General features: G+C 72.1%; 101 protein-coding genes, 3 tRNA genes and 1 pseudogene (2 of these 105 running past the window's edge). 41 read left to right on the plus strand and 64 right to left on the minus strand.

Features of this window, described 5'->3' with window-relative positions; translation table 11 throughout:
- Positions 1-785 carry the 5' portion of an undecaprenyl-diphosphate phosphatase gene (locus JOD46_RS11240; RefSeq protein WP_204394305.1) on the minus strand. The gene continues 37 nt to the left of window position 1, outside the view, so the window shows 785 of its 822 coding nt (coding positions 1-785); it begins with the start codon at positions 783-785; the stop codon falls past the left edge of the window.
- 80 nt (positions 786-865) lie between these two features.
- Positions 866-2221 (minus strand): M20/M25/M40 family metallo-hydrolase, encoded by a 1356-nt coding sequence (locus tag JOD46_RS11245; RefSeq protein WP_204394307.1) that lies wholly within the window; start codon positions 2219-2221, stop codon positions 866-868.
- A 115-nt stretch (positions 2222-2336) separates the two neighbouring features.
- On the opposite strand from JOD46_RS11245, the gene JOD46_RS11250 reads away from it, so the two are divergent.
- The 6 genes from JOD46_RS11250 (at position 2337) to JOD46_RS11275 (ending at position 10589) form a co-directional block, all read left to right on the plus strand.
- Positions 2337-2420, plus strand: a tRNA-Leu gene (locus JOD46_RS11250).
- 146 nt (positions 2421-2566) lie between these two features.
- Positions 2567-3352 carry a DnaE2-dependent mutagenesis accessory factor ImuA' gene (gene imuA', locus JOD46_RS11255; protein WP_204394309.1) on the plus strand — a complete coding sequence of 262 codons (786 nt, stop codon included), beginning with the start codon at positions 2567-2569 and terminating at the stop codon, positions 3350-3352.
- Complete coding sequence (locus tag JOD46_RS11260; RefSeq protein ID WP_204394311.1) at positions 3349-4899, plus strand: DNA polymerase Y family protein; 1551 nt, start codon at positions 3349-3351, stop codon at positions 4897-4899. The genes imuA' and JOD46_RS11260 overlap by 4 nt, the downstream gene beginning before the upstream one ends.
- 27 nt (positions 4900-4926) lie before the next feature.
- Positions 4927-8382, plus strand: a complete 3456-nt coding sequence (locus JOD46_RS11265) for an error-prone DNA polymerase (RefSeq protein ID WP_204394313.1) — start codon at positions 4927-4929, stop codon at positions 8380-8382.
- A gap of 74 nt (positions 8383-8456) precedes the next feature.
- Complete coding sequence (locus JOD46_RS11270) at positions 8457-9623, plus strand: MFS transporter (RefSeq protein WP_204394315.1); 1167 nt, start codon at positions 8457-8459, stop codon at positions 9621-9623.
- A 90-nt stretch (positions 9624-9713) separates the two neighbouring features.
- Positions 9714-10589 carry a DUF3097 domain-containing protein gene (locus tag JOD46_RS11275; protein ID WP_204394317.1) on the plus strand — a complete coding sequence of 292 codons (876 nt, stop codon included), beginning with the start codon at positions 9714-9716 and terminating at the stop codon, positions 10587-10589.
- A gap of 9 nt (positions 10590-10598) precedes the next feature.
- On the opposite strand, the gene JOD46_RS11280 is transcribed toward JOD46_RS11275, so the two are convergent.
- A complete protein-coding gene (locus JOD46_RS11280) occupies positions 10599-11693 on the minus strand; it encodes a VIT1/CCC1 transporter family protein (RefSeq protein WP_204394320.1) in 1095 nt (364 codons plus the stop codon).
- A gap of 177 nt (positions 11694-11870) precedes the next feature.
- On the minus strand, positions 11871-12347 hold the full coding sequence (locus JOD46_RS11285) for an Lrp/AsnC family transcriptional regulator (RefSeq protein ID WP_204394322.1): 477 nt from the start codon (positions 12345-12347) through the stop codon (positions 11871-11873).
- Positions 12348-12457: 110 nt separating this feature from the next.
- Here JOD46_RS11285 and JOD46_RS11290 point away from each other — a divergent pair, with 110 nt between their 5' ends.
- A complete protein-coding gene (locus JOD46_RS11290; protein WP_204394324.1) occupies positions 12458-13693 on the plus strand; it encodes a trans-sulfuration enzyme family protein in 1236 nt (411 codons plus the stop codon).
- On the opposite strand, the gene JOD46_RS11295 is transcribed toward JOD46_RS11290, so the two are convergent.
- Both JOD46_RS11295 and JOD46_RS11300 read right to left on the minus strand, forming a co-directional pair.
- The gene (locus tag JOD46_RS11295) at positions 13639-15057 is read right to left on the minus strand and encodes an MFS transporter (protein WP_307835012.1); all 1419 of its coding nucleotides are present in this window, start codon (positions 15055-15057) and stop codon (positions 13639-13641) included. The two genes, JOD46_RS11290 and JOD46_RS11295, sit on opposite strands and share 55 nt — an antisense overlap.
- 97 nt (positions 15058-15154) lie before the next feature.
- Complete coding sequence (locus JOD46_RS11300) at positions 15155-16987, minus strand: DEAD/DEAH box helicase (RefSeq protein WP_307835013.1); 1833 nt, start codon at positions 16985-16987, stop codon at positions 15155-15157.
- Positions 16988-17051: 64 nt separating this feature from the next.
- Here JOD46_RS11300 and JOD46_RS11305 point away from each other — a divergent pair, with 64 nt between their 5' ends.
- Positions 17052-17879, plus strand: a complete 828-nt coding sequence (locus JOD46_RS11305) for an SGNH/GDSL hydrolase family protein (RefSeq protein ID WP_204394329.1) — start codon at positions 17052-17054, stop codon at positions 17877-17879.
- Between the two features lie 77 nt (positions 17880-17956).
- On the opposite strand, the gene JOD46_RS11310 is transcribed toward JOD46_RS11305, so the two are convergent.
- Both JOD46_RS11310 and JOD46_RS11315 read right to left on the minus strand, forming a co-directional pair.
- Entirely contained in the window at positions 17957-19249 is a 1293-nt protein-coding gene (locus tag JOD46_RS11310) for a D-alanyl-D-alanine carboxypeptidase family protein (RefSeq protein ID WP_204394331.1), read from the minus strand.
- Between the two features lie 23 nt (positions 19250-19272).
- On the minus strand, positions 19273-20070 hold the full coding sequence (locus JOD46_RS11315; protein ID WP_204394333.1) for a TrmH family RNA methyltransferase: 798 nt from the start codon (positions 20068-20070) through the stop codon (positions 19273-19275).
- A gap of 144 nt (positions 20071-20214) precedes the next feature.
- Between JOD46_RS11315 and JOD46_RS11320 the strand changes: the two genes are divergently transcribed.
- Positions 20215-20997 (plus strand): Sir2 family NAD-dependent protein deacetylase, encoded by a 783-nt coding sequence (locus JOD46_RS11320; protein WP_204396559.1) that lies wholly within the window; start codon positions 20215-20217, stop codon positions 20995-20997.
- Positions 20998-21034: 37 nt separating this feature from the next.
- Here the strand turns inward: JOD46_RS11320 and JOD46_RS11325 are convergent, their stop codons facing one another.
- Positions 21035-22129: a glycosyltransferase family 4 protein gene (locus JOD46_RS11325; protein WP_204394336.1), complete on the minus strand. Its 1095-nt coding sequence runs from the start codon at positions 22127-22129 to the stop codon at positions 21035-21037.
- Positions 22126-23040: an alpha/beta fold hydrolase gene (locus JOD46_RS11330; protein WP_372432486.1), complete on the minus strand. Its 915-nt coding sequence runs from the start codon at positions 23038-23040 to the stop codon at positions 22126-22128. The genes JOD46_RS11325 and JOD46_RS11330 overlap by 4 nt, the downstream gene beginning before the upstream one ends.
- 61 nt (positions 23041-23101) lie before the next feature.
- Between JOD46_RS11330 and JOD46_RS11335 the strand changes: the two genes are divergently transcribed.
- Both JOD46_RS11335 and JOD46_RS11340 read left to right on the plus strand, forming a co-directional pair.
- Positions 23102-23803: an exonuclease domain-containing protein gene (locus JOD46_RS11335; protein WP_204394340.1), complete on the plus strand. Its 702-nt coding sequence runs from the start codon at positions 23102-23104 to the stop codon at positions 23801-23803.
- Between the two features lie 50 nt (positions 23804-23853).
- A complete protein-coding gene (locus tag JOD46_RS11340; RefSeq protein ID WP_204394342.1) occupies positions 23854-24345 on the plus strand; it encodes a hypothetical protein in 492 nt (163 codons plus the stop codon).
- Positions 24346-24415: 70 nt separating this feature from the next.
- Here JOD46_RS11340 and JOD46_RS11345 read toward each other — a convergent pair whose 3' ends face one another.
- The 3 genes from JOD46_RS11345 to glgA form a co-directional block, all read right to left on the minus strand.
- A complete protein-coding gene (locus JOD46_RS11345) occupies positions 24416-24664 on the minus strand; it encodes a type B 50S ribosomal protein L31 (protein ID WP_204394350.1) in 249 nt (82 codons plus the stop codon).
- Between the two features lie 108 nt (positions 24665-24772).
- Entirely contained in the window at positions 24773-25564 is a 792-nt protein-coding gene (locus JOD46_RS11350) for an ABC transporter ATP-binding protein (RefSeq protein WP_204394352.1), read from the minus strand.
- A 53-nt stretch (positions 25565-25617) separates the two neighbouring features.
- A complete protein-coding gene (gene glgA, locus JOD46_RS11355; protein ID WP_204394354.1) occupies positions 25618-26808 on the minus strand; it encodes a glycogen synthase in 1191 nt (396 codons plus the stop codon).
- Between the two features lie 78 nt (positions 26809-26886).
- Between glgA and glgC the strand changes: the two genes are divergently transcribed.
- From glgC to JOD46_RS11370, 3 genes are all read left to right on the plus strand, one after another.
- Entirely contained in the window at positions 26887-28137 is a 1251-nt protein-coding gene (gene glgC, locus JOD46_RS11360; RefSeq protein ID WP_204394356.1) for a glucose-1-phosphate adenylyltransferase, read from the plus strand.
- Positions 28134-28796, plus strand: a complete 663-nt coding sequence (gene serB, locus JOD46_RS11365) for a phosphoserine phosphatase SerB (RefSeq protein WP_307835014.1) — start codon at positions 28134-28136, stop codon at positions 28794-28796. Before glgC ends, serB begins: the two co-directional genes overlap by 4 nt.
- An 86-nt stretch (positions 28797-28882) precedes the next feature.
- Entirely contained in the window at positions 28883-29827 is a 945-nt protein-coding gene (locus JOD46_RS11370) for an SMP-30/gluconolactonase/LRE family protein (RefSeq protein ID WP_204394358.1), read from the plus strand.
- Between the two features lie 21 nt (positions 29828-29848).
- Here JOD46_RS11370 and JOD46_RS11375 read toward each other — a convergent pair whose 3' ends face one another.
- Entirely contained in the window at positions 29849-30559 is a 711-nt protein-coding gene (locus JOD46_RS11375; RefSeq protein WP_204394360.1) for a beta-ketoacyl-ACP reductase, read from the minus strand.
- A gap of 142 nt (positions 30560-30701) precedes the next feature.
- On the opposite strand from JOD46_RS11375, the gene JOD46_RS11380 reads away from it, so the two are divergent.
- From JOD46_RS11380 to JOD46_RS11395, 4 genes and pseudogenes are all read left to right on the plus strand, one after another.
- On the plus strand, positions 30702-31025 hold the full coding sequence (locus JOD46_RS11380; RefSeq protein WP_204394363.1) for a DUF3099 domain-containing protein: 324 nt from the start codon (positions 30702-30704) through the stop codon (positions 31023-31025).
- Positions 31022-31300 (plus strand): hypothetical protein, encoded by a 279-nt coding sequence (locus JOD46_RS11385; RefSeq protein WP_372432491.1) that lies wholly within the window; start codon positions 31022-31024, stop codon positions 31298-31300. The genes JOD46_RS11380 and JOD46_RS11385 overlap by 4 nt, the downstream gene beginning before the upstream one ends.
- Positions 31297-32163, plus strand: a complete 867-nt coding sequence (locus JOD46_RS11390; RefSeq protein ID WP_204394365.1) for an SURF1 family cytochrome oxidase biogenesis protein — start codon at positions 31297-31299, stop codon at positions 32161-32163. Before JOD46_RS11385 ends, JOD46_RS11390 begins: the two co-directional genes overlap by 4 nt.
- Before the next feature lie 81 nt (positions 32164-32244).
- Positions 32245-32845, plus strand: a pseudogene (locus JOD46_RS11395) (DnaJ family domain-containing protein).
- 30 nt (positions 32846-32875) lie between these two features.
- On the opposite strand, the gene JOD46_RS11400 reads toward JOD46_RS11395, so the two are convergent.
- Together JOD46_RS11400 and JOD46_RS11405 are read right to left on the minus strand one after the other, a co-directional pair.
- Positions 32876-33097, minus strand: coding sequence for an amphi-Trp domain-containing protein (locus tag JOD46_RS11400; protein ID WP_204394366.1), 222 nt, complete (start codon positions 33095-33097; stop codon positions 32876-32878).
- 95 nt (positions 33098-33192) lie between these two features.
- A complete protein-coding gene (locus JOD46_RS11405) occupies positions 33193-33855 on the minus strand; it encodes a hypothetical protein (RefSeq protein ID WP_204394367.1) in 663 nt (220 codons plus the stop codon).
- A gap of 191 nt (positions 33856-34046) precedes the next feature.
- Here JOD46_RS11405 and JOD46_RS11410 point away from each other — a divergent pair, with 191 nt between their 5' ends.
- Complete coding sequence (locus tag JOD46_RS11410) at positions 34047-34805, plus strand: class I SAM-dependent methyltransferase (RefSeq protein ID WP_204394368.1); 759 nt, start codon at positions 34047-34049, stop codon at positions 34803-34805.
- A 2-nt stretch (positions 34806-34807) separates the two neighbouring features.
- On the opposite strand, the gene JOD46_RS11415 is transcribed toward JOD46_RS11410, so the two are convergent.
- A complete protein-coding gene (locus JOD46_RS11415; RefSeq protein WP_204394369.1) occupies positions 34808-36406 on the minus strand; it encodes an ABC-F family ATP-binding cassette domain-containing protein in 1599 nt (532 codons plus the stop codon).
- 111 nt (positions 36407-36517) lie between these two features.
- On the opposite strand from JOD46_RS11415, the gene JOD46_RS11420 reads away from it, so the two are divergent.
- Positions 36518-37627: a winged helix DNA-binding domain-containing protein gene (locus JOD46_RS11420; RefSeq protein ID WP_204394370.1), complete on the plus strand. Its 1110-nt coding sequence runs from the start codon at positions 36518-36520 to the stop codon at positions 37625-37627.
- A 90-nt stretch (positions 37628-37717) separates the two neighbouring features.
- Here the strand turns inward: JOD46_RS11420 and JOD46_RS11425 are convergent, their stop codons facing one another.
- Together JOD46_RS11425 and JOD46_RS11430 are read right to left on the minus strand one after the other, a co-directional pair.
- The gene (locus tag JOD46_RS11425; RefSeq protein WP_204394371.1) at positions 37718-38284 is read right to left on the minus strand and encodes a YceI family protein; all 567 of its coding nucleotides are present in this window, start codon (positions 38282-38284) and stop codon (positions 37718-37720) included.
- A 70-nt stretch (positions 38285-38354) separates the two neighbouring features.
- Positions 38355-39530 (minus strand): glycoside hydrolase family 3 N-terminal domain-containing protein, encoded by a 1176-nt coding sequence (locus tag JOD46_RS11430; RefSeq protein WP_307835015.1) that lies wholly within the window; start codon positions 39528-39530, stop codon positions 38355-38357.
- Between the two features lie 55 nt (positions 39531-39585).
- On the opposite strand from JOD46_RS11430, the gene JOD46_RS11435 reads away from it, so the two are divergent.
- The 5 genes from JOD46_RS11435 (at position 39586) to JOD46_RS11455 (ending at position 44717) form a co-directional block, all read left to right on the plus strand.
- Positions 39586-40413, plus strand: coding sequence for an oxygenase MpaB family protein (locus tag JOD46_RS11435; protein ID WP_204394372.1), 828 nt, complete (start codon positions 39586-39588; stop codon positions 40411-40413).
- A complete protein-coding gene (locus JOD46_RS11440; RefSeq protein ID WP_204394374.1) occupies positions 40410-40904 on the plus strand; it encodes an Lrp/AsnC family transcriptional regulator in 495 nt (164 codons plus the stop codon). Before JOD46_RS11435 ends, JOD46_RS11440 begins: the two co-directional genes overlap by 4 nt.
- A 107-nt stretch (positions 40905-41011) precedes the next feature.
- Positions 41012-42160 (plus strand): pyruvate dehydrogenase (acetyl-transferring) E1 component subunit alpha, encoded by a 1149-nt coding sequence (pdhA, locus tag JOD46_RS11445; protein WP_204394383.1) that lies wholly within the window; start codon positions 41012-41014, stop codon positions 42158-42160.
- On the plus strand, positions 42157-43185 hold the full coding sequence (locus tag JOD46_RS11450) for an alpha-ketoacid dehydrogenase subunit beta (RefSeq protein WP_204394385.1): 1029 nt from the start codon (positions 42157-42159) through the stop codon (positions 43183-43185). The genes pdhA and JOD46_RS11450 overlap by 4 nt, the downstream gene beginning before the upstream one ends.
- Positions 43182-44717: a dihydrolipoamide acetyltransferase family protein gene (locus JOD46_RS11455; RefSeq protein WP_204394387.1), complete on the plus strand. Its 1536-nt coding sequence runs from the start codon at positions 43182-43184 to the stop codon at positions 44715-44717. Before JOD46_RS11450 ends, JOD46_RS11455 begins: the two co-directional genes overlap by 4 nt.
- Positions 44718-44809: 92 nt before the next feature.
- Here JOD46_RS11455 and JOD46_RS11460 read toward each other — a convergent pair whose 3' ends face one another.
- Entirely contained in the window at positions 44810-45325 is a 516-nt protein-coding gene (locus tag JOD46_RS11460) for a hypothetical protein (protein ID WP_204394389.1), read from the minus strand.
- 171 nt (positions 45326-45496) lie between these two features.
- Between JOD46_RS11460 and JOD46_RS11465 the strand changes: the two genes are divergently transcribed.
- Positions 45497-45712 carry a hypothetical protein gene (locus JOD46_RS11465; RefSeq protein ID WP_204394398.1) on the plus strand — a complete coding sequence of 72 codons (216 nt, stop codon included), beginning with the start codon at positions 45497-45499 and terminating at the stop codon, positions 45710-45712.
- 89 nt (positions 45713-45801) lie between these two features.
- Here JOD46_RS11465 and JOD46_RS11470 read toward each other — a convergent pair.
- The 10 genes from JOD46_RS11470 to rplU form a co-directional block, all read right to left on the minus strand.
- A tRNA-Ala gene (locus JOD46_RS11470) sits at positions 45802-45877 on the minus strand.
- 78 nt (positions 45878-45955) lie between these two features.
- On the minus strand, positions 45956-46363 hold the full coding sequence (gene rsfS, locus JOD46_RS11475) for a ribosome silencing factor (protein WP_204394407.1): 408 nt from the start codon (positions 46361-46363) through the stop codon (positions 45956-45958).
- A gap of 31 nt (positions 46364-46394) precedes the next feature.
- Entirely contained in the window at positions 46395-47708 is a 1314-nt protein-coding gene (locus JOD46_RS11480; RefSeq protein WP_204394409.1) for a hypothetical protein, read from the minus strand.
- Positions 47705-48304, minus strand: coding sequence for a nicotinate-nucleotide adenylyltransferase (nadD, locus tag JOD46_RS11485; RefSeq protein WP_307835016.1), 600 nt, complete (start codon positions 48302-48304; stop codon positions 47705-47707). The genes JOD46_RS11480 and nadD overlap by 4 nt, the downstream gene beginning before the upstream one ends.
- A gap of 16 nt (positions 48305-48320) precedes the next feature.
- Complete coding sequence (locus JOD46_RS11490) at positions 48321-48542, minus strand: hypothetical protein (protein ID WP_239562731.1); 222 nt, start codon at positions 48540-48542, stop codon at positions 48321-48323.
- A 71-nt stretch (positions 48543-48613) separates the two neighbouring features.
- Positions 48614-49909, minus strand: coding sequence for a glutamate-5-semialdehyde dehydrogenase (locus JOD46_RS11495; RefSeq protein ID WP_204394422.1), 1296 nt, complete (start codon positions 49907-49909; stop codon positions 48614-48616).
- A gap of 46 nt (positions 49910-49955) precedes the next feature.
- Positions 49956-50747, minus strand: a complete 792-nt coding sequence (gene proB / locus JOD46_RS11500) for a glutamate 5-kinase (RefSeq protein WP_204394424.1) — start codon at positions 50745-50747, stop codon at positions 49956-49958.
- On the minus strand, positions 50744-52294 hold the full coding sequence (gene obgE, locus JOD46_RS11505) for a GTPase ObgE (protein ID WP_204394426.1): 1551 nt from the start codon (positions 52292-52294) through the stop codon (positions 50744-50746). Before obgE ends, proB begins: the two co-directional genes overlap by 4 nt.
- 72 nt (positions 52295-52366) lie before the next feature.
- Positions 52367-52624, minus strand: coding sequence for a 50S ribosomal protein L27 (rpmA, locus tag JOD46_RS11510; protein ID WP_204394428.1), 258 nt, complete (start codon positions 52622-52624; stop codon positions 52367-52369).
- A gap of 21 nt (positions 52625-52645) precedes the next feature.
- Positions 52646-52954, minus strand: coding sequence for a 50S ribosomal protein L21 (rplU, locus tag JOD46_RS11515; protein ID WP_129234758.1), 309 nt, complete (start codon positions 52952-52954; stop codon positions 52646-52648).
- A gap of 243 nt (positions 52955-53197) precedes the next feature.
- Between rplU and JOD46_RS11520 the strand changes: the two genes are divergently transcribed.
- A complete protein-coding gene (locus tag JOD46_RS11520; RefSeq protein WP_204394430.1) occupies positions 53198-53476 on the plus strand; it encodes a DUF4031 domain-containing protein in 279 nt (92 codons plus the stop codon).
- Here JOD46_RS11520 and JOD46_RS11525 read toward each other — a convergent pair.
- Complete coding sequence (locus JOD46_RS11525; protein WP_204394432.1) at positions 53462-56227, minus strand: Rne/Rng family ribonuclease; 2766 nt, start codon at positions 56225-56227, stop codon at positions 53462-53464. The genes JOD46_RS11520 and JOD46_RS11525 overlap by 15 nt on opposite strands.
- 270 nt (positions 56228-56497) lie before the next feature.
- On the opposite strand from JOD46_RS11525, the gene JOD46_RS11530 reads away from it, so the two are divergent.
- The gene (locus JOD46_RS11530; protein ID WP_204394435.1) at positions 56498-57121 is read left to right on the plus strand and encodes a vitamin K epoxide reductase family protein; all 624 of its coding nucleotides are present in this window, start codon (positions 56498-56500) and stop codon (positions 57119-57121) included.
- Positions 57122-57249: 128 nt separating this feature from the next.
- Here JOD46_RS11530 and ndk read toward each other — a convergent pair whose 3' ends face one another.
- The 5 genes from ndk to JOD46_RS11555 all read right to left on the minus strand — a co-directional run bounded on the left by ndk (position 57250) and on the right by JOD46_RS11555 (position 63386).
- On the minus strand, positions 57250-57672 hold the full coding sequence (gene ndk, locus JOD46_RS11535; RefSeq protein ID WP_204394437.1) for a nucleoside-diphosphate kinase: 423 nt from the start codon (positions 57670-57672) through the stop codon (positions 57250-57252).
- The gene (locus tag JOD46_RS11540; protein WP_204394439.1) at positions 57669-58127 is read right to left on the minus strand and encodes a DUF4233 domain-containing protein; all 459 of its coding nucleotides are present in this window, start codon (positions 58125-58127) and stop codon (positions 57669-57671) included. Before JOD46_RS11540 ends, ndk begins: the two co-directional genes overlap by 4 nt.
- On the minus strand, positions 58124-59488 hold the full coding sequence (locus tag JOD46_RS11545) for a bifunctional folylpolyglutamate synthase/dihydrofolate synthase (RefSeq protein WP_204394441.1): 1365 nt from the start codon (positions 59486-59488) through the stop codon (positions 58124-58126). The genes JOD46_RS11540 and JOD46_RS11545 overlap by 4 nt, the downstream gene beginning before the upstream one ends.
- Positions 59485-62799, minus strand: coding sequence for an isoleucine--tRNA ligase (gene ileS / locus JOD46_RS11550; protein ID WP_239562733.1), 3315 nt, complete (start codon positions 62797-62799; stop codon positions 59485-59487). Before ileS ends, JOD46_RS11545 begins: the two co-directional genes overlap by 4 nt.
- Positions 62800-63035: 236 nt before the next feature.
- Positions 63036-63386 (minus strand): GntR family transcriptional regulator, encoded by a 351-nt coding sequence (locus tag JOD46_RS11555; RefSeq protein WP_307835017.1) that lies wholly within the window; start codon positions 63384-63386, stop codon positions 63036-63038.
- Positions 63387-63490: 104 nt separating this feature from the next.
- Here JOD46_RS11555 and JOD46_RS11560 point away from each other — a divergent pair, with 104 nt between their 5' ends.
- From JOD46_RS11560 to JOD46_RS11575, 4 genes are all read left to right on the plus strand, one after another.
- Positions 63491-64840: an MFS transporter gene (locus JOD46_RS11560; RefSeq protein WP_307835018.1), complete on the plus strand. Its 1350-nt coding sequence runs from the start codon at positions 63491-63493 to the stop codon at positions 64838-64840.
- A 165-nt stretch (positions 64841-65005) separates the two neighbouring features.
- On the plus strand, positions 65006-67600 hold the full coding sequence (gene valS / locus JOD46_RS11565) for a valine--tRNA ligase (RefSeq protein ID WP_204394443.1): 2595 nt from the start codon (positions 65006-65008) through the stop codon (positions 67598-67600).
- A complete protein-coding gene (locus JOD46_RS11570; protein WP_204394445.1) occupies positions 67597-68043 on the plus strand; it encodes a GNAT family N-acetyltransferase in 447 nt (148 codons plus the stop codon). Before valS ends, JOD46_RS11570 begins: the two co-directional genes overlap by 4 nt.
- Positions 68043-68273: a hypothetical protein gene (locus JOD46_RS11575; RefSeq protein WP_204394447.1), complete on the plus strand. Its 231-nt coding sequence runs from the start codon at positions 68043-68045 to the stop codon at positions 68271-68273. The genes JOD46_RS11570 and JOD46_RS11575 overlap by 1 nt, the downstream gene beginning before the upstream one ends.
- Before the next feature lie 43 nt (positions 68274-68316).
- On the opposite strand, the gene JOD46_RS11580 is transcribed toward JOD46_RS11575, so the two are convergent.
- From JOD46_RS11580 to sufB, 6 genes are all read right to left on the minus strand, one after another.
- The gene (locus JOD46_RS11580; protein WP_204394449.1) at positions 68317-69141 is read right to left on the minus strand and encodes a class I SAM-dependent methyltransferase; all 825 of its coding nucleotides are present in this window, start codon (positions 69139-69141) and stop codon (positions 68317-68319) included.
- A 92-nt stretch (positions 69142-69233) separates the two neighbouring features.
- The gene (locus tag JOD46_RS11585; RefSeq protein WP_204394451.1) at positions 69234-69563 is read right to left on the minus strand and encodes a metal-sulfur cluster assembly factor; all 330 of its coding nucleotides are present in this window, start codon (positions 69561-69563) and stop codon (positions 69234-69236) included.
- A 20-nt stretch (positions 69564-69583) separates the two neighbouring features.
- Positions 69584-70351, minus strand: coding sequence for a Fe-S cluster assembly ATPase SufC (gene sufC, locus JOD46_RS11590; RefSeq protein ID WP_204394453.1), 768 nt, complete (start codon positions 70349-70351; stop codon positions 69584-69586).
- 65 nt (positions 70352-70416) lie between these two features.
- On the minus strand, positions 70417-70743 hold the full coding sequence (locus JOD46_RS11595) for a non-heme iron oxygenase ferredoxin subunit (RefSeq protein ID WP_204394455.1): 327 nt from the start codon (positions 70741-70743) through the stop codon (positions 70417-70419).
- Between the two features lies 1 nt (position 70744).
- The gene (gene sufD, locus JOD46_RS11600) at positions 70745-71899 is read right to left on the minus strand and encodes a Fe-S cluster assembly protein SufD (RefSeq protein ID WP_417281511.1); all 1155 of its coding nucleotides are present in this window, start codon (positions 71897-71899) and stop codon (positions 70745-70747) included.
- Between the two features lie 30 nt (positions 71900-71929).
- Positions 71930-73348 carry a Fe-S cluster assembly protein SufB gene (sufB, locus tag JOD46_RS11605; RefSeq protein WP_204394459.1) on the minus strand — a complete coding sequence of 473 codons (1419 nt, stop codon included), beginning with the start codon at positions 73346-73348 and terminating at the stop codon, positions 71930-71932.
- 252 nt (positions 73349-73600) lie between these two features.
- On the opposite strand from sufB, the gene JOD46_RS11610 reads away from it, so the two are divergent.
- Complete coding sequence (locus JOD46_RS11610; protein WP_204394461.1) at positions 73601-74539, plus strand: COX15/CtaA family protein; 939 nt, start codon at positions 73601-73603, stop codon at positions 74537-74539.
- Between the two features lie 95 nt (positions 74540-74634).
- Here JOD46_RS11610 and JOD46_RS11615 read toward each other — a convergent pair whose 3' ends face one another.
- Entirely contained in the window at positions 74635-75057 is a 423-nt protein-coding gene (locus JOD46_RS11615; RefSeq protein ID WP_204394463.1) for an endonuclease domain-containing protein, read from the minus strand.
- Positions 75058-75251: 194 nt separating this feature from the next.
- The gene (locus JOD46_RS11620; RefSeq protein ID WP_204394465.1) at positions 75252-76172 is read right to left on the minus strand and encodes a heme o synthase; all 921 of its coding nucleotides are present in this window, start codon (positions 76170-76172) and stop codon (positions 75252-75254) included.
- Between the two features lie 282 nt (positions 76173-76454).
- On the opposite strand from JOD46_RS11620, the gene tkt reads away from it, so the two are divergent.
- Genes tkt through pgl form a run of 6 tightly spaced genes read left to right on the plus strand, consistent with a single transcriptional unit; the run spans position 76455 to position 84583 of the window.
- Positions 76455-78551, plus strand: coding sequence for a transketolase (gene tkt, locus JOD46_RS11625; protein ID WP_204394467.1), 2097 nt, complete (start codon positions 76455-76457; stop codon positions 78549-78551).
- A gap of 26 nt (positions 78552-78577) precedes the next feature.
- Complete coding sequence (gene tal / locus JOD46_RS11630) at positions 78578-79690, plus strand: transaldolase (protein WP_204394469.1); 1113 nt, start codon at positions 78578-78580, stop codon at positions 79688-79690.
- Positions 79687-81291 (plus strand): phosphoglucose isomerase-related protein, encoded by a 1605-nt coding sequence (locus JOD46_RS11635; protein ID WP_204394472.1) that lies wholly within the window; start codon positions 79687-79689, stop codon positions 81289-81291. Before tal ends, JOD46_RS11635 begins: the two co-directional genes overlap by 4 nt.
- A 15-nt stretch (positions 81292-81306) precedes the next feature.
- Positions 81307-82848: a glucose-6-phosphate dehydrogenase gene (gene zwf, locus JOD46_RS11640; RefSeq protein ID WP_204394475.1), complete on the plus strand. Its 1542-nt coding sequence runs from the start codon at positions 81307-81309 to the stop codon at positions 82846-82848.
- On the plus strand, positions 82845-83816 hold the full coding sequence (locus JOD46_RS11645; protein ID WP_204394477.1) for a glucose-6-phosphate dehydrogenase assembly protein OpcA: 972 nt from the start codon (positions 82845-82847) through the stop codon (positions 83814-83816). The genes zwf and JOD46_RS11645 overlap by 4 nt, the downstream gene beginning before the upstream one ends.
- Positions 83813-84583, plus strand: coding sequence for a 6-phosphogluconolactonase (gene pgl / locus JOD46_RS11650; RefSeq protein ID WP_204394485.1), 771 nt, complete (start codon positions 83813-83815; stop codon positions 84581-84583). The genes JOD46_RS11645 and pgl overlap by 4 nt, the downstream gene beginning before the upstream one ends.
- Before the next feature lie 72 nt (positions 84584-84655).
- Here pgl and JOD46_RS11655 read toward each other — a convergent pair whose 3' ends face one another.
- From JOD46_RS11655 to coaE, 12 genes are all read right to left on the minus strand, one after another.
- On the minus strand, positions 84656-85021 hold the full coding sequence (locus JOD46_RS11655) for an RNA polymerase-binding protein RbpA (protein ID WP_204394487.1): 366 nt from the start codon (positions 85019-85021) through the stop codon (positions 84656-84658).
- 11 nt (positions 85022-85032) lie between these two features.
- Positions 85033-85284 (minus strand): preprotein translocase subunit SecG, encoded by a 252-nt coding sequence (gene secG, locus JOD46_RS11660; RefSeq protein ID WP_067947350.1) that lies wholly within the window; start codon positions 85282-85284, stop codon positions 85033-85035.
- Between the two features lie 107 nt (positions 85285-85391).
- The gene (gene tpiA / locus JOD46_RS11665) at positions 85392-86180 is read right to left on the minus strand and encodes a triose-phosphate isomerase (RefSeq protein WP_204394489.1); all 789 of its coding nucleotides are present in this window, start codon (positions 86178-86180) and stop codon (positions 85392-85394) included.
- Positions 86171-87385 (minus strand): phosphoglycerate kinase, encoded by a 1215-nt coding sequence (locus tag JOD46_RS11670; RefSeq protein ID WP_204394491.1) that lies wholly within the window; start codon positions 87383-87385, stop codon positions 86171-86173. The genes tpiA and JOD46_RS11670 overlap by 10 nt, the downstream gene beginning before the upstream one ends.
- Positions 87386-87395: 10 nt before the next feature.
- A complete protein-coding gene (gene gap, locus JOD46_RS11675; RefSeq protein WP_204394500.1) occupies positions 87396-88400 on the minus strand; it encodes a type I glyceraldehyde-3-phosphate dehydrogenase in 1005 nt (334 codons plus the stop codon).
- A 102-nt stretch (positions 88401-88502) separates the two neighbouring features.
- Positions 88503-89129, minus strand: a complete 627-nt coding sequence (locus tag JOD46_RS11680; RefSeq protein WP_204394502.1) for a superoxide dismutase — start codon at positions 89127-89129, stop codon at positions 88503-88505.
- Between the two features lie 127 nt (positions 89130-89256).
- A complete protein-coding gene (gene whiA, locus JOD46_RS11685) occupies positions 89257-90237 on the minus strand; it encodes a DNA-binding protein WhiA (protein WP_204394511.1) in 981 nt (326 codons plus the stop codon).
- Positions 90238-90286: 49 nt separating this feature from the next.
- Positions 90287-91159 (minus strand): RNase adapter RapZ, encoded by an 873-nt coding sequence (gene rapZ / locus JOD46_RS11690; RefSeq protein ID WP_204394513.1) that lies wholly within the window; start codon positions 91157-91159, stop codon positions 90287-90289.
- Positions 91160-91197: 38 nt separating this feature from the next.
- The gene (uvrC, locus tag JOD46_RS11695; RefSeq protein ID WP_204394515.1) at positions 91198-93117 is read right to left on the minus strand and encodes an excinuclease ABC subunit UvrC; all 1920 of its coding nucleotides are present in this window, start codon (positions 93115-93117) and stop codon (positions 91198-91200) included.
- A gap of 5 nt (positions 93118-93122) precedes the next feature.
- Entirely contained in the window at positions 93123-96014 is a 2892-nt protein-coding gene (gene uvrA, locus JOD46_RS11700; protein ID WP_204394524.1) for an excinuclease ABC subunit UvrA, read from the minus strand.
- Positions 96015-96120: 106 nt separating this feature from the next.
- Positions 96121-98184 carry an excinuclease ABC subunit UvrB gene (gene uvrB / locus JOD46_RS11705; protein WP_204394526.1) on the minus strand — a complete coding sequence of 688 codons (2064 nt, stop codon included), beginning with the start codon at positions 98182-98184 and terminating at the stop codon, positions 96121-96123.
- A gap of 87 nt (positions 98185-98271) precedes the next feature.
- The gene (gene coaE, locus JOD46_RS11710) at positions 98272-98892 is read right to left on the minus strand and encodes a dephospho-CoA kinase (RefSeq protein ID WP_204394528.1); all 621 of its coding nucleotides are present in this window, start codon (positions 98890-98892) and stop codon (positions 98272-98274) included.
- A 51-nt stretch (positions 98893-98943) separates the two neighbouring features.
- On the opposite strand from coaE, the gene JOD46_RS11715 reads away from it, so the two are divergent.
- Complete coding sequence (locus JOD46_RS11715) at positions 98944-99549, plus strand: DUF4126 domain-containing protein (protein WP_204394530.1); 606 nt, start codon at positions 98944-98946, stop codon at positions 99547-99549.
- 129 nt (positions 99550-99678) lie between these two features.
- Here the strand turns inward: JOD46_RS11715 and rpsA are convergent, their stop codons facing one another.
- From rpsA to JOD46_RS11745, 6 genes are all read right to left on the minus strand, one after another.
- Entirely contained in the window at positions 99679-101127 is a 1449-nt protein-coding gene (rpsA, locus tag JOD46_RS11720; RefSeq protein WP_204394533.1) for a 30S ribosomal protein S1, read from the minus strand.
- 119 nt (positions 101128-101246) lie between these two features.
- A complete protein-coding gene (gene mgtA / locus JOD46_RS11725) occupies positions 101247-103820 on the minus strand; it encodes a magnesium-translocating P-type ATPase (protein ID WP_204394542.1) in 2574 nt (857 codons plus the stop codon).
- Between the two features lie 74 nt (positions 103821-103894).
- Positions 103895-105559 (minus strand): DUF885 domain-containing protein, encoded by a 1665-nt coding sequence (locus JOD46_RS11730; RefSeq protein WP_204394544.1) that lies wholly within the window; start codon positions 105557-105559, stop codon positions 103895-103897.
- Positions 105560-105652: 93 nt separating this feature from the next.
- Positions 105653-108340: a DNA polymerase I gene (polA, locus tag JOD46_RS11735; protein WP_204394546.1), complete on the minus strand. Its 2688-nt coding sequence runs from the start codon at positions 108338-108340 to the stop codon at positions 105653-105655.
- Between the two features lie 62 nt (positions 108341-108402).
- On the minus strand, positions 108403-110736 hold the full coding sequence (ppsA, locus tag JOD46_RS11740; protein ID WP_204394548.1) for a phosphoenolpyruvate synthase: 2334 nt from the start codon (positions 110734-110736) through the stop codon (positions 108403-108405).
- Between the two features lie 91 nt (positions 110737-110827).
- Positions 110828-111433: an ANTAR domain-containing response regulator gene (locus JOD46_RS11745; protein ID WP_092669881.1), complete on the minus strand. Its 606-nt coding sequence runs from the start codon at positions 111431-111433 to the stop codon at positions 110828-110830.
- 37 nt (positions 111434-111470) lie between these two features.
- Here JOD46_RS11745 and JOD46_RS11750 point away from each other — a divergent pair.
- Positions 111471-111553, plus strand: a tRNA-Leu gene (locus JOD46_RS11750).
- Between the two features lie 43 nt (positions 111554-111596).
- On the opposite strand, the gene JOD46_RS11755 is transcribed toward JOD46_RS11750, so the two are convergent.
- Positions 111597-112580 (minus strand): CapA family protein, encoded by a 984-nt coding sequence (locus JOD46_RS11755; RefSeq protein WP_204394550.1) that lies wholly within the window; start codon positions 112578-112580, stop codon positions 111597-111599.
- 135 nt (positions 112581-112715) lie between these two features.
- Positions 112716-113459, minus strand: partial view of a pyruvate kinase gene (gene pyk / locus JOD46_RS11760; RefSeq protein ID WP_204394557.1) — the 3' portion only. It continues 672 nt past the right edge of the window; only the last 744 of its 1416 coding nucleotides appear in the window; the start codon falls outside the window, past its right edge; it ends in the stop codon at positions 112716-112718.

A 113459-nucleotide genomic window follows, 5' to 3' on the forward strand; every position in this document is an offset into this window, starting at 1 on the left:
AAGAGCGTGACGCCGAGCGCGATGCGGTAGATCACGAACGGCAGGAAGCTGTGCCGCGAGATCCACTTCATGAAGAAGGCGATCACGAGGATGGCGACGCCGAACGCCACCGCCGTCGCGACCGCGGTCTCGAGCGCGTTGTACACGGTCGGCTCGCCCATGCTCTTGAACAGTTGGTAGAGACCCGAGCCGAACACGGCCGGGATCGCGAGCAGGAACGCGTACCGCGCCGCAGCGGCGCGCTCGTAGCCGAGCAGGAGGCCCATGGTGATGGTGCCGCCCGAGCGCGAGACGCCGGGGATCAGCGCGAGCGACTGCGCGAGGCCGAAGTACAGGCCGTGCGGGTAGGTCAGGTCGTCGAGGCCGCGCCGCTTCGCGCCGGCCCAGTCGGCCAGGCCGAGCACGATGCCGAACACGATCAGCATGGTCGCGACGATGTAGAGCGAACGGAACGTCGTCTCGATCTGGTCCTGGAAGAGCAGGCCGAGCACCACGATCGGGATCGAGCCGACGATGATCAGCCAGCCCATGCGAGCGTCGGGGTCGCTGTGCGGGAGCTTGCCGCGCACGGCCTGGAACCAGTGCGACACGATGCGCACGATGTCGCGCCAGAAGAACACCACGACCGCCGTCTCGGTGCCGAGCTGCGTGATGGCGGTGAACGCCGCACCGGGGTCGGCCGCGTTGGGCAGGAACTCGCCGAGGATGCGCAGGTGCGCGCTCGAGGAGACCGGCAGGAACTCGGTGAGTCCCTGCACGAGGCCGAGGATGATGGCTTCGAACAACGGCGCTTCGCCTTCCCGCCCTGCGCACGGCGAAGGGCATCGGACCGTCGTGGTCGGGGGCTGGGTGGTGTGGGGCGTACTCAGTACGCGAGCAGCAGGTCCCGCAGGACCCGCCTACCGAAGACTAGTGCGTCCAGCGGCACGCGCTCGTCCACGCCGTGGAACATCGCCGGGAAGTCAAGCCCCTCGGGCAGGCGCAGCGGGGCGAAGCCGTAGCCCGAGATGCCGAGCCGCGAGAGCGACTTGTTGTCGGTGCCGCCGCTCAGCAGGTACGGGAACACGCGCGCCTCGGGGTCGTGGGCGTGCAGGGCGGTCGTGACGGCGTCGACGAGGGGCCCGTGGGTCGGCGCCTCGAGGCCGACGTCCTGGTGCACGATCTGGATCTCGATGTCGGGCCCGATGAGCTCGCGGACCTCGGCGAGCACCGCGTCCTCCTCGCCCGGCAGCGTGCGGATGTCGACGAGCGCCTCGGCACGGTCGGGGATCACGTTGTGCTTGTACCCGGCGTCGAGGAGCGTGGGGTTCGACGTCGTGCGCAGGGTCGCGGTGATGAACCCCGACGCGGAGCCGGTGGCCAGCGCGAGCTCGTCGGGCGCGACCTGCTCGGGGTCGACGCCGAGCGCGTCGGCGATCGCGGCGAGCAGCTCGCGCGTCGTGCCCGTGAGCTTGACCGGCCACTCGCGTCGGCCGATGCGGGCGATCGCCTCGGCGAGCCGGGTGACGGCGTTGTCGCGGACGAGTCGCGAGCCGTGGGCGGCACGGCCGTGGGCGACGAGGCGGATCCAGACGAGCGACTTCTCCCCCGTCTGCAGGAGGTAGGCGCGCGTCCCGCCGACCGTGATCGAGTAGCCGCCGACCTCGCTGATCGCCTCGGTGGCCCCCGCGAACAGCTCGGGATGCTCGTCGACCATCCAGCTCGCGCCGTAGATGCCGCCGGCCTCCTCGTCGGCGAAGAACGCGACGACGAGCTCGCGTTCGGGCAACCGGCCCTCGGCGAGGATGTCGCCGACCGCCGTGAGGATCATGGCGTCCATGTCCTTCATGTCGACCGCGCCGCGGCCCCAGAGCATGCCGTCGCGGACCTCGCCGGCGAACGGGTCGACGCTCCAGTTGCGGGGATCCGCGGGCACCACGTCGAGGTGGCCGTGCAGCACGAGCGCTGGCTTGGCCGGGTCCGCCCCGGGGATGCGCGCGACGACGTTCGCGCGCCGCGGCGCGGACTCGTGCATGACCGGGTCGAGGCCCATCGCGCGCAGGCGCGCCTCGACGTACTCGGCGGCCTCGCGCTCGCCGTTGGCGCGCCCCTCGCCGTGGTTGGTGGTGTCGAAGCGGATGAGGTCGCGCGCGATGATTGCGGTCTCGTCGAGCTCGACCTCGGCGCCGCCGGCGGGCTGCGCGGAGGGCGTGCGGGCGTCGGTCGGGGTCGTCTCGGCCATGCGCTCCACCGTACCGGGCGGGTGCGGCGGACGCCGCGGCGGGAGTGTTCAGCGGGCTCTCGAAACCGTGCTAGTGTCTTCTACGGCCGCTGAGCGATCAGCGGATCAAGACAACGCGCGGGTGGCGGAAATGGCAGACGCGCTAGCTTGAGGTGCTAGTGCCCTAACGGGCGTGGGGGTTCAAGTCCCCCCTCGCGCACGCGTTGTCGAGAAGGCCGGATCTTCGGATCCGGCCTTCTCGCGTTTCGGGGGTCGTTCGGTCGCCCACCCCCGGTCGGGGGCGTGGACGGACGGTCGGCAGGACTTGCCGTATTCGAACATGTGTTCGAACATTGAGTGGTGACGATGACCGCTCCCCGATCCGCCCCGGCCGCCCAGGCGGCGCCCGCGGCGCGGCTCGAGCGGGTCGAGGAGCTGCAGGCGCGCATCCGCGGCATGCAGGCGACCCGGCTCGACTCGAAGGCGGTGCCCACGCATCCCGCGCTCGCGTCGGTGCTGCCCGGCGGCGCGCTGCGCGAGGGCGCGGTCGTGCAGGTCGAGGGGTCGATCACGCTGCTCATGGCCGCACTCGTCGGACCGTCGCAGAGCGGGCGCTGGGTCGCGGTCGCGGGCATCCCCGAGTTCGGCGTCGAGGCCGCCGCGCGGTTCGGCATCGACCTCGAGCGGCTCGTGCTCGTGCCCGAGCCCGGGCGGCAGTGGCTCACGGTCGCGGCCGCGCTCGCCGACGTGATCCCGGTGGTCGCGGTGCGGCCCGCGGGGCGGCTCGCGCCCGCCGAGGCGTCGCGGTTCGCGGCGCGGCTGCGCCAGCGCGGCGCGCTCCTGCTCGTCGACGGCGAGTGGCCGGGCAGCGACGCCCGGCTCGAACTCGAGCGGAGCGAGTGGAGCGGGCTCGATCACGGCCACGGGCACCTCGCCGAGCGCGAGGTCGTCGTCCGGGTCACGGGCCGCGGCGAGGTGGGCCGCGGCACCCGCCGCCGCCTCCGGCTGCCATCGGGCGACCTGGGGTTCGCCGCGGTCGGCGAGGCGGGCGGGGCCGGGCTCGGCGCGGCATCCGTCGCCGCCCTCGACGGCAGCGCCGGCCCGGCCGGCGGCATCCTGCACCGGCCCGACTTCGCGGCGAGGGCGTCGTGAGCGCGGCCGTGCGCACCGTCGTGCTCTGGTGCCCCGACTGGCCCGTGCTGGCGGCATGCCGCGAGGCGGGCATCGATCCGGCCGAGCCGGTCGCGCTCACCGAGGCCGGGCTCGTGCACTCGTGCTCGCCCGCGGCCCGGCGCGACGGCGTGGCGCGCGGCCTGCGGCTGCGCGAGGCGCAGTACCGCTCGACCGCGCTCACGGTGCTCGAGTACGACCCGGCGCTCGACCACCGCGCGTTCGAGCCGGTCGTGCGCGGCATCGAGGCGATCGTCCCGGGCGTGCAGGTGCTGCGGCCCGGCACGCTCGCGATGCGCGCGCGGGGCCCGGCCCGCTACTACGGCGGCGAGGATGCCGCGGCCCGCGCGCTGCTCGAGGCGGCCGCGGGGCTCGGGGTCGCCGCCGCGCGCGTGGGCGTGGCCGACGGCCCGTTCGCGGCCGAGCAGGCGGCGCGCGCGGCCGCACGGCGCGGCGAGCCCGTGCACGTGGTGCCCCCGGGCGAGGCGGCCGCGTTCCTCGCACCGCTGCCGGTCGCGCTCGTGGTCGACGCCCGCACCACGACGCTGCTCCACCGGCTCGGCGTGCGCACGCTCGGCGAGTTCGCGGCGCTGCCCGACGACGACGTGCGGCGGCGCTTCGGCGCGGCGGGCGCGTTCGCGCACGACCGCGCCGCGGGCCGCGAGCGGTCGCGCGTGGCGCCGCGCACTCCCCCGCCCGACTTCGAGGTCGCGCAGGACTTCGAGCCGCCGCTCGACCGCATCGACCAGCTCGCGTTCGCGTTCCGGGTGCGCGCCGACGAGTTCATCGAGCGCATGCGGACCAGGCGGCTCGTGTGCACCGGCATCCGCGTCGAGCTCGACGACGAGCGCGGCGGGCACTCGAGCCGCAGCTGGCTGCACCCGCACTGGTTCACGCCCGCCGACGTGGTCGATCGCGTGCGCTGGCAGCTGCAGGGCGCGGGCACGGCCGACTCCGGGCTCGACTCCCCCATCGTCCGGCTCCGCATCGTGCCCGAGCGGGTCGACTCGACGGGCAACCACGAGGAGGGGCTGTGGGGCGGCGGCCCCGACGAGCGCGTGCACCACGGGCTCACGCGCGTGCAGAGCATGCTCGGGCACGAGGGCGTGGTGACGGCGGCGATCGGCGGCGGGCGCATGCTCGCCGACCGGCAGGTGCTCGTGCCGTGGGGCGACCGCGCGCCCGAGCGCACCGCGGCCGAGGCGCCGTGGCCGGGGAGCCTGCCCGCGCTCGCGCCGGCGAGCGTGTTCCGCGAGCGGCTGCCGGTCGCGCTCGTCGACGCGGGCGATGCGGCGGTGTCGGTCGACGCGCGCGGGGCGATCTCGGCGGCGCCCGCGTCGTTCGCGATCGGCTCGGGTCGCCCGGCGCCCGTGCGCGCCTGGGCGGGTCCGTGGCCGGTCGTCGAGCGCTGGTGGGATGCCGAGCGCGCCCGCCGCGTGCACCGGTTCCAGGTCGTCGACCACGACGGCTGCGCGTGGCTGCTGGTGCGCGACGTCGAGGGCTGGTGGGCCGAGGCGAGGTACGACTGATGGGCGCGACGCGCTAGGGGGCGGGCGATGGGCTGGAACAACCCCGAGATCCCGTGGTCGGAGCTGGAGCGGCGGCTCTCCGACCGGCAGCGGCCGAGCGCCTCGAAGGTCGTGGCCGACGGCGGCGACAGCCCCGGATGGAGCCGCAAGCGCCATCCGTACCGCCCGTCGTCGCACGCCGACGAGCGGCCGGTCGGCCCCGTCGTGCCGTACGCCGAGCTGCACGCGCATTCGACGTTCAGCTTCCTCGACGGCGCGTCGGGCCCCGAGCGGCTCGTCGAGGAGGCGCACCGGCTCGGCCTCAGCGGCATCGCGATCACCGACCACGACGGCTTCTACGGCGTCGTGCGCTTCGCGGAGGCCGCCGAGAGCTACCCCGAGCTCGACACGGTCTTCGGCGCCGAGCTCTCGTTCGGGCTCACCGAGCCGCAGATGGGCGCGGCCGACCCCGAGGGCGACCACCTGCTCGTGCTCGCGGCGCGCGAGGAGGGCTACCACCGGCTCGCGTCGGCGATCACCGCCGGCCAGCTCGCCGGCGGTGAGAAGGGCCGCCCGGTGTACGACCTCGACGACCTCGCCGCGCGCGCCGACGGCCACTGGGTGGTCTCGACGGGGTGCCGCAAGGGGGCTGTGCGCCGGGCGCTCGCGGGCGAGGGCGGGGCGGATGCCGCATGGCGCGAACTCGACCGGCTCGTCGCGCTGTTCGGGCGCGACCACGTCGTCGTCGAGCTCACCGACCACGGCGACCCGATGGACCAGGTGCGCAACGACGCGCTCGCGGAGCTCGCCGCCCGGGCCCGTGTGCCCGTGCTCGCGACGAACGCGGTGCACTACGCGACGCCCGGCGAGCATCGGCTCGCGTCGGCGCTCGCGGCGGTGCGAGCCCGGCGCAGCCTCGACGAGCTCGACGGCTGGCTGCCGGCCACCGACGGCCTGCACCTGCGCTCGGGCGCCGAGATGCTCGCACGCTTCGACCGCTATCCCGGCGCGGTCGCCCACTCGGTGACGCTCGCGCGCGACCTGTCGTTCCGGCTGCGCAGCGCCCGGCCGAAGCTGCCCCGGCAGGAGGTGCCCGAGGGGCACACGCCCATGTCGTGGCTGCGCGAGCTCGTGTGGGCGGGCGCCGACCGCCGCTACCCGGGCATGCCCGGGCACGTGCGCGAACGGCTCGCGAAGGAGCTCGACGTGATCGAGCAGAAGGACTTCCCGGGCTACTTCCTCATCGTGCACGACCTCGTGCAGGAGGCACGCCGGCGCGGCATCCTGTGCCAGGGTCGCGGCTCGGCGGCCAACTCGGCGGTCTGCTACGTGCTCGACATCACGGGCGTCGACTCGATCTTCTACGAGCTGCCGTTCGAGCGGTTCCTGTCGTCGCTGCGCGACGAGGAGCCCGACATCGACGTCGACTTCGACTCCGACCGCCGGGAGGAGATCATCCAGTACGTCTACGGCAAGTACGGCCGGCACAACGCCGCGCAGGTCGCGAACGTCATCAGCTATCGCCCCAAGGGCGCGGTGCGCGACATGGCGAAGGCGCTCGGCTACTCGACCGGCCAGCAGGATGCGTGGTCGCGCCAGGTCGAGCGGTGGGGCGCCGTCGTCGAGACGCAGGACCACGACATCCCCGACGCCGTCGTCGAGCTCGCCGAGCAGCTGCTGACCTTCCCGCGACACCTCGGCATCCACTCGGGCGGCATGGTGCTCACCGACCGGCCAGTCGGCGAGGTGTGCCCGATCGAGCACGCGCGCATGGAGCACCGCACCGTGCTGCAGTGGGACAAGGACGACTGCGCGTGGATGGGCCTCGTGAAGTTCGACCTCCTCGGGCTCGGCATGCTCGCCGCGCTGCAGTACACGTTCGACCTCGTGCGCGAGCACACGGGTGAGGAGTGGGAGCTCGCGACGATCCCGAAGGAGGAGCCCGCGGTCTACGACATGCTGTGCCGGGCCGACTCGATCGGCGTGTTCCAGGTCGAGTCGCGCGCGCAGATGGGCACGCTCCCCCGGCTCAAGCCCCGCTGCTTCTACGACCTCGTCGTCGAGATCGCGCTCATCCGCCCCGGGCCGGTGCAGGGCGGCGCGGTGCACCCGTACATCCGCCGGCGCACGGGCGAGGAGCAGGTGAGCTACCTGCACCCCAAGCTCGAACCGGTGCTGCGACGCACGCTCGGCGTGCCGCTCTTCCAGGAGCAGCTCATGCAGATGGCCGTCGCGGTGGGCGACTGCGACGCAGCCGACGCCGACCTGCTGCGCCGCGCGATGGGCTCCAAGCGCGGCGTCGAGAAGATCGAGCGGCTGCGCGCGAAGCTCTACGACGGGATGGCGCGCAACGGCATCGAGCCCGATGTCGCCAACACGATCTACGAGAAGATCGAGGCATTCGCGAACTTCGGCTTCGCCGAGAGCCACGCCATCAGCTTCGGCCTGCTCGTGTACGCGAGCTCGTGGCTGAAGCTGCACTATCCGGCGGCGTTCCTCGCGGCGCTGCTGCGCGCGCAGCCCATGGGCTTCTACTCGCCGCACACGCTCACGGCCGACGCGCGCCGGCACGGCGTCGAGCTGCTCCGGCCCGACCTCGCGCGCTCCGGCGTGCACGCCGGGCTCGAGCCGATCAGGGCGGCGGGCCCCGATGAGCCGGCGACGGATGCCGCAGCGGGGGTGAGCGGCATCCGTCGCCCCACGGGCCTGCCCGAGTGCGCCCACGCGACCCAGCCGCCCGTCGGCGACTTCGATCGCAACGCTCCCGACCGCTCGGCCGAGCATCGCCGCGACGGCGCGTTCGCGGTGCGGCTGGGGCTCGCCGACGTGACCTCGATCGGCGCGAAGGTCGCCGAGCGCATCGTCGCCGAGCGCGAGCAGCACGGCCCGTACCGCGACATGGCCGACCTGTCGCGACGTGCCGACCTCGACGCCGCGCAACTCGAGGCGCTCGCCGCGGCCGGCGCGTTCGAGTGCTTCGACCTGCAGCCGCGCCAGGCGCTGTGGCTCGCGGGCGAAGCCGCGCAGGACCGCGCCGACTTCCTGCCCGGCGCGGTCGTCGTGGTGCAGCCGCCGCTGCTGCCGATGCTCAACGACGCCGAGCAGGTCGTGTACGACCTGTGGGCCACAGGCATCTCGCCCGACGACCACCCGATCCGGCACGTGCGCGACCGGCTCGACGCGCGCGGGGTCGTGCGCATCGACCGCCTGCGCGAGGCCGAGTCGGGCCGGCGCATCGAGGTCGGCGGGGTCGTCACGCACCGTCAGCGTCCGGCGACCGCGAGCGGCATCACGTTCATGAACCTGGAGGACGAGTCGGGCACGCTCAACGTGATCGCGAGCGTCGGCGTCTGGACGCGGTACCGCCGCATCGCGCGCGAGGCGCCCGCGATGGTCGTGCGCGGCATCCTCGAGCGCTCCCGCGAGGGCGTGGTCAACCTCGTCGCCGACCGCTTCGAGCCGCTGACCGTGTCGACCACCAACCGGTCGCGCGACTTCCGCTGACCCGCCGCCCGCGGGCGTACAGTGAGCGTGTGGCTGAGGCATCCGCTGCCGGACGCCGGAACACGGCGTGAGCCGTGACCACGACGCCGCCGCAGCACCGGCTCTTCACGCCGGCGTTCATCGCGCTCGGCGTCGCCGAACTGGCCTACTTCACGGCGGTCGGCGTGCCGATCTACGCGCTGCCCGTGTACGTCACGGGCCCGCTCGGCGGCGACGAGGCCGCGGCGGGGGTCGCCTACGGCGCCTTCGCGATCTCGGCGCTCGCGCTCCGGCCGTTCGCCGGGCGGCTCTCCGACCGGCGCGGTCGGCTGCCGCTGCTCATCGGCGGCGCGCTGGTCGCGGCGGCGAGCCTCGCGCTGCTCGCGGTCGCGGCGAACCTCGTCGTGGTCGTGCTGCTGCGCCTGCTCGCCGGCGTCGCCGAGGCGGCGTTCTTCGTCGCCGCCTTCGCCGCACTCGCCGACCTGGCGCCGCCGTCCCGCATGGGCGAGGCGCTGTCGTACAACTCCCTCGGCCTCTACCTCGGCATCGCGTTCGGCCCGCCGCTCGGCGAGATCCTCGTCGAACGATGGGGCTTCGCCGCGGCCTGGTATGGGGCGGCCGCGCTGGCCGTCGTCGCGGCGGGCCTGAGCCTCCGAGTCGGCGAGACGCGGCAGTCGATGCCGCCGGCCGACGGGCCGCGACGCATCCTGCACCGGCCGGCGATCCCGATCGCACTCGGCTTCGTCGCCACGCTCGCAGCGTCGGGCGGATTCCTCGCGTTCTCGTCGTTGCACGCGCACCGCATCGGACTCGATCCGGCGAGCCTGGCCCTCCTCGTCTACGGCGGGACGGTCGTCGTGTGCCGCATCGCATTCGCGCGCATCCCCGATCGGCTGCCCTCGCTCCCCCTCGCGGCCGCGTCGCTGGCGGTCATGGCGCTCGGCATCGGCATCGTGGCGATCTGGCCGGCGCCGGCGGGGATGCTGGTGGGCGTGGTGGTGCTCGCGGTCGGCATCACGTTCAGCACGCCCGCGTTCTTCTCGGCGATCTTCGCGACCGCGTCGCCCGCCGAGCGCGGCACCGCGTCGGGCACCGCGTCTGCGGCGCTCGACCTCGGCCTCGGCATCGGACCCATCCTGCTCGGCTTCCTCGCGGAGCCGTACGGGATCCCGTGGGCCTTCGCCGCGGCGGCGGGCGTCGCGCTCGCGGGCGGCGCCTGGACGCTGCACCTCGCGCGGCGCGCGCGACCGCAGGCGGCCTGATCGCCCGACCCGGCCGGGTCCCTGCCGACGCGTGGTCACGGCCCGACGTGTCGCCGCCGCGCGGGGCGCCGCCGTCGGTACCCTCATCCGGTGCCCCCAGCCTCCAACGACCGCTTCGGACCCGACCGCTACGGCGAGGACGTGCTCGCCGGCGACTGGCGCGCCGCGGGACGCCGCACCATCCGCGAGGTGCCGGCCGACCGCGACCTCGTCGTCGAGCTCGCCGCCGACGGGTACTGCGGCGCGGTCGTCGGGGTCGAGAAGCAGGCGGTGGTGCTCGAGGACCGCCACGGGCGGACGCGCATGTTCCCGCTCGGGCACGGATTCATGGTCGACGGCGAACCGGTGCGACTCGTCGCCCCGAAGGCCGCGGCGCCCGCGGGCCGGCTGCGGACGGCGTCGGGCTCGTTCGCGGTGGAGTCGGGGCGGGCCGCGAAGGTCGCGCTGCCGAGCCGCATCTTCGTCGAGGGGCGGCACGACGCCGAGCTCGTCGAGAAGATCTGGGGCGCCGACCTGCGCGTCGAGGGCGTCGTCGTCGAGTACCTGGAGGGCGTCGACGTGCTCGACGACGTGCTCGACGAGTTCCGCCCCGGACCCGGTCGCCGCGTCGGCGTGCTGGTCGACCACCTGGTGCCCGGGTCGAAGGAGCAGCGGATCGCCGACGCGGTCATGCGCGGGCCGCACCGCGGCCACGTGCTCGTCGTCGGCCACCCGTACATCGACATCTGGCAGGCGGTGAAGCCCGCGCGGATCGGCCGGGAGGCGTGGCCGCAGATCCCGCGCGGCACCTCGTGGAAGCACGGCGTGTGCGCGGCGTTCGGCTGGCCGCACGCCGAGCAGGCCGACATCGCGCGGGCATGGCAGCGGATCCTCGGCCAGGTGCGCGGCTACGGCGACCTCGAGCCGGACCTCCTCGGCCGCGTGGAGGAACTCATCGACTTCGTGACTTCGCCGCCCACGGCCTGACCCGACCCGCTACGCGATCGAGGTGCCGAAGGCGAGCCCGAGCAGGTAGGTGACGGCGGCCGCGCCGAGGCCGATCGCGAGCTGCCGCAGGGCGCGCTTGAGCGGCGACGCGCCCGAGAGCAGGCCGACGGTGGCGCCGGTGAGCAGGAGCGCGATGCCGACGAGCACCGTGGCGGTGACGACCGCGGCGAGCCCCGACATCCCGAACAGGTACGGCAGCACGGGGATCAGCGCGCCCGAGGCGAAGAACAGGAAGCTCGAGATCGCGGCGCTCATGCCCGTGCCGACGGCCTCGTCGTCGTGCTCGACCGCGCCGATCGCGTCGGTGGGCGCGGGCGTGCGCTCGGCGGCGTGCACGCGCGCGATCACGAGCGCGGCCTGCTCGACGGCGTCCTGCGGCTCCATGCCGCGGGCCCGGTAGACGAGCGCGAGCTCGTTGGCGTCGATGTCGAGGTCGACGAGCGCCTCGCGGGCCCCGGGATCCGGGGCGGACGCCTCGAGCAGCTCGCGCTGGGAGCGCACGGAGACGTACTCGCCCGCGCCCATCGACAGCGCGCCGGCGAGCAGGCCCGCGATGCCCGTGAAGAGCACGACGGGCGCGGGCACGCCGGTCGCGCCGATGCCGAGCACGAGCGCGAGGTTCGAGACGAGCCCGTCGTTGGCGCCGAACACGGCCGCCCGGAAGGTGCCGGCGAGCCGTCGGCGGCCGCGGGCCGCGAGCCCGCGCACGACCTCGCCGTGGATGCGCTCGTCGGCGGCCATGGCCGCGGTCGCGTGCGGATCGCTCGAGTACGGCGAGCGGGCCTCCGCGCGCTGCGCGAGCGCGAGCACGAAGATCGAGCCGAAGCGCCGGGCGAGGCTTGCGAGCAGTCGCGTGCGCACGTCGGCGCGCGGGATGCCGTCGTGGTCGCCGTCGAGCAGCGCCATCCAGTGCGCCTCGTGGCGCCCCTCGGCGGCCGCGAGTGCGAGCAGGATGTCGCGCTCCTCACCCTCGCGGCGCGCGGCGAGCTCGCGGTAGACCGCGGCCTCGGCCCGCTCGTCGGCGATGTAGCGCTTCCATCGGGCGCGGTCGGCTGGGGTGCCCTGGGGCTGGTCGGCGGTCATGCTGCTCCATCGGTCGCGGGCGCCCGGCCGCGACCGGTGCCGGCGGCGGGTGTGCCCGCCTCGTCGCGTCGGCCCCGCGGGGCCTTCGAAAGGCTAGCGGCACGGATGGCGCGCACACCCGCCGAACGACCGGATTGGCAGCATTTCGGCCGCCCGAACCGCCGCGACGCCACGCCCTCAGCCGACGAGCTGCTGCCAGCCGTCGCCTTCGACGTGCTCGAAGATGAGGTTCGTCTCGGTGTGCGCGACCGCAGGGTGGCCGGTGAGGTGGGCGAGCACGAACTCGCGCAGCTCCTCCGCGTCGCGCGCGGCGACGTGGAGCAGGTAGTCCTCGGCGCCCGCCATGTGGAACACGCCGAGCACGCCGGGCAGGTGCGGCACGGCGTTGCGGAAGGCGTCGATCTCGCTGCGGTCGTGCTTCACCAGTCGGATGGCGATGAGCGCCTGCAGGGAGACGCCGAGCGAGGCGAGGTCGACGTCGACGTGGTAGCCGCGAACGGTGCCGAGGCTCTGGAGTCGGCGCAGGCGCAGGGAGACGGTCGACTCGGCGACCCCCACCTCGGCGGCCAGTGCGGCGCCCGACGCGCGCGCGTTGCGCGACAGCGCGGACAGCAGCGCCCGGTCGACGCGATCCAGTTCCGGCTTCTGCGCCATACGGCCGCCCCTTTCGCTGGTCTGGTGAAGATTCTGCGCGCGTGAGGTTCGATATGCAAGCATCTGCACACCGACTTGAGCGACGTCACAGATTCTGCTTCATTGCTCCCATGCTGACACCGACGTCGAACCTCGAGACCCGTGCCGTCCACGCTGGGATGGAGGGAGTGCGGGAGCAGGGCTCCCACGTTCCCACGATCGATCTTTCCACGACCAACCCGCTCGGCGACGTCGAGAACGGCGGACTGTCGTACGAGGAGCTCGCGACGGGCGGCTGCCTCACCGAAGGCCGCTCGGCGGTGTACCAGCGCCTCTGGCACCCCGGAGTGGCGCGGTTCGAGACCGCGCTCGCCGACCTCGAGGGCGCCGAGGGCGCGGTCGCGTTCGGCAGCGGCATGGCGGCCCTCGCGGCCACGCTCATCGCGCTGACGAGCGCGGGCACGCCGCACGTCGTCGCGGTCCGCCCGCTCTACGGCGGCACCGACCACGTGCTCGAGAGCGGCCTGCTCGGCACCGAGGTGACCTGGACCGACGTCGACGGGATCGCCGCCGCCATCCGCCCCGAGACCGGCCTCGTGATCGTCGAGACGCCCGCGAACCCCACGCTCGAGCTCGTCGACCTGCGCCGGGTCGCGGATGCCGCGGGCCGCGTTCCTCTGCTGGTCGACAACACCTTCGCGACCCCGGTGCTCCAGCGCCCGCTCGAGCACGGCGCGACGCTCGTGCTGCACAGCGCCACGAAGTACCTCGGCGGGCACGGCGACGCGATGGGCGGCGTGGTCGCCGGGCCGATCGAGTGGGTCGAGCGGTTCCGCCGCGTGCGAGCGCTCACCGGCGGGCTGCTGCATCCCATGGGCGCCTACCTGCTGCACCGCGGCATCCGCACCCTGCCCGTGCGCGTGCGCGCCCAGCAGGCCACCGCGGCGGAGCTCGCTGCCCGGCTCGAGGCGCACCCGGCCGTCGCGCGCGTCCGCTATCCGGGCCTGCCGGGCCAGGACCCGAACGGCCTGATCGGCCGCCAGCTCGCCGGCCCGGGCTCGATCATCGCCCTCGAGCTCGCCGGCGGCTACGAGGCCGCGTGCCGCTTCACGGAGGCGTGCCGGCTCGTGACCCACGCGGTGTCGCTGGGCGGCGTCGACTCGCTCGTGCAGCATCCCGCGTCGCTGACGCACCGCCCGGTCGCGGCGCACGCCAAGCCCGACGGCGGCGTCGTGCGCCTCTCGATCGGCCTCGAGCACGTCGACGACCTCGCGGCCGACCTCATGGCCGCGCTCGACGCGGCGGCGATGCCTCAGGACCTCGGTCGATCGTCGGAGCTCGCGACGTCGGCCGACGCGGTCGGCTGACCCGAACCGGCGTCGTCCCTCGGCGGCGCGGGGTTGCGGATCCCGATCCACGACACTGCGCCGCCGATCACGAGCAGCACGGCGGTCGCGACGGCTGCCCGCCGGTATCCGTCTGCGTCGAGCGATCCAGCGACGATGACGCCGATCGACGCGGTCGACACCAGGCCCGCGATGCGCGCGACGGCGTTGTTGACCGCCGAGCCGATGCCGGCCCTCGCCGGGTCGACCGCGCCGAGGATCGCGGCCGTGAGCGGGGCGACGGTCATCGCCATGCCCAGCCCCACGACCACCATGCCGGGGAACACCTGCCACCAGTACTGCACCGGCAGGTCGACTGCGAGCGTCAGCAGGTAGCCCACGGCCACCACGATCGGCCCGAGGGTCATGAAGATCCGTGGCCCGTACCGGCCGCCGAGCGTGCCGAACCAGGACCCCAGCAGCACGAGCATCGCGGTCGGCGGCAGGATCGCGAGGCCGGCGAGCGTCGCCGGGAACCCGCCGGCCTCCTGCAGGAAGATCGGCAGGGCGAACAGCCCGAGCATGAACGCCGCGTAGATGAACCACGTCGCGAGGTTGCCCGCGGCGAAGTTGCGGGCGTGGAACAGCGACAACGGCAGCATGGGTGCGGGCGCACGGCGCTCCCACAGCACGAACGCGACGAGGGAGGCGACGCCCACCGCCGCCGGCACGTACACGAGCGGGTCGGCCCAGCCGAGTCGGCCCTGCTCGATCAGCGCGAACACCGTGCCGCCGAGCCCGACCACCCCGAGCGCGGCGCCGAGCCAGTCGACGCGCGCGCGGTCGGGGTGCGGTTCGTCGCGGCCGAGCGGGTGGAGCATCACGAGTGCGACCGCGATCGGCAGGACGTTGATCGCGAAGACGAGTCGCCACGACACCACGTCGACGAGCGCGCCGCCGAGGATCGGCCCGATCAGGAACGCGCTGGTCGTCCACGCGGTCCACCGCCCGATCGCGCGACCCTGCTCGGCCGAGGGGAACGTCGCGATGATCAGGGCGAGCGAACTCGGCACGAGCAGCGCGCCCGCGGCGCCCTGGAGCGCGCGGCCGAGGATGAACACGACCCCATCGACGGCGAACGTGCACACGAGCGACGTGACGCCGAACCCGATGAGCCCGATCCGCAGGATGCGCAGTCGCCCGAACGAGTCGGAGAGCGAGCCCGCCAGGAGGATCAGCGAGCCGAGCGTGAGCAGGTACGCGTCGACCGCCCACTGCTGAAGGGCGAGCCCCCCACCCAGCTCGCCCTCGATCGCGGGAAGGGCGATGTTGATGACCGCGCCGTCGAGAAAGGCGATGAACGCGACGATGATCGCGATGACGAGCACTCGCATGCGTCGGTCCATGCGCGCCATGCTACGCCGGGCCGCCGACGGCCGGGCGCCGCGTCGGGTTCGCCGGCTCAACGCCCGGCCCGCCGGGTCAGCGGCCCGGCCCGCCGGCTCAGCGCCCCGACAGGCGACGTCGCAGCAACTCGATGCGGGCCTGCAGCTGCGTCACGGTCGCCTGCGCGACCTCGGGCCCGCCGCACGCCCGGCGGAGCTCGGCGTGCACGAGGGAGTGCGCCTGCCCCGTCTGGCGCGCATAGAGACCGACCAGGCTGTTGAGCAGCGAGCGCTGCTCCTTCAGCGTGCGATACAGCGCGACGGGCTCGGCGGTGCCGGCCTCCTCGCCCTCGCCGCCCGCCTCGGCGGACGCCGCCTGCTTGCGCCGATCGGACGCGCGCCGAGCCTGCCGCGCCTGGCGGTGCCGGAGCAGCTCGGCCACCTGGTCGGGCTCGAGGATACCGGGGATGCCGATGAAGTCGAGCTCCTCGTCGCTGCCCGGCTCGGCGAACGTGCCGAACTCGGTGCCGTCGAAGACGACCCGGTCGAACGTCGCGTCGGAGCCGAGCGCCTGCCACGTGAACTCGGCCTCGAGCTCGTCGGAGGCCTTCTCGTCGCGATTGGCCGACTCGAGCAGGCCGTCCTCGAGGCCGGGATCGTCGTCGCCGTCGCCGGACCGGCGGTCGAGCGCGTGGTCGCGCTGGCGCTCGAGCTCGGAGGCGAGCGCCATGAGCACCGGCACGTTCGGCAGGAACACCGAGGCGGTCTCGCCGCGTCGGCGTGCGCGCACGAATCGGCCGATCGCCTGCGCGAAGAACAGCGGCGTCGACGAGCTCGTGGCGTACACGCCGACGGCCAGCCGCGGCACGTCGACGCCCTCGGAGACCATGCGCACCGCCACCATCCACCGGCTGGTCCCGTTCGAGAACTCCTCGATGCGCGCCGAGGCCTCCTTCTCGTCGGAGAGCACCACGGTGACCTTCTCGCCGCAGATGCCCTCGAGGATCTCGGCGTACGCGCGCGCGACCGACTGGTCGGTCGCGATCACGAGCCCGCCCGCGTCGGGAATGGCGTGCCGTACCTCGGTGAGCCGCCGGTCGGCGGCCTGCAGCACCGACGGGATCCACTCCCCGGTCGGCTCGAGCGCCGTGCGCCACGCGGCCGAGTGGATGTCCTTCGTGGCGTCCTCACCGAGCCGCGCCTCCATCTCGTCGCCGGCCTTGGTGCGCCAGCGCATGCTGCCGGCGTAGACCATGAAGATCACGGGGCGCACGACGCCGTCGGCGAGCGCGCGGCCGTAGCCGTAGTCGTAGTCGGTGCTCGAGACGCGGATGCCCTGCGCGTCGGGCTCGTAGTGCACGAACGGGATCGGCGCGGTGTCGCTGCGGAACGGCGTGCCCGTCAGCGAGAGACGGCGGGTTGCGGGCTCGAAGGCCTCGCGGATGGCGTCGCCCCACGACAGCGTGTCGCCACCGTGGTGCACCTCGTCGAGGATCACGAGCGTGCGCCCGGAGAGGGTCAGCTCGCGGTGCAGCGCCGGCCGCACCGCGACCTGCGCGTAGGTCACGGCCACGCCGTGGTAGTGCCGGGCGCTGCGGCCGTGGGCGTTGCGGAAGCCCGGGTCGAGCCGGATGCCGGCGCGCGCCGCAGCATCCGCCCACTGGCGCTTGAGGTGGTCGGTCGGGGCGACCACGGTGATGCGGTCGATGGTGCGTCGGGCGCGCAGCTCGGCGGCGAGGCGCAGCGCGAAGGTGGTCTTGCCTGCGCCGGGCGTGGCGGCGGCGAGGAAGTCGCGCGGCTCGGTCTCGAAGTAGCGGTCGAGGGCCTCGGCCTGCCAGGCGCGCAGCTTGGAGGCGGTGCCCCAGGGCGCGCGGGCGGGGAACGACGGTGAGAGGTGCTCGGCGGCCGAGGTGCCCGGCAGGTGGGGGCCGGAAGGGGTCGCGGTGCTCACTGGATGGGAGGCTACCCGAGCCGACTGACACACGGCCAGTCGGCGGGCTGTGCAGAATGGAGGGATGGTCACCCAGCAGCACCCCTGGTCGAGGTACGTCGCGATCGGCGACTCGTTCACGGAGGGCATCGGCGACCCCGAGCCCGGCTCGCCCGGCGGCCACCGCGGCTGGGCCGACCGCGTCGCCGAGGTGCTCTCGCAGGGCACCGACGACTTCGCGTACGCCAACCTCGCGATCCGGGGCCGGCTGATCCAGCAGATCATCGACGAGCAGGTCGAGCCCGCGCTCGAGCTGCGCCCCGACCTCATCACGATCTCCGCGGGCGGGAACGACGTCATCCGGCCGCGCACCGACCCCGACGAGATCTCGGCGCGCTTCGAGTACGCGATCGAGCGGCTCTCCCGCGACCGCGCGACGATCGTGATCTTCACGGGCGTCGACGTGGGCTTCTCCCCCGTGTTCCGCGGCATCCGCGGCAAGGTCGCGATCTACAACGAGAACCTGCGCGCGATCGCGCAGAAGCACGACTGCATCGTCGCCGACCAGTGGGCGCTCGCCGAGATCCAGGACCAGCGCATGTGGGACCGCGACCGCCTGCACCTGAACTCGCTCGGGCACCACGAAGTGGCGCGGATGGTGCTGCGCGCCCTCAACGTCGAGAACGACCTCGAGCCGATGAAGCCCGAGCCGCTGCCCGTGCGGTCGTGGCGTGCGGCGCGCACCGAGGATCTCTCGTGGGCGCGCGAGTACCTCGTGCCATGGGTGCTGCGCCGCATCCGGCACCAGTCCTCGGGCGACTCCGTCACCGCCAAGCGTCCCGACGCCGGGCCCTACTCCGTGCGGATCGCGGATGCGCTCGCCGACGAGCCGCCGAGCACCGGCGCCGACTGACGCGCGAGTTCGCAGGATGGCGCGCCGGATGGCGCCCTCCTCCAACCCGCCAGCAGCGTTGGATGCGCCCGGCGACGCTAGTCGAGCCCGCCGGGGTTGGTCAGCCGCCACCACGTGCCCGGATCGTCGACGGTGCCGTCGAGCACGAGCGGCACCTCGATGCGTTGCGTGCCCGCGGTGACCACGGCGGTGCCGACGTCGGAGCCGTCCTGCGCGAGCCGGATGGGCTCGGCGTCGACCGAGACGTCCACCGGCGTGTCGGACCACACGACGACGCTCGCCGACTCGGAGGTGCGAGCCGAGGCGGTGTCGCCCCACGGAGTCGAGTAGGTGGCCAGCTCGGTGCCGGCCTTCACAGCGACCACCTCGTGGAAGCCGGGCGCGATGGTGTCGATCATCTCGGCGATGGCCTGTCGCACCGCCGGATGGTTCGCGCCGCCGAGCAGCACGCCGACGATCGTCACCGACGACGAGCCGACCGCGACGTCGGCCGAGAACAGCAGGTTCGCCGCGTCATCCGTCGTGCCGGTCTTGATCCCGTCGACGCCGTGCGTGCCGAGCAGCTTGTTCGAGTTCTTCAGGGTGCCGAGCTCGGGGATGTCGACCTGCTTGGTCGCGACGATGTCGGCGAGGGTCGGCTCCTCGAGCGCGAGCTGCCCGAGCCGCACCAGGTCGGTCGCGCTCGCCGTGTTCTCGAGCGAGAGCCCGCTCGGGTCGGCGATCCGCAGCGTCGACAGGCCGTGCTCGTCCGCCCACGCGTTCGCCCGCTCGACGTAGGCGTCGACGGACCCGAAGCCCCAGACGGCGAGCGAGTTCGCGTAGTTGTTGCCCGAGGGCAGGAGCATCGCCTCGAGGCTCTCCTTGAGGCTCAGTGTCGAGCCTGGCACCACCGGAGCGACGGAGCCGTTCTGGGCGACCATGTCCCAGTAGATCGCGACGTCGGCATCGGTGTACCGGATGTCGGGGCCGCCCTCGCCCGCCGGGATCGGGTGCTGCTCGAGCAGCACGAGCGATGTGACGACCTTCGCGATGCTCGCGATCGGCATGGACGACGCCTCGTTCCCCGCGGCCAGCGTGCCGTCGAAGCCGACGGCGCCGACGGCCCACGCCCCGAAGTCGGGCTGGTCGACGACCTGGGGCGCCGCGGCGAGGGGCGCCGGGTCGATGACGGCCGGCGCGGCGGCGGGCACGGGGGCGCCGAGCGTCGTGGTGGCGTACGCACCGCCGCCCACGAGCCCCGCGAGGAGCATGCCGAGGGTGCCGAAGACGACGAACCGGCGACGGCGGTACACCCGCGCGGAGGGGCGGGGCGACCGGTCTGCGGTGAGAGCGGCCGGGGCGGGAGGGGCCGGGGCGGGTGTTCGAGCCATCCGTTGCAGGATACCCAGCGGAGCTATGCGAGCGCGTACAACGCGACGGCCGCGGCCGCCGCGACGTTCAGCGAATCGACGCCGTGCGCCATGGGGATGGTGACGACGGTGTCGGCGGCCGCGAGCGCCTGCCGCGAGAGCCCATCGCCCTCGGCGCCGAGCACCAGCGCGAGGCGCTCGGGCGGATCGGCGGCGAGCTGGCGCATCGTGACCGCGTCGTCGCTCAGGGCGAGGGCGGCCACGCGGAAGCCGTGCCCGGTGAGCAGCTCGCGCGCCGCCTGCCACTCGGGGAGCCGGGTCCACGGCACCTGGAACACGGTGCCCATGCTCACCCGCACGCTGCGCCGGTAGAGCGGGTCGGCGCACCGCGGCGTCACGAGCACCGCATCGGCGCCGAGCGCGGCGACCGAGCGGAAGATCGCGCCGACGTTGGTGTGGTCGACGATGTCCTCGAGGATCGCGACGCGCCGAGACGCCGCGAGCAGCACGCCGGGGTCGGGCAGGGCGGGCCGCTCGAACGCGGCGAGCGCGCCGCGGTGCACGCGGTAGCCCGTGATCGCCTCGAGCTGGGCGGGGTCGGCGAGGTGCACGGGGATGTCGAACGGCTCGAGCGCGGCCTGCAGGCCGGGCAGCCACTTCTCCTCCATGAGCACCGAGCGGGGCACGCATCCGGCGTCGAGGGCCCGGCGGATCACCTTGGCCGACTCGGCGATGAAGATGCCGCGCTCCGGTTCGGTGATGCTGCGCAGCGCCACATCCGTCAGACTGGCGTAGTCGGCGACGGCGTCGGTCGCGGCGTCCCGCACGTGTTCGATTCGCATGGGTCAAGCCTGCCGGGTGCCGGAAACAATCCGGAAACGTCGGGCGTTGAGAATCTGGAGCACCGCAGGAAGGGAGAGCCCGTGGTCACTGGGATCGACGTGCCGGCCCCGAGCGGCGTCCTGCTCGACGAGGCGATCGGCCTGATGCGCGGCGCTCGCGTGGCCGTGCTCACGGGCGCGGGGGTCAGCACCGACTCGGGCATCCCCGACTACCGCGGCGCGGGAGCGCCGCCGCGCAGCCCGATGACGTTCCAGACGTTCCTCAACTCCGAGAGCGCGCGCAAGCGCTACTGGGCGGGCAGCCACCTCGGCTGGCGGCACTTCGGCGCCGCCGAGCCGAACGACGGGCATCGCGCGCTGGCCGCGCTCGAGGCGGGCGGCGTCGTGTCGGGCGTGGTCACGCAGAACGTCGACGGGTTGCACCGCCGGGCCGGCAGCACGCATGTCGTCGAGCTGCACGGCGCATCCGACCGGGTGCTGTGCCTCTCGTGCGGGCAGGTGTTCGCGCGCCAGTCGATCGCCGAGCGGCTCGAGCAGCTCAACCCGCACATCGACCTCGAGGTCGCCATCCGCCCCAACCCCGACGGCGACGTCGACGTCGACGACCCCGACGCGATCGTGATCCCCGAATGCACCGTGTGCGGCGGCGTGCTCAAGCCCGACGTGGTCTTCTTCGGGGAGTTCGTGCCGACGCCCGTCTACCGGCAGGCGGCCTCGCTCGTGCAGGGCGCCGACGTGCTGCTCGTGGCGGGTTCCTCGCTCGTCGTGAACTCGGGCGTGCGCCTGCTCGAGATCGCGCGGCGCCGGCGGGTGCCGATCATCGTCGTGAACCGCGGCGTCACGAAGGGCGACGCGCGCGCGACCGTCAAGCTCGACGCGGGCGCCACCGAGACGCTCACGGCGATGGCGGAGGCGCTCGTCGCCTGACCGCGCGGGTCGCGATCGGCTCGCTCTGCGGACCGGGTCAGCGCCGCGCGTGCGCCGCGCGCCCGTTCGCCTCGCCGACCTCGAGCAGCAGCTCGAGGAGCCGCTCGGCGGACGCACTCCAGGTGAAGCGACCCACCAGGTCGGCGGATGCCGCGGAGCGGCGCTCCCATTCGCCCGGCTCGTCGAGCGACGCGATCGCCCGGGCCGCGGCGTCGGCGTCGTCGGCCGGGAAGTACACGGCCGCGTCGCCGCCGATCTCACGGAAGATCGGGATGTCGGTGACCACGACGGGCGTGCCGAACCGCATGGCCTCGACGAGCGGGATGCCGAATCCCTCGGCCTTCGACGCGGTCACGAGCGCGGTCGCGCCGGCCAGGAGCTCGGCGTACTCGGCGTCGGTCGCCCCGTCGTGGAACACGAGCCGCGCCTCGGGCGCGAGCCGGGTGAGCCGGCGCCGCTCCTCATCGGAGATGCGGCTCATGAGGTGCAGCTCGTGGTCGGGCAGCAGGGCGGCGGCGCGCACGAGCGTGTCGACGCCCTTGTACGACATGAACGAGCCCATGTAGACGAGGTGCTTCGCGGTCGGCCGGGTGCGCGGCAGCTCCGGCGTGCCGAGTTCGTCGGCGGCGTTGTGCACGACCGTGAGGGGCCGCCTCGTGAGCCGGTGCGTCCGGATCAGGCCGGCGCTCGTCTCCGAGACGGTGACGACCGCGTCGGCGCGGTTCAGCAGCATCCGCTGCGGCCACCACGCCAGGTGGTAGAGGCGCCACAGCCCGCGCACGAACGCGGGCAGGTCGCGCGGCGGCGTGCGGTTCTCGTAGTAGATGAGGTCGTGCAGGGTGAGCACGAGGCCGTAGTCGCGCCCCCACGAGCCCATCGTCTGCATGGGCGAGAACACGACGTCGGGCCTGAGCTTGCGCACCTGCCGGGCGACCCACGGCTCGCGCGGGCTCGTCGGGCTGCTGACGAGCTCCCAGGGCAGCGCGGGCAGCTTCGCGAGCTGGCGGTGGTCGCTGATGAGCATGGTGACCGGATGCCGCCGGCCGATCTCGGCCACGAGCGCCGCCGTGAAGCGACTGATGCCGTCGTGGTGGTCGATGCGCACGTAGCGGCAGTCGAACACGATCCTCACGCGGCATCCCCCTCGAGGAACTCGCGGATGCGCCCGGCGGCCTCCGCGGGCGTCTCGTAGTGGATGAGGTGGCCGACGCCGGGGATGACGGCGAGCTCGGCGTCGTCGAAGAGCGGCCGCAGCCGGTGCTGCGCGGCCAGCGGCGTCACGTCGTCGCGTTCGGCCGCGACGAGCAGCACCGGCACGTGGATCGCGGGCGCGTACTCGCGGACGTCATGGCTGACGGAGGCTTCGAATGCCTCGAGCACCGCGTCGCGGTCGCCGAACGCCGAGAAGTACCGGTCGTGCTGGTCGTGGATGAAGCGGCGCAGCGCCGGCTCCTCGGTCTTGGCCATGGTCACGCTCATCACGCGCACGATCCCCCGGTTGCGCAGCAGGGCGAAGCCGAGCCGCTCGGGCAGCGCGGCCGCGATGCGGTAGTACGCGACCGCCAGCCGGGTCATGATCGCGCGGGGGCCCTCGAGCGCGGGCGCGCCGATCGGGTTGACGAGCACGAGCTCGCGGGGCGCGAGTCCTCTGGCGACGGCGGCCGACGTGATGATCGAGCCGAACGAATGGCCGAGGAGCACCCACCCGCGCGGTCCGTCGGCGGCCGCGCCATCCGTCACGCCGGCCGCCTCGGCGAACTCGCCGAGCCACGCCGCGTAGGCGTCGATGTCGTGCGGCCCCTCGGCGAACGGCGAGGACTCGCCGAAGCCCGGCAGGTCGGGCACGATCAGCCGGTACCCCGGAAGCTTCGCGACGATCGGCTCGAGCCCGTGGTGGTCGCCGCGGAATCCGTGCACCATCACGATCGCGGGCGCGCCCGGGTCGCCGTACTCCCACCACGCGGTGTCGCTGCCGTGCACGTGGGCACGGCGTTCGCGCACCGGGATGCGCGCGAGGTCGTCGGCGTACGGTGAGGCGATCATCCGTGTCATCCTACGGCGCGGCGCCTGAGCGCTGTCGGCGGGCGCGGATACCGTGACCGGCATGGAGCACTCCCCCGCCGCGTCGTGGGCCGACACCCTCGCCGTCTTCGACCTCGAGACGACCGGCATCGACATCGACACCTGCCGCATCGTCACCGCCCACGTCGGCGTGATCGGCCCCGATGGCGAGGTGCTCGAGCAACGGCAGTGGATCGTCGATCCGGGCGTCGAGATCCCGACCGCCGCGACGCTCATCCACGGCATCACGACCGAGCGCGCGCGCCTCGAGGGCCTCGCCGCCGTGCAGGGGGTCGCCGAGATCATCGGGGCGCTGCGGGATGTCGCGGCGCGCGGCCTGCCGATCGTCGCGTACAACGCCGCCTACGACCTCTCGGTGCTCCACCGCGAGGCCGAGCGGTACGGGCACGAGGCGTTCCGCGGGCCCGGCTACGTGGTCGACCCGCTCGTGATCGACAAGGCCGTCGACCGCTATCGGCGCGGCAAGCGCACGCTCACGGCCGCGTGCGAGCACTACGGCGTCGAGCTGCTCGCGGCGCACGATGCCGGAGCCGATGCGATCGCCGCCGGGCGCGTCGCGCAGGCGATCGCGCGCGCGTTCCCCGAGGTCGCGGCCTGCGCGGTCGCCGAACTGCACGCCCGCCAGGTCGACTGGTGCCGTGAGCAGGCCGAGGGCTACCAGGAGTGGCGCCGCCGCAACGGCGAGCCCGAGTTCACGACCTCAGGGGCGTGGCCGCTGCGCTGAGCGCCCGGTTGCCCGTCGCGTTCGCGGCATCGCCGTGGAATCCTTGGGTCATGGAGGCATCCCGCGTGAACCGGTCCGAGACCGAAGCCCTCGTCGACGCGACCGCCCTGTGGATCCTGGGCGACACCCCGGTCGACACCGTGCTCGAAGCCGCCGTCGACCTCATCGTCGCCGGCGCCGACTCGGCGGCGCTGCGTGAACTCGCCGGCATGTCGGATGCCGAGGATCCGTGGCAGATCCGCGCCGTGCTCGGCCGCACGTTCGACGAACTCGGCCTCGAGATGCCCGACGCGGGCGCGACCGACACCGTGCGCCTCGCGCTGCGCGAGCTCGGCGCGCTGCTGCTGCACGACCGGATCTCGGTGCGCGAGCTCATCGATCGCGCCCGCGCCCTCGTGGGCGACGCCGCGGGCACCGTGGGGGCGGCGGAGCTGATCGAGATCGGCGAGGCGCTCGACTCGGGCCGCTCGACCGCGCACGAGGCCCAGTTGGCCTCGATCGACTGGGCGACCGGGTACCTGAGGCCGCCGGCCGCGTCGTGAGCGGGTGCCGCGGTCTCCCGGGGACGACGAAGGGCGGCCGACCGGAGTCGACCGCCCCTCGTTCGGCGCCTTACGCGCCGAAGTTCTTGAAGCGCTTGTTGAACTTCTCGACGCGACCGGCCGAGTCCATGATGCGCTGCTTGCCCGTGTAGAACGGGTGCGACTCCGACGAGATCTCGACGTCGATGACCGGGTAGGTCTGGCCGTCGAGCTCGATCGTCTTGTCGCTCGAGACCGTCGAGCGGGTGAGGAACGTGGCGCCCGAGGCCAGGTCGCGGAAGACGACGGCGTCGTAGGCGGGGTGGATGTCGGACTTCATGGTGAATCCTCGCTGGTCGGATGATGGGTTCGCCCCGCCTCAGGGCAGGGAAGCTGGCGGCCTTCGGGCCAAAACACGAGTCTAGCAGAGATCGATCGGGATGCCGCGTCAGGCGGCCGTGCGGCGCGCGGTGTACCGCCCGTCGCGCTCGCTCAGCTCGATCGGCATGCCGAACGTCTCGCTGAGCGTCTCCCCCGTGAGCGCCTCGGCGATGGGGCCGGAGGCGCGGATCTTCCCGCCGGCGAGGAGCATCGCGTGCGTGAAGCCCGCCGGGATCTCCTCGACGTGGTGGGTGACCATGACGATCGCCGGCGACGTCGGCGACGAGGCGAACCCGCCGAGGAGCGCAACGAGCTCTTCACGGGCGCCGAGGTCGAGCGACGCGGCGGGCTCGTCGAGCAGCAGCAGCTCGGGGTCGGTCATGACCGAGCGGGCGATCTGCACGCGCTTCTGCTCGCCGTCGGACAGGCTGCCGAACCGGCGGCCCGCGAACCCCTCGAGGCCCCACTCCTTCAGCACGCGCTGCGCGCGCCGGTCGTCGATGCCCTCGTACTCCTCGTTCCAGCGGCCCGTGACCGAGTAGGCCGCCGTGAGCACGGCGTCGAGCACGGTCTCGTTCTTCGGGATGCGGCGGGCCATCGCCGTGGAGGCGAAGCCGATCATCGGACGCAGCTCGAACACGTCGACCTTGCCGAGCGATTCCTGCAGCACCTCTGCAGAGCCCGACGTGGGGTGCATGGCCGCGGCGGCGATCTGCAGCAGCGTGGTCTTGCCCGCGCCGTTCGGCCCGAGGATCACCCAGCGCTCGTCGGATCCGACGCTCCAGTCGATGTCGTCGAGGATCGTGTTGCCGTCGCGGACCACCGACACATGCTGGAACTGCAGAACAGGAGAGGCCATGCCAACCATGCTAGTGGGACGGCCGGAGCCGCTCCGCGCAGCCCCGGAGCCGCTCAGCGCCCCGCGAGGACGCGCTCGTAGAGGGCCCGCGTGGCCGCCCCGATGGCGTCCCACGCGAAGTGCTCCTCCGCGCGCCGCCGCCCCGCCGCGCCCATCTGCGCGGCGCGATCCGGGTCGCTCACGACGCGCGTGAGCGCCTCGGCCAGGTCTGCGACGAACCGGTCGGGATCGAGCGGGGTCCCGGTGCCGTCGTCGTGCTGCTCGATGGGCACGAGGACGCCCGTGACGCCGTCGTCCACGACCTCGGGGATGCCGCCGGTCGCCGTGCCGACGACGGCCGCGCCGCACGCCATGGCCTCGAGGTTGACGATGCCGAGCGGCTCGTACACCGAGGGGCACACGAACGCGGTCGCGGCCGTGAGGAGCGCGGTGAGCTCGTCGCGCGGCAGGTGCCGGTCGATCCAGACCACGCCTTCGCGGGTCCGCCCGAGCTCGGCGACGAGCCCTGAGACCTCGGCCATGATCTCGGGGGTGTCGGGCGCCCCGGCGCAGAGCACGAGCTGCACGTCGGCGGGCAGCGAGCGTGCGGCGCGCAGCAGGTAGGGCAGGCCCTTCTGCCGGGTGATGCGGCCCACGAACACGATCGACGGCCGGTCGGGGTCGACGCCGAGCGCGCGCACCTGGTCGGGGTCGTCGTTGGGCTTCCAGTCGGCCAGGTCGATGCCGTTGTACACGACCGAGACGCGGTCGGGGTCGATGCCGGGGTACGAGCGCAGGATGTCGCGGCGCATGCCGTCGCTCACGGCGATCACCGCGTCGGCGTCCTCGAACGCGGTCCGCTCCACCCAGCTCGAGACCCGGTACCCCCCGCCGAGCTGCTCGGCCTTCCACGGCCGCAGCGGTTCGAGGCTGTGCGCCGTCACGACGTGCGGGATGCCGTGCAGCTGCTTGGCGGTGAATCCCGCGAAGTTGGCGTACCACGTGTGCGAGTGCACGAGGTCGGCCCCCGCGGCATCCTGGGCCATCAGCAGGTCGACGCCCATCGTCGCCAATGCGGCGTTGGCGGCCGCGAACTCGGCCGGCGTCGCATAGCCGGTGGTGCCTGCTTCGTCGCGCGGTGCCCCGAAGCAGCGCACCTGCACGTCGAGGTCGCGCCGCAGCGCGCGGACGAGCTCGGCGACGTGGACGCCCGCCCCTCCGTAGATCTCGGGCGGGTATTCCCGGGTGAGGAGGTCGACTCGCATGCGGCAACGTTAGCCCGTTCCCGTCACGCGCCGTCAACCACCTGTGCCGTCCGCCACGGGCCTGACTACGCTGGGCACATGGTGGCGACGCGCAAGATCTTCGGCATTGTCCTCGCTGGCGGCGAGGGCAAGCGCCTGATGCCCCTCACCGAGGACCGGGCCAAGCCCGGCGTCCCGTTCGGCGGGCAGTACCGGCTCATCGACTTCGCGCTGTCGAACCTCGTCAACTCGGGCCTGCGCCAGATGGTGGTGCTCACGCAGTACAAGTCGCACAGCCTCGACCGGCACGTGTCGCAGACGTGGCGGCTCGACGGCATGCTCGGCTCGTACATCGCCTCGGTGCCCGCGCAGCAGCGCCTCGGCAAGCGCTGGTTCTCGGGGTCGGCCGACGCCATCCTGCAGAGCCTCAACCTCATCTACGACGAGCAGCCCGACATCATCGTCGTGGTCGGCGCCGACCACGTGTACCGCATGGACTTCAGCCAGATGATCCAGGCGCACATCGACTCGGGCGCCGAGGCCACCGTCGCCGCCATCCGCCAGCCGATCTCGCTCGCGAACCAGTTCGGCGTCATCGAGGTCGACGCGAAGTCGCCCGAGCGCATCCACCGGTTCCTCGAGAAGCCGAGCGACCCCGAGGGCCTGCCCGACTCCCCCGACGAGGTGCTCGCCTCGATGGGCAACTACGTCTTCAACGCCGACGCGCTCATCGACGCGGTGCTGCGCGACGGCGAGCGCACCGACTCGAGCCACGACATGGGCGGCGACATCATCCCCGCGTTCGTGGCGCAGGGCACCGCCGGCGTGTACGACCTCAAGCGCAACGACGTGCCGGGCTCGACCGACCGCGACCGCTACTACTGGCGCGACGTGGGAACGATCGACTCGTTCTTCGAGGCCCACCAGGACCTCATCTCGGTGCTGCCGGTGTTCAACCTCTACAACCAGGAGTGGCCGATCTTCAGCCAGCAGGTGAACTCGCCGCCCGCGAAGTTCACCCGCGACGCGCGCGGGTCGCTCGGCACCGTGATCGACTCGATCGTCTCGCTCGGCTCGGTCATCTCGGGCGCGCACGTGGAGCGCAGCGTGCTCGGCCCGTGGGCGATCGTGGGCTCGGGAGCGAACGTGTCCGACTCGATCCTGTTCGACCGTGCGCGCATCGAGGCCGGGGCGACCGTGCGCCGGGCGATCCTCGACAAGGAGGTCGTCGTCGAGGAGGGCGCCCACATCGGCCTGAACCGCGCGGAGGACCTCGCGCGCGGCTTCGTGGTCACCGACAGCGGCATCACGGTGGTGGGCAAGGGCTCGCACGTCCGGGCCACCGCGTGAGCGCCGCCGCCCCCGGCCGCTCCGGCGGCCTGCTCGTCGTGCTCGACGCCGACTCGACGCTGATCCGCGAGGAGGCCATCGAGCTCCTCGCCGAGGCGGCCGGCAGCCTCGAGCACGTCGCCGCGGTGACCGAACGGGCGATGCGCGGCGAGCTCGACTTCGCCGCGAGCCTGCGCGAGCGCGTCGCGACCCTCGCCGGGCTCCCCGTCGCCGAGGTCGTCGCGGCTCGCGAGCGGCTCACCCCGACGCCCGGCGTGCAGGAGCTCATCGACGGCGTCCACGCGGCCGGCGGCCGGGTGGGCGTGGTCTCCGGCGGATTCCACGAACTCCTCGACCCGCTCGCCGAGCGCCTCGGCCTCGATTTCTGCCGCGCCAACCGCCTCGAGGTCGACGGTGGTCGGCTCACGGGCCGCGTGCTCGGCGACATCGTCGACGCCGAGGCGAAGCGGCACGCGCTCGAGGAGTGGGCCGCGGCATCCGGCACGCCCCTCGCGCGCACCATCGCGGTGGGCGACGGCGCGAACGACCTGCGCATGCTCGACCGGGCGGCGCTCGGCGTCGCGTTCTGCGCGAAGCCCGTCGTGCGGGCCGAGGCGGATGTCGCGATCGACCGCGTCGACCTCAGCGGCGTGCTCGCGCTGGCGGGCCTGCGGGGCTGAGCCCGCGCACGTCCGCGGCTGCGGGCACGCTGGGAGTTCCATCCGAACGCATGGAGATCGCCGCGGCGCCGTCATAGCCTGCCGCCATGAACGCTCGCAACGTCGCACGTGCCCTCACCACGCTCGCCCTCGCGGGCGCGCTCGCCGCAGCCGGATCGATGCCGGCCCTCGCCGCGCCATCCGGCGATCACCCCGGCCGACTGGCCGAGTCGTACCCGCTGCCCACCGGCTACCAGCCCGAGGGCATCGCGATCGACGCGCGCGGCACCGCCTACGTGGGCTCGCTCGCAGACGGGTCCATCCGCGGGATCGACCTCCGCACCGGGGAGTCCGAGCTCGTGAGCCCGGCGGTCGGCAGCCCATCGGTCGGCCTCAAGGTCGACCGGTTCGACCACCTGTTCGTCGCCGGCGGACCATCGGGCACGGCCCGCGTCGTCGACACGACGAGCGGCGAGGTGCTCGCCGAGTACGCGCTGGGCGCGGGCTTCATCAACGACGTGGCGATCACAACGGACTCCGCCTGGTTCACGAACAGCGCGGCCGCCGAGCTGTACCGGATCCCGCTCGGCGCGAACGGCAGCCTGCCCGAGCAGTCGGACGTCGAGACGCTCGCCCTCGGCGGCGACTGGCAGCAGCAGCCCGGCTTCAACGCGAACGGGATCGCGGTCACGCCCGACGGCAGCGCCCTGCTCGTCGTGCAGTCCTCGACGGCGACGCTCTACCGGGTCGACCCCACCACCGGCGACGCCACGGCGGTGGACCTCGGCGGCGAGTCGCTGACGTTCGGCGACGGCCTGCTCACGGTCGGCAACCGGCTCTACGCCGTGCAGAACCGACTCGGCATCGTGTCGGAGTTCCGGCTGGCACCGGATGGGACGAGCGGCACCCTCCTCGACCGGATCACGAGCCCGCTGTTCGACGTGCCCACGACGGTCGCCGCCTACCGCGACAGCCTGTTCCTGCCGAACGCGCGGTTCGGCACGCCCGACCCGGCGAACGCCGCGTACGACGTCATCCGCGTGGAGCGGTAGCCGGCCGGACCTCCGCCGGGATCAGTGGCCCATGCCGAGGCCGCCGTCGACCGGGATGACGGCGCCGGAGATGTAGCCGGCGTCGTCGCCCGCGATCCATGCGACGACCTTTGCGACCTCGTCGGGCGTCGCGAAGCGGCCGGCGGGGATGTTCTTCTTGTACTCGGCCTGCTGGGCCTCGGGGAGCGCGTCGGTCATGTCGGTCTCGATGAACCCGGGTGCCACGACGTTCGCGGTGATGCCGCGCGCGCCGAGCTCGCGCGTGAGCGAGCGCGCCATGCCGACCAGGCCGGCCTTCGAGGCCGAGTAGTTGACCTGCCCGGCCGAGCCGTACAGCCCGACGACGCTCGAGATGAGCACGATGCGGCCGAAGCGGGCCTTGAGCATGCCCTTCGACGCGCGCTTGACCACGCGGAACGCGCCCGTGAGGTTCGTGTCGACGACGCTCGTGAACTCCTCCTCGCTCATGCGCATGAGCAGGGTGTCGCGCGTGATGCCCGCATTGGCGACGACGACCTCGACGGGTCCGAGTTCGGCCTCGACCTCGGCGAACGCGCGGTCGATCGACTCGGCGTCGGTCACGTCGGCGCGGACCGTGAGGGCCCCCTCCGGACCCTCGCCCGAGCGAGCGGTCACGGCGACGCGGTGACCCTGGGCGAGGAACTGCTGCGCGATCGCGTAGCCGATGCCGCGGTTGCCTCCGGTCACCAGCACGGTGCGGGTCGTGGTCATGGCGGACTCCATCTCTCTTCCCTGGGGTGCGTCAAGGCCGGAAGGCCCGTCCCAGCATAGAGGTTGCCGAGTACGCGGGTTCGGGCCCGTGTCGGCGACGTAGGCTTGATGGCGAGGAGCGCCGTCGGCCACGGCGACCACGATGAAGCACCAGCCCCTGCAGTCGATCACGTCGCTGCCTCCGTCGCCGGAGGAGGAGCGTCGCGCGCGCATGATCAAGTACACGGTCATGATGGCGATCCGCGTCGCGTGCATCTTCGCGCTGCTCTTCGCCAAGGGATGGTGGATCCTCGTCTTCGCCGCGGGCGCCGTCTTCCTTCCGTACTTCGCGGTGATCGTCGCGAACGTCGGCACGAGCCGGGCGGGCGGCGAGGTCGAGCGGCCCGGCGGCATCGTGCCGCTCCGGCCCGAGCCGTTCGAGCCCGAGCCCGACCGCGACGACGAGACCCCGGAGGCCGAGCGGTGATCGGCTCCCCCGGCGCCGCCCCCGACGGCGGCTGCTCCCGCGCGGGCTGCCGCGAGGCGGCGTCCTGGCGCATCGACTGGCGGAACCCGAAGATCCACGGTGCGGATCGGGTGAAGACCTGGCTCGCGTGCGACGAGCACGTCGACTACCTCCGCGAGTTCCTGGCCGCGCGCTCGTTCCCAGTGCGCGTGTCGGCGTTCGACGCGGCGTCCACGGATGCCGCGGCGCCGCTGCCGCTCGGCGACCTTCCGGCCGCGGGCGGTGAGCGCGCGTGAGCGACTGGCGCTTCCTCGCCTCGCCGCGCTGGGCGGGCTACCTCGCGCTCGTGATCGTCTTCGCGATCGCGTGCTCGGCGCTCGGCACCTGGCAGCTCAATCGTCGGGCCGAGGCGCTCGCCGAGGTCGCGCGCATCGACGCGAACTACGACGCCGACCCCGTGCCGGTGGCCGAGGCGCTGCCCGAGCTCGACGGTTTCGACATCGACCAGCGCTGGCAGGTCGTCGCCCTGGAGGGCGAGTACCTGCACGACGAGGAGGTCGTCGTACGCAACCGGCCCTACGAGGGCAGCACGGGCTTCGAGGTCCTCACTCCCCTGCGGCTCGAGGACGGCACGGTGTTCATGGTCGACCGCGGGTGGGTCGCCCAGGGCTCCGACGGACGACCCGCCGAGGTGCCGGCCGCGCCCGACGGCGAGGTCTCCGTGACCGCGCGACTCAAGGCCGGTGAGCAGCGCATCGCCGGTCGCACCTCGTCGGGGTCGGAGCTGGCGACGATCGACCTCGACGAGCTCGCCGACCGCGTCGGCGAACCGGCCTACACGGGGGCCTACGGCATCCTCGTCCAGACGGGCGCCGACGCCGGCGAGCCGCCCCTCGCGCTCGCGCGGCCCGTGCGCGACGAGGGTCCGCATCTCTCGTACGCGCTGCAGTGGTTCGTGTTCGCCCTGCTCGCGTTCGTGGCGCTGGGCTGGTTCGCGAACCAGGAGCGCAAGACGCTGGCGATGGATGCCGCGGAGCGCCCGGGAACGGGCACGCGCACGCCGCAGCGCCCGGCTCCTGCGGAGCCGAAGCGGCCGACCAGACCGCCGCGCAGCCGCAGCGACGCCGATGTCGAAGACGAGATCCTCGACCGCCGCTGAACGCGTCACGCGGCGGGGGTCGCGTATTCGGGGGCGACGTATCGTGGGAGGCGGAGACGCGCCACACCTGGGAGGTCGACGATGAGCGACGATCCGCAGCGCGCCGCGTGGCAGTACCGGCTCGATCGCCTCGCGCGCGACGAGGCGACCACCCGTGGCGACGTGCAGGACGTCTCCGACGCGTCGTCGGAACCCGCTCGACCGTCCACCCAGGCGGAGCGGTCGGCGTACGTCGAGAACGCGATCCAGCAGGCGATCCGCCGCGGCGAGTTCGACGACCTCCCCGGCGCGGGGAAGCCGCTCGAAGGCCTCACCGGACGGCATGATCCCGACTGGTGGATCCGTCGCAAGATCGAGCGCGAGCGGTTGACCGGCCTGGGCCCGCCCGCGCTCACCCTGCGGGTCGAGGACGCGCAGCTCGAGTCCCGCCTGGACGGGATCCACCGCGAGTCGGACGTGCGCGAGGCGCTCGACGACTTCAACCGGCGCCATCGAGGCGCGGCGCCAGCTGCTCGGCGGGCCGCCCGTCGTGACCCCGACTCGCGATGTCGATCACGAGATCCGTGCGTGGCGAGCGCGTCGCGAGGCTCGGCGGCTCCGAGCGGCCGAGGAGCGCGCGCAGTACGAGCGCGAGCAGGCGCAGCGGACGCCGCCGAAGCGGTGGTGGCGGCGCCGCGGCTGACCCCGGCGCCGGCCCCCAGCGCGCCAGCGGTCACCAGGAGAGCTCGACCTCCAGCTCGTTCTCGCCCTCGCCGCCGAGCTCCACTTCCACCTTGAGGTGGACCTCGTCGGGGATGCGCACGGTGACGAGCCGTCCGGCGCGCGAGAACTCGACTGAATTGTTCCTCGCCAACTCGTCGGCGAGTGCGTGGAGCTTGGCGGCCGCCTCCTCGCGGCTCATGCGCTGGGCGTCCTCGATGTCGAACAGGTCCATGGCCCCTCCCCTGGTCTCCTGCTCTCGACCGTACCTTCCCCTGCAGTCCCGCGCACCGACATCCGGGCGTGGACGTCCTCGCGTTGCCCGATCCCTCAATGCGAGCTGCTTGGCTCCTCCGCGCTTCGCATCTCGAATGCCTGCGTGAACGCGGGGCCGTCCGGATCCCCGACGATGGCCTCGAGCTTGAGTCCGCCGAACGCGGATCGGCTGACGAGGAGCGTCCATTCGATCTCATGGTCGTCGTTGCTCATCGAAACGTGCAGGTTGTCATGATTCAGCCGCCAGGTTCCCTCCGCATCGAGGTGCTCCGCGGCCATCTCCACGACACCGGTGCCCCAGTACGCCGACTGATCGGGGACGGTCAGGTCGCGAGCCGTCGCCTTTCCCGCCTCTGTCAAGTGCAATTCGCCGGGAGCATCGCCTGACGCGCTCACCCAGGTCCCGACCAGCGCTGCGTCTGCGGTGTCGCCGATCGGCTGCGGCGCATATCCGAACGCCAAGACGATGACTGAAGTTGCTGCGACGGAACACGTCAGCAACGTCACGAAGACGCCATCGAGCCACCGAGACGTCTGCGCCCGCGAGGCGCCTCCTTCATGGTCGCGTCGACGCGCGATGGAGGTTCGGACGACGAGGATCGTGGCGATGATGAGAACCAGGTAGCCAACCGCGCAGGCCATCAGGAAGGGCAGAACGATGATGGCATTCACGGTGTCTCCGAAGTTCGACGTGGCCGCGTCGCGGCCGACTGCCACCAACGTACGGGAACACAGCGTCCCCCCTCGGTTCCGAGCCACGGGTGGACCCTGAGCGGACGATCGTCACCGATGCCTGCCGATGCCCGCGGTGGGGAACTCGGTCGCGTGGCCGTCGAGTTCGAGTGCCGGACGCCTTGGGCCGAGATCCTGCATTGCCTCGCAGGTCGCCCGGCTGCGACGATGGCGCGATGATCGATCAACAGCGGCTCTGGGACGAACGGGCCGCGCGCGACTACGACACGCCGGGCGAAGGCATGTTCGCGCCTGATGTGCTCGACCGGACGGTCGAGCGACTGGCTCGGCTCGCCGACGGCGGGAGGGCGCTGGAGTTCGCGATCGGCACCGGTCGGGTCGCCATCCCGCTGTCCGCGGCCGGCGTCGACGTGAGCGGGATCGAGCTGTCCCACGCGATGATCGCCCGGCTGCGCGAGAAGGTCGGCGAAGCGGAGATCCCAGTGGTGCAAGGCGACATGACGACGACGTTCGCGGGCCGCGACTTCTCGTTGGCGTTCCTCGTGTTCAACACGATCGCCAACCTGCTCACGCAGGACGAGCAGGTCGAGTGCTTCCGCAACGCTGCTCGTCACCTGAGGCCCGGCGGTCGATTCGTCGTCGAGCTCTGGGTCCCCCAGCTGCGATCCCTCGCACCCGGCCATCCCGGCACGGTCGAGGTCAGCCGGCCGGGGTACCTGCTGGTGGACACGTACGACACCATCCGTCAGTTGGTCATCTCGCACCACGTGCGTTTCGGCCCCGACCTCGCCGACGGGAGCGACGCGCGGATGTCGCGGACACCGCAGCGATACGTCTGGCCGGGCGAACTGGACCTCATGGCGCGCCTCGCGGGCTTCGACCTCGAAGCACGCTGGGCGGACTGGGACGGCGAGCAGTTCACCGCGGATTCCCGGAGCCACGTGTCCGTGTACCGGCTGGCCGGGCCCGGCTGATCTCAGGCGAGCTCGATGAGCTCCTGGTACTCGCGGCTCCAGTGGTCCTCGACGCCGTCGGGCATGATGAGCACCCGCTCGGGATTCAGGGCCTCGACGGCGCCCGGGTCGTGCGAGACGAGCACGACGGCGCCCTCGTAGTGCGCGAGCGCGTCGAGGATCTCGGCGCGGCTCGCGGGGTCGAGGTTGTTCGTCGGCTCGTCGAGGAGGAGCACGTTCGCCCCCGAGACGACGATCATCGCGAGCGCGAGCCTGGTCTTCTCACCGCCGGAGAGCACGCCGGCGGGCTTGTGCACGTCGTCGCCGGTGAAGAGGAACGAGCCGAGCACCTTGCGAGCCTCGGTCTCGGTCAGGTTCGGCGAGGCGCTGACCATGTTCTGCAGCACGGTGCGCTTCACGTCGAGGGTCTCGTGCTCCTGCGCGTAGTAGCCGACGCGCAGTCCATGGCCCGGTTCGACGACGCCCGTGTCGGGTCGGTCGACGCCCGCGAGGATCCGCAGGAGCGTGGTCTTGCCCGCGCCGTTCAGGCCGATGATGACGACCTTCGACCCGCGGTCGATCGCGAGGTCGACGGCGGTGAAGATCTCGAGCGAGCCGTAGCTCTTCGACAAGTCGGCCGCGGTGAGCGGCGTGCGACCGCAGGGTGCGGGGGTCGGGAACCGGAGCTTCGCGACGCGATCGACGGCGCGCACCTCCTCGAGGCCGGCGAGCAGCTTCTCGGCGCGCGCGACCATCTGGTGGGCGGCGGCGGCCTTGGTGGCCTTCGCACCGAACTTCGCGGCCTGCTGGCGCAGCGCGTCGGCCTTCTTCTCGGCGTTGACGCGTTCCTTCTTGCGGCGCTCCTCGTCGGCGGCGCGCTGGCGCAGGTAGTGCTTCCAGCCCATGTTGTAGATGTCGATGACCGAGCGGTTCGCGTCGAGGTAGAACACGCGGTTCACGACCTCGCCGACGAGCTCGACGTCGTGGCTGATGACGATGACGCCGCCCTTGTAGCCCTTGAGGAATTCGCGGAGCCACACGACGGAGTCGGCGTCGAGGTGGTTGGTCGGCTCGTCGAGGATCATCGTGTCGGCGTCGGAGAAGAGGATCCGGGCGAGCTCGATGCGGCGGCGCTGGCCGCCCGAGAGCGTCTTCAGCGGCTGGTCGAGGATGCGGTCGGGCAGGTTGAGGTTCGAGGCGATCGACGCGGCCTCGGCCTCGGCCGCGTACCCGCCGAGCGCCTGGAAGCGGTCGGTGAGGGTGCCGTAGCGCTTCATCGCCTTCGCCGCGATCTCCGCATCGTCGGAGCCCATGAGCTCGGATGCCTCGTGCATGCCGAGCACGAGGGAGCCGAGGCCGCGCGCGTCGAGGATGCGGGTGCGGGCCAGCATCTCGGGGTCGCCCGACCGCGGATCCTGGGGCAGGTAGCCGATCTCGCCGGACCGGTCGATGCGGCCTGCGGTGGGCAGCGTCTCGCCGGCGAGCGTCTTCGTGAGCGTCGTCTTCCCGGCGCCGTTGCGCCCGACGAGCCCGATCTTGTCGCCGTCGGAGACGCGGAAGTTCACGCCCTCCATGAGCACGCGCGCGCCCACGCGGATCTCCAGGTCCTGGACGGCGAGCACGGTGACCTCCGGTGGGGGCGGTGATGGGGGTGGACGTGCCGAACGGCACAGCCCTCCAGTCTAGCGGGGGCGGGGATGCCGAGTGTCGCCGGGGCCCGGCAGACTGGCGTGATGGCGACCGACTCCTCCCCCGCGCTGCGCGCGGCCCGGCTCGCGGCGCACGGCTTCCGCGACCGCACCGACGACGTGGTCGCGGTCGTGGAACGGCTCGGGGCCATCCAGGCGCAGGACCTCGCCGCCGCCAAGTGGGCGGTCGGCAGCCGGATGTCGCACCCCACCGTCGAGGCGGTCGACGACGCGATCGAGTCGCGCCGGATCGTGCGCTCGTGGCCCATGCGCGGCACGCTCCACCTCATCCCGACGCGGATGCTGCGGCCGGTCCTCTCGATCACCGGGCCGCGGGTGATCGCGCAGGCGGGGCTCCGGCACCGGCAGCTCGAGTTGGGCCCCGCCGAGTACCGCACCGCGCGCGCGACGGTCGAGCGCGAGCTCGCGGGCGGGGCCAGCGCGACGCGCGAGCAGCTCGCCGCGATGTGGGCTGCCGCCGGTCTCGAGACTCCTGGCCAGCGCCTGTACCATCTGATCTGGTGGCTCGCACAGGACGCCGTGCTGTGCGGCGGGCCGGTCGACGGGCGCGTGCAGCACTTCGCCCTGCTCGACGAGTGGGCGCCCGCCCCGTCCGATGCCCCGACCGAGCGCGACGAGGTGCTCGGCGAGCTGTTCGCCGCGTACGTCGGCGGACACGGTCCGGCGACGATCGCCGACTTCGCGTGGTGGGCGGGGCTCACGCTCGCCGATGCGCGCACGGCGCGTGCCGCCGCCGGCGAGCTCGTCGAACCGTTCCCGGGCCGCGACGAACGGTACGTGCGCGCGGGGTCGACGGATGGCACCGCCGCGCGCCCCAGCGGCGCGCTCGCGCTCGCCGGATTCGACGAGTACTTCCTCGGCTACGCCGACCGGTCGGCCGTGTGCGAGCCCGAGTTCGCCGAGCTGGTCGTGCCCGGCCGGAACGGCGTGTTCCAGCCATTGCTCGTGCTCGACGGACGGGTCGTCGGAACCTGGGCGCGCACCGGCACCGCGGCCCGGCCCCGGGTCGAGCTCCGCTGGTTCCGGTCGGTGCCCTCGGCCGCGTCGGCGCGGTTCCGACGTCCGGTCCACGCCTGGGCGCGGTTCGCGGGGATCGCGCTCGCGGAGATCGACGAGCGCGTCCACGGGGCGTGAGCGCGCCGACGCGCCATCCGTCGCCTCGCCTGCACATGACGATGGGCGGCCCGGCTGATGCCGGACCGCCCATCGGGTGCGTCGTGCGTCCTACTCCTGGACGAGCGCCGCCTGCAGCTCGATCGTGATCGTGACCTGCTCGCCGACGAGCACGCCGCCGGTCTCGAGGGTCGCGTTCCATGTGAGGCCGAAGTCCTCGCGGTTGATCACGGTCTTCGCGGTCGCGCCGCCCTTGTAGTTGCCGTACGGGTCGGTGCCGAACCCGCCGAAGTCGAAGTCGAAGGTGACGGGCTTCGTGACGCCCTTGATCGTGAGGTCGCCGTCCACCTTGAAGTCACCGCCCTCGACGCGGACACCGGTCGAGACGAACTCGATCGTCGGGTACTGCTCGGCCTGGAAGAAGTCGTTCGTGCGCAGGTGCGCATCGCGGTTCGGCTCGTTCGTGTTGATCGAGGCGACCTCCGCCGTCGCGGTCACGCGCGAGTCCAGCGGGTCGGCCCCGGTCTCGAACGTGGCGTCGAAGCGCTCGAACTTGCCCTTGACCTTGCTGATCATGAGGTGTCGGACGCTGAAGGCCACCTCGCTGTGCGTCGGGTCGATCTTCCAGGTGCCGGCGCGGTAGCCGGGGATCTCGATCGTCGTCTCGGTCGTCGTCATGCGGTTGCTCCCAGTGGTTGCTCTGCGGCCGATCGGCCACAGTCAATGCAAACGCATGAAGGTTCGCGATCTATTCCCGACCGGCGAGCGTGATCTCCCGACGCAGTTCCAGCACGCGCTCGGCCGCGTCGTCGAGGCGCTCCATCGGGATCCGTCCGGCCGCGACGGCCGCGGCGACCGAGCCGACGAGCCCGTCGACGCTGATCCCGAACTCCGACGGGTCGGCCGGCAGCACGTAGAGCAGCAGGTCGCCGCCCGCGGCGATCGCGCGGACCGCGTTCTCGCCCGGGTCGGCGTACTCCGGCAGCTCGTTGTGCTGCAGCATGAGCATGTCGTCGGTGACCACGACCCCGTCGAACCCGAGCTCGTCGCGCAGGATCCGGTGCCATTCGGGCGACAGCGACGCCGGCGCGGCATCGACCGCGGGGTACGCGAGGTGGCCGGTCATCACCAGTTCCGCACCGGCATCGATCCCTGCGCGGAACGGCACCGAGGCGCCCCCACGCCAGTCGTCGAGCGTGAGCGGCGCGCTCGGGATCGACGTGTGGGAGTCGCCGGGCGCGGCGCCGTGGCCCGGAAAGTGCTTGAGCGTGGTCGCCACCACGCCGTGCTCGCCGTCGACGGCGGCGGCGACGCGCTCGGCCGCAGTGGCGGGATCGGTGCCCAGGACGCGCTCGAAGATGAACGAGCCCGGGTCGGCCGTGACATCCGCCACGACGCCGAAGTTGACGTTCACGCCCGACGCCGCGAGCGCCGCGGCCCTGGCGGCGAACGCGTCGCGGACCGCGTCGGCGGGCTGACCGCGCAGGTCGCCGGGCGCGGGTGCGGGGTCCCACGGGATCCGGCTCACGATCCCGCCCTCCTGGTCGATGCCGACGAGCGTCGCGGCCTCGGGGTCGGTCTGGAGCGCCCCCGCGAGCGCGGCGGTGGCGGCCTGGTCGGGCGGGATGTTGTCGCCCATGAGGATCACGCCCGCGATGCCCTGGTCCACGAGCGCCCGCAGCGGGGCGGGGTCGGTGCCCGGCGCGTGGAGCATGAGCAGGGAGGCGGCCTTCTGCTCGACGGACATCCCGGCCACGCGTTCGGCGGCCCACTCGGCGGCCGTCGGCGGGGTCGGGGTGGGCGTCGGCGATGGGGTGTGGGCGGCCGTCGGCGTTGCCGAGGGCGCGGCCGCGGGCCCGGCGCATCCGGCGAGCATCGACAGCGCGACCGCGGCGGTCAGGAGGGAGGGGACGGCGCGACGCACCGGGCGAGTCTACGACGCCGCGGATCGGAGGCGGCTCCGAGGCAGGGTAGAACGGATGGTGATGAACCTCGACGAGCACGACCGCGAGATCCTGCGCCGGTACGCGGCCGACGCCACCTTCATGGCGGGCGGTGCGGCGGCGATCCTGCTGCAGCTCGCCGATCCGCGCATCGCCGCCGGGGTGGCCCGGCACAGCGGGTTCCGCGAGCGCCCGCTCGACCGGCTCGCGGCGACCCACCAGTACCTGATGGCGCTGTGGTTCGGCGACGAGCGCGACATCCGGGCCGTGGTCCGTGCCGTGAACGCCCGACACGCGCACGTGCGCGGCGACGACGCGCCCCGGTACGACGCGCGTGAGCCCGACGCACAGCGCTGGGTGGCCGCGACGATCCTGCACGTCGGCACCGACCTCGAACGGCGGATGTCGCGCAGGCCGCTCGACCCGGCGACGGCCGACGCACTCGTCCGCGCCTACGCCCCGCTCGCCGGACGCCTGCAGGGCGCCTCGGCCGGATGGCCGTCGACCCGCGCGGAGTTCGACGCCTGGTGGTCCGAGCGGCTGTCGCACCTCGAGGTCGGCCCCGAGGCGCGCGCGGTCGCGCGCGACCTGCTCGCCGGCACTGGCCTGCCCGCGCCGCTGCGCCCGCTCATGGCGCCCGTGCGCCTGGTGACGGTCGCGCTGCTGCCGCCCGAGGTCCGAGCGGGCTACGGCTTCGGGTGGACGCCGCGCATCCAGCGGGTCGCGGGCGCCTGGATCGCGGTGCTCGGTGCCGCCCGGCGCATCGTGCCGATGCCGGTGCGCACCATTCCCATGCGGATATCGCTCCGGCGCGTGCGGCAGCGCAGCCGCTACGCTGAGGGTGACCTGCGAGGACGAGGATGACCCAGCACGCATCGCACCGCGGCGAGCCGCTCGACGCGATCGACCGACGCATCGTCGCGGAACTGAGCCGCGACGGCCGGCTCTCGGTGCGCACCCTCGCCGAGCGCGTGCACATCTCCCGCACGGCGGCGCACAACCGCGTGCTCGCGCTGCAGCAGCGCGGGGTGATCACGGGGTTCGGCGCGCAGATCGACCGCAAGGCGATCGGCCTGAACATCTCCGCGCTCGTGGTGGTCCGCATCGGCGACGTCTCGTGGGAGGAGATCGCAGCCAAGCTCGCGACGCTGCCCTTCGTCGAGAAGGTGCAGGCCGTCTCGGGCGACATCGACATCATCCTCACCGTCAGCGCGCCCGACCACGAGCAGCTGAGCCAGGCGATCCTGCGCGACATCCACGACATGCCGGGCGTCGTCTCGACGCGGTCGCACCTGATCCTCGCCGAGATCGACGGTCGCCCGCCCGCGCAGTCGCTGGACATCTGGCGCTCCTGAGCCGCGTTTCACGGACGCGCGGCATCCGTTGCGCACGCGGCGTGCCGTTCGTTCACGGTTGCGCCGTACCCCGAGCGGGGGGCCGGAGACTGTCGCACCATGGCCGTATGAGCCTCAACGTCGAGCATCACGAGACCCGCGTCCTGCCCTCCGAGAAGCCCCTGCGACTGCTGGACAACGCCGGCCATGCGCTGCACGGCCGCGAGACCGGCGGCTTCGAGCTGCCGCCCGTCGAGACCCTGCTCGAGCTCTACCGGCGCATGGTCATCGCCCGCCGCTTCGACGTGCAGGTCACGGCGCTGACCAAGCAGGGCCGGCTCGCGACCTACCCGTCGGCGTACGGCCAGGAGGCCTGCGAGATCGGCGTGATCTCGGCGATCACCGCCGACGACTGGTTCTTCCCCACCTACCGCGACAGCATCGCCCTGCTCACGCGCGGGCTCGCGCCCGCCGAGATCCTCCAGTCGTTCCGCGGCGACTGGCACAACGGCTGGGACCAGCACGCCCACCGCACCGCCTCCATGGCCACCCCGCTCGCCACGCAGGCGCTGCACGCCGTCGGCCTCGCGCACGCCGCCCGGCTGCGCCGCGACCCCATCGTGACCCTCACCTACCTCGGTGACGGCGCCACGAGCGAGGGCGACGCGCACGAGGCGTTCAACTTCGCCGCCGTCTGGCAGACGCCGACCGTGTTCCTCGTGCAGAACAACCAGTTCGCCATCAGCACGCCGCTCGCCAGGCAGACGCACGCGACGACCCTCGCCGACAAGGCGGTCGGTTATGGCATGCCCGGGTACCACGTCGACGGCAACGACATCGCCGCGATGTACGCGGTCGCGTCGGCCGCCGTCGAGCGCGCCCGTTCGGGCGGCGGCCCCACGCTCATCGAGGGCCTGACCTACCGCATCGAGTCGCACACGAACTCCGACGACCCCACGCGGTATCGCCAGCAGCGCGACGTCGAGCACTGGAAGCGGCGCGACCCGATCGAGCGGCTCGAGAAGTACCTGGTGTCGGAGGGCGCGCTCACCGACGTCGTCCGGGCCGAAATCGGCGAGGCGGCCGAGGAGCTCGCGGCGCGCACCCGCGACGCCATGTCGGAGGAGCCGCAGCTCGACCCGCTCGAGCTCTTCGACCACGTCTACGCGACGCCGCGGGCCGCGCTCGCCGAGCAGCGCGCCGCGCTCGAGGCCGAGCTGGCCGCGCACGCCGCGCACGTCGCGCACGCCGGCGCCGCGGGGGTGCCCGCCCGATGAGCACCGCCGCGACCGAACGCGCAGCGGATGCCGCGGCATCCGCCCCGCAGCCCCTGACCATGGCCGGCGCGCTCAACGCCGCGCTCCGCGACGCGATGGAGGCCGACGACCGCGTCGTCGTCTACGGCGAGGACGTCGGGCCGCTCGGCGGCGTCTTCCGCGTCACCGACGGCCTGCAGGCCCGGTTCGGCGACGAGCGCGTCTGGGACTCGCCGCTCGCCGAGTCCGGCATCGTCGGCACGGCCGTCGGCATGGCCATGTACGGCCTCCGGCCCGTCGTCGAGATGCAGTTCGACGCGTTCAGCTACCCGGCCTTCGAGCAGATCGTCTCGCACGTCGCCAAGATGCGGAACCGCACGAAGGGCCACGTCAGCCTTCCGATGGTGATCCGCATCCCGTGCGCGGGCGCCATCGGGGGCGTCGAGCACCACTCCGACTCCTCGGAGGCGTACTGGGCCGCGACACCCGGCCTCACCGTGGTCATGCCGTCCAACCCGGCCGACGCGTACTCGATGCTGCGCGAGGCGATCGAGAGCGACGACCCGGTCGTGTTCATGGAGCCCAAGAGCCGCTACTGGTCGAAGGCGACCCTCGAGCTGCCCGTGCGGACGGAGCCGATGGACCGGGCGCAGGTCGTCCGCGAGGGGTCGGATGTCACGCTCATCGGCTACGGCCCGACCGTGCGCACCGCGCTCGACGCGGCTGCCGCGGCCGAGGCCGAGGGGCTCTCGATCGAGGTGGTCGACCTGCGGAGCCTCTCGCCGTTCGACGACGAGACGGTCGGCGCGTCGGTGCGCAAGACGTCGCGCGCCGCCGTCATCCACGAGGCCGCCCAGTTCGGCGGCTACGGCGCCGAGGTCGCGGCACGACTGACCGAGCGGAACTTCTTCCACCTCGCCGCGCCGATCCTGCGCATCACCGGATGGGACATCCCGTACCCCTCGCCCAAGCTCGAGGAGCACCACCTGCCGACGCCCGATCGCGTGCTCGACGCGCTCGCCTCGTGGGAATGGGACCTGGCATGAGCGCGCGCGAGTTCATCCTGCCCGACCTCGGCGAGGGCCTGACCGAGGCCGAGGTCGTCGCGTGGCTCGTCCAGCCCGGCGACGAGGTCGCGATCGACCAGCCCGTCGTCGAGCTCGAGTCGGCCAAGTCGGTCGTGCAACTGCCGACGCCGTTCGCCGGCGTCGTGGAGTCGCTTGGCGGCGACGTCGGCCAGGTGCTCCACGCCGGCGACGTGCTCATGCGGCTCACTCCGGTCGGCGCGGCCGCGGGATCGCCCGCCGAAGCACCGTCCGCGGCCGACGCGGAGGTGCGCGCAGACCGCGCTGGCGCGCCCGCGTCCGCGTCCGCGCCGGTCGCCGCCGAGCCCGGCGTCGCCGTGCCGACCGAGGCCGCCTCCGAGGAGTCGGGCGCCGTGCTCATCGGCTACGGCACCCGGACCAGCGCCGCGACCGCGCGGTCGTCGACGGCGCCGTCGCGATTCGGCGCCCGGCGTGCCGGTGCGGGCGCGGCGACCGAACGCGCCGCCTCCCCCGCTGCGCCCGCCGAACCGCCGGCTGCGCGACCCGAACCTGCCGCGGCCGCGACCGAGGATCCGCGCGACGCGCTCGACCACGACCGGCACTCCCCCGTCGTCTCCCCGATCGTCCGCAGGCTTGCGCGCGAGCACGGCTTCGACGCATCCGAGTTGCTCGGCTCGGGTGCCGACGGACTCGTCACGCGCGCGGACGTCGAGGCGTTCATCAGCGAGCTCGACGCGGCACGCGCCGGCACGCACACCGGCGTCACCGCCGCGCACGCGGGCGCCGCGCCATCCGTCAGCCCGCCCGCCGCCGCACGGCCCGCGGCATCACCGGTCGCCAAGGGCGAGCACCGCGTCCCCCTCGACCGCACCGGCCGCGCGGCCGCCGCGCACTTCACGCGGTCGCGCCGGGAGATCCCCGAGGCGACCGTGTGGATGGACGTCGACGCGACCGGGCTGCTGGCCGCGCGCCGTCAGCTGCAGGAGGCCACGGGCGAGCGCTTCGGCCTGACCGCGCTCGTCGCGCGATTCGTCGTCGCCGCCCTCACGCGCCACCCGTCGCTCAATGCGAGCTTCGACGCCGAGCGCGACGAGCTCGTCATGCACTCGGCGATCAACCTCGGGCTCGCCGCGCAGACCCCGCGCGGGCTGCTCGTGCCGGTCGTGCACGGCGCCGAGCGGATGTCGCTGCGCGAGCTGCGCGACGCGGTGCAGGCGCGCACCGAGCAGGCCGGCTCCGGCGCGTTCCCGCCGGACGCGCTCGCGGGCGGCACGTTCACGTTCAACAACTACGGCACCCTGGGCGTGGACGGATCGGCCGCCATCATCAACCACCCCGAGGCCGCGATGCTCGGCATCGGGCGGCTGCTCGAGCGACCGTGGGTCGTCGACGGGCAGCTCGCGGTGCGCACGGTCACCGAGCTGACCCTCTCGTTCGACCACCGAGTCTGCGACGGCGCCGAGGCTGCGGCGTTCCTGACCGACGTCGCGCGCTGCATCGAGCATCCGATCTCGCTGCTCGCGGACCTCTGACGGCTCGCGGGCCGCTGGGCTCCGGCCCTCGGAACGACCGAGGCGCACCCCACGACGGGGTGCGCCTCGGCCGTGTCCGGGCTCCAGCCGGATCAGAAGAAGTCGTCGGGCGTGCCCGCGGCGCGCTCGACATCGCGCGTCTCGATGCGTGCGGCGGCGAGCTTGGCCACCGCCACGCGGAGGCCGGATTCCATCTGCGCGGCCCAGGCGTCGGACTCGCGCGCGGTCGTCTCCGCGGCGCGGGCGCGGGCTTCGGCGGCGTCGGCGGCGCGACGCGCGTCGGCCACCTGGCGCAGCGCGAGCGAGATGCCGTAGTAGGCCGCGACCATCGTCGCGATGGGCGCCGCGACGACCGCGAGGGCACTCACGCCGGCGCCGTTGGGGGTGAAGGCGACGACGAGTGCGAAGGCGAGGAACAGCGCCGCGATCGCGACGATGACCACGAGCATGAAGCGGAGGTCGCGGCTCCAGGCGGTCGAGCGGCGGGCCGACGACTCGGCCGCCGGTTCGGTTGAGGCGGGCTCGGGCGGGGCGGCGAACACGGCCGTGTCGCCGTACGCGGCGGAGCCGAGCGTCGGATCGGAGGTTCGGGAGGTCGTATCGCTCATGTCGCGGATCCCTTGCGTTCGGAACGTCCCCTCATTCTGTGCCGCGTTCGGGGGGCGGTCAAGGAAGCGCGCCGTCGGCGTGCGCCGCGCAGGCCTGTCTCCGTCCGGGCCCCCGCGGCGCCGGCCGAGCCCCGCGACGACGATGTCGGTGGGTCCTGAGATGCTCTCAGTATGGAACCCGTCGAACTCAAGCAGACCCGGGAGCTCGCCGTCGGCGACACGCTGGTCAGCGCGACCGGCGGCGTCTACGAGATCACGAAGCTGACCCGCATCGGCCGTGGCATTCGCGTGCAGTACACGACGCCCGAAGGCCGTTCGGGCCGGTTCACCGCGGCGCCCGATGCCGTCACGCGCGTGCGACCCGCCGGCTCGCTGCACGCGGCGTAGCGCCGAGCCCGTCTCGACCGCCGCTCGGCCGGACCGCTCCGGAAACGACCGAACGCGATGCTCGATGAGCATCGCGTTCTCTCGTGAAATGGTGGATCTGAGGGGACTCGAACCCCTGACCCCCTGCATGCCATGCAGGTGCGCTACCAGCTGCGCCACAGACCCGTTTCGGGATGCCGCCCCGCTCGGGGCAACGGATTCAGCCTACACCAGCCCCCGGCTCGAAATGAAATCGAGGCGGCCTCACGCGGAGGCCCCGCCGGCGGGCGCGGTGGACGACCCGTCGCGCTCGATGAGCGGCGCAACGGGGATCGACGGGCAGTCCCGCCAGAGCCGCTCGAGGCCGTAGTACATGCGCTCTTCGCGGTGGAAGACGTGCACGACGAGGTCGCCGAAGTCGAGCAGGGCCCAGCGGCCCGCGTCGCGACCCTCGCGGCGCATGACCTCCTGGCCGGCGTCGCGGACCGACTCGACGACCGCATCGGCGATCGCGACGACGTTGCGCTCGCTGTTGCCGCTGACCAGCAGAAAGACGTCGGTGAACGGCAGCGGTTCCGACACGTCCAGCGCGACCAGGTCCTCGCCCCCCTTGGCATCGGCGGCGCGTGCGGCGACGGCGAGCAGGCGGTGTGCGTGGTCGGATGCGGTCATGTCCTCGACTTCCTGGATACGGTCACGACGATCAGAACAGGCCCGCGACCGCGCCGACGACGAGTGTGGCGACGACGCCGAGCGCGAGCACGCCCGCGGTCACGGCCAGGACGAGCGGCACGTTCATGCCCTCCTTCGAGGGCGGCGCCATCATGGCCTTGCTCGGACCCTGGGTGCTGATCGCGCGGGTCGCCGCGATGGGCGCGACCCCGGGGCCGGCGACATCCTCGACATTGCTGTCGAAGAGGCGGTCGACCTCGCTCGAGTCGATCTGGCTCGGGTGCACCCCCGTGGAGCCGTAGCTGCGCGGCAGGTCGATCGACCCCGTGACGATGATCTCGCCGCTGGGCGCCAGCGGCGTGCCCAGCGCGCCCTGGTCGGGCAGCGTCGGCAGGATCAGCGCGTTCGTGGTCGTCGGCACGCCGCGCGGCGACCCGCCCCGCGAGAGCAGTTGGTCGTAGGGCTCGACCCGCTCGTCGGGCAGGTTGAGCTGCGACGTCCAGTGGCCGACCGGCTTCGGCGCGGCGACCGGCTCGTCGAGTCCGGCGTCGACGGTCGTGTGCGGCGCGGCGGCACGACCGGGCGCCGGCTGGTGCGGATGGCGCGTCGGCGCCTGGGGTGCCGGGCCGCGACCGCCCTGGCCCGCCTGCGGCGGTCGCTGCGGCTGCGGCGGACCGGGCCCGCGCTGCGGGGCGGGGGCCGGTCGCTGGGGCGCGATCTCGTCGACCTCGTCGACGTCGGCGAACCCGTCGCCGGAGTGCGACTCGAGCATCGCGCGGAGCTCGCGGCGCGTGAGCGTCCGCTCGGGCGTGGTCTGCTGCGGCGGCGCGCTGCGAGGCCGCCCCTGCGGCGGACGGGGCGCTCCGCCCTGCGGCCGCTGCGGGCCCGTGGCGCGCGGATCGGCCTGCGGAACGGGCATGGCACCCGAGGTGGTCGCGTCGCGCGGCCGGGGCGGCGTGGACTGCGGGTACTGCGGCGGCGGTGCACCCTGCGGCCCGCGCGACGGCGCGTCGGACCACGCCTGGGGCGGGCGGCCGGGCGCCTGGGGTGCGGGCCGCGACTCGGCCGGCCGCTGCGGCGGAACTCCGGCCGGCGCGCCCGAGGGCACACCGCGCGCGGGCGCGCCGTACCCGCCGCCCTGCGGACCGGCGGGCTGCGGGACGCGCTGCTGCTGCGGATACGGCTGCTGCGCCGGATAGGACGGCGGCGCGGCGGGCTGCTGGGCCGGGGCGGGCGCCGCGGCATCCGGATGCTGGGCCGCCGCGGCAGCCTGCTGCTGCTCGCGCAGCCGCTCGAGCTCGCGAATCTCGCGGCGCGTGAGCTGCGGTTCCTGCGACGACGTCATTCGACACTCCGGTAGAGGTGGTGCTTGGAGATGTACTGGACGACCCCGTCAGGCACCAGGTACCACACCGGGAAGCCCCGGTGCACTCGGCTCCGGCAGTCCGTCGACGAGATCGCCAGCGCCGGAACCTCCAGCAAGCTTACGTCCTGCTCAGGCAGACCCGAAACGGACAGCACGTGTCCCGGTCGACTCACAGCCACGAAGTGCGCGAGCGACCAGAGCTCCTCGACGTCCTTCCAGGAGAGGATCTGCGCGATCGCATCGGCACCCGAGATGAAGAACAGGTCTGCGTCGGGGCGCTCGGCCCGGATGTCGCGCAGGGTGTCGATCGTGTACGTGGGCTTCTCGCGGTCGATGTCGACGCGGCTGACCGTGAAGCGCGGATTCGACGCCGTCGCGATGACGGTCATCAGGTACCGGTGCTCGGCCGGCGTCACGACCTCTTTGTAGTACGGCCGGCCGGTCGGCACGAAGACGACCTCGTCGAGCGCGAACGACTGCGCCACCTCGCTGGCCGCGACGAGGTGCCCGTGGTGGATGGGGTCGAACGTGCCGCCCATCACGCCGATGCGTGGCCGGCGCGTCTCGGTGGTCACGACCGCCTCGGCCGCCTCAGTGACCGCCGGGCTCCGCTCCGGCGTGGCGGGCCGCGTAGGCCTCGGCCTTGGCGCGGTGGCGGTTCGCGACATCACGGTACGAGAAGGCGACGGCGCCGAGCACGAAGAAGATGACGATCGCGATGACGCCGTACATGATCGGCTCCATCGGGAGCTCCCTCGCGTGCACGGTCTCGGTCATCACCGTGCTCGTCAGCACTGCGGTCGCCAGGCTCATTCGCCGCTCCTTCAGGTCTCGCGGGGGGTAACGCTCACGACAGTCTAGCGGGACGCGGATGTCGGGTCGCGTCAGGCTCGCACGTGCCCCGCGCCGCGCACGATCCACTTCGTGCTGGTGAGCTCGGGCAGGCCCATGGGCCCACGTGCGTGCAGCTTCTGCGTCGAGATGCCGACCTCGGCGCCGAAGCCGAACTCGGCGCCGTCGGTGAAGCGCGTGGACGCGTTGACCATGACCGCGGCCGCGTCGACCTCCTCGAGGAAGCGGTCGGCGTTGCCGAGGTCGTTCGTCACGATCGACTCGGTGTGCTTGGTCGAGTAGCGGCGGATGTGGGCGAGCGCGTCGTCGAGCGAGTCGACGATGCCGACCGACAGGTCGAGGCTCATGTGCTCGGTCGCCCAGTCCTCGTCGGTCGTCGGCACGGCCGCCGGATGGAGCGCGCGCACGCGCTCGTCGCCGTGGACCGTGACCCCGGATGCCTCGAGGCGCGCGAGCACCGGCGGCAGCAGCCGCTCCGCGGCGTCGGCGTGCACGAGCAGCGTCTCGAGCGCGTTGCACACGCTCGGACGCTGCACCTTCGCGTTGTGAACGAGGTCGACCGACCAGTCCTCGCGGGCGCTCGCATCGAGGAACATGTGCACGACTCCCGCACCGGTCTCGATCACCGGGACGGTGGCCTCGTCGACGACGGCCCGGATGAGCGCCGCGCTCCCCCGCGGGATGAGCACGTCGACGTGGTCGCGCGCCCGCATGAGGTGGCGGGCGCCCTCGCGGCCGAAGTCGTCGACGGTCTGCACGGCCTCGCCGGGAAGCCCGGCAGCGGCGATGGCCTCGCGGAGCACGTCCACGAGCACGGCATTGGTGCGCTCGGCGGCCGAACCGCCGCGCAGCGCGACCGCGTTGCCGCTCTTCAGGGCGAGCGCGGCGATGTCGACCGTCACGTTCGGGCGGGCCTCGTAGATGGCGCCGACCACGCCGAGCGGCACGCGCACCTGCTCGATGCGCACGCCGTTGGGCAGCGTGCGCCCACTGACGGTCTCGCCGACGGGGTCGGTGAGCGCGACGACGTCGAGCACGGCGTCGGCGATCGCGCCGATGCGCCGCTCGTCGAGCGTGAGCCGGTCGAGCAGGCCCGTGCCGAGGCCCGACTCGCGGCCGGCCTCGAGGTCGAGCCGGTTGGCGGCCACGATGTCGTCGACGCGCGCCCTGAGGCGGTCGCTGATCGCCTGCAGCGCGGCATCCTTCTCGGCGGTCGTCGCGCGCGCGAGGCGGCGCGAGGCCTCCTTCGCGGCGGCGAGGCGCTCGTCGAGGACGGTCGCGAGGTCGCTCGCGAGATCGGCGGCAGGATCGGTGCGCACGTCGGTCATACTGCCAAGCCTAGTTCGCCGGGGCGGATGCCCGGCCTCTGTGACGTCAGCTCGCGGCGGGCTCGAACCACGTGCCGATGGGTTCGCCGGCCAGTGCCTCGGCGACGAGCGAGGTCGCCGTGATGAGCACGCCCGCACCGGATGCCGCGGCGATGCGCGCGGCAGAGACCTTCGTCTCGGCGCCGCCCGTGCCGACCCCGGCCCGGCCGATCGAGCCGATCTCGACGCCGGCCAGCTCGTCGCCGAACGGCACGTGCACGATGCGCTCGGCACCCTCGAGGTGCGGCGGCCGCGTGTAGAGCGCGTCGACGTCGGAGAGCAGCACGAGCAACTCGGCATCGACGAGCTCGGCGACCATGGCCGCGAGCCGGTCGTTGTCGCCGAAGCGGATCTCGTGGGTCGCGACCGTGTCGTTCTCGTTGACGATGGGCAGGATCCGCAGGCCGAGCAGTCGCTCCATGGCGCGCTGCGCGTTCAGCCGGTGCGTCTCGTTCTCGAGGTCGCCCGCCGTGAGCAGCACTTGCCCCGCGACGATGCCGTAGCGGCGCAGCGAGTCCTGGTAGCGGTAGATGAGCACGTTCTGCCCGACCGAGGCCGCCGCCTGCTGGGTCGCGAGGTCGTCGGGCCGGGCGTCGAGCCTGAGGAACGGCATGCCCGTCGCGATCGCGCCCGACGAGACGAGGACCACTTCGGCGCCCCGGGCGTGCGCCGCGGCGAGGGCATCGACCAAGGGCTCGATCTGGCCGGCGTTCTCGCCCGAGATCGACGACGAGCCGACCTTGACGACGATGCGCTTCGCCGACGCGACGCCCTCGCGCGTCAGCGGGCGACGCGTCATCGATCGCCCTCGTCGCCGGCGGTCTCGGCGCCGGCCTCAGTGCCGGCATCGGCGTCGGTCCAGATGCCCGCCTCGCGCTCGCGCTCGAGCTCGGCTCTGGCCTCGGCCTTCGCGTCCATCCGGTCGTGGTACTCGTCGCGCCGCTGCACGCGCGTCGCGCGACGGTGGTCGTCGAGTCGGAAGTCGGTGCCGCGGGGTGCGGTCATGAGCTCGGCCGTCGAGGTGAGCGTGGGCTCCCAGTCGAACACGACGCCTGCACCCGGCCCGATCACCACGGTCGATCCGGCGACCGCGCCGGCGCGGACGAGCTCGTCCTCGACGCCGAGGCGCGCGAGGCGGTCGGCGAGGTAGCCGACGGCCTCGTCGTTCTGGAAGTCGGTCTGCGCGACCCAGCGCTCGGGCTTGGCGCCGAGGATGCGGTAGAGGGTGCCGTAGCTGCCACCCTCGGGGCGCACGACGAAGTCGGCCTCGTGCACCGGCTTCGGGCGCAGCACGATGCGCGGCGCCGCGGGCGCCTGCGCGGCGTCCTTCCGGGCGCGGTCGACGACCTCGCCGAGCGCGAACCCGAGCTGCCGCAGGCCCTCGTGGCTGACGGTCGAGATCTCGAACACGCGGTAGCCGCGCGACTCGAGCTCGGGCCGCACGAACTCGGCGAGCTCGCGCGCCTCGGGCACGTCGACCTTGTTCAGCGCGACGAGCTGGGGACGCTCGAGCAGCGGCAGCTGGCCCTCGGGCACCTCGTAGGCCGCGAGCTCGGCGAGGATCACGTCGAGGTCGCTGAGCGGGTCGCGACCTGGCTCGAGCGTCGCGCAGTCGAGCACGTGCAGGAGCGCCGAGCAGCGCTCGACGTGGCGGAGGAACTCGAGCCCGAGGCCCTTGCCCTCGCTCGCGCCCTCGATGAGGCCGGGCACGTCGGCCACCGTGAAGCGGTGGTCGCCGGCCTGCACGACGCCGAGGTTCGGGTGGAGGGTCGTGAACGGGTAGTCGGCGATCTTCGGCCGGGCCGCGGACATCGCGGCGATAAGGCTCGACTTGCCGGCCGACGGGAAGCCGACGAGCGCGACATCCGCGATGGTCTTCAGCTCGAGGGAGACCTCGCCCTCGAAGCCGGGCGTGCCGAGCAGCGCGAAGCCCGGCGCCTTGCGCTTGGGCGACGCGAGCGCGGCGTTGCCGAGGCCGCCCTGCCCGCCCGGCGCGACCACGAATCGCATGCCCGGCTCGGTGAGGTCGGCGAGCTCGACGCCGTCGGGGTCCTTCACGACCGTGCCGACGGGCACGGGCAGCTCGAGGTCGGCGCCGGTCGCGCCCGACCGGTTGTCGCCCATGCCGGGCTGGCCGTTCTCGGACGAGCGGTGCGGGCGGCCGTGGTACGCGAGCAGCGTGGTGACCTGCGGGTCGGCCACGAGCACGATGTCGCCGCCATCGCCGCCGTTGCCGCCGTCGGGGCCGGCGAGCGGCTTGAACTTCTCGCGCCGCACCGACACGCAGCCGTTGCCGCCGTGGCCGGCGCGCACGAACAGCCGCACCTGGTCGACGAAGCTCACCATGGCCGCGTCACTTCCTCTCTGGAAAACACGTGAGGGCGAGCCGAAGCCCGCCCTCACGACTACGACCGACGACTACGCGTCGACCGCGACGATGTTCACGACCTTGCGGCCGCCCTTGTTGCCGAACTGGACCGCGCCGGCCTCGAGGGCGAACAGCGTGTCGTCGCCGCCGCGACCCACACCCGCACCGGGGTGGAAGTGGGTGCCGCGCTGGCGGACGAGGATCTCGCCCGCGGAGACGACCTGGCCGCCGAAGCGCTTCACGCCGAGGCGCTGCGCGTTCGAGTCACGACCGTTGCGAGTGGAGCTCGCACCCTTCTTGTGTGCCATTGTCCCTGTCTCCTCTGGCCGTTACTTGATGCCGGTGATCTTGACGCGCGTGAGCTCCTGGCGGTGGCCCTGGCGCTTCTTGTAGCCGGTCTTGTTCTTGAACTTCTGGATCACGATCTTCGGACCGCGGAGGTCGTTCAGGACCTCGGCCGTGACCGTGACCTTGGCGAGCGACTTCGCGTCGGAGGTGATCTTGTCGCCGTCGACGAGGAGGACGGGCGTGAGCTGGACGTTGCCGTCCTTGTCGGCCTTGATCCGGTCCATCGTGACGATGGTGCCGACCTCGACCTTCTCCTGCCGGCCACCGGCGCGCACTACTGCGTAAACCACTTCTCGTACCTATCTCCGGGGAGCCTTGCGACTCCGTCAATCTGATGGGATGTCACTGCGCGGATGACCCCAGCGGGAATGAGGGTCGTCACTGCCAGAAAACTGTGCGTGCCCGCCGGGATAAGCCGGTGGCACCAACGGTCGAGTTTACCGGATGCCGGGAGGGCGGTCAAACGAGCCTCGCCGAGCGTGTCGCACCCCCGCGATCGGATGTCGCGGGACGCGCGGCGTACACTCGGCCCCATGGCCGTGCTCATCGATCCGCCGCTCTGGCCCAAGCACGGCACGGTCTGGTCTCACCTGGTCAGCGACACGTCCATCGAGGAGCTCGTGGCCTTCGCCGATCGCAACGGGATCCCCCGCCGCGGCTTCGACCTCGACCACTACGACGTGCCCGCCGAACGCTACGACGACCTCGTCGCGGCGGGCGCGGAACCCGTGCCGCCGCGCGACCTGGTGCGTCGCCTCGCGGCCAGCGGGCTGCGCGTCACGCCGCGCGAGCGCCGATCACTCGGCGCCTGACTCCGACCCGCCGTCGGGGCGCGTGATCACGGGCGGCGCACCCGCCGGGCTCAGGGCCGCGGTCGTCACCCGACGGCTGCGCGAACGCGAGCGCCCCTCGCCGGCGGGCTTCGGAGCCGGGAGCGAGTCGAGCACCGAGTCCAGCAGCGACGCCGCCTCGGCGGCGGCCGGAGCCGGCCGCTCGCGCCGCACCGGCGCCTCGGGAAGCTCGATGAGCGGCGCAGGACGCTCGGCCGACGAGGGCTCGGGCGTGCGCTCGGCAGCGGGCCGGGTCTCGACCACGGGCTCCGCGGAGTTCGCCGGCTCGGCCTGGGCCGACGGCGCGCGATCGAGCTCGGGCGCGGCGGACCCTCCCGAGCCGCGCGAGGCCCGGCGTCGGCCGCGACGGCGGCCGCCGGTCGGCTCGGACGGCTCGCCCGCAACGGGCGCCGCGCCGGCGGGCGCTTCCGCCTCGGCGGGAGTCGCCAGCGTGCCCGCCGCGCTCTCCGCCTCGGCGGCCGGCGTCGAGGGAGCCTTGTGCTCGCCGTGCGCGACGGTCGAGGCCGCGATCTGCGCGAGCGCGTGCTTGACGTCTTCCGTGATCGCGTGCGTGCCCTGGTGGGCCTTGTCGACCGCCGGCGCCGTCTGGCCGCCGTTGCCGCCGCCGCGGTTGCGGCGCCGCTCGGCCTGCTGCTGGGGCGCGCGATGCTTGGCGATCGGCTCGTGGTGCACGATGATGCCGCGGCCGGCGCAGACCTCGCACGGCTCGCTGAACGACTCGAGCAGCCCGAGGCCGAGCTTCTTGCGGGTCATCTGCACGAGGCCGAGCGAGGTGACCTCGGCGACCTGGTGCTTCGTGCGGTCGCGCGAGAGGCATTCCACGAGGCGACGCAGCACGAGGTCGCGGTTGGACTCGAGCACCATGTCGATGAAGTCGACGACGATGATGCCGCCGATGTCGCGCAGCCGCAGCTGGCGCACGATCTCCTCGGCCGCCTCGAGGTTGTTCTTGGTGACGGTCTCCTCGAGGTTGCCGCCCGAGCCGACGAACTTGCCGGTGTTGACGTCGATGACGGTCATGGCCTCGGTGCGGTCGATGATGAGCGAACCGCCCGAGGGCAGCCACACCTTGCGCTCGAGGGCCTTCTCGATCTGCTCGGTGATGCGGAACTCGTCGAACGCGTCGCGCTCGCCCTCGTACGCCTCGACGCGCTCGAGCAGGTCGGGCGCGACCTGGCCGAGGTACTTCTCGATCGTGCGGCGCGCCTCGTCGCCCGCGATGATCATCTTCTGGAAGTCCTCGTTGAAGACGTCGCGGACGATCTTGATGAGCAGGTCGGGCTCGGAGTGCAGCAGCGCCGGCGCCTGCACCTTCTCGAGGGTCTGCGAGATGTCGGCCCACTGGCTGATGAGGCGGTTCACGTCGCGCGTGAGCTGCTCCTCGGTGGCGCCCTCGGCCGCAGTGCGCACGATGACGCCCTGGTTCTCGGGGAGCACCTCCTTGAGGATCTTCTTCAGGCGCGCGCGCTCGGTGTCGGGGAGCTTGCGGCTGATGCCGTTCATCGAGCCGTTGGGCACGTACACGAGGTAGCGGCCCGGGAGCGAGATCTGGCTCGTCAGGCGCGCGCCCTTGTGCCCGACCGGGTCCTTGGTGACCTGCACGAGCACGCGATCGCCGGGCTTGAGGGCGAGCTCGATGCGGCGCGGCTGGTTCTTCTCGCCGTTCTCGGCCGCGGCCTCCCAGTCGACCTCGCCCGAGTACAGCACCGCGTTGCGGCCCCGGCCGATGTCGACGAACGCGGCCTCCATGCTCGGCAGCACGTTCTGGACGCGCCCGAGGTAGACGTTGCCGATCAGCGAGGCGTCCTGGTTCCGGGCGACGTAGTGCTCGACGAGCACCCCGTCCTCGAGGACGCCGATCTGGATGCGTCCGCCCTTCTGGCGGACGACCATCTGGCGGTCGACCGACTCGCGACGGGCGAGGAACTCAGCCTCGGTGATGACCGCGCGGCGGCGACCGGCGTCGCGGCCGTCGCGGCGGCGCTGCTTCTTGGCCTCGAGGCGCGTCGAGCCCTTGACCTTCTGCGGCTCGGTGATGAGCTCGGGTTCGCGGGGCTTGCGGACCTTGACGACGGTGTTCGCGGGCTCGTCGGTCGTGCCGCGCGACTCCTCGCCGCTGCGGCGGCGGGCGCGACGGCGCACGCTCGACGCCTCGGCGGCGGGCTCGCGCTCCTCGCGCTCCTCGGCCGGCGGGGCGAAGACGGGCGGCGCGTGGAAGATCAGCGAGGTCGTCGTGAGGATGGCGGGGATGGGCGACTCGGGTGCCGTGGGCTCGGCATCCGCGTCGGCCTCGGGCCGGGACGGCTCGGCGGCGTCGGGCTGCGCCTCGCCCGCGGGGGGCGCCGGGGCCTCGGCCCCGTCGGTCTGGTCGGCACCGTTGGGCTGACCGGCACGCTGGGTCTGCTCGGCGGCCTCGACCACGCTCGGCTCCTCGCCGGAGCGGACCGCGCCGTCGGCCGCGGGCGCCTCGCCCTGGGGCGCGACGGCCTCGGCCGCCGGCGTGGTCACCGGGACCGGCTCGGCGATCGCAGCGGCGTCCCCGTGCGGGGCGGGCTCCGCGCCATCCGTCACGGTAGGGGTGTTTGTCTCGTCGGCCGCGCGGGGCACGATCTGCGCGCGCCGCCCGCTGCGGCGGGCGCCGAAGAGGCCCGACCTGCGCCTGGGCGCCTCGTGGTCTGATCCGGTCGGCGGTGTTCCGTTGTCTTCCACCATCTCTGGTGCACTCCTACGCCGGGTGCGATGGCCGCGCCATCTCTCCCGTGCTCCTCAGAGCGATCCTGCGCCGTGCGCCGGACCGCCAATCCTTCACTGCTGCGCCCGGCGGGTGCCGGTGACGCCAAATCTCGCGGTTCTTCCGCGGATGGGATGCGGTGCATCCTCAAAGCCCTCGTTGGCGTCGAACCGGGCGCGGCCCGGACGACTCATCCGATTATCGCATGCTCTCCCAGCGGAGCGTTGAATCGGCGTGCCAGAATACGGGTCATGCCCGACACCCCCCGCCCGGCGCGACCGGTCGCGTTCGCCGTGTTCCTCGTCATCGCCGGGGCGCTCGGGCTCCTCGCGGCCTTCGAGCTGTCGGTCGAGAAGATCCTCACGCTATCCGATCCCAGCTACGTGCCGGGCTGCAACGTGGGCGTGCTCGTAGGCTGCAGCACCAACCTCGCGTCGCAGCAGGGATCGCTGTTCGGCTTCCCGAACCCGTTCATCGGGCTCATGGCCTGGCCCGTCGTCATCACGATCGGCATGGCGATGCTCGCGCACGCGAGCTTCTCGCGCTGGTTCTGGATCGGCCTGAACGCCGGCATGACGGGCGCCCTCGCCCTCGTGATCTGGCTGATCGCGCAGAGCATCTACGTGCTCGACGTGCTCTGCCCGTGGTGCATGCTCACGTGGGCCGTGACGATCCCGACCTTCTGGGCGGTGACCTTCCGCAACCTCCGCGAGGGCGTCTACGGCGGCAACGACGCGGTGCGACGCGTCGGCTCGGTCGGCATGAACTGGATCGTGGTGATCACGATCGCGTGCTACGTCCTGGTGGTCCTGCTCGCCCAGCTGCAGATGAACGCCATCCCGCGCGTGATCAGCGACCTGCAGACGCTGTTCTAGACCGGGCACGCCGCCCGGAGCCGGGCACGCCACTCGGGACCGGGCACGCGGCTCGGGGCCGGGCACGCCGCGGGGCGGCGGCATCCGTCGACCGGATCCCGCCGCCCCGCGCGGCCGTCATCAGCGGCTCAGGCGAACCAGAGCGCGAGCTCGCGCTCGGCCGACTCGACCGAGTCGGAGCCGTGGACGAGGTTCTGCTGCACCTTCAAGCCCCAGTCGCGACCGAAGTCGCCGCGGATCGTGCCGGGCGCGGCGGTCGTGGGGTCGGTCGTGCCCGCGAGCACGCGGAAGCCCTCGATCACGCGGTTGCCGGCGACGCGCACGGCGACGACGGGGCCGGACTGCATGAACTCGACGAGCGGCTCGTAGAACGGCTTGCCCTCGTGCTCGGCGTAGTGCGCCGCGAGCAGGTCGCGGTCGGCCTGCAGCATGCGGAGGTCGACGAGCGAGTAGCCCTTCGCCTCGATGCGCCGCAGGATCTCGCCCGTGAGGTTGCGGGCCACGCCGTCGGGCTTGATGAGGACGAGGGTCTCTTCGATCGCGGTGGTCATGCCGGTTCCTTTCCTGGTTCTTCACCCGCGGCGGCCTCCGCCGCCCGGGCGCGGTCGATGCGTGCGCCGACGATCATGCAGTAGGCCCACATGCCGCCGAAGATCACGCCGACGAGGTACATCGCCGGGTTGAGCAGACCCGACGCGAGGATCAGCACCTGCAGGGCCCACCCGAGCGCGTAGGCCCACTCGTATCGCAGGAGCGCGATCGTGACGGCCATCAGCAGGATGACCACGCCGCCGCCTACCAGCACGGCCCACGCGGGCAACCCGAACGGTCCGCCGCCGTCGCGCGAGAGGCCCCAGATCACCAGCGCGGCGAGGAAGACGATCACGAGCTCGAACGTGAGCACGATCGAGGCGAGGCTCTGGCGGACCGATCGCGCGGCCCGCGCGCGCCGCCGGGGCGCGCCCGCGTCGTCGGGGCCGGCGGCGTCCGCGGTCGTGCCGCTCATCGCCCGACCCACTCGCGGTTCTCGGCGATCGCGAGGGCGTCACCCACGAGCGTGATCGAGCCCGTCACGACGACGCCGCGCTTCTCGGCACGCGACGCCCAGTCGCGGGCCTCGTCGAGGGCGTCGTCGAGCCGCTCGGCCGCGTCCACGCGGTCGGCGCCGACGATGGCGGCGACGGATGCCGCGAGCTCGCCGGCCGGCACGGCCCGGTCGGACTCGGACTGCGTGACGAGGAACCGCGCGCCGGTGGGCTCGAGCGCGCGCACGATGCCCGAGGCATCCTTGTCGCCGAGCACGCCGAGGACGATCAGGAGCTCGTCGAAGTCGAAGTACTCGCCGAGCGCGTCGACGAGCGCGGCGGCCCCGTGCGGGTTGTGCGCCGCGTCGACCAGGACGGTCGGCTCGGTCGAGATCGGGTGCAGCCGGCCGGGCGAGCTCACCGAGCCCAGCCCCTCCTCGAGCACGTCGTCGGCCAGGCGCACCGACCCGCCGAGGAACGCCTCGACGGCCGCGATGGCGAGCGCGGCGTTCTCGGCCTGGTGGCGGCCGTAGAGCGGTAGCGCGAGGTCGCGGTACTCCCCCGCGAGGCCGCGGACCGACACGAGCTGGCCGCCGACCGCGACGCGCGAGTCGAGCACCGCGAACGCGCCGCCCTCGACCGCGACGCTCGCGCCCTTGGCGGCCACGACCTCGTGCAGGACCTCGAGCGCCTCGGGCGCCTGGAACGCGGTCACGACCGCGGCATCCGGCTTGATGATGCCGGCCTTCGTCCGCGCGATCTCGGCGACCGTGTTCCCGAGGCGCGCCTGGTGGTCGAGCGCGATGGGCGTGAACACCGCGACCTGGCCGTCGGCCACGTTCGTGGAGTCCCATTCGCCGCCCATGCCGACCTCGAGGACGACCACATCGACGGGTGCGTCGGCGAACGCCGCGAACGCGAGCACCGTGAGGGCCTCGAAGAAGGTCAGCGGCTCCTCGACGCGCTCGGCGAGCTCGGTGTCGACGAGCTCGATGAACGGCTCGACCTCGGCCCAGATCCGTGCGACGGCCTCGTCGCCGATGGGCTCGCCGTCGATGCGGATACGCTCGGTGAACCGAACGAGGTGCGGGCTCGTGAGCAGCCCCGTGCGCAGGCCCTGGGCGCGGAGGATGCTCTCGATCATCCGGCTCGTCGAGGTCTTGCCGTTGGTGCCGGTGAGGTGGATGACGGGCGCCGCGCGGTGCGGGTCGCCGAGCAGTTCCACCGCGCGCCGCGTGGCGTCGAGGCGGGGCTGCGGCGCCGACTCGCCGACCCGCGCGAGCAGGGCCGCGTACACGGCGTCGGCCGCGTCGCGCTCGTCGGGGGTGGATTCGATGCTCATGCCTTCTCCACCCTGATGTGCACGCGCGTTCCGCCCGCGAGCGGCTTGGTGGCGTCGGCGGTCGCGTCGTCGAGCTCGCGCACGTCGAGGTCGACCGCGAGGGTCTCGCCCGTGATCAGGTCGCGGTGCGCGACCGCCGCGGCGAGGCTCGGCGCGTCGAGCGCGAGCGTCAGGCGGATGCGATCGCCGACGTCGAGCCCGGCGGCCTTCCGGGACTCCTGGACGGCCCGCACGATGTCGCGCGCCCGGCCCTCGTCCTCCAGCTCGGGCGTGGTCGCGATGTCGAGGATCGCGAACCCGCCGTCGGCCAGCAGGCCCAGCGCGCTGCCGTCGCCGCCGGCGCCGCCCGCCTCGAGCACGAGGTCGTACTCGCCCGGCTCGAGCGCGATGCCGCCCGCGACGACCGCGTCGCCCTCGACCGACCAGTCGCCCGAACGCGCGGCCTGGATCGCCTGCTGCACCTGCTTGCCGAGGCGCGGGCCGGCGGCGCGGGCGTTGACCGTGAGTCGCTTGGTCACACCGTAGGCGGCGGCGCTCGACTCGTCGAGCTGCACGAGCTCGACGCGCTTGACGTTGAGCTCGTCGCGGAGGATCGCCTCGAACGGCGCGAGCGCCGCGGCATCCGCCGTCACGACCGTGAGCGAGGCGAGCGGCAGCCGCACCCGGCGGCCCGCCTGCTTGCGCAGCGCGAGCACCGAACCCGTGACCTCGCGCACGGCGTCCATCGCCGCGACCAGCTCGGGGTCGGCGGGGAACTCGGCGGCGTCGGGCCAGTCGGCCAGGTGCACGCTCCGGCCGCCCGTGAGCCCGCGCCACACCTGCTCGGTCACGAGCGGGAGCAGCGGCGCGGCCAGGCGCGTGAGCGTCTCGAGCACCGTGTACAGGGTGTCGAACGCCTCGGCGCCCGTGCCATCCGCGTCGACGCCCTGCCAGAACCGATCGCGCGACCGGCGCACGTACCAGTTGGTGAGCACGTCGGCGAAGTCGCGCAGCTTCTGCGCCGCGAGCGGCGAGTCGAACTCCTCGAGGTCGGCCGTGACCGCCTCGACGAGGTCGCGCAGCTTCGCGAGCAGGTAGCGGTCGAGCACGTCGGTCGAGTCGGTGCGGCGGGATGCCTCGTAGCCGCCCTCGCGCGCCGTGTTGGCGTAGAGCGAGAAGAAGTACCAGGTGCTCCACAGCGGCAGCATGAGCTGGCGCACGCCCTCGCGGATGCCCTCCTCGGTCACGATGAGGTTGCCGCCGCGCAGCACCGAGCTCGACATGAGGAACCAGCGCATCGCGTCGGAGCCGTCGCGGTCGAACACCTCGTTGACATCGGGGTAGTTGCGCAGCGACTTGGACATCTTCTGCCCGTCGTTGCCGAGGACGATGCCGTGGCTGACCACGTTCTTGAACGCGGGCCGGTCGAACAGCGCCGTCGAGAGCACGTGGAGGGTGTAGAACCATCCGCGGGTCTGCCCGATGTACTCGACGATGAAGTCGGCCGGGCTGTGCGTGTCGAACCACTCGCGGTGCTCGAAGGGGTAGTGCACCTGCGCGAAGGGCATCGAGCCGGAGTCGAACCAGACGTCGAGCACGTCGGGGATGCGGCGCATCGTCGACCTGCCGGTGGGGTCGTCGGGGTTCGGGCGCGTGAGCTCGTCGATGAACGGGCGGTGCAGGTCGGGCTCGCCGTGCTGGTTGCGCGGCAGGCGGCCGAAGTCGCGCTCGAGCTCCTCGAGCGAGCCGTACACGTCGATGCGGGGATAGGCGGGGTCGTCGCTCTTCCACACCGGGATCGGCGAGCCCCAGTAGCGGTTGCGGCTGATCGACCAGTCGCGCGCACCCGAGAGCCACTTGCCGAACTGGCCGTCCTTGACGTTGGCCGGCACCCACTCGATCTGCTGGTTGAGCTCCTCCATGCGGTCGCGGAAGTCCGGAACGCGCACGAACCAGCTCGACACCGCGCGGTAGATCAGCGGGTTGCGGCACCGCCAGCAGTGCGGGTACGAGTGCTCGTAGCTCGCCTGGCGCAGCAGGCGGCCCTCGGCCTTCAGCAGCTGCGTGAGCGGCTTGTTCGCGTCGCTCCAGAGCAGCCCCGCGACATCCGTCACCTCTGGGAGGAACTTGCCGCCCTCGTCGAGCGAGACGACGACCGGGATCCCGGCGGCCTCGCACGCCTTCTGGTCCTCCTCGCCGTAGGCGGGAGCCTGGTGCACGATGCCCGTGCCGTCCTCGGTCGTGACGTAGTCGGCGACGAGGATGGTCCACGCGCGCTCGAGGCCCCAGCGCTCGACGTCGGCGTAGTAGTCGAAGAGGCGGTCGTAGGTGACCCCCTCGAGCTCGGCGCCGCGCACCGTGCGCGCGACGGCCGCCCGGGCCTCCTCGGCCGAGTCGTAGCCGAGGTCCTTCGCGTAGTTGCCGACGAGGTCGACCGCGATGAGGTACTCGGCGCCGAGGACCTCGGTGTCGGATGCCGCGGCGCCCGCTCGCTCGCGGAGCACCGTCGCATCCGGGGTGCCGTTCGGGCCGGCGGGCACGACCGCGTACTCGATGTCGGGCCCCACGGCGAGCGCGAAGTTCGTCGGCAGGGTCCAGGGCGTGGTGGTCCACGCGAGCGCGCGCACCGCGGTCAGGCCGAGCGACTCGGCCTTCGCGCCCGTGAGCGGGAAGGTGACCGTGACGGTCTGGTCCTGGACGTTCTTGTAGACGTCGTCGTCCATGCGCAGCTCGTGGTTCGAGAGCGGTGTCTGGTCGCGCCAGCAGTACGGCAGCACGCGGTGGCCCTCGTACGCGAGGCCCTTCTCGTGCAGCTGCTTGAACGCCCAGATCACGGACTCCATGAAGGTGACGTCGAGGGTCTTGTAGTCGTGCTCGAAGTCGACCCAGCGCGCCTGGCGCGTGACGTACTCCTCCCACTCCTTCGTGTAGCGGAGCACGGCGTCGCGCGCGGCCTGGTTGAAGGCCGCGATGCCCATGCGCTCGATCTCGCTCTTGTCGGTGATGCCGAGCTGGCGCTCGGCCTCGAGCTCGGCGGGCAGGCCGTGGGTGTCCCAGCCGAATCGGCGGTGCACCTGCTTGCCGCGCATGGTCTGGAAGCGGGGGAAGAGGTCCTTGGCGTAGCCGGTGAGCAGGTGCCCGTAGTGCGGCAGGCCGTTCGCGAACGGCGGGCCGTCGTAGAAGACCCATTCCTCGGCGCCCTCGCGCTGGTCGATGGACGCCTGGAAGGTGCCGTCGGCCTTCCAGTGCGCGAGCACGTCCTGCTCGATCGCCGGGAAGGAGGGCGACGGCGTGACGGACGACTGCTCGGGGTCCTGGCCCTTGGGGTACAACGCTCGCTCCTGCTGGATTCGCCGGTTCCACGAGGACGGTGCGCTCGTCGAACGCCACCGCGGTACCACCCCGCTTGCCCCGGCGACGCCGGAGCCTCTCGTTCCTCAGCTGTGACGGGCTGGTCCCGTCCGGTTCTAGTGACGATCCGGATGCCGGGGCATCCCTCTCGCGTTCTTCCGGAGACTCCCCGGTGATGGCCGGATCGCAGTCGTTGGCCTCCAGCGTACCGGACGCCTCAGCGGTACGCCTCGCGGATCAGCGAGATGAGCGCGGGCGCGTCCACGCCGTTCAGGCGCGCCTCGTCGACGAGGTCGTGGATGGCGCCGGCGAGCGCCGTGCGGTGGCCGAGCCGCTTGGCGACGACGGCGCCGCGCCCGGGGTGGAGCTCGATCATCCCCTCGTCGCGCAGCATCCGGTAGGCGCGCAGCACGGTGTGGACGTTGAGCTCGAGGTGCTCGGCGAGCGTGCGGGCGGCCGGGAGGCGTTCGCCGTAGCCGACGCGGCCGTCGACGATCGCGGCGCGGAGCGAGGAGGCGAGTCGCTCGTACAGCGGACCGCCGTCGCTCGCGTCGAGGTGGATGCGCACGCGGCGACGCTACGCCGTTCCGCGCCAGGATTCAATCGAATGTGCTAGCGCGAATAGCACAAGTTCCTTGTCGCGGCAGCCGGTCGCTGTCAGGATGGTCAGCCGTGACCACTGCAGCCCCCTCCCCGGCCCCGGCTCCCCTGCCCGCCAGCACGTCCACGACGCGACGCGTCGCGTGGGCGTCGATGATCGGCACGTCGCTGGAGTCGTTCGACTTCTACGTCTTCGCCTACTTCAGCGCCTACTTCATCGGCCCGCTGTTCTTCGATCCGCTCGGGCAGTTCGGCGGCACGCTCGCCGCGTTCGCCACGATCGGCGTCGCGTTCGTGGTGCGTCCCATCGGCGCCGCGATCTTCGGCCACCTGGGCGACCGCATCGGCCGGCGCGCGACGCTGCTCTGGACGGTCGGCGTGATGGGCGTCGCGACCGGGCTCATCGGCCTCCTGCCGACGTACGCGCAGGCCGGATGGCTCGGCGCCGTGCTGCTCGTCCTCCTGCGCGTCGCGCAGGGACTCTCGCTCGGCGGCGAGTGGGGCGGCTCGATCCTCCTCGCGACCGAGCACGCCAACCCGGTCAAGCGCGCGTTCTACGCGGCCGTGCCGCAGCTCGGCTCCCCCGTGGGCTCGATCCTCTCGGCCGTGGTCTTCATCGTCATGACGCTCGCGCTGCCCGCCGAGGAGCTCGCGGCGTGGGGCTGGCGCATCCCGTTCCTGCTCGCGTTCCCGCTGCTGCTGGTCTCGCTCTGGCTGCGCATCTCGATCGACGAGACGCCCGTGTTCAAGTCCGTGCTCGCCGAGCACCGGCGCGACCGCGTGCCGTTCGCGGCGATGTTCCGCGCGCAGCCCGTGGCCCTGCTCGTCGCGTTCGGCGCGGCCCTGCTCGGCATCGGCTCGTACTCGCTGATGAACACCTACACGATCAACTACGGCGTGACCACGCTCGGGTTCACCTTCCAGGACCTCCTCGTCGCGACGACGATCGGCGGTCTGCTCCAGCTGGTCACCATCCCGCTGTTCGGCTGGTGGGCGACCCGCATCGGCTCGGCGAAGGTCGTCGCCTACGGCGCGCTCGGCACGCTGCTGATCACCTTCCCGATGTACTGGCTGCTGCAGTTCGCGAGCTTCCCGGTGCTCGTGGGCACCATGATCGTCGGCGGCATCCTGCCGACCATGTCGTGGGCCGCGCTCGGCGGACTCATGAACGACCTGTTCGCCGACCACTACCGCTACTCGGCCCTGTCGGTCGCGTACGCGGTCGCCGCCGCGGTGTCGGGATTCGTGCCGCTCGTGACGACGCTGCTCGGCGAGTCCACCGGCTACGTGTGGTGGCACCCCGGCGTGGTGCTCGCGCTCCTCTCGGCGATCACGCTGGTCTCGGCGTGGGCCGCGGCGCGCATGCGCCACGCCCCGATCTCCGAGGACGGGCGCGAGGTCGTCGAGCCGGTCGCCGCGTAGGCATCGGGCGGATGTCGCGGCGCGCGGCCGCGGCATCCGCCAGCCCTGTCCCGGCCCGGCGGTCCGGGCCGGTCACGGCACGGATCGGACGACTCCGGTAGGCTTGAGCGTCCACATTCAGGCACCCCCATGGACTCGGTGCCGCACATACCGAACCGGAGCATCATGACCGACACCGCGCGCATCCCCGACAAGCCCGCACTCGAGGGCCTCGAATCCAAGTGGGGCGGGGTCTGGGAGTCCGACGGCACGTACCGGTTCCGGCGTGAGGGCGCCACGCGCGAGTCGATCTACTCGATCGACACGCCCCCGCCCACCGCCTCGGGTTCGCTGCACATCGGGCACGTCTTCTCCTACACCCACACCGACGTGATGGCGCGCTTCCAGCGCATGCGCGGCAAGTGCGTGTTCTACCCGATGGGCTGGGACGACAACGGCCTGCCGACCGAGCGACGCGTGCAGAACTACTACGGCGTCCGGTGCGACCCGACGCTGCCGTACCAGCCCGGCTTCACGCCGCCGTTCGAGGGCACCGAGGGCAAGACGGTCAAGCCGGCCGACCAGGTGCCGATCAGCCGGCGCAACTTCATCGAGCTCTGCGAGCGGCTCACCGTCGAGGACGAGCAGCAGTTCGAGGCGCTCTGGCGCGCGCTGGGCCTGTCCGTGGACTGGACGCAGACCTACCGCACGATCGCCGACGAGGCCCTGTTCACCTCGCAGCTCGCGTTCATCCGCAACGTCGAGCGCGGCGAGGCCTACCAGGCGCTCGCGCCCACGCTCTGGGACGTCACGTTCCGCACGGCCGTCGCCCAGGCCGAGCTCGAGGACCGCGAGCAGCCCGGCCACTACCACCGGGTCGCATTCGCGAAGCCCGACGGCGGCCACGTCGAGATCGAGACGAGCCGCCCCGAGCTGATCCCCGCGTGCGTGGCGCTCGTCGCGCACCCCGACGACGAGCGCTACCAGCCGCTGTTCGGCACGACCGTGACGACGCCGGTGTTCGGCGTCGAGGTGCCGGTCGTGGCCCACCACCTCGCCCAGAAGGACAAGGGCACCGGCATCGCCATGATCTGCACGTTCGGCGACGTCACCGACGTCGTCTGGTGGCGCGAGCTCGACCTGCCGAACCGCGCGATCATCGGCTTCGACGGCCGCATCATCGCCGAGGCGCCCGACGCGATCACCTCCGAGGCGGGTCGCGAGGCCTACGCCAAGCTCGCGGGCAAGACCGCCTTCTCGGCCAAGCAGGCCGTCGTCGAGCTGCTGCGCGAGTCGGGCGACCTGCTCGCCGACCCCAAGGCCATCACGCACCCCGTGAAGTTCTTCGAGAAGGGCGACCGCCCGCTCGAGATCGTCTCGACGCGCCAGTGGTACATCGTCAACGGCGCGCGCGACGCCGACCTCAAGCAGCGGCTGCTCGAGCGCGGCCGCGAGATCGACTGGCACCCCGACTTCATGCGCGTGCGGTACGAGAACTGGGTCGGCGGTCTCGCGGGCGACTGGCTCATCTCGCGCCAGCGCTTCTTCGGCGTGCCGATCCCCGTGTGGTACCCGCTCGACGCCGAGGGCAACCCGGTCTTCGACTCGCCCATCGTGGCGACGCAGGAGATGCTGCCCGTCGACCCCTCGTCCATGCCGGCCCCCGGCTACGACGAGTCGCAGCGCGACCAGCCGAACGGGTTCATCGGCGAGCACGACGTCATGGACACGTGGGCGACCTCGTCGCTGACGCCGCAGCTCGCGGCCGGGTGGGAGCGCGACCCCGAGCTGTTCGACCTCGTGTTCCCCTACTCGCTGCGCCCGCAGGGCCAGGACATCATCCGCACCTGGCTGTTCTCGACCACGCTGCGCGCCGAGCTCGAGCACGGCGTCTCGCCGTGGGGCAACGCCGCCATCTCGGGCTTCATCGTCGACCCCGACCGCAAGAAGATGTCGAAGTCGAAGGGCAACGTCGTGACGCCCGCCGGCCTGCTCGAGCAGCACGGCTCCGACGCGGTGCGCTACTGGGCCGCCTCGTCGCGCCTCGGCACCGACGCGGCCTTCGACCCGCAGAACCCGACCCAGGTCAAGATCGGCCGACGGCTCGCGATCAAGGTGCTGAACGCGGCGAAGTTCATCCTCGGCTTCGAGGGCCGGGCGGATGCCGCGGTGTCGGTGCCCATCGACCGCAGCATGCTCGCCGGGCTCGCCACGGTCGTCGACCAGGCCACGCGCGCCTACGAGGCCTACGACCACGCCCGCGCGCTCGAGGTCGCCGAGTCGTTCTTCTGGACCTTTTGCGACGACTACCTCGAGCTCGTCAAGGAGCGCGCCTACGGCGAGGCGAGCGACGAGCAGGCGTCGGCGGTCGCCGCGCTGAAGACGGCGCTCAGCGTGCTGCTGCGGCTCTTCGCGCCCGTGATCCCGTTCGCCGCCGAGGAGGCCTGGCGCTGGTCCAACGAGGGCTCGGTGCACCTGGCCGCCTGGCCCACGCTCGACGAGCTCGCCGCACGCGGCGACGCCGGGGTCGAGCTGCTCGAGCTCGCGAGCCTCGCGCTCACCGGCATCCGCCGCGCCAAGACCGACGCGAAGGCCTCGCAGAAGGTGCCCGTGGCGCGTGCCGTGATCGCCGCACCGGCGGCGGCCACCGCGCTCCTCGAGCATGCGGAGGCCGACCTGCGCGCCGTGGGGCGCATCGCCGTGCTCGACTTCGCGGACGCCGACGAGCTGCAAGTTCGCGACGTCGAACTGGAGATGCCCGCAGAGGAGGTCCGCGCATGAGCGTGACCGTTCGCGACGTCGCCGAGAACGACTTCTTCGGCTGGCTGCCGCTGTTCGACGCCTACTGCGCCGCGCGCGGCGGGCGCCTCGACGACACCAAGGCGCTCATCGTCTGGAGCTGGATCCAGGACCCGCGCAGCGCCCTGCGCGCCGTCCTCGCGATCGACGACGCGGGCGAGCCCGTGGGCCTCGTGCACTTCCACCCTGAGCCGCGCACGCTCGACGCCAGCATCGGGCTCGTCGTCGACGACCTCTACGTCGTCGACGCGCACCGCCGCAACGGCGTCGCGCGCCAGCTGCTCGAACGACTCCGCGAGCTCGCGGTCGAGCTGCACGCGACCCGCATCAACTGGTCGACGGACCCGTCCGACGCCGACGGCCTGCGGATGTCCGACGAGGTGGCCCGCCGCAGCCCCGCCATCCCGTTCGAGCTGGAGCTCTGATGCGACTCGGCACCCGCTGGGCGTTCGGCGACGAGCCGCCGCCCTCCGTGCCGTCCGACCTCCGACCGCGCATCGCGGCGGCCGAGGCGAGCACGGCCGACGGGTCGGGCCGGCACTGGACCCTCACCTGGCCCGAGGGCCGGCCCATCGCCGAGCTCGACGACGGCACCGTGGTGACCACCGGGCCGGTCGACACCGGCGCCTCGCCCGCGGGCGACGACGACTGGTGAGCTGAGCGACCGGTCCGCGGCGGTCGACCGACGGGGCCGAGGCTCAGGCGCGGGCGAGGATCTCGCCGTGCGGCATGAGCAGCCACCCCTCGGGGTCGGCGGCCCAGGCACGCCAGGCGGCCGAGACCTCCTCGAGGTCCGCGTGCGTCGCGTGGCCCGATTCGATGGCGTGCGCCGCGAACTGCGACTTCGTCGCGCGGTCCGCCCATGCGCCGCCCCACCACTCGCGGTCGCGGTCCGACGAGAACACCCACACCGATCCGGTCGCCTCGACGTGGTCGTAGCCGGCGGCGCGTGCCCACCCCTTCAGCATCCGCCCGGCCCGGGCTTCTCCCCCGTTCCACGCGTAGATCCGGTCGTTGAGCTCGAGCCAGCGGGCGAGACCCTCGGATTCGGGACTCCAGATCACGCCCCCGTAGTCGGCGTCGCGCGCGGCGAGCAGACCGCCCGGCCTGAGGACCCGCCGGATCTCGCGCATCGCGTCGACGGGTCTCGCGAGGTGCTGCATCACCTGGTGGGCGTGCACGACGTCGAAGCTGTCGTCCTCGAACTCCAGCGCGTACGCATCGCCGACCCGGAACTCGACGTTGTCGACGCCGTCGCTCGCCGCGAGCCCGTTCGCCCGCGCGACGACCTCGGCGGAGGCGTCGATGCCGATGACGGACCCCGGCTGCACGCGTCGCGCGAGGTCGATCGAGATCGTTCCGGGGCCGCTCCCCACATCGAGGACCCGAAGGCCGGCCGTCAGGTGCGGCGCGAGGTACGCGGCGGAGTTGTCGACCGTCCGCCACTCGTGCACCCGGAGGACGCTCTCATGGTGGCCGTGCGTGTATCCCTCGCGGGCGTGCGGTTCGGGAGTCGCCTGCATGGCACGAGCCTATTCCCCCGGCGAGCGGCCGGACAGACGACGAGGGAGGCACCCGCGGGTGCCTCCCTCGTCGATCGCGCGCGGCGATCGGATCAGATCGCGAAGCCGAGCGCGCGCATCATGTCGCGACCGTCGTCGGTGATGCGCTCGGGGCCCCACGGCGGCATCCACACCCAGTTGATGCGGAACCGCTCGACGGTGCCGTCGAGCGCCTCGGCCGTCTGCTCCTCGATCACGTCGGTGAGCGGGCAGCCGGCGCTGGTCAGGGTCATGTTGATCACGAGCGCGTCGTTCTCGTCATCCCAGTTGAGGTCGTAGATGAGCCCGAGGTCGACGATGTTCACGCCCAGCTCGGGGTCGACGACATCCTTCAGCGCTTCGCTGATCTCGTCGTACCGCTCGGGAGCGAGTGAGGTGACCATGGAGGGAATCCTACCCGCGCCTACTGGGAGGCCGACTCGGCCACGTGGTACCGGTCGTAGCCCTCGTCCTCGAGGCGGTCGGCCAGCTCGGGGCCGCCCTGCTCCGCGATCCGGCCCGCGACGAAGACGTGCACGAAGTCCGGCTTGATGTACCGAAGGATCCGCGTGTAGTGCGTGATCAGCAGGATGCCGAGGCCCGTGTTGGCGTGCGCCCGATTGACGCCCTCGGAGACCACCTTCAGCGCGTCGACGTCGAGGCCCGAGTCGGTCTCGTCGAGCACCGCGAACTTCGGCTTCAGCAGCTCGAGCTGCAGGATCTCGTTGCGCTTCTTCTCGCCGCCCGAGAAGCCCTCGTTGACGTTGCGCTCGGCGAAGGCGGTGTCCATCTTGAGGTTGTCCATCGAGGTGCGGACATCCTTCACCCACCCGCGGATCGACGGCGCCTGGCCGTCGATCGCGGTCTTCGCGGTGCGCAGGAAGTTGGTGACGGTGACGCCGGGGATCTCGACGGGGTACTGCATCGCGAGGAACAGTCCCGCGCGGGCACGCTCGTCGACCGACATCTCGAGCACGTTCTCGCCGTCGAGGAGGATCTCGCCCTCGACGACGGTGTACTTCGGGTGGCCGGCGATCGTGTACGCGAGCGTGGACTTGCCGGAGCCGTTCGGCCCCATGATGGCGTGGATCTCGCCCTCGTTGATGGTCAGGTCGACGCCGCGGAGGATCTCGCGGGTGCCCTGGTCGGTCTCGACGTTGACGTGCAGGTTCTTGATCTCGAGCACGGACATGATGCTTCGGTGGTCTCTTTCGTTGGTGTCGGCCGCGCGGGCCGGAGGTCGGTGGGAGTCGGGCGTCAGACGGCGAGCTTCACCTGGGGGTCGATGAAGACGCCCCCGTCGGTGATCTCGACCTGGTAGACGGGCACGGGCTCGTAGGCCGGCAGCGTCAGCGGCTTGCCGGTGACGAGCGAGAACTTCGAGCCGTGCGCCCAGCACTCGAGCGTGTCGTCCTCGACGAACCCCTCGGAGAGGGAGATGTCGCCGTGGGTGCAGGTGTCGCCGATGGCGAAGATGTCGCCCGCGGCATCCTTCACGACCGCGATCGGCACGCCGTCGACGACGAACCGCTGGGCCTCATTGACGGCGAGGTCATCGACCCCGCACACGCGAGTGGATGCCATGTCAGCTCCCCTGGAGTTCGGCTTCGAGCGCCGCCATCAGGCGCTCTTCGAGTTCGGCGTCGCCGATCTGCTGGACCACCTCGGCGAGGAAGCCGCGCACGACGAGGCGACGCGCCTCGTCCTCCGGGATGCCTCGGGCCTGCAGGTAGAACAGCTGCTCGTCGTCGAACCGGCCCGTCGCCGACGCGTGGCCGGCGCCCTCGATGTCGCCCGTCTCGATCTCGAGGTTCGGGACCGAGTCGGCACGCGTGCCGTCGGTGAGCACGAGGTTGCGGTTCTGCTCGTAGCTGTCGGTGCCGGTCGCGGCGTTGCCGATCAGCACGTCGCCGATCCACACGCTGCGCGCGCCCTCGCCCTGCAGCGCGCCCTTGTACGTCACGCGCGACCGCGTGTGCGGCGCGTCATGGTGCACGAAGACCTGCTGCTCGAGGTGCTGGCCGGCGTCGGAGAAGTAGAGGCCGAGCGCCTCGACGTCCCCGCCCTGCTCGGCGAGGTGCGTCGACGGGTTCACCCGGACGACCTTGCCGCCGAGCGAGACGACGATGTGCTTGAGCTTGGCGTCGCGGCCGATGCGCGCGAAGTGGCTCGCGAGGTGCACCGAGTCGTCGGTCCACTCCTGCAGCGACACGACGGTGAGGTTCGCACCCTCGCCGACGAGGATCTCGACGTTCTCGGCGAGCCGGGCATCGCCCGTGCCGCGCAGCACCACGAGCGCGCGGCTGTTGGGCGCGGCCTCGATCACGGTGTGCGCCGCGCGCGGCGCGGTGCCGAGGCCGGAGCGCGTGACCGTGACGGCCTTCGCCTCCTCGCCCGAGACCGAGACGAGCAGCGCCTCGACGAAGCTCGACCACGCGTTCGCCGAAGCGCGGTCCTCGGGCGTGCCGGCGCGGCCGATGCGCTCGTCGTCGCGCGGGACCCACGAGAGGGCGACCCCCGCGGCATCCGTCGACTCGACCTCGAGCCGCGCACCGTCGAGCTCACCCGAGGTGAGGTCGGCGAACGCCGCGACGGGCGCGTACTTCCACTCGTGCTCGCGGCCGGTGACCGGGGCGAAGTCGGCGACCTGCGTCGAGCGGAAGCGCTCGGAACGGGTCTGGACGGGCGCGAACCCGCCGTCGGAATGGGCTCGGAGGCCGTGCTGCTCCGCGGTGGGCATGGCGGTGCTCTGCATCGTCGTGCTCATGGGTCAGCCGACCGATCCTTCCATGCCCATCTCGATGAGCTTGTTGAGTTCCATCGCGTACTCCATGGGCAGCTCGCGCGCGATCGGCTCGATGAAGCCGCGCACGATCATCGCCATCGCCTCGTCCTCGGGCAGGCCCCGCGACATGAGGTAGAACAGCTGCTCCTCGCTGACCTTGGAGACCGTGGCCTCGTGGCCGAGCTGGACGTCGTCGACGCGGATGTCGATCGCCGGGTACGTGTCGGAGCGCGAGATGGTGTCGACCAGGAGCGCGTCGCAGCGCACCGTGTTCGCGGAGTGGTGCGCGTTGGCATCCACCCGGACCTCGCCGCGGTAGCCCGCTCGGCCGCCGCCGCGCGCGATCGACTTCGACACGATCGACGACTGCGTGTACGGCGCCATGTGGATCATCTTGGCGCCGGCATCCTGGTGCTGGCCCGGGCCCGCGAACGCGACGGAGAGCGTCTCGCCCTTGGCGTGCTCGCCCATGAGGAAGATCGAGGGGTACTTCATCGTGACCTTCGAGCCGATGTTGCCGTCGACCCATTCCATGGTCGCGCCCTCGTGCGCGACCGCGCGCTTGGTGACCAGGTTGTACACGTTGTTCGACCAGTTCTGGATGGTCGTGTAGCGCACGCGCGCGTTCTTCTTCACGATGATCTCGACGACCGCCGAGTGCAGCGAGTCGGACTTGTAGATCGGCGCCGTGCAGCCCTCGATGTAGTGCACGTAGCTGTCCTCGTCGGCGATGATCAGCGTGCGCTCGAACTGGCCCATGTTCTCGGTGTTGATCCGGAAGTAGGCCTGCAGCGGGATCTCGACGTGCACGCCCTTCGGCACGTAGACGAACGAGCCGCCCGACCACACCGCGGTGTTCAGCGCCGCGAACTTGTTGTCGCCGGCGGGGATCACCGTGCCGAAGTACTCCTCGAAGAACTCGGGGTGCTCCTTGAGCGCCGTGTCGGTGTCGAGGAAGATGACGCCCTGCTCCTCGAGATCCTCTCGGATCTGGTGGTAGACGACCTCGGACTCGTACTGCGCGGCGACGCCCGCGACGAGGCGCTGGCGCTCGGCCTCGGGGATGCCGAGGCGCTCGTAGGTGTTGCGGATGTCCTCGGGCAGGTCCTCCCAGGTCTGGGCCTGCTTCTCGGTCGAGCGGACGAAGTACTTGATGTTGTCGAAGTCGATCTCCGACAGGTCGGCGCCCCAGCTCGGCATGGGCTTGCGGTCGAACAGCTGGAGTGCGCGCAGGCGACGCTGCAGCATCCACTCGGGCTCGTCCTTCAGCCGAGAGATGTCGGCCACCACCTCAGGCGACAGGCCGCGTCGAGCGGATGCCCCGGCGACGTCGGAGTCGGCCCAGCCGAACTCGTACGTGCCGAGCCCCTCCAACTCGGGGCGGTCGATGAGTACGTCCGTCATGCTCTCCCTCTTCTCCTCCCGCGCACCGGCTATCAGTCCGGCCCATCCCCGACCGACGGTCGAGGTGCCGCTGCGGTCGTGGGGTGATGTGCGGGTGGCTTCGTCGCGAACCTACAATGGCAGTGCACCCATGGGCCCGCCGAGGCGCGCGCATCGGGCGCTGCCGACCATTCAAGTCTATAGGGTCGAAGGTCCCGGAGTCCCGACTCCCAGAACCCTCCCACTCCGACCCGGATCAGGAATCGACGAGCCGTGAACCGCGTCACCGCCTGGCTGCCCGACCGCATCGACCGCCGCGTGCGCGTGGTCGCGTGGCTGTCCTTCCTCGCGCAGACCATCATCATCGGCACGGGCGGCGCCGTGCGTCTGACCGGTTCGGGCCTCGGCTGCCCGACCTGGCCGCTCTGCACGGCCGACTCGCTCGTCACGACGCCCGAGATGGGCATCCACGGCATGATCGAGTTCGGCAACCGCCTGATGACGGGCGTGGTCGGCATCGTCGCGCTGCTCGTGGTGCTCTCGATCTGGCGGCTGCGGCGCGAGCGGCGCGACCTCTGGACCCTCGCGGTCATCGTCGTGCTCGGCATCGTCGCGCAGGCCGTCGTCGGCGGTATCACGGTGTGGACCGGCCTGAACCCCTTCATCGTGGGCTTCCACTACGTCGCCTCGCTCCTCCTCGTGTGCGTCACCGCCGCGTACCTGGTGCGCCTCGGCGCCGTGCCCGGTCCGCGTGAGCTCGCCGTGCCCCGCTGGTACGCGACGCTCACGCACGCGACCACCGCGGTGCTCGCCGTCTCCATCGTGTTCGGCGTGCTCACGACCGCCTCGGGCCCGCACTCGGGCGACCCCGACGCGGGCCGCACGGGCTTCAACGCCGAGGTGCTCGAGCACGTGCACGCGTGGCCCGGCTACGCGCTGTTCGTCCTCACGCTCGTGCTCGTGGTGGGCGCGTGGCGACTGCGGCTGCCGACCCTGCGCTGGGCGGCCGGGCTCCTCGCGATCGAGCTCGTCCAGATCGCGATCGGGCTCTACCAGGCCCGCAACGGCCTGCCGCCGCTCGCGGTCGGCGTGCACATGGTGCTCGCCGCGCTCACGGCCGCGAGCATGACGGTGCTCGTGCTGAAGCTCAAGCGGCCGGCGTCGGCGCCCGCCGAGGCGGCCGACGCGGCCGTCGCGGCATCCGCCCGCTGACCTGGGTCGCCGCAGCTTCGGAGATCTCCGTGTCTCCGGGTCGAACACCCTGATCGGCCCCGGTGCCGCGGTGATCTCCGGAGCCGTGGTGGGGCTCACCGCCGGTGGAGCCCCTGCGCGACCGCGCGCGTGATGACCTCCTGCACCGCCGGCCAGTCCTCGACGACCTGACGGTACCCCACCCGGATCACCTGATAGCCGCGCACGAGCAGCGCGGCGTCGTGCGCATTGTCGGCGACCCGCTGCCCGCCCACGTGATGCCCGCCGTCGATCTGCACGACGAGTCGCTCGCCGATCAGGAAGTCGACACGGTGGCCTTCGATCCAGGCCTGCGCGAGGATCCGCACGTCGAGCCAGCGCAACCGCGTGCGGAGGAGCGTCTCGAGGCCCGAATCCGAGTACGGGGTCGCGGCGTCGAGCGCCCGCCGCAGGTGGTGCCGGCTGTGCCCGGCGGACTGCAGGGTCGTCATCCGTGCCACGCCGCCCACGCGCCGCACGCTGTGCTCCAGATCTGCCATGGCCCGAGCCTGACCGCGTCGGGCGCCCGCGCACGACGGAACCGGGCGATCCGTGGAACCTTCGAGCACGGCCGCGGTCTGGAGGACGGGTCGGCCGCACCGCAGCACCGGTGATCACCACGCGGCCGGTCGGCCGGCGCGGATCTCGCCCGGAGATGTGGCGATCTCCGGCACTGCGGCGCGCGAGGCCAGGCCTAGAAGGGCAGCAGCGGGTCGATCCCGACGGCGAGGAACAGCAGCGACAGGTACACGATCGAGCCGTGGAAGACGCGCATCGGCGAGACCTCGACCCCCCGGATGGCGAGGTTGTAGAGCCGGTGACACTCGGCGATGAACCAGACTCCGGTGACCAGCGCGACGCTCGAGTAGAGCAGGCCCATGCCCGCGATCGGGATGAGCAGCAGCGAGGCCGCGACCGTCGCGTACGCGTAGAGGATGACCTGGAGGCCGACCTGCGCGCGGCCGCGCACGACCGCGAGCATGGGCACGCCGGCGGCGGCGTAGTCCTCGCGGTACTTCATCGACAGCGGCCAGTAGTGCGGCGGCGTCCAGAGGAAGATGATCAGGAACAGGATGAACGGCGCCCAGTCGAGGCTGCCGGTCACGGCCGCCCAGCCGATCAGCACGGGCATGCAGCCGGCGACGCCGCCCCAGACGATGTTCTGCGCCGTGCGGCGCTTGAGGATCAGGCTGTAGAAGACGACGTAGAGCAGGATCGCGAGGAACGACAGCCCCGCCGCCACCCAATTGGTGAAGACGCCCAGCCACACGATCGAGGCGATTCCGAGGGCCCACGCGAACACGAGCGCCTCGCGGTCGGTGAGCTCGCCCGTCACGAGCGGTCGACCCCGCGTGCGCCGCATGACGCGATCGATGTCGCGGTCGATGTAGCAGTTGAACGCACCCGCGGATCCGGCGCTCATCGCGCCGCCGATGAGCGTGGCGATCAGCAGCCACAGGTCGGGCAGCCCGTTCGAGGCGAGGATCATCGTCGGTGCGGTCACGACGAGGAGCAACTCGATCACCCGGGGCTTGGTGAGGGCGACGTAGGCGGCGACCTTGCGTCGCACGCTCGTCGTCGGACGAGCTTCACGGGTGATGGGAGCGGCCTGCATGGATTCCTCTTCCGGGGCGCGCGCGAACGGCGGGCGCGCGCATCCCGTTCGATTCTAGGACATCCCTCCGCCGCCGGCGGGACCCGTCAACCCCCGTCATACAGTGAGGGCGACTCCATATACTGAAGCCAGCGCGCCCGGTGGCGCGGATTCGACGTGCAACTCCACCTCACGCATGACCGGATCGGTCGCCGGGCTCCACCGCGCCGTCGCGTTTCCCGGCGGGTCGGGAGCGTCACCGAGCTCCCCGACGCCCGTCACAACCGGAAGGAACAGCTACCCGTGGCACCTCTGCACTGGGACCCCATCGACGACCGCGCGGTCGACACGGCGCGTGTGCTCGCCGCCGACGCCGTGGAGAAGGTCGGCAACGGCCACCCCGGCACGGCGATGAGCCTCGCCCCCGTCGCCTACCTGCTCTACCAGAAGGTCATGCGCCGCGACCCGGCGGACCACCGCTGGCTCGGGCGCGACCGCTTCATCCTGTCGGCGGGCCACAGCTCGCTGACCCAGTACGTCCAGCTCTACCTCGCGGGCGACGGCCTCGAGCTCTCCGACCTCGAGGCCCTGCGCACGTGGGGATCGAAGACGCCCGGCCACCCCGAGTACGGACACACCGACGGCGTGGAGATCACGACCGGCCCGCTCGGGCAGGGCCTCGCCTCCGCGGTGGGCTTCGCCTACGCGGCGCGCTACGAGCGCGGCCTGTTCGACCCCGAGGCGCCCGCGGGCGAGAGCCCGTTCGACCACCACGTCTACGTGATCGCGAGCGACGGCGACCTCGAGGAGGGCGTGACGAGCGAGGCCTCCTCGCTCGCCGGCCACCAGCAGCTGGGCAACCTCGTCGTGATCTACGACTCGAACCAGATCTCCATCGAGGACGACACCGACATCGCCTTCACCGAGGATGTCGCCAAGCGCTACGAGGCGTACGGCTGGCACGTCCAGACGGTCGACTGGAAGAAGACCGGTCAGTACATCGAAGACGTCGCCGAGCTGAACGACGCGATCGAGGCCGCGAAGGCCGAGACCGGCAAGCCCTCGATCATCGTCCTGAAGACGATCATCGGATGGCCCGCGCCCAACAAGCAGAACACCGGCAAGATCCACGGCTCGGCGCTCGGCGCCGACGAGCTCGCCGCCACCAAGGAGGTGCTCGGCTTCGACCCCGACCAGCACTTCGTGGTCGCCGACGAGGTCATCGAGCACACGCGCGGCAACGCGCGCGACCGCGCCGCCGAGGCCAAGGCCGCCTGGCAGCAGGCGTTCGACGCGTGGGCCGCGGCCAACCCCGAGCGCAAGGCGCTGCTCGACCGCCTCGAGGCCGGCGAGCTGCCCGAGGGCCTCGAGTCCGCGCTGCCGGTCTTCGAACCGGGTACGGATGTCTCGACGCGCGCCGCATCGGGCAAGGTCATCAACGCACTCGCCGCGCAGCTGCCCGAGCTGTGGGGCGGGTCGGCCGACCTCGCCGAGTCGAACCTCACCACGATCAACGGCGCCGCGTCGTTCATCCCGAAGCAGTGGTCGACGCACGAGTTCGCCGGCAACCCGTACGGCCGCGTGCTGCACTTCGGCATTCGCGAGCACGCCATGGGCTCGATCCTCAACGGCATCGTGCTGCACGGCCCGACCCGCGCGTTCGGCGGCACGTTCCTGATCTTCAGCGACTACATGCGCCCCGCCGTGCGCCTGGCCGCGCTCATGGGCATCCCGTCGATCTTCGTCTGGACCCACGACTCGGTCGCGCTCGGCGAGGACGGCCCGACGCACCAGCCGATCGAGCAGCTCTCGTCGCTGCGCGCCATCCCGAACCTCTCGGTGGTGCGCCCGGCCGACGCGAACGAGACCGCGTACGCGTGGCTCGAGATCCTCACGCGCCGCGGCGGCCCTGCCGGCATCGCGCTGACCCGCCAGAACATCCCGGTGTTCGAGCGGGGCGAGGGCGCGGCATCCGGTGACACGCTCGCCTCGGCCGCGAACGTCGGCAAGGGCGCGTACGTGCTGGCCGACGCCGCGTCGGGCACGCCCGACGTGATCATCCTCGCCACCGGCTCCGAGGTGCAGGTCGCGCTCGCGGCCCGCGAGCAGCTCGCCGCCGACGGCGTCGCCGCGCGCGTCGTCTCCGCGCCGAGCCTCGAGTGGTTCGAGGAGCAGGATGCCGCGTACCGCGAGTCGGTGCTGCCGGCCTCGGTCACCGCGCGCGTGAGCGTCGAGGCCGGCCTCGCGCTCAGCTGGTACCGCTACCTCGGCACGCGCGGCCGCGCAGTCTCGATCGAGCACTTCGGCGCCTCGGCCGACTACAAGACGCTGTTCCGCGAGTTCGGGATCACGGCCGAGGCCGTCGTCGCCGCCGCGAAGGAATCGCTCGCCTCCGCGTGAGCGCGAGCATGAAGGAGACCAACCTCATGAGCACCAACACCCCCACCGCCGCGCTGTCGCAGGCCGGCGTCAGCATCTGGCTCGACGACCTGTCGCGCCAGCGGATCGCCTCGGGCGGCCTCGAGCGCCTGATCGCCGAGCGCGACGTCGTCGGCGTCACGACGAACCCGACGATCTTCGCCGCGGCCCTGACCGACGGCGAGTCCTACCGCGAGCAGCTGCACGCCCTCGCGGCCGACGGCGCCGACGTCGACCGTGCGGTCTTCGAGATCACGACCGACGACGTGCGCGATGCCGCCGACCACTTCCTGCCGACGTACGAGCGCACCGACGGCTACGACGGCCGCGTCTCGATCGAGGTCTCCCCCGACCTCGCGAACGACACCGACGCGACGATCGCCGAGGCGCACCGCCTCTGGGAGAAGGTCGACCGGCCCAACGTCATGATCAAGATCCCCGCCACGCGCGAGGGCCTCCCCGCGATCACCGCCGTGATCGGCGCCGGCATCAGCGTCAACGTCACGCTGATCTTCAGCCTCGACCGCTACCGCGAGGTCATCGACGCGTACCTCGCGGGCCTCGAGCAGGCCAAGGCCGCGGGCATCGACCTCTCGACCATCCACTCGGTCGCCTCGTTCTTCGTGTCGCGCGTCGACACCGAGATCGACAAGCGCCTCGACGCGATCGGCACCCCCGAGGCCGCCGCGCTCAAGGGCCGCGCGGGCGTCGCCAACGCGCGCCTGGCCTACGAGCTGTACGAGCAGCAGTTCGCGAGCCCGCGGGCGATCGCGCTGCTGGATGCCGGCGCGAACCGCCAGCGCCCGCTGTGGGCCTCGACCGGCGTCAAGGACCCCTCGCTGCCCGACACCCTCTACGTGACCGAGCTCGTGGCCCGCGGCATCGTGAACACGATGCCCGAGAAGACCCTCGAGGCCACGTACGACCACGGCGTGATCGAGGGCGACACGGTCACCGGCAACTACGCCGAGGCCGGTCGCGTGCTCGACGCCCTCGCGGGCGTCGGCGTCGACTACGACGAGGTGACCGAGCTGCTCGAGCGCGAGGGCGTCGAGAAGTTCATCGTCTCGTGGAGGGAACTGCTCGAGACGGTCCGCGGCGCACTGGAGGCCGCACGATGAGCTTCCGCATCTCCGTGAGCGGCCCCGCCGCCGATGCGGTCCGCCGCGTCGTCCCGCAGCTCGTGGCCGACGAGGTCGCCTCGCGCATCACCGCGCTCGACTCCAGCCTCTGGGGCCCCGAGGCCGAGGCCGAGGCGTCAAAGCGCCTCGGCTGGACCGAGGCCGTCGCGGTCTCGCGTCCGCTGCTGCCCGAGATCGCCGCGCTGCGCGACGAGCTCCGCGCCGCCGGCGTCGACCACATCGTGCTCGGCGGCATGGGCGGCTCCTCGCTCGCACCCGAGGTCATCACGCGCACCGCGCGCGCGGGCCTGACGGTGCTCGACTCGACCGAGCCCGGCCAGGTGCGCGCCGCCCTCGCCGACCGGCTCGAGCGCAGCGCACTGGTCGTGTCGTCGAAGTCGGGCTCGACCGTCGAGACCGACTCGCAGCGGCGCGCGTACGAGCAGGCGTTCCGCGACGCCGGCATCGACCCGGCCTCGCGCATCATCGTCGTGACCGACCCGGGCTCGCCGCTGGACGAGTCGGCGCGCGCGGCGGGCTACCGCGTCTTCAACGCCGACCCCACCGTGGGCGGCCGCTACTCGGCGCTCACGGCGTTCGGCCTCGTGCCGTCGGGCCTCGCCGGGGTCGACCTCGAGGAGCTCCTCGCCGAGGCCGAGGCGATCGAGCTCTCGCTCGCGATCGACTCCGAGGAGAACCCGGGCCTCGTGCTCGGCGCCGCGATCGCGGCGGCCGAGCCGCGCCGGGACAAGCTCGCGATCGTGGCCGACGGCACCCACATCGTCGGCTTCGCCGACTGGGCCGAGCAGCTCATCGCCGAGTCGACCGGCAAGGAGGGCACCGGCATCCTGCCCGTCGTCCTCGGCCCCGACGCGCCCGAGCTGTCGGATGTCGCGTCCGATGTCCAGGTCGTCCGCCTCGTCGACGACGCCGGCAGCCACCTCTTCGTCGACGACACCGACGGCGAGATCCGCGTGTCGGGCACGCTCGGCGCGCAGCTGCTCGTCTGGGAATACGCGACGGCCGTCGCCGGTCGCATCCTCGGCATCAACCCGTTCGACCAGCCCGACGTCGAGTCGGCGAAGATCGCCGCGCGGGGCCTGCTCGACGCGCGTCCCGAGCCGGCCCCGGCCGCGTTCGTGACCGACGGCATCGAGGTCCGCGGCACGCCCGACGTGATCGGTGCGGCCAGCGACCTCGCCTCGGCGATCGAGGTGCTGCTCGAGGAGGTGCCCGCCGACGGGTACATCTCGGTGCAGGCCTACGTCGACCGCGTCGCGCACCCCGAGATCGAGGAGCTCCGCGACCTGCTCGCAGCCCGCAGCGGTCGCCCGGTGACGTTCGGCTGGGGCCCCCGCTTCCTGCACTCGACCGGCCAGTACCACAAGGGCGGTCCCGCGCACGGCGTGTTCCTCCAGCTCGTGCAGCGCTCCGGCGACGACCTCGCGATCCCCGAGCGGCCGTTCACGTTCGGCGAGCTCATCGCCGCGCAGGCCTCGGGCGACGCGTCGGTGCTCGCCGAGCACGGGCGCCCGGTGCTCACGCTCACGCTGCCCGATCCGAGCGCCGACCTCGCGTCGCTGCGCTCCGCGATCGGCTGATCCCCGGGAGCGAACATGCATCCGGTCGAGATCACGGCGACGCACAATCCGCTGCGGTCGCCCAAGGACTATCGCCTGAACCGGATCGCCGGCCCGTCGAGCCTCATCATCTTCGGCGTCACCGGCGACCTGTCGCGCAAGAAGCTCATGCCCGCGGTGTACGACCTCGCGAACCGGGGGCTCCTGCCCCCGGGGTTCGCGCTGGTCGGCTTCGCGCGCCGCGACTGGGAGGACGAGGACTTCGAGCAGGTCGTCCACGACTCGGTGAAGCAGTACGCGCGCACCGAGTTCCGCGAGGACGTCTGGCAGCAGCTCGCACGCGGGATCCGGTTCGTGCCCGGCGCCTTCGACGACGACGCGGCCTTCGACCGCCTGCGCCACACCGTCGAGGAGCTGGACCGCGAACGCGGCACGATGGGCAACCACGCGTTCTACCTGTCGATTCCGCCGAAGTCGTTCCCGATCGTCACGGAACAGCTCAAGCGGTCGGGGCTGACCGAGCAGCGCGAGGGACAGTGGCGCCGCGTCGTCATCGAGAAGCCGTTCGGGTCCGACCTGAAGACGGCCATTGAGCTGAACGACGTCGTCGCCTCGGTCTTCCCGCCCGACTCGGTGTTCCGCATCGACCACTACCTCGGCAAGGAGACGGTCCAGAACATCCTCGCGCTGCGGTTCGCGAACCAGCTGTACGAGCCGATCTGGAACGCGAACTTCGTCGACCACGTGCAGATCACGATGGCCGAGGACATCGGAGTGGGTGGCCGGGCCGGCTACTACGACGGCATCGGCGCGGCTCGTGATGTCATCCAGAACCACCTGCTGCAGTTGCTCGCGCTCACCGCCATGGAGGAGCCGATCTCGTTCGACGCCGCCGACCTGCGCGCCGAGAAGGAGAAGATCCTGCGGGCCGTGCGCCTGCCCGACGACCTGTCCACGGCGACCGCCCGCGGCCAGTACTCGGGCGGTTGGCAGGGCGGCGAGAAGGTCATCGGCTTCCTCGACGAGGACGGCATGAACCCGCAGTCCACGACCGAGACCTACGCGGCCATGAAGCTGCTCATCGGCACGCGCCGGTGGGCGGGCGTGCCGTTCTACCTGCGAGCCGGAAAGCGTCTGGGCCGTCGAGTGACCGAGATCGCGGTCGTGTTCAAGCGCGCGCCGCAGCAGGTGTTCGCCGACAGCCAGACCTCGCAGCTCGGCCAGAACGCGCTCGTCATCCGGGTCCAGCCCGACGAGGGCGTGACGATCCGCTTCGGCTCCAAGGTGCCGGGCGCCGGCATGCAGGTCCGCGACGTCACGATGGACTTCGGCTACGGGCACGCCTTCACCGAGGCCAGCCCCGAGGCGTACGAGCGGCTGATCCTCGACGTGCTGCTCGGCGAGCCGCCGCTCTTCCCCCGTCAGGAGGAGGTCGAGCTCTCGTGGAAGATCCTCGACCCCATCGAGGAGTTCTGGGCCACGCAGGGTCAGCCCGAGCAGTACCGACCCGGCTCGTGGGGACCCGACTCGGCCGATGAACTCCTCGCCCGCGACGGACGCACCTGGAGGCGCCCATGATCGTCGAACTGCCCGACACCACGACCAGCCAGGTGTCGAAGACCCTCGTCAAGATCCGCGAGGAGGGCGGCGTCGTCGCCCTCGGTCGGGTGCTCACGCTCGTGATCGCCACGGTGCCCGAGGGCGAGGAGGAGGCCATCGAGGCCGCGAACGACGCGTCGCGCGAGCACCCGATGCGCGTCATCGTCGTCTCGAAGGACGATGAGGACGACGCGGGAGCGGATGCCGAGGAGAGCCGCCTCGACGCCGAGATCCGGGTCGGCGGCGACGCCGGCGCCAGCGAGGTCATCATCCTGCGCGCCCGCGGCGACGCCGCCCAGGACGAGCAGAGCCTCGTCATGGGCCTGCTGCTGCCCGACGCCCCCGTGGTCGCATGGTGGCCCGGCGCCGCCCCGGCCGTGCCCGGCGACTCGCCGCTCGGACGCATCGCCCAGCGGCGCATCACCGACGCGTCGACGCAGCCCGACCCGCAGGCGGCACTCGTGCATCTCGCCGAGAGCTACCGCCCGGGCGATGCGGACTTCGCGTGGACGCGCCTGACGCTCTGGCGCGCTCAGCTCGCGGCGGTGCTCGACCAGCCGCCGTACGTGCCGGTCACGGCCGTGAGCGTCACGGGCGCGGTCGACTCGCCGTCGACGACGCTGCTCGCCGCGTGGCTGTCGATGCAGCTCGGCGCACCTGCCGACTGCGCGCTGACCGGCCTCGAGCACGGCTCGCACGGCATCCACGGCGTGCACCTCGTGCGCTCGACCGGCCGGATCGAGCTGGTGCGCGACCAGCCGGGCGTTGCGACGCTGCGCCAGCCGGGACAGCCCGTGCATGACGTCGCACTCCCCCGCCGGAGCCTGCGCGACTGCCTTGCCGACGAGCTGCGCCGCCTCGATCCCGATGAGCTGTACGGTGAGGTGATCACCAGGGGGCTCGCGCTGGTCTCGCAGCGAGCGGCGGACGAAGGAGTGACCGTATGACGAACGAGCGCCGCGTGCTCGTCCATCCCGACAAGGACACCCTGGCCGGGGCGGTCGCCGCCCGGTTCATCACCAAGGTGCTCGACCTGCTGGACGTCCAGGAGGTCGTGCACGTGGTGCTGACCGGCGGGTCGATGGGCGGTGCGGTGCTCGAGGCGGTGCGCGAGTCGCCCGCGCGGCAGTCGATCGACTGGTCGCGCGTGCACTTCTGGTGGGGCGACGAGCGGTGGGTGCCCGAGGGCGACGCCGATCGCAACGACCGCCAGTCGCGCGAGGCGCTCCTGGACGCGCTCGACCTGCCGGCCGGGAACGTCCACCCGTTCCCCGCGTCCGACCAGGGCCTCACGCTCGATGAGGCGGCCGACGCGTACGCGGCCGAGCTGGCGCGCTTCGGCGCGGAGGGCCTGCCGCATCCGGTGTTCGACATCGTGTTCCTCGGCGTCGGTCCCGACGGGCACATCGCCTCGCTGTTCCCGCACCGCTCGGGCATCCAAGTGGTCGACCGCCCGGTGATCGCCGTGCGCGAGTCGCCCAAGCCGCCGCCCGAGCGGCTCAGCCTCACCCGCCCCGTGATCAACGGGTCGCAGCGGGTGTGGCTCGTGCTCGCGGGCGCCGACAAGGCGTCGGCGCTGGGGCTCGCGCTCGCCGGCGCCAGCCGCGACGAGGTCCCGGTGGCCGGCATCAAGGGACGCCGCCGCACGGTGTTCTTCGTCGACCGCGATGCCGCCGCAGAGGTGCCCGAGGCGCTCATCGCGCGCGACTACTGAACCGCACGCTGACGGCGAACGGGCCGCCCCCGAGGGGGCGGCCCGTTCGTCGTTGCGCGGCGATGCGCGCGTTCAGTCCTTCTGCGCCGTGCCGCGGCGTGCGCGCAGCTGCTGCAGCGCCTCCTCGAGGAGCGCGGCGGCCTCCTCCTCGGTGCGCCGCTCCTTCACATACGCGAGATGCGTCTTGTAGGGCTCGAGCTTCGCGACCGCTGGCGGGTTGTCCTTGTCGCGACCGGCCGGCAGCCCCGTCGAGGGGCTGTCGATGACGTCGGGGATCTCCTCCTCGGGGAGGTTCGCCGCGAAGTAGCGGACCGTCTCGTTGCCCTGGGCGTCCCAGTAGCTCACGGCGACCCGGTCGGCGTGGAAGCCGCGGTCCTGCTCGCCCATGGGGCCGGAACCGACTCGCGAGCCCCGGATCGCACTGTTGCCTGATGCCACGGTGACCTCCGTCAGATTCCGGCGTCGAACTTGGTGATCAGCCCGAGGACCACGATGCACGTCACCCACACGAGGCCGAGGATGATCGTGATGCGGTTCAGGTTGCGCTCCGCGACCCCGGACGCGCCGAGGTTCGACGTGACGCCGCCGCCGAACATGTCGGACAGCCCGCCGCCGCGACCCTTGTGCAGCAGGATCAGGAGCGTGAGCAGGATGCTCGTGAGGCCGAGCAGCACCTGCAGGACGACCTGGAGAATCTCCACGGTGAAACCTTTCCGGGCATGACGAAGTGTCGATGCCGCCAGTCGAGTATAGCCGTCCGCGCCGCCCGAGCCCGTCTCGGCGGGGCCGGGCGGCGCGGAATGACGCGTCAGGCGCCGACGTGCTTCTTGAATCGCACGATGCTCGAGAACTCGTCGAGATCGAGGCTCGCCCCGCCGACGAGCGCGCCGTCGACGTCGGGCTCGCGCAGGAACGACGCGATGTTCGCGGCCTTGACCGAGCCGCCGTAGAGGATGCGCGTCGAGGCGGCGAGCTCGTCGCCCGCGACCTCGGCGAGCACGGCGCGCAGCGCTGCGGCGACCTGCTGCGCCTGGTCGGGCGTGGCCGCCTGTCCGGAGCCGATCGCCCAGACGGGCTCGTACGCGACGACGAGGCCCTTCGCGACGTCGACCCCCTCGAGCGCCGCGCGCAGCTGCGCCACGGGCACGGCGCTCGCGCCGTGCTGCTCGAGGTCCTCCGCGGTCTCGCCCACGCACAACACGGGCACGAGCCCGTGGCGATGGGCGGCGACGACCTTGGCGTTCACGACCTGGTCGGTCTCCCCGTGGTACTGGCGTCGCTCGGAGTGCCCGATGATGACGTACCGGCAGTCGAGCTTCGCGAGGAACGCCCCGGAGACCTCGCCCGTGTACGCGCCCGAGTCGTGCTGGGACAGGTCCTGCGCGCCGTAGCCGATCGGCAGGTCGTCGGCCGACACGAGCGTCTGCACCGAACGGAGGTCGGTGAACGGCGGGAAGACCGCGACCTCGGCGTCGGCGAAGTCGTGCTTCGCGTCGGCGAGGCTCCACGCGAGCTTCTGCACGAACGCGATCGCCTGCAGGTGATCGAGGTTCATCTTCCAGTTGCCCGCGATGAACGGGGTGCGGCCTACTGCCATCCGAGGACCTCCAGTCCGGGGAGCTTCTTTCCTTCGAGGAATTCCAGGCTCGCGCCGCCGCCCGTCGAGATGTGCCCGAAGGCGCCCTCGTCGAAGCCGAGCTGGCGCACCGCGGCGGCGGAATCGCCACCGCCGACGACGCTGAGTCCGTCGACCTCGGTGAGCGCGGATGCGACGGTGCGCGTGCCCTCGGCGAAGGGCGCGAGCTCGAACACGCCCATCGGGCCGTTCCAGAACACCGTCTTCGCCGCGCGGATGCGCTCGGCGAACGCGGCCGCGGTGTCGGGCCCGATGTCGAGGCCGAGTCCCGAGGCGCCGAACGGCGTCTGCTCGATCGCGTCGGCCGCGGTGACCTGGTGCTCGGCGTCGGCCGAGAAGGATGCGGCGACCACGACGTCGGTGGGCAGCACGATGTCGACGCCGCGCTCCGCGGCATCCGCGAGGTAGCCCTTCACGGTGTCGATCTGGTCGGCCTCGAGCAGGCTCGAACCCACCTCGTGCCCCTGCGCCGCGAGGAACGTGAACAGCATGCCGCCGCCGATGAGCAGCGCGTCGACGCGCGGCAGCAGGTGCTCGATCACGCCCAGCTTGTCGGAGACCTTGGAGCCGCCGAGCACGACGACGTAGGGTCGCTCGGGCTTCTCGGTGAGCCGGTCGAGCACGTCGAGCTCGGCTGCGATGAGCAGGCCGGCCGCGCTCGGGCGCAGCTGCTCGAGCTCGTAGACGCTCGCCTGCTTGCGGTGCACGACGCCGAAGCCGTCGGAGACGACCGCGTCGGCGAACTCGGCGAGCTGCCCCGCGAACGCGGTGCGCTCGGCCTCGTTCTTGCTCGTCTCGCCGGGGTTGAAGCGCAGGTTCTCGAGTACGAGCACCTCGCCGTCGCCGAGCGCCGCGACCTTGGCCGCGGCGTCCTCGCCGACCGTGTCGGCGGCGAACGAGACGGGTGCGTCGAGCAGCTCGCCGAGGCGGGTGGCCACGGGCTCGAGGCTGTACTTCGGGTCGGGTGCGCCCTCGGGGCGGCCGAGGTGCGAGATCACGATCACCTTGGCGCCCTGTTCGACGAGCGCGGTGAGGGTGGGGACCGACGCGCGCACGCGGCCGTCGTCCGTGATGACCCCGTCCTTGAGAGGGACGTTGAGGTCGCAACGGACGACGACGCGAGTGCCGGCGAGCGGACCCAGGGAATCGATGGTTCGAAGGGTCACGTCACTCGCCTCAGAGTCGCTCGGCCACGTACTCGGTCAGGTCGACCAGTCGGTTCGAGTAGCCCCACTCGTTGTCGTACCAGGCCGACAGCTTGACCTGGTCGCCGATGACGCGCACGAGGCCGGCATCGAAGATGCAGGAGTGCGGGTCCGTGACGATGTCGCTCGAGACGATGTCGTCCTCGGTGTACTTGAGGATGCCCTTGAGCGATCCCTCCGCGGCCTTCTTGTACGCGGCCTTGACCTCGTCGACCGTCCCGGGTCGCGACGAGGTGACGGTGAGGTCGGTGATCGAGCCGGTCGGGACCGGCACGCGCAGCGCGAAGCCGTCGAGCTTGCCGACGAGCTCGGGCAGCACGAGGCCGATGGCCTTGGCTGCACCCGTCGAGGTGGGCACGATGTTCAGCGCGGCGGCGCGCGCGCGGCGGAGGTCCTTGTGCGGGCCGTCCTGCAGGTTCTGGTCGGCGGTGTACGCGTGGACGGTCGTCATGAGGCCGCGCTCGATGCCGAACTCGTCGTTGAAGACCTTCGCGAGCGGCGCGAGGCAGTTCGTCGTGCAGGACGCGTTCGAGATGATGTGGTGCTTCTCGGGGTCGTAGCTGTCCTCGTTGACGCCGATGACGAACGTGGCATCCTCGTCGGTCGCGGGCGCCGAGATCAGCACCTTCTTCGCGCCGGCGTCGAGGTGCTTGCGCGCGTCGGCGGCCTTCGTGAAGAAGCCGGTCGACTCGATGACGATGTCGACGCCCAGCTCGCCCCAGGGCAGGTTCGCGGGGTCGCGCTCGGCGAAGGCCTTGATGGACTTGCCGTCGACGATCAGGTGCTCGTCGTCGTACTCGACCGAGGCGTCGAGGCGGCCCGTGATCGAGTCGTACTTCAGCAGGTGCGCGAGCGTCTTGTTGTCGGTCAGGTCGTTGACCGCGACGATCTCGAGGTCGGCGCCCTGCGCGAGGGCGGCGCGGAAGTAGTTGCGGCCGATTCGGCCGAAGCCGTTGATGCCGATCTTTACGGACACAGGTGTCTCCCCTGTCATGATGGCGCGATCGCGCTGTCGGTATGGATCTCTACGAGCACTCGGACGGCGGTGTCCCCGGACGGCGTCCGGGGACACCATCCGCTATGACAGTAGCAGCAGCCCTGAGGTCTTCTCAGTGGCGGCGGCGAAGCGCTGCTGGACGTTCTCCCAGTTCGCGATGTTCCAGAACGCCTTCACGTAATCGGCGCGCACGTTCTTGTAGTCGAGGTAGTACGCGTGCTCCCAGACGTCGAGCATCAGCAGCGGTACGACCCCCGCCGGGAAGTTCGACTGCTGGTCGAAGAACTGCACGATGATCAGGCGCTGCCCGATGGAATCCCACGCGAGCACAGCCCAGCCCGAACCCTGCACGCCGAGCGCGGTCGCAGTGAAGTGGGCCTGGAACTTGTCGAACGAGCCGAAGTGGTCGTCGATCGCCGACGCGAGCTCGCCGGTCGGCTTGTCGCCGCCGTTCGGCGACAGGTTGGTCCAGAAGATCGAGTGGTTCACGTGACCGCCGAGGTTGAACGCGAGGTCCTTCTCGAGCTTGTTCACGTTCGCCAGGTTCCCGGAGTCGCGCGCCTCGGCGAGCTGCTCGAGTGCGGTGTTCGCGCCGGTCACGTAGGCCTGGTGGTGCTTCGAGTGGTGCAGCTCCATGATCGTGCCGCTGATCGACGGCTCGAGGGCCGAATAGTCGTAGGCGAGTTCAGGGAGGGTGTAGTCAGCCATTGCTTCTCCTTGTCAGCAGCCGGGTGACCGGACTTCTGCCCGGCGGACCGCGGCTTCCTCGATCCTATGCCCGGCCGCGCGCCGGATGACGGGGGTTGACCGGGTTCGGCGCTCGTTCAGTGAGCGTTCAGACGTCGTCGAGGTCGGGCGGCAGGTTCGCCTCGGTGCCCGGGACGCCGAGCTCGGCGGCGCGCTTGTCGGCCATCGCGAGCAGGCGGCGGATGCGACCGGCGACCGCGTCCTTCGTCAGCGGCGGGTCGGCGTGGTGGCCGAGCTCGTCGAGGCTCGCGTCACGGTGCGCGAGGCGCAGCTCGCCGGCGTACTTGAGGTGGTCGGGGATCTCCTCGCCGAGGATCTCCATGGCGCGCTCGACGCGCGCGCATGCCGCGACGGCCGCCTGCGCCGATCGGCGCAGGTTGGCGTCGTCGAAGTTCACGAGCCGGTTCGCCGTGGCCCGCACCTCGCGGCGCTGGCGCAGCTCCTCCCAGTTGCGCACGGTGTCGGTCGCGCCCATCACGGCGAGCATCGCGCTGATGGCCTCGCCGTCGCGGATCACGACGCGGTGCACGCCGCGCACCTCGCGCGCCTTGGCCGAGACGCCGAGACGTCCGGCGGCGCCGACGAGCGCCATCGCGGTCTCGCCGCCCGGGCAGGTGATCTCGAGGGCGGCCGAGCGGCCCGGGTCGGTCAGGCTCCCGCGCGCGAGGAACGCGCCGCGCCACACGGCCGCGACGTCGTCGCGCGAGCCGGTCGTGAGCTTGTTCGGCAGACCGCGCACCGGCCGCCGGCGCGCGTCGAGCAGGCCGGTCTGCCGCGCGAGGGTCTCGCCGCCGTCGAGGACGCGCACGAGGTACTGGTTCGTGCGCCGTAGGCCCGACGCGGAGATCACCGACACGTCGGGACGCACGCCGTAGAGCTCGCCGAGGTCGCGCGTGACCCGACGGGCGATGGTCGGCGAGTCGAGCTCGGCCTCGATCGCGATGCGCCCCGAGATGATGTGGAGTCCTCCGGCGAACCGGAGCACCGAGGCCAGCTCCGCGGCACGCACCGAGGTCTTGGTCACCTCGACCCTCGCGAGCTCCTCTTTCACCTCAGCCGTCAGGGCCACGTGGTCGTCCTCTCTGTTCAGTCGGATGTCGGCGCGATGCGCGCCGCGGTCACTCGCGCCCGAGGTCGCGGTGCTTGACGCTGACCGCGAGCCCGGGGATGGACCGCAGGCGCCCCGCGAGCTCGCGGACCAGGGCCACCGAGCGGTGCTTGCCGCCGGTGCATCCGATCGCGATCATCGCGTGGCGCTTGTTCTCACGTTGGTAGCCCGCGAGCACGGGCCGCAGCGCCTCGACGTAGGCGTCGAGGAACTCGCGGGCACCGGGCTGGTCGAGCACGTAGTCGCTGACCTTCTGGTCCTCGCCCGTGAGGGGGCGCAACTCATCTTCCCAGAACGGATTGGGCAGGAAGCGCGCGTCGGCGACGAGGTCGGCGTCGGCGGGCAGTCCGTACTTGAAGCCGAAGCTCTGCACGGCCACGCGCAGCCCCGCCCGGTCGGCCTCGGCGAACGTGTCGGTGACGAGATTCGCGAGCTGGTGGATGTTGAGGTCGGAGGTGTCGACGATGATGTCGCTGGCCTCGCGGACCTCGGCGAGCCGGGCCCGCTCGGCGGTGATGCCGTCGAGCAGCGTGCCGTCGCCCTGCAGGGGGTGCGGACGTCGAACCGACTCGAATCGGCGGACCAGGACGGCGTCGTTGGCGTCGAGGAACACGACGCGCACGTTCACGCCCGCGCGGAGCGCCTGGACGATGTCGCGGAGCTCCGAGAAGAAGCCGCCGCCGCGGATGTCGACGACGGCGGCGATGCGCGGCAGCGACGCGCCCGCACGTTCGACCAGTTCGACGAGCGGTCGGAGCATCTGCGGCGGCAGGTTGTCGACGACGTACCAACCGAGGTCCTCGAGCGCATCGGCCACCGTCGACCGACCGGCTCCGGACATCCCGGTCACGATGAGCATCTCCTGCCGGTCGCCGTCGCCCATGTCTCGACGCCCCTTCCTGCATCCCCCGGACCTCCAGCCTAGTCGGCGGCCGGGGCGGCCTCTCCCTCCAGCCGGGCGCGGATGCTCGCCGCGAGCGCCGGGCCGATGCCCGGGACCTCGGCGATCGCGGCCTCGTCGGCGCCGCGCAGGCGGGCGACGGAGCCGAAGTGCTTGAGGAGGGCCTTCACGCGCGCCGGGCCGAGCCCCGGGATCTCGGAGAGCACGGTGCCGATGTCGCGCTTGCGTCGTTGCCGCTGGTGCGTGATCGCGAACCGGTGCGCCTCGTCGCGCACGCGCTGGAACAGGAACAGGGCGTCGCTGTTGCGCGGGAGGATCACCGGGAAGTCGGAACCCGGGGTCCAGATCTCCTCGAGCCGCTTCGCGATGCCGCACAGGGAGACGCCCTCGACGCCGGACTCGCGCAGCGCCCGCTCGGCGGCGGCGACCTGCGGCTGACCGCCGTCGACGACCAGGAGGTTGGGCCGGTAGGCGAACTTCGCCCGCCGCTGCCGGCCGCCGTCGCCGTCGCCGCCTGCACCTCCGTCGCCGTCCGTGGACGGCGCGGCCAGGTAGGCCAGGCGCCGCGTGAGCACCTGGTGGATCGAGTCGGTGTCGTCGGTCGACTGCGGGATGGTGAAGCGGCGGTACTCGTCCTTCCGCGGCAGGCCGTCCTCGAAGACGACCATCGAGGCGACGATGTTGGTGCCGCTGAGGTGCGAGACGTCGAAGCACTCGATCCGCAACGGCGCCTCGGCCATGCCGAGCGCCTGCTGGATGTCCTCGAGCGCCTGGGATCTCGTCGTGAAGTCGGCGCTGCGGCGGGTCTTGTAGAGCATGAGGGACTGCTTGGCGTTCTGCGTCGCCGTGGCGAGCAGTTGGGCCTTGGCCCCGCGCTGCGCGACGCGCAGCTGCACGTTGCGGCCGGCGAGTCCGGTGAGCCAGGCCTCGAGCGCCTCGGCATCGTCGGGCAGCTCGGGCACGATCACCTCGCGCGCGGGCGTGACCTCCTCGCCGTACGCGTTCTCGACCACGAATCCGACGAGCTCGCCGAACGGCACGTCGAGCTCCTTGTCGACGGTCCACGACCGCTCGCCCCGGATGCGGCCGCCTCGCACCATGAAGAGGTGCACCGCGGCCGCGAGCTCGTCGTGCTCGATGCCGAACACGTCGAGGTCGACGCGGTCGCCAAGGACGACCGCGCTCTTCTCGAAGAACGCCGTGGCCGCCTGCAACTGGTCGCGCTTGCGGGCGGCGGTCTCGTAGTCGAGTGCGGTCGCCGCGGCACGCATATCGCGCTCGAGGTCGCGCAGGATGCGTGGATCCTGGTTCTGCATGAACGCCACGAACCGATCGACGTTGGCCCGGTGCTCCTCGATCGTGACCTTCCCGGAGCACGGTCCGAAGCATCGGCCAATCTGGCCGGCGAAGCAGGGCTTGCCGGAGGCCATCGCACGCCGGTAGTCGCTGTCCTTGCAGGTGCGGATCGGGAACAGCTTGATGAGGATCTCGAGCATCTCGGTCACGGCCCACATCTTCGGATACGGGCCGAAGTACCGGGCGCCCGGGATGCCGCGCTTGCGCGAGACCATCGCGCGCGGCGCCTCGTCACCGAGCGTGACGACCAGGTAGGGGTAGGACTTGTCGTCCTTGAACCGCACGTTGAACGGCGGCTTCAACTCGTTGATCCACGTGATCTCGAGGTTGAGGGCTTCGACATCGCTCGCGACGACGGTCCACTCGACCGAGGCCGCGCTCAGCACCATCCGACGCGTGCGCTCGTGCAGGCTGTACAGCGGCGCGAAGTAGTTCGAGAGCCTCGCGCGCAGGTTCTTCGCCTTGCCGACGTAGAGCACGCGCCCATCGGCATCGCGGAACCGGTAGACGCCCGGGCGGGTCGGGATCTCTCCCGGTCGCGGGCGGTACGGGACGCCCTCGTTCCTCGATCGTGCCGTGGTCATCCTCGTCAACTGGCGACCTCGATGCGAGCGGAGGCCGCATCGAAGATCTCGCGCAGGAAGTACCCGGTGTGGCTCTCGTGCACCTCGGCGACCTGCTCGGGCGTGCCGACCGCGACGACCTGGCCGCCGCCCGAGCCGCCCTCGGGGCCGAGGTCGATGATCCAGTCGGCCGACTTGATCACGTCGAGGCTGTGCTCGATGACGATGACGGTGTTGCCCTTGTCGACGAGTTTGCCGAGCACCTTCAGGAGCTTGCGCACATCCTCGAAGTGGAGGCCGGTCGTCGGCTCGTCGAGCACGTAGACGCTGCGCCCGTTGGAACGGCGCTGCAGTTCGGTCGCGAGCTTCACGCGCTGCGCCTCGCCGCCGGAGAGCGTGGTGGCGCTCTGGCCGAGCTGCACGTACCCGAGGCCGACGTCGACGAGGGTCTTCAGGTAGCGGTGGATCGCCGAGATCGGCTCGAAGAACTCGGCCGCCTCGCTGATCGGCATCTCGAGCACCTCGGCGATGTTCTTGCCCTTGTAGTGCACCTGGAGCGTCTCGCGGTTGTAGCGCTGGCCGCCGCAGACCTCGCACGCGACGTAGACGTCGGGGAGGAAGTTCATCTCGATCTTGATGGTGCCGTCGCCCGAGCACGCCTCGCACCGGCCGCCCTTGACGTTGAAGCTGAACCGGCCGGGCAGATACCCGCGGGCCTTCGCCTCGGTGGTCTCGGAGAACAGCGTGCGGATGCGGTCGAACACGCCCGTGTAGGTCGCCGGGTTCGACCGCGGCGTGCGGCCGATCGGCGCCTGGTCGACATGCACGACCTTGTCGAGCTGGTCGAGTCCGGTCACACGGCGGTGCTTGCCGGGGACCTTGCGGGCGCCGTTCAGGCGGTTCGCGAGCACCCGGTACAGGATGTCGTTGACCAGCGACGACTTGCCCGATCCGCTCACGCCGGTCACGGCCGTGAAGGTGCCGAGTGGGAACGACACGTCGACGCCCCGCAGGTTGTTCGCCTGCGCACCCTCGACCGTGATCATCCGATCGGGGTCGACCTCGCGGCGCTTCGCGGGGATCGCGATCTCCTTGCGGCCCGAGAGGTAGTCGCCGGTGAGCGACTCGCGGTTCTTCACGAGGTCGGCGTAGCTGCCGCTGTGCACCACGGTGCCGCCGTGCACGCCCGCGCCCGGGCCGATGTCGACGATCCAGTCGGCGGTGCGGATGGTGTCCTCGTCGTGCTCGACCACGATGAGCGTGTTGCCGAGGTCGCGGAGGGCGACGAGCGTGTCGATGAGCCGCCGGTTGTCGCGCTGGTGCAGGCCGATGCTCGGCTCGTCGAGCACGTAGAGCACGCCCGTGAGGCCCGACCCGATCTGTGTCGCGAGGCGGATGCGCTGGGCCTCGCCGCCGGACAGCGTGCCCGCGGCTCGGGCCAGGTCGAGGTAGCTGAGGCCCACCCGGATCAGGAAGTCGAGGCGCAGCTTGATCTCGCGGAGCACCTGGGCGGCGATCGCCTGCTCGCGGTCGGTCAGCTCGAGCCGGTCCATGAACGCGCGCGCGTCGTGGAGGCTCAACCGGCACACGTCGGCGATGGACGCGTCGTGGATGAGCACCGAGAGCACCTCGGGCTTCAGCCGGTTGCCCTCGCACACCGGGCACGGGATCTCGCGGAGGTACTCGGCCCAGCGGGCTCGCTGCACGTCGGTCTCGGCCTGCAGGTACTGCCGCTCGATGTACGGGACGACGCCCTCGAAGCCCGAGGTGTAGCTCATCTCGCGGCCGTAGCGGTTGCGCCAGCGCACCTTGACCTCGAAGTTGTCGCCGCGCAGCACCGCGTTGCGGGCCGCGCCCGGCAGTTCCTCCCAGGGGGTGTCGAGCGAGAAGCCGAAGTCGCGCGAGAGGCCGTCGAGCAGCTTCTCGTAGTAGTTGTAGAGGCTCTTGCCCTGCGAGGTCCACGGCAGGATGACGCCCTCGGCGATGCTCATCGACGGGTCGCCGAGGAGGAGCTCCTCGTCGACCGACATGCGCGTGCCGAGGCCGGAGCACTCGGGGCATGCGCCGAACGGCGCGTTGAACGAGAAGGTGCGCGGCTCGATCTCGGTCAGCGCGATCGGGTGCTGGTTCGGGCAGCTGAGCTTCTCGGAGAACGTCTGCCAGGCGTCGTCGCCCTCGAGGTCGACGTAGTTGATCTGCACGAGTCCGTCGGTCAGGCGCAGGGCCGTCTCGAGGGAGTCGGTGAGTCGGCCCAGGATCTCGTCGGAGGCCACGAGCCGGTCGATCACGACGGAGATGTCGTGCTTGACCTGCTTCTTCAGCTGCGGCGGCTCGTCGAGCCGGATGACCTCGCCGTCGACGACCGCGCGCGAGTACCCCTGCGAGGACAGGTCGCGGAAGAGGTCGACGAACTCCCCCTTCTTCTGGGACACCACCGGGCTCAGCACCTGGAACCGGGTGCCGGCCGGGAGCTCCATCAGCTGGTCGGCGATCTGCTGCACGGTCTGCCGCTGGATGCGCTCACCGCACACCGGACAGTGCGGCACGCCGATGCGCGCCCACAGCAGGCGCATGTAGTCGTAGATCTCGGTGATCGTGCCGACCGTCGAGCGGGGGTTGCGGTTGGTCGACTTCTGGTCGATCGACACGGCCGGGCTCAGGCCCTCGATGAAGTCGACGTCGGGCCGGTCGACCTGGCCGAGGAACTGCCGCGCATACGCGGAGAGCGACTCGACGTACCGGCGCTGCCCCTCGGCGAAGATCGTGTCGAACGCGAGCGAGGACTTGCCCGAACCCGACAGGCCCGTGAACACGACCATCGCGTCGCGCGGGATCTCGACATCGACGTCGCGCAGGTTGTGCACGCGAGCGCCGCGGACGCTCAGGCGCGAATGGGCATCGAGACGTGAAACTGGCACCCTACGAGTGTACGAACGCCCTCCGACACTCCTCCCCGGATCGCGCGTGCTGAGAGCGAACACACGTTCGATCGCCGGGGATCACGCCGCGCTCCGGCGTAGCTGATCAGCCCAGGTGCCCCGCCTTCTCCATCTGGCGCAGCTCGCGCTTGAGTTCGGAGACCTCGTCGCGCAGCCGGGCGGCGAGCTCGAACTTCAGCTCGCCGGCGGCCTCGAGCATCTGGTCGTTGAGGTCGCGGATGAGCTCCTCGAGGTCGTTCGCGCCCGCCGACGCGATGCCGTCGCGCCGCATGGGCACGGGCGACGTCTTCCGCGCGTCGCGGCCCGCGAGCAGCGCCGCGGTGTCGGCCTCCTCACGTGCGAGGACCTGGGTGATGTCGGCGATGCGCTTGCGCAACGGCGTCGGGTCGATGCCGTTGACGCGGTTGTACTCGAGCTGCTTCTCGCGCCGGCGCGTGGTCTCGTCGATCGCCGCGGCCATCGAGTCGGTCATCACGTCGGCGTACATGTGGACCTCGCCCGACACGTTCCGCGCCGCGCGGCCGATCGTCTGGATGAGCGACGTCGAGGACCGCAGGAAGCCCTCCTTGTCGGCGTCGAGGATGGCCACGAGCGACACCTCGGGCAGGTCGAGGCCCTCTCGGAGCAGGTTGATGCCGACGAGCACGTCGTAGACGCCGGCGCGCAGCTCGGTGAGGAGCTCGACGCGCCGGAGCGTGTCGACGTCGGAGTGCAGGTAGCGCACGCGCACCCCGGCCTCGGTGAGGAAGTCGGTGAGCTCCTCCGCCATCCGCTTGGTGAGCGTCGTCACGAGCACGCGCTCGTCGCGCTCGGCACGGACCCGGATCTCCTCGAGCAGGTCGTCGATCTGGCCCTTCGAGGGCTTGACCACGATCTGCGGGTCGACGAGGCCCGTTGGCCGGATGATCTGCTCGACCACGCCGTCGGCCACCCCGAGCTCGTACGAGCCGGGCGTCGCCGAGAGGTACACCGTCTGCCCGACCCGCGACTTGAACTCGTCCCACTTCAGCGGGCGGTTGTCGAGCGCGCTCGGGAGCCGGAAGCCGTGCTCGACGAGCGTGCGCTTGCGGGAGGCGTCGCCCTCGTACATCGCGCCGATCTGGGGCACGGTCACGTGCGACTCGTCGATCACCACGAGGTAGTCGTCGGGGAAGTAGTCGAGCAGGCAGTGCGGCGCCTCGCCCGGCGCGCGGCCGTCGATGTGGCGCGAGTAGTTCTCGATGCCAGAGCAGAACCCGATCTGCTCCATCATCTCGAGGTCGAAGGTCGTGCGCATGCGCAGCCGCTGCGCCTCGAGCAGCTTGCCCTCGCGCTCGAGCTCCTGCAGGCGCTCGTCGAGCTCGTCGCGAATGGTGCCGATCGCCCGCTGCATCACGTCGACGCTCGCGACGTAGTGCGACGCGGGGAAGACGGGCACGGCGTCGAGCTTGGCGATGACCGACCCGGTGAGCGGATGCAGGCTGTGCAGCGCCTCGATCTCATCGCCGAACATCTCGATGCGGATCGCGTGCTCCTCGTAGACCGGGATGATCTCGATCGTGTCGCCGCGCACGCGGAACGTGCCCCGCGAGAACGCGATGTCGTTGCGCTGGTACTGCATCGACACGAACTTGCGGATCAGCCAGTCGCGATCGACGCGCTGGCCCACCTGCAGGGGCATCATCGCGCTGAGGTACTCCTCGGGCGTGCCGAGGCCGTAGATGCACGACACGGTGGACACCACCACGACATCGCGCCGGCTGAGCAGCGAGTTGGTGGTCGAGTGCCGGAGCCGCTCGACCTCGGAGTTGATCGAGGAGTCCTTCTCGATGAACGTGTCGGTCTGCGGCACGTACGCCTCGGGTTGGTAGTAGTCGTAGTACGACACGAAGTACTCGACCGCGTTGTTCGGCATGAGCTCGCGGAACTCGTTGGCGAGCTGGGCCGCGAGGGTCTTGTTGTGCGCGAGCACGAGCGTGGGCCGCTGCACCTGCTCGATCAGCCAGGCCGTGGTGGCCGACTTGCCCGTGCCGGTGGCGCCGAGCAGCACCACGTCGGTCTCGCCGGCGTTGATCCGGGCCGCGAGCTCGGCGATCGCCTGCGGCTGGTCTCCGCTCGGCGCATACTCGCTCACGACCTGGAACGGGCGCACGGAACGGGTCGACTGCATGGATCCGAGTCTAGGTCGGGCCACCGACACGGAGCCCGGGTACGCCGACAGCGAAGCGGATGGCGCGGCCCCGCGCCATCCGTCGGCCTACGCCGGCTTGGACGCGCGCCGCTCGCGGTCGATGCGCACCCACAGGTCGTCGGCCTGGCTCATGGTGTGCGCGATCGAGCCGCCCGTGTCGATGACCACGTCGGCGACCGCGCGCCGTTCGGCGTCGCCGACCTGCGCATCGACCCGTGCCTCGGCCTGGATCGGGTCGAACCCGCGCTCCTGCACGAGGCGGTCGACCTGCGTGCGCTTCGGAGCGCTCGTGACCACGACGAGGTCGAACGGATGGTCGACCTGCGCCTCGACGAGCAGCGGCACGTCGTAGACGACGACCGCGTCGGGATCCGCCTGCTCGGCCTTCGCGATCAGCCGGCCCGAGAGCTCGCGGACGGCCGGGTGCACGATCGCGTTGAGCCGCGCCCGGGCCTCGTCGTCGCGGAAGACGATCTCGCCGAGCTTCTGGCGATCGAGCATGCCGTCGTTCGTGAGCACACCCTCGCCGAACTCGCGCACGATCTCGTCGAGGCAGGCCGACCCCGGCTCGACGACGCGGCGCGCCAGCTGGTCGGCGTCGATGTGGATGGCGCCGTGCTCGACGAGCCGGCGGGCGACGGTGGACTTTCCGGAGGCGATCCCGCCGGTGAGGCCGATCAGATACACACCCCCACCATATCGGTGTGCCACACTCGACCCGAACGTGAGGAGGTGCGCGTGCTCGAAGTGCTGACCGCGTCGGGCCTGGCGCTGGCGGCCGGCCTGAACGCGTGGATCCCCCTGCTCGTGCTCGGCGCGCTCGACCGCTTCACCGGCCTGGTCGACCTGCCCGAAGGGTGGGACTGGCTCGCGAACGAGTGGGTGCTGCTGGTCCTGCTCGTGCTGCTCGTCGTCGAGATCGTCGCCGACAAGGTGCCCGGACTGGACTCCCTCAACGACATCGTGCAGACCGTCGTGCGACCGACGGCGGGCGGCCTGGCGTTCGGATCGGGCGTCGGCGCGTCGACGGTCGCGGTGACCGACCCCGCGGCGTTCTTCTCGTCGCCCGACTGGATCCCCGTCGCCATCGGGGTCGTGCTCGCGCTCGGCGTGCACCTCGCGAAGGCGGCCGCGCGACCCGTCGTCAACGCGTCGACGGCCGGAGTCGGCGCGCCCGTCGTGAGCACCGTCGAGGACCTCGGCAGCGCCGCGCTGTCGTTCCTCGCGATCCTCGTGCCGGTGCTCGTCGTCATCGCGCTCGGCGTCATGATCGGGCTCGTGATCGTGGTCGTGCGACGTCGCCGCGCGCGACGGCGCCCGGACCGCGCGGCATCCGCTCCCTGACGGACGCACGCGACGCGCGCAAGTCACGACCCGTCGCCTCGACGTCGCCGCGCGCACCCGTCGCCCCCGGAACGCCGGAAGGCCGGCCCCGTACGGGACCGGCCTTCCGTGTGCCGTTGCGAGCGGCGACTAGTTGCTCGAGAGCTTCTCGCGCAGCGCCGCGAGCGACGCGTCGTCGGCGAGGGTGCCGCCCGACGAGGACTCGCTCGTGTACGACGAGGTGCCCGACGAGAACGAGTCGTCCGAAGCCTGGGCCGCGAGCGACGCGGCGACCTGCTTCTTGTGCGCCTCCCAGCGAGCCTGGGCGGCAGCGTACTCCTGCTCCCACTTCTCGCGCTGGGCCTCGAAGCCCTCGCGCCACTCGTTGGTCTCGGGATCGAAGCCCTCGGGGTACTTGTAGTTGCCCTGCTCGTCGTACTCGGTGAGCATGCCGTAGAGCGCCGGGTCGAACTCGGTGCCCTCGGGGTCGACGCCCTCGTTGGCCTGCTTGAGCGAGAGCGAGATGCGGCGACGCTCGAGGTCGATGTCGATGACCTTGACGAAGACCTCCTCGCCCACCGACACGACCTGCTCGGCGAGCTCGACGTGACGGCCCGACAGCTCGGAGATGTGCACGAGGCCCTCGATGCCGTCGGCCACGCGGACGAACGCACCGAACGGCACGAGCTTCGTGACCTTGCCCGGGGTGACCTGGCCGATCGCGTGCGTGCGCGCGAAGACCTGCCACGGGTCCTCCTGGGTCGCCTTGAGCGAGAGCGAGACGCGCTCGCGGTCGAGCTCGACGGAGAGCACCTCGACGGTGACCTCCTGGCCGACCTCGACGACCTCGGACGCGTGCTCGATGTGCTTCCACGAGAGCTCCGACACGTGGACGAGACCGTCGACGCCACCGAGGTCGACGAACGCACCGAAGTTGACGATCGACGAGATGACGCCCTTGCGGATCTGGCCCGGGTGGAGGTTCTGCAGGAAGGTCGAGCGCGACTCCGACTGGGTCTGCTCGAGCAGCGCACGGCGCGAGAGCACGACGTTGTTGCGGTTCTTGTCGAGCTCGAGGATCTTCGCCTCGATCTCCTGGCCGAGGTACGGCGTGAGGTCGCGAACCCGGCGGAGCTCGATGAGCGACGCGGGCAGGAAGCCGCGGAGGCCGATGTCGACGATGAGGCCGCCCTTGACGACCTCGATGACCGAGCCGGTGACGACGCCGTCGTTCTCCTTGATCTTCTCCACGTCGCCCCACGCGCGCTCGTACTGCGCGCGCTTCTTCGACAGGATCAGACGGCCTTCCTTGTCCTCCTTCTGGAGAACGAGGGCCTCGACGGTGTCGCCGACCTCGACGACCTCGCTGGGGTCGACGTCGTGCTTGATGGAAAGTTCGCGGGAGGGGATCACACCCTCGGTCTTGTATCCGACGTCGAGGAGGACCTCGTCGCGGTCGATCTTCACGACGGTGCCTTCGATCAGGTCGCCGTCGTTGAAGAACTTGAGCGTCTTCTCGACCGCGGCGAGGAAATCGTCAGCAGATCCGATGTCGTTGATCGCGACCTGCTTGGGCGCCTTGGTCGTTGCGGTTGTCATGTAGTGGATGCTCCGTTATGGACAGAATCAGGCCCGTCGCGGAATGAGCGTTGTGTGTAAGATCCGCGGCGGGCAGGCGGACATGGATGTCACACGAGTGACGATCCATCCTAGCGGTATCACGCTCTGCGCGGCAACCGAGCGCGGTGCGGGGCGAGGAAGCGGCGCTTGAGCAGTTCGTTCGCCCCGAGGTAGAGCGTGGTGAGCGCCAGCAGCACCAGGACGAGCGCACCCGGCACGGGCGCGAGTCCGAGCGGTTCGGCGAGGAAGGGCACGTACGGCAGCGCCACGGTCGTCACCGCGATCGCGACGCTCGCCCAGACCAGGGCGGCCCCGGGGCGCGACCGCAGCACCGGCCGCGCGGTCCGGAGGGAGAGCAGCACCACGACCTCCGTCAGCGTCGACTCGATGAACCACGCGCTGCGGAACTCGGTGGGACCCGCCTGGAAGACCAGCAGGAGGACGGCGAAGGTCGCCAGGTCGAACACCGTCGACAGCAGGCCGAAGACGATCATGAAGTTGCGGATGCCGCGCAGGTCCCACCGGCCCGGCGCCTCGATCGCCTCCGGGTCGACCGCGTCGGCGGCGATCGTCGTCGCGGGGATGTCGCTGAGGAAGTTCAGCAGCAGGATCTGCCGCGGCAGGAGCGGGAGGAACGGCAGGAACAGGCTCGCCGCCGCCATCGAGAGCATGTTGCCGAAATTCGCGCTCGTCGTCACGCGCACGTACTTCAGCGTGTTGGCGAACGTCGCACGGCCGAGCGTCACGCCGTCGACGATCACGTCGAGGCTCTTGTCGAGCAGCACGACGCCGGCCGCCTGCTTCGCGACGTCGACCGCCGTGTCGACGGAGATGCCCACGTCGGCGGCGTGCAGCGCCGGTGCGTCGTTGATCCCGTCGCCGAGGAAGCCCACGGTCTCGCCGTCGGCCCGGAGCGCACCCACGACGCGACGCTTCTGCAGCGGCTCGACCTCGGCGAACACCGCGGTGCTCCGCACCGCGGAGGCGAGTGCCGCGTCGTCCATCGCGGCGAGTTCGCGCCCGGTCAGCACGTGCTCGGTCGGCAGCCCGACGGATGCCGCGACGGCCGCCGCCGCGAAGCGGTTGTCGCCCGTGATCAGCCGCACCGAGACGCCGAGCCGCGCGAGCTCGGCGACGGCCGCGCCCGCGTCATCGCGAGGCGGGTCGTCGAAGCCGAGCAGGCCGACGAGCACCATCCCGGTCTCGTCGGCCGGCGTCAGGACCGGCAGCGGGGCGGGCAGCGTGCGGACCGCGATACCGAGCACGCGCACGCCGCGGCCGCTCAGCTCGGCGTATCGCTGCATGAGCGCGGTACGTACCTCGTCGATCGGCGCGTCGCGGCCGCCGACGCGAGCCGACGCGCACGCGTCGAGCACCGACTCGAAGGCCCCCTTGGTGATCAGCGTCGGGATGCCGTCGATCTCGGCCGCGACCGAGAGCCGCCGCCGCGCGAAGTCGTAGGGCACCTCGTCGAGCGCGCGCTCCGCAGGGTCGGGGCGCCGCCGGGCGAGGATCGCCAGGTCGAGCGGGTTCGGGAAGCCCTCCTGGAGTCCCGCGTTCAGGCTCGCGAGCCGCAGCACGCCCTCGCTCTCGTGCCCGTCGAGGTCGGCGGCCCGGTCGAGCTGCACGGTGCCCCGCGTGAGGGTGCCGGTCTTGTCCGTGCAGATCGCGGTGAGCGCGCCGAGGTCCTCGATGGCGTCGAGCCGCTTGATGACGACGCGCTGGCGCGCCATCCGTCGCGCCCCCGCCGAGAGGCTCACCGACACGATCGCCGGGAGCATCTGGGGGCTGAGGCCCACCGCGAGCGCGAGCGCGAACAGCAGCGACTCGATCAGCGGCCGGCCGAACAGCGTGTTCACGAGGAAGATGAAGCCCGTCAGGATCACCATGATCCAGATGAGGAGGACGCCGAAGCGCGTGGTGCCGCGCGTGAAGGCCGTCGTCACCCGACGCTGCTCGAGCTCGGAGGAGACGGCGCCGAACTGGGTGTCGCGGCCGGTCCGCACCGCGACCGCACGACCGGTTCCGCTGACGACGTGCGTGCCCAGGAACACGCTGTCGCGCCGCTCGACGAGCTCGGCGCCCGGCTCGACGCTCGCCGCGGCATCCTTCTCGACGGGGAACGACTCGCCCGTGAGGGTGGACTCGTCGACCAGCAGGTTCTCGCCCGCGAGCAGCCGGCAGTCGGCGGGCACCACGGCGCCGGCGCGCAGCAGCACGATGTCGCCGGGCACGACCTCCGCGACCGGGACGGCGCGCTCCCGCTCGTCTCGGAGCACCGGCACGCGCACCTGGACGCTGCGCAGCAGTTCGGCGACGACGCTGTTCGCCCGGTCCTCCTGCGCGAAGCCGAGCAGCCCGCTCGCGAGGATGATCGCGAGGATGATGAGCCCGTCGGTGAGGTCGCCGACCAGCATCGAGATGACCGTGGCGACGATGAGGATCAGCACGATCGGGCTGCTGAACTGTGCGAGCAGCAGGCGCGCACGCGTCGCCGTGCCGTGCCCGTGGTGGCGTCGCAGCCGCCGACGCGCGAGCGCGGCCTCGGCCTCGGCCTGCGTCAGGCCGGTCGCGGACGTGCCGAGGCGTTCCAGCAGCTCGGCCGTCGGCCCTGCCCAGAACGGGTCCGCGGGCGCCGTCGCGCCGCGATCCGCCTGCCCGACCCGCTGCACAGCCGCAGTCTAGCGACGGGCGGGCCGGGCCGGATCGGCGCGGCGGCTGGTCGTGACCGGGCCGCCGGCGCGCCTCAGGCCGCGAGCGCCTGCCTGAGCGTGTCGAGCCCGACGCCGCCGAGCGCGAGCGCACGCGAGTGGAACGCCCGGATGTCGAACGCGTCGCCCTCGCGCCGGCGCACGTCGTCGCGCAGCTGCTCCCAGATCCGCTGGCCGACCTTGTACGAGGGCGCCTGTCCGGCCCAGCCGAGGTAGCGGAGCACCTCGAACCGGATGAACTCCGGCGGCATGTTGACATTGGCGCCGAGGAAGTCGAACGCGTACTCCCCCGTCCACGTGCCCTGGCCGTCCGGGCGCGGCTTGCCGAGGTGCACGCCGATGTCGAGCACCACGCGCGCGGCGCGCATGCGCTGCCCGTCGAGCATCCCGAGCCGATCGGCCGGGTCGTCGAGGTAGCCGAGCTCGTCCATGAGCCGCTCGGCGTAGAGCGCCCAGCCCTCGGCGTGCCCCGACGTGCCCGCGAGCTGCCGCCGCCAGGTGTTCAGCTGGCGGCGGTTCACGACGGCCTGGCCGATCTGGAGGTGGTGGCCGGGAACGCCCTCGTGGTACACCGTGGTCTTCTCGCGCCAGGTGTCGAACTCGGTCACGCCCTCGGGCACCGACCACCACATGCGGCCGGGCCGGGTGAAGTCGTCGCTCGGCCCCGTGTAGTAGATGCCACCCTCCTGCGTGGGCGCGATGAGGCACTCGAGCCGGCGGATCTCGGCGGGGATGTCGAACTGGGTCGCACCAAGCTCCTCGACCGCGCGGTCGCTCGTCTCCTGCATCCAGCGCTGCAGCGCGTCGGTGCCGACGAGCTTGCGCGCGGGGTCGGCCTCGAGGTGCGCGACCGCTTCGGCGACGGAGGCGCCCGGAAGGATCTCGCGCGCGACCGACTCCTGCTCGGCGACCATGCGCGCGAGCTCCTCGATGCCCCATTCGTAGGTCTCGTCGAGGTCGACGACGGCGCCGAGGAAGTGTCGGGACTGGAGCGCGTAGGTCTCACGGCCGACCGCGTCCACGGTTCCCGCCTCCGGCGCGAGCTCGGCGTCGAGGAACTCGGCGAGATGCGAGTAGGCGGATGCCGCGAGCTCGGCGTTCGCGTCGAGCTCGCGCCGCAGCGAGTCGCCGGCGATGTCGCCCGCGTGCCGCACCAGGGAGGGGAAGAAGCCGTCGGGCCGTGCGGTCCGGCGCGCCTGCTCGGCGACCTCGTGGACCTGCCGCACGGCGGGCACGACGCCGCGGGCGATGCCCTCGCGCAGCGTCGCGACATAGCCGTCGATCGCATCCGGCACGGCGGCCAGGCGCGCGGCGATGCGCTCCCAGTCCTCCGTGCCGGCCGTCGGCATGAGGTCGAACACGTCGCGGACCTCCTGCGCCGGGCTCGCGATCACGTTGAGGTCGCGCAGGTGCAGGCGCGCGGCGTCGCGCTCGAGTGCGAGCTCGAGTTCGCTGCCGAGGTCGGCGACGGTGATGCGGTCGACGGCGTCGGAGGGTGTCGCGGCGCGCAGCGCGGCGAGCGCCGTGCGCACGGCGTCGACGCGGGCCGCGTGACCGTCGGGCGAGTAGTCGGGCAGCCGGTGGCCGTGCTCGACGCGGCCGATGTAGGTCGCGGTCGTGGGATCCAGTTCGACGAGGGTGTCGACCCACTCCTCGGCGACGCGGTCGACCTCGGTAGGGATGCGGTCTTCGGTGGCCATGCGGGCGAGCCTAGACGAGCAGATGTCGCGCGCGCGAACCTCCGAGCACTCCTCGCGTCCTCGCGTTGCCCCGCCGCGGGCGGCGCAAGCGGCTCAGTGCGCGGCGTCCTCCCAGTCGCGACCGCGGCCGACCTGCACGTCGAGCGGCACGAGGAGGTCGGCGGCGTGCGACATCCGTTCGTGGACGAGCGCCTCGACCTCGTCGCCCTCGCCCTCGGCGACCTCGAAGATGAGCTCGTCGTGCACCTGCATGAGCATCCGCGACCGCAGCTCGCGGGCGTGCAGCTCGCGCTCGACGCCGATCATCGCGAACTTCATGATGTCGGCGGCCGAGCCCTGGATCGGGGCGTTCAGCGCGGCACGCTCGGCGTTCTCGCGCAGGACCCGGTTGGGGCTGTTGAGGTCGGGGAACGGACGACGGCGGCCGAAGATCGTCTCGGTGTAGCCGTCGAGCTTGGCCTGGGCGACCACGCCGCGCAGGTAGTCGCGCACCGCGCCGAACCGCTCGAAGTAGTCCTTCATGAGCTGGGTCGCCTCGGCACGGTCGATGCGCAGCTGCTTGGAGAGGCCGAACGCGCTGAGCCCGTAGGCGAGGCCGTACGACATCGCCTTGACCTTCGTGCGCATGAGCGGCGTGACGTCGGCGGGATCGACGTCGAAGATGCGCGCACCGACGAAGCGGTGCAGGTCCTCGCCGGAGTGGAACGCCTCGATGAGGCCCGGATCCTGCGAGAGGTGCGCCATGATGCGCATCTCGATCTGCGAGTAGTCGGCCGTCAGCAGCTCGCCGAAGCCCTCGCCGTAGGTGAAGGCGGCGCGGATGCGCCGGCCCTCCTCGGTGCGGACGGGGATGTTCTGCAGGTTCGGGTCGGTCGACGAGATGCGGCCGGTGGTCGTGCCGACCTGGACGTAGCTCGTGTGCACGCGGCCGTCGGACTGGATGGACTTGTCGAGCGCGTCGACGATCTGGCGGAGCTTGGTCGCGTCGCGGTGCTCGAGCAGCAGGCCGAGGAATGGGTGCGGGTGCGACTCCTGCAGGTCGGCCAACGCACCGGCGTCGGTCGAGTACCCCGTCTTCGTCGCTCGCGTCTTCGGCATGCCGAGCTGGTCGAAGAGCACCTCCTGGAGCTGCTTCGGAGAGCCGAGGTTGACCTCGCGGCCGATCTCGGCGTAGGCCGACTCGGCGAGCGACGCGGCCCGCTCCCCCAGCTGTGCGGACAGCTCGGCGAGCTTGCCGTGCTCGACCGTGACGCCGCGCAGCTCCATCTCGGCGAGGATGCGGACGATCGGGATCTCGATGTCGGCGAGCACCCGGCGCGAGCCCTCGGAGAGCGCCGCGAGCACCACGGGCGCCACGCGCAGCGAGTACCAGGCGAACTCGGGCGGGCCGGCGGTCGAGTCGGCGTCGGGGACGAGCTGCGACGGGTCGGCCATGGGCACGGTCTCGCCGAGGTAGCGCGAGACCAGGTCGGCGAGGTCCTTCTCGGCGAGGCTCGGCCGCATCAGCCACCCGGCGACGAGGGTGTCGACGACGAGCCCGTCGAACGCGAGACCCGACCGGCGCATGGCCTTGATCTGGGGCTTGGCATCGGTCATGACCTTCGGCGCGTCGCCGGCGAGCCAGCGCTCGAACGGCTCGAGGTCGGGACTGCCGGCACGCCACGCGAGCTGGATCGACTCGGTCGTCGAGGCCACGCCCGCGCCGATGACCCGGCCGTCGAGGACCTCGATGCTGAGCCCGAGGCCGGCCGGCTCGGCCGCGGTCGCCCGCTCGAACCACGCGGCGAGCTCGGCGCCGCGCGGCTCGCGCGGCGCGGGAGCCGTGACGGCCGGGGTCGCCTCGGCGGCCAGCGCCTCGGTGCCGTCGGCCGTGAGCCCGTTCGACTCGGCCGCCATCTTGGTCACGCGCTCGAGCAGGGTCTTGAACTCGAGCCGATCGAAGAGCTCGCGCACCGCGGCCTCGTCCATGGGCTTGGCCGCGAGGTCGGCGATCTCGACGTCGAGCTCGAGGTCGCGCACGAGCCGGTTGAGCCGGCGGTTGCGGATCGCGTGCTCGCGCTCGCGTCGCAGGTTGTCGCCCACGACGCCCTTGATCTCGTCGATGTGCTCGAGGATGCCGTCGAGGCTGCCGTACAGGCCGAGCCACTTCACGGCCGTCTTCTCGCCGACCTTGGTGATGCCGGGCAGGTTGTCGCTCGTCTCGCCGACCAGCGCCGCGACATCCGGGTACTGCTCGGGGCGCACGCCGTAGCGCTCGATCACCGCTTCGGCGTCGTAGCGCTTGAGCTGCGAGACGCCCTGCACGTTCGGGTAGAGCAGCGTGACGTCGTCGTCGACGAGCTGGATCGTGTCGCGATCGCCGGACACGACCAGCACGTCGTATCCGGCCGCCTTGCCGCGCGTCGCGAGGGTGGCGAGGATGTCGTCGGCCTCGTAGTCCTCTTTCTCGAGCACGGTGATGCGCATGGCGCGCAGTGCGTCTTTCAGGAGGCCGATCTGCCCCTTGAACTCGGGCGGCGTCTGGCTGCGATTGGCCTTGTACTCGGTGTACTCGCGGGTGCGGAACGACTGGCGCGACGTGTCGAAGGCCACCGCGAGGTGCGTCGGCTTCTCGTTGCGCAGCAGCATGAGCAGCATCGACAGGAACCCGTGGATGGCGTTCGTGTGCTGGCCGTCGCGCGTGCTGAAGCTGTCGACGGGCAGCGCGTAGAAGGCGCGGTAGGCGAGCGAGTGGCCGTCGACGACGAGGAGGGTGGGCTTCGTGGGGGTGGGGTCCGACACCCCCCAAGACTACAAGCGACCACCGACGCCGCCGTCCGCCCGGACGGGCCGCACGGAGCGCGTCAGCCGGCCGCGCCGTTCCTCGCCGCGTCGAGCAGGATCCGCCGCTCGGCGGCCGCGACCACGCCGCGCGTGCGGTCCGCCACATCCGGGTTGACCGAGATCGAGTCGATGCCGAAACGGACCAGGTGCTCGGCGAACGACGGCGTGTTCGAGGGCGCCTGGCCGCACAGCGACGACGTGATCCCGGCTGCGTGGCAGGCCGTGATGATGCGTTCGATCGCGTCGAGCACCGCCGCGTCGGACTCGTCGAAGAGCTCGGCGCAGATCTCGGAGTCGCGGTCGACCCCGAGCATGAGCTGCGTCAGGTCGTTCGAGCCGATCGAGACGCCGTCGATGCCCATGGCGGCATACTCCGGAATGCGGTACACGACCGAGGGCACCTCGGCCATGACCCAGCGCTTGAGGCCGCGCTGCCGGCCGAGCGGGCTCGCGTCGATGAGCTCCAGGCACGCCTCGAGCTCCCACCGAGTGCGTACGAACGGCAGCATCACGTGCAGGTTGGGCGTCTCATCGCGCACGCGCGCGAGCACCTCGAGCTCGAGCGAGAACAGCTCGGGCTCCTTCACGTACCGGTACGCGCCGCGGTAGCCGATCATCGGATTGCTCTCCTGCGGCTCGAAGCGTTCGCCGCCCTCGAGCCCGCGGAACTCGTTGGTGCGGAAGTCGATCGAGCGGTACACGACGGGCCGGCGGCCGAACGCGCGCGTGACCGTCAGCAGCGACGCGCTCATGCGGCGGACGAACTCATCGCGCTGGCCGCGGGCGAGCATCTCGCGCGGATGCAGGCCGCCGAGCGCGTCCGTGATCATGAACTCGGCGCGCAGCAGGCCCACGCCGTCGACGTCGAGCGCCGCGACCTCCTCGGCGCGTTCGGCGATCGCCAGGTTGACGTAGAGCCGGGTCGCGAGCGGTTCGGGCGCGGCCGGCGGGGCTGCGACCGCCGAGACGACGGCGGCGGGCGCCGCGGGGGCGGATGCCGCGGCGTCCGCGCCCTCGACGATCTCGCCCTTGGCGCCGTCCACCGTCACGAGCTCGCCGTCGCGGAGCAGGCTCGTCGCGACCCGCGCACCCACCACGGCGGGCACGCCCAGCTCGCGCGCGACGATGGCGGCGTGGCAGGTCATGCCACCGCCGTCGGTGACGACCGCGGCCGCCCGGCGCATCGTCGGCACCCAGTCGGGGTTGGTCATCGGCGCGACGAGGATCTCGCCGGCCTGCAGCGCCGCACCTTCGTCGGGCGCCTGCAGGATGCGCACCCGGCCGCTCACCCGGCCGGGCGACGCGGCCAGCCCGCGGATGAGGACGGTGCCCGCGGGGGCCGACCCCGGCTCCCCCGCACCCGCCTCGGCGCCGGCGTGCTCGTCGCCGAGCGTCGTCACCGGGCGCGACTGGAGCATCCAGAGCGTGCCGCCGGAGTACGCCCACTCGGTGTCCTGCGGCTGCCCGTAGTGCGCCTCGACCCGCAGGCCGAGGGCCGCGACCTCGAGCACCTCGTCGTCGGTGAGCACTCGCGCGTCGGCCAGCGACGGATCCAGCTCCTCGCGGCGCACGTCGCCGCCGGCCGTGGCGACCAGGCGGTGCGACTGGCGGCCGACGCGCACCGACACGAGCCGCGGACCCTCCTTGGCCACGATGTAGGTGTCCGGCTCCACCGCTCCGGACACGACCACCTCGCCGAGCCCGAGGGCGGCCTCGATCACGAGGTGATCGCGCGCCCCCGTCGACGGGTCGACCGTGAACATCACGCCGGAGCGGTCCGACACGACCTGCGTCTGCACCACGACCGCGAGCTCGGGCTCCTCGTCCATGTCCTGGCTCGACCGGTACGAGATCACCCGGTCGCCGTACAGCGACGCCCAGCAGTCGCGGATCCTCGCGATCACGGCGTCGTCGCCGACGACGTTGTTGTAGGTCTCGTGCATGCCCGCGAACGACGTGCCCTCCGCGTCCTCGGACGTGGCGGAGGATCGCACGGCGACGGCCACCGCGTCGCCGAGGCGGTGGTACTCGTCGAGGATGGCGCGCCGCACGTCGTCGGGGACCTCGAGGCCCACGACGGTCGCGCGCAGCGCGGCCGCCTCGGTCGTGAGCCGGTCGGGATCGTCGGCGTCCCGCGCGGCGGACCGGAATCCGTCGAGCAGCCGCTGCCGCACGCCCGCCCCGTCGATCGCGCGCAGGTAGGCGTCGGCCGTCACCACGAAACCCGGTGGGATCGGCAGGCCCGCCGCGGTCATCTCGCCGAGGTTCGCGCCCTTGCCGCCGACCGTGCCGGCGTCGCCGAGGCGCACCTCCTCGAACCGGGTGACGAGCGTGGTCGTCGCGTCGTGCAGCATGTGGGCCCCCGTTCCGGACGGAACCGGGCCCTCGCGACCCGGACACCCCCACGATCGCGGGCGCGGGCGCCGACGCCTAGGGCCGGAGGGCCTACTTCTTCGGCGCGAGCTGCTCGATGATCGCCTGCGAGACGTCGCGCATCGTGAGGCGGCGGTCCATCGAGGCCTTCTGGATCCAGCGGAACGCCTCGGGCTCGGTCAGGCCCATCTTCTCGTTGAGCAGGCCCTTGGCGCGGTCGACGAGCTTGCGCGTCTCGAAGCGCTCGACGAGGTCGCCGACCTCGGCCTCGAGCGCGATGATCTGGGCGTGGCGGGCGAGCGCGATCTCGATCGCGGGCAGGAGGTCGTTGGGCGTGAACGGCTTGACCACGTAGGCGAGCGCGCCCGCCTCGCTGGCCCGCTCGACGAGCTCCTTCTGGCTGAACGCCGTGAGGAGCACGACCGGGGCGATGTGGCCCTTCGAGAGCCGCTCCGCGGCCGAGATGCCGTCGAGCTGCGGCATCTTCACGTCCATGATGACCAGGTCGGGGCGCAGTTCGGTCGCGAGCTGGACCGCGGTCTCGCCGTCGCCGGCCTCGCCGACCACCTCGTAGCCGTTGTCGCGCAGGATCTCGACGATGTCGAGGCGGATGAGCGACTCGTCCTCCGCGACGACGACGCGTCGCGGAGCCGGCTGGGTGTCTTCGGTGTCTGTCACGCAGAAGAGCCTACGGTATTCTGGCCGGGGCCTTCGGGCCGGTGTGGCGGAATGGCAGACGCGGAGCACTCAAAATGCTTTGCCCGAGAGGGCGTGTGGGTTCGACCCCCACCACCGGCACCGCCGCGGCGATGCGCGCCGCGCCACGTGCTGCGCGCGGCGCTCAGTGCGTTCCGGGCTCCAACCCGACGACCAGGCAGCGCCTCGCACCATCCCACGTCGCGCGCGTGCCGAGCACCGCGCAGCGCCGCGACATCTCCGACGCGATCCGCTCGGCGGACGCACCGGCGAGCCGCACCCGGCAGTCGCCGATCTCGGTCGGATGCAGGCGCAACTCGACCGGGACCCCGCCATCCGCTCGCAGCACGAAGACGAACGAGCGGTCGTTCCGCTCCACCGGATCGACCGCGTAGTCGTCGACGAAGTCGCCCGCGGAGTACAGGACCGGGCGACCACGGATCACCTCGACGCCCCGCGGGATGTGCGGCGAGTGGCCGAACACCACGTCGGCCCCCGCATCGACGAGGGCACGTGCGAACGCGCGATGGGTCGGGGGCACGTCGACGCCCCAGTTGCCGCCCCAGTGCGCGGAGACGACCAGCAGGTCGGCGTGGTCGCGCGCCCGGGCGACCGACTCGAACAGCGCCGCCGCGCGGGGATCGCGGGGATCCGGCGGCACATGATGCACGCCGGGCGCGCCGGGACCGGCCGCCCAGCCCGGCTCGTTGTCGGTGAAGGCGAGCATCCCCACGCGCAGTCCCGCGCGTTCGAGGACGGCCGGGCGCTGCGCCGCCTCGAGGTCCTCCCCCGCACCGGCGAAGCGGATGCCGTGGCTCGCGAGCGTCGCGAGCGACTCCGCTGCGGCATCCCATCCGAAGTCCAGCACGTGGTTGTTCGCGACCGACACGAGGTCGAACCCCGCCGCCTCGAGGCTCGCGACCGCCGCGGGGTCGGCCCGGAAGTGGAACGTCTTCCCCGGCCATGGACGCCCGTCGGAGGAGAGCACGAACTCGAGGTTGCCCACGAGCACGTCGGCCCGCCGCAGCAGCCGCAACGCGTCGCCCCACGGGTGCTCGGGCGGATGCCGGCGCAGCTCGTCCGCGACGAGCCGGCCGAGCATCACGTCACCGACGAAGGCGATCTCCATGGCCGCACGCGGCCGCCGGGTCGACGGCCGCCCTCACGGCCATCATGCCCAGCGGCGTGCCCGGACGCTAGCGCCCGCGGACGCCGGTGGGCCCGGCGTCCGCACGAACGACCGGGCCCACCGGGGCGCGATCCGCTAGAGCACCTCGCCGACGACGTGCACGCGCACGTCGTTCGTGGTGCCGGGGATTCCGGGAGGCGAACCCGAGATGATGACGACCTTCTCGCCCGCCTCGGCCTTGCCGGTCTTCGCGAGGAGCTCGTCGACCTGGCCGACCATCTGGTCGGTGTGCGTGACGCGGTCGACGACGAAGGACTCGACGCCCCAGTTCAGGGCCATGCGGCGCCGGATGTCGGGATACGGCGTGAAGGCGAGGATGGGGATGATGCTGCGCAGGCGCGACATCCGGCGTACCGACTCGCCCGTCTCGGTGAACACGCACAGGTACTTCGCCTCGACGAAGTCGGCGACCTCGACCGCGGCGAGCGTGATGGCGCCGGCCTGCGTGCGCGGCTTCGTGCCCAGCGGCGGGATGCGGTGCAGCCCGTGCTGCTCGGTCGACTCGATGATCCGGGCCATCGTCTTCACGGTCTGGACCGGGTACTCGCCGACGCTCGTCTCGCCGGAGAGCATGACCGCGTCGGCGCCGTCGAGGATCGCGTTCGCGACATCGGACGTCTCGGCGCGCGTCGGGACCGGCGCGTGCGTCATCGACTCGAGCATCTGCGTCGCGACGATCACCGGCTTGGCCAGGCGGCGGGCGATCTCGATCGCGCGCTTCTGCACGATGGGCACGGCCTCGAGCGGAAGCTCGACGCCGAGGTCGCCGCGGGCGACCATGATCGCGTCGAACGCCTCGATGATCTCCTCGAGCGCCTC

Origin of the sequence: Agromyces aurantiacus (assembly GCF_016907355.1) — a bacterium.
Lineage (GTDB): Bacteria > Actinomycetota > Actinomycetes > Actinomycetales > Microbacteriaceae > Agromyces > Agromyces aurantiacus.

Excerpts from the sequence above, each read along its gene's own strand:
- JOD46_RS11245 (WP_204394307.1), bottom strand. The coding sequence starts at position 2,221 with ATGGCCGAGACGACCCCGACCGACGCCCGCACGCCCTCCGCGCAGCCC.
- imuA' (WP_204394309.1), top strand. The coding sequence starts at position 2,567 with ATGACCGCTCCCCGATCCGCCCCGGCCGCCCAGGCGGCGCCCGCGGCG.
- JOD46_RS11265 (WP_204394313.1), top strand. The coding sequence starts at position 4,927 with ATGGGCTGGAACAACCCCGAGATCCCGTGGTCGGAGCTGGAGCGGCGG.
- JOD46_RS11280 (WP_204394320.1), bottom strand. The coding sequence starts at position 11,693 with ATGACCGCCGACCAGCCCCAGGGCACCCCAGCCGACCGCGCCCGATGG.
- JOD46_RS11285 (WP_204394322.1), bottom strand. The coding sequence starts at position 12,347 with ATGGCGCAGAAGCCGGAACTGGATCGCGTCGACCGGGCGCTGCTGTCC.
- JOD46_RS11290 (WP_204394324.1), top strand. The coding sequence starts at position 12,458 with ATGCTGACACCGACGTCGAACCTCGAGACCCGTGCCGTCCACGCTGGG.
- JOD46_RS11295 (WP_307835012.1), bottom strand. The coding sequence starts at position 15,057 with ATGGACCGACGCATGCGAGTGCTCGTCATCGCGATCATCGTCGCGTTC.
- JOD46_RS11305 (WP_204394329.1), top strand. The coding sequence starts at position 17,052 with ATGGTCACCCAGCAGCACCCCTGGTCGAGGTACGTCGCGATCGGCGAC.
- JOD46_RS11310 (WP_204394331.1), bottom strand. The coding sequence starts at position 19,249 with ATGGCTCGAACACCCGCCCCGGCCCCTCCCGCCCCGGCCGCTCTCACC.
- JOD46_RS11315 (WP_204394333.1), bottom strand. The coding sequence starts at position 20,070 with ATGCGAATCGAACACGTGCGGGACGCCGCGACCGACGCCGTCGCCGAC.
- JOD46_RS11320 (WP_204396559.1), top strand. The coding sequence starts at position 20,215 with ATGCGCGGCGCTCGCGTGGCCGTGCTCACGGGCGCGGGGGTCAGCACC.
- JOD46_RS11330 (WP_372432486.1), bottom strand. The coding sequence starts at position 23,040 with ATGATCGCCTCACCGTACGCCGACGACCTCGCGCGCATCCCGGTGCGC.
- JOD46_RS11335 (WP_204394340.1), top strand. The coding sequence starts at position 23,102 with ATGGAGCACTCCCCCGCCGCGTCGTGGGCCGACACCCTCGCCGTCTTC.
- JOD46_RS11340 (WP_204394342.1), top strand. The coding sequence starts at position 23,854 with ATGGAGGCATCCCGCGTGAACCGGTCCGAGACCGAAGCCCTCGTCGAC.
- JOD46_RS11345 (WP_204394350.1), bottom strand. The coding sequence starts at position 24,664 with ATGAAGTCCGACATCCACCCCGCCTACGACGCCGTCGTCTTCCGCGAC.
- JOD46_RS11350 (WP_204394352.1), bottom strand. The coding sequence starts at position 25,564 with ATGGCCTCTCCTGTTCTGCAGTTCCAGCATGTGTCGGTGGTCCGCGAC.
- glgA (WP_204394354.1), bottom strand. The coding sequence starts at position 26,808 with ATGCGAGTCGACCTCCTCACCCGGGAATACCCGCCCGAGATCTACGGA.
- glgC (WP_204394356.1), top strand. The coding sequence starts at position 26,887 with ATGGTGGCGACGCGCAAGATCTTCGGCATTGTCCTCGCTGGCGGCGAG.
- JOD46_RS11370 (WP_204394358.1), top strand. The coding sequence starts at position 28,883 with ATGAACGCTCGCAACGTCGCACGTGCCCTCACCACGCTCGCCCTCGCG.
- JOD46_RS11375 (WP_204394360.1), bottom strand. The coding sequence starts at position 30,559 with ATGACCACGACCCGCACCGTGCTGGTGACCGGAGGCAACCGCGGCATC.
- JOD46_RS11380 (WP_204394363.1), top strand. The coding sequence starts at position 30,702 with ATGAAGCACCAGCCCCTGCAGTCGATCACGTCGCTGCCTCCGTCGCCG.
- JOD46_RS11400 (WP_204394366.1), bottom strand. The coding sequence starts at position 33,097 with ATGGACCTGTTCGACATCGAGGACGCCCAGCGCATGAGCCGCGAGGAG.
- JOD46_RS11410 (WP_204394368.1), top strand. The coding sequence starts at position 34,047 with ATGATCGATCAACAGCGGCTCTGGGACGAACGGGCCGCGCGCGACTAC.
- JOD46_RS11420 (WP_204394370.1), top strand. The coding sequence starts at position 36,518 with ATGGCGACCGACTCCTCCCCCGCGCTGCGCGCGGCCCGGCTCGCGGCG.
- JOD46_RS11425 (WP_204394371.1), bottom strand. The coding sequence starts at position 38,284 with ATGACGACGACCGAGACGACGATCGAGATCCCCGGCTACCGCGCCGGC.
- JOD46_RS11435 (WP_204394372.1), top strand. The coding sequence starts at position 39,586 with ATGGTGATGAACCTCGACGAGCACGACCGCGAGATCCTGCGCCGGTAC.
- JOD46_RS11440 (WP_204394374.1), top strand. The coding sequence starts at position 40,410 with ATGACCCAGCACGCATCGCACCGCGGCGAGCCGCTCGACGCGATCGAC.
- pdhA (WP_204394383.1), top strand. The coding sequence starts at position 41,012 with ATGAGCCTCAACGTCGAGCATCACGAGACCCGCGTCCTGCCCTCCGAG.
- JOD46_RS11450 (WP_204394385.1), top strand. The coding sequence starts at position 42,157 with ATGAGCACCGCCGCGACCGAACGCGCAGCGGATGCCGCGGCATCCGCC.
- JOD46_RS11455 (WP_204394387.1), top strand. The coding sequence starts at position 43,182 with ATGAGCGCGCGCGAGTTCATCCTGCCCGACCTCGGCGAGGGCCTGACC.
- JOD46_RS11460 (WP_204394389.1), bottom strand. The coding sequence starts at position 45,325 with ATGAGCGATACGACCTCCCGAACCTCCGATCCGACGCTCGGCTCCGCC.
- JOD46_RS11465 (WP_204394398.1), top strand. The coding sequence starts at position 45,497 with ATGGAACCCGTCGAACTCAAGCAGACCCGGGAGCTCGCCGTCGGCGAC.
- rsfS (WP_204394407.1), bottom strand. The coding sequence starts at position 46,363 with ATGACCGCATCCGACCACGCACACCGCCTGCTCGCCGTCGCCGCACGC.
- JOD46_RS11480 (WP_204394409.1), bottom strand. The coding sequence starts at position 47,708 with ATGACGTCGTCGCAGGAACCGCAGCTCACGCGCCGCGAGATTCGCGAG.
- JOD46_RS11490 (WP_239562731.1), bottom strand. The coding sequence starts at position 48,542 with ATGAGCCTGGCGACCGCAGTGCTGACGAGCACGGTGATGACCGAGACC.
- JOD46_RS11495 (WP_204394422.1), bottom strand. The coding sequence starts at position 49,909 with ATGACCGACGTGCGCACCGATCCTGCCGCCGATCTCGCGAGCGACCTC.
- proB (WP_204394424.1), bottom strand. The coding sequence starts at position 50,747 with ATGACGCGTCGCCCGCTGACGCGCGAGGGCGTCGCGTCGGCGAAGCGC.
- obgE (WP_204394426.1), bottom strand. The coding sequence starts at position 52,294 with ATGGTGAGCTTCGTCGACCAGGTGCGGCTGTTCGTGCGCGCCGGCCAC.
- rpmA (WP_204394428.1), bottom strand. The coding sequence starts at position 52,624 with ATGGCACACAAGAAGGGTGCGAGCTCCACTCGCAACGGTCGTGACTCG.
- JOD46_RS11520 (WP_204394430.1), top strand. The coding sequence starts at position 53,198 with ATGGCCGTGCTCATCGATCCGCCGCTCTGGCCCAAGCACGGCACGGTC.
- JOD46_RS11525 (WP_204394432.1), bottom strand. The coding sequence starts at position 56,227 with ATGGTGGAAGACAACGGAACACCGCCGACCGGATCAGACCACGAGGCG.
- JOD46_RS11530 (WP_204394435.1), top strand. The coding sequence starts at position 56,498 with ATGCCCGACACCCCCCGCCCGGCGCGACCGGTCGCGTTCGCCGTGTTC.
- ndk (WP_204394437.1), bottom strand. The coding sequence starts at position 57,672 with ATGACCACCGCGATCGAAGAGACCCTCGTCCTCATCAAGCCCGACGGC.
- JOD46_RS11540 (WP_204394439.1), bottom strand. The coding sequence starts at position 58,127 with ATGAGCGGCACGACCGCGGACGCCGCCGGCCCCGACGACGCGGGCGCG.
- JOD46_RS11545 (WP_204394441.1), bottom strand. The coding sequence starts at position 59,488 with ATGAGCATCGAATCCACCCCCGACGAGCGCGACGCGGCCGACGCCGTG.
- valS (WP_204394443.1), top strand. The coding sequence starts at position 65,006 with ATGACCGACACCGCGCGCATCCCCGACAAGCCCGCACTCGAGGGCCTC.
- JOD46_RS11570 (WP_204394445.1), top strand. The coding sequence starts at position 67,597 with ATGAGCGTGACCGTTCGCGACGTCGCCGAGAACGACTTCTTCGGCTGG.
- JOD46_RS11575 (WP_204394447.1), top strand. The coding sequence starts at position 68,043 with ATGCGACTCGGCACCCGCTGGGCGTTCGGCGACGAGCCGCCGCCCTCC.
- JOD46_RS11580 (WP_204394449.1), bottom strand. The coding sequence starts at position 69,141 with ATGCAGGCGACTCCCGAACCGCACGCCCGCGAGGGATACACGCACGGC.
- JOD46_RS11585 (WP_204394451.1), bottom strand. The coding sequence starts at position 69,563 with ATGGTCACCTCACTCGCTCCCGAGCGGTACGACGAGATCAGCGAAGCG.
- sufC (WP_204394453.1), bottom strand. The coding sequence starts at position 70,351 with ATGTCCGTGCTCGAGATCAAGAACCTGCACGTCAACGTCGAGACCGAC.
- JOD46_RS11595 (WP_204394455.1), bottom strand. The coding sequence starts at position 70,743 with ATGGCATCCACTCGCGTGTGCGGGGTCGATGACCTCGCCGTCAATGAG.
- sufD (WP_417281511.1), bottom strand. The coding sequence starts at position 71,899 with ATGCCCACCGCGGAGCAGCACGGCCTCCGAGCCCATTCCGACGGCGGG.
- sufB (WP_204394459.1), bottom strand. The coding sequence starts at position 73,348 with ATGACGGACGTACTCATCGACCGCCCCGAGTTGGAGGGGCTCGGCACG.
- JOD46_RS11615 (WP_204394463.1), bottom strand. The coding sequence starts at position 75,057 with ATGGCAGATCTGGAGCACAGCGTGCGGCGCGTGGGCGGCGTGGCACGG.
- JOD46_RS11620 (WP_204394465.1), bottom strand. The coding sequence starts at position 76,172 with ATGCAGGCCGCTCCCATCACCCGTGAAGCTCGTCCGACGACGAGCGTG.
- tal (WP_204394469.1), top strand. The coding sequence starts at position 78,578 with ATGAGCACCAACACCCCCACCGCCGCGCTGTCGCAGGCCGGCGTCAGC.
- JOD46_RS11635 (WP_204394472.1), top strand. The coding sequence starts at position 79,687 with ATGAGCTTCCGCATCTCCGTGAGCGGCCCCGCCGCCGATGCGGTCCGC.
- zwf (WP_204394475.1), top strand. The coding sequence starts at position 81,307 with ATGCATCCGGTCGAGATCACGGCGACGCACAATCCGCTGCGGTCGCCC.
- JOD46_RS11645 (WP_204394477.1), top strand. The coding sequence starts at position 82,845 with ATGATCGTCGAACTGCCCGACACCACGACCAGCCAGGTGTCGAAGACC.
- pgl (WP_204394485.1), top strand. The coding sequence starts at position 83,813 with ATGACGAACGAGCGCCGCGTGCTCGTCCATCCCGACAAGGACACCCTG.
- tpiA (WP_204394489.1), bottom strand. The coding sequence starts at position 86,180 with ATGGCAGTAGGCCGCACCCCGTTCATCGCGGGCAACTGGAAGATGAAC.
- JOD46_RS11680 (WP_204394502.1), bottom strand. The coding sequence starts at position 89,129 with ATGGCTGACTACACCCTCCCTGAACTCGCCTACGACTATTCGGCCCTC.
- rapZ (WP_204394513.1), bottom strand. The coding sequence starts at position 91,159 with ATGGGCGACGGCGACCGGCAGGAGATGCTCATCGTGACCGGGATGTCC.
- uvrC (WP_204394515.1), bottom strand. The coding sequence starts at position 93,117 with ATGACCACGGCACGATCGAGGAACGAGGGCGTCCCGTACCGCCCGCGA.
- uvrB (WP_204394526.1), bottom strand. The coding sequence starts at position 98,184 with ATGCAGTCGACCCGTTCCGTGCGCCCGTTCCAGGTCGTGAGCGAGTAT.
- rpsA (WP_204394533.1), bottom strand. The coding sequence starts at position 101,127 with ATGACAACCGCAACGACCAAGGCGCCCAAGCAGGTCGCGATCAACGAC.
- JOD46_RS11730 (WP_204394544.1), bottom strand. The coding sequence starts at position 105,559 with ATGGCCACCGAAGACCGCATCCCTACCGAGGTCGACCGCGTCGCCGAG.
- ppsA (WP_204394548.1), bottom strand. The coding sequence starts at position 110,736 with ATGCTGCACGACGCGACGACCACGCTCGTCACCCGGTTCGAGGAGGTG.
- JOD46_RS11755 (WP_204394550.1), bottom strand. The coding sequence starts at position 112,580 with ATGGAGATCGCCTTCGTCGGTGACGTGATGCTCGGCCGGCTCGTCGCG.